The organism is Streptomyces sp. NPDC048436 (assembly GCF_043200355.1).
GTDB lineage: Bacteria > Actinomycetota > Actinomycetes > Streptomycetales > Streptomycetaceae > Streptomyces.
In genome coordinates this window covers 588,460-703,802 of sequence record NZ_JBICXP010000002.1, presented here as the reverse complement: position 1 = coordinate 703,802, position 115,343 = coordinate 588,460, and the positions used below count along the sequence as shown (strand labels likewise).

Here is a 115,343-nt window from a genome sequence, read left to right as displayed (position 1 = left end):
GGCCACCGCCATGGACCCGCAGCAGCGGATGCTCCTCGAAGTCACCCGCGAAGCCATCGACCACGCGGCACTGCCCGTGTCCGGGCTCGCGGGCACGCGCACCGGGGTCTTCGTGGGGATCAGCGGCAACGAGTACGGCCATCTGACCACCCAGGACCCGGAGTCGGTCGCGTCCTGGACCCCGCCGGGAGCGGCCCTGAGCATCGCCGCGAACCGTCTCTCCTACCTCCTGGACCTGCGCGGCCCGAGCATGGCGGTGGACACGGCGTGCTCCTCCTCGCTCGTCGCCGTGCACCACGCGGTACGCAGCCTCGGCGCGGGGGAGAGCGACCTGGCCCTCGCCGCAGGCGTGAACCTCCTCCTTTCCCCCGCGGTGACCCTCGGCTTCCAGCGGGCGGGCGCGCTGGCCGCCGACGGCCGGTGCAAGGCGTTCGACGCGGCGGCCGACGGCATGGTGCGCGGCGAGGGCTGCGGGGTCGTCGTCCTCAAGCGCCTCACGGACGCCGAGCGTGACGGCGACCGCGTCCTGGCGGTCATCGAATCCACCGCGGTCAACTCGGACGGCCGCTCCAACGGCCTCACGGCGCCCAGCGCGGAGGCCCAGCGCACCCTCCTGGAGCAGTGCCATACCGCCGGGCCCGCGTCCGTGGACTACGTAGAGGCGCACGGCACCGGCACGGCTCTGGGCGACCCGATCGAGGCGTCCGCGCTGTCCGCAGCACTCGGCTCGGGACAGGGGCGGGCCGCCGACCAGCCCCTGCTCATCGGCTCGGTGAAGACGAACATCGGCCACCTGGAGGCGGCGGCGGGGATAGCCGGACTCATCAAGACGGTCCTGGCACTGCACCACGACGAGATCCCGCCCCAGCTGCACTTCACCGCCCCGGGCCCGTACGCCGACCTGGACGCCCTCGGCCTGCGCGTCGTCACCGGGCCCGAACCGTGGCCCCGCTACTCGGGCACCGCGAGGGCGGGAGTCTCGGCGTTCGGCTTCGGCGGCACCAACGCGCACGTCGTCCTCACGGAACACCGCGTACGGCGCGGCGCGCGGACCGCCGACAAGGGCCCCGCGACGGTCCTGCTCGACGGCATCACCGAGGACCGGGTACGCGCGTACGCGGGCGAACTGGCCCAGTGGCTCGCGAGCCCGGCCGCCCGCTCCGTCCGGCCCGCGGACCTGGCCCGCACCCTGGCGGGCCGCACGGGCCGAGGCCGCCACAGGGCGGCGGTCGTGGCCCGCGGCCGGGAGGAACTGACCACGGCACTGGCCCGCTTCGCCGGGCGGGAGCCCGACGGCCGGGTGGTGGTGGGTGCGGGGTTACGGCCTTCGGCTGGGGGCGGCTCGGGCGGCGAGGGCGCGGCACCCCCGCCGGGAGTAGAGCTCTCCGCAACAGGATCCGGCGCCGTCTGGGTCTTCTCCGGGTACGGCTCCCAGTGGCCCGGCATGGGCAGTGAACTCCTCGGCGCGGAACCGGAGTTCGCCGCCGCCGTCGACCGGATCGAACCGCACCTGCGCGAGCACGCGGGTATCTCCCTGCGGGACTGCCTGGCCCCCGGCGCCGATCTGACCTCGCCCGCCGTCGTCATGCCCGCCCTCTACGGCATCCAGATCGCCCTCGCCGAGCTGTGGAAGTCGTACGGCTTCGAGCCCGTCGCCGTGATCGGTCACTCCATGGGAGAGATCGCCGCGGCCGTCACCTGCGGCGCCCTCGACCCGGCCACCGGCGCGCGTGTCGTCGCGATCCGTTCGCGGCTCCTCGCCGGGCTCACCGGGGGAGCCATGGCAGTGGTGGACCGGCCGGGCGGACACATCGCCGACCTCGCCGCCGACTTTCCCACGCTCCAGGTCGCCGTACACGCCTCGCCCGCGCAGAGCGTGGTCACCGGCTCCGCCGACGACGTCCGCGGTCTCATCGACCATGTCACCAGGGACGGCGGCTTCGCCCGTTCCCTGCACGTCACCGGCGCCGGGCACTCACCCGATGTCGATGCGCTGCTCGACGACTTCGCCCGGGAGCTCGGTACCGTACGGCACGCGCCGCCCGGCATCCCCCGCTACTCCACCGTCCTGGCAGACCCGCGGGACCCCGCACCCTGTGACGCCGAGTACTGGATGGCCAATCTGCGCTGCCCGGTCCGCTTCACCCAGGCGGTACGCGCCGCCGCGGACGACGGCCACCGCCTGTTCGTCGAAGTGGCCCCGCATCCCACCCAGTTGCACCCGCTGACCGAGACGCTGCGCGCCGCGGGCGCCGCCGAGGGCTCGTTGATCCTTCCCACCCTGCGACGCGAAAGCGACGACGCTCTCACCTTCCGTACGTCCCTCGCCTCCCTTCTCGTACGAGGAGTTCGCGTCCCCGAGCCGCGCCAGATCCTGCATCCAGGCGCCCGGATCGTCGACGCCCCCACACCCCGCTGGCGTCACCGCCGCTTCTGGGCGGGAGAGGCGCCCGGGCCGCACGCGACGCCCCGTCACGTACCGGCCGCCACCCGCGACACGAGTCCGCTCGGCCGCCTCCGCGTCTGCGTGGCCGAGGTGATGGGCTACACCCCCGACCGCATCGACGCCGACACCCCCCTCACCGACCTGGGCCTCGACTCACTCACGGCGGTACGTGTCCGGACCGCGGTGGAGCGGGAGTTCGGGGTCGCCGTGGAGCCGGGGTTGCTGCTCAGGCAGGCGACGCTGAGAGGGGTCGCGGAACTGCTGCCGGGGCTTCGAGAGACCCCCGCCCAGGGAAGCCGAGCGCCCCACGCGGCGGAGCCGCACAGCGCACCAAGGGGGAGGGCGGGAAACAAGTCCCTGCGTACCTTCCCCAGCACCGGCACCCGATCTCCCCTCTTCCTGGCCCATGCCGCAGGCGGCACCTCCGAGGTGTACGCGCGCCTCGCCGAACGTCTCTCCGCATCCCGCCCCCTCTACGGCTACGACAGGTCGGAAACCCCGGAAGACGTCCAGCCCCGCGCGGCGGAATTCGCGGACCGTATCCGCGCCGTAAGCCCCAACGGCCCCTGGCTGCTCGGGGGCTGGTCCTACGGCGGTCTCCTGGCCCAGGAAACCGCACGGCTCCTCACCGGCCACGGAACCGTCGCCGCCCTGGTCCTCCTCGACGCCGTGCTTCCCCTCCCCGCGCCCCTCGACCTGACCCCCGTAGAGGAGGCGCACCGCCGCTACGCGGACTTCGCCGCGTACATCGACCGCACCTACGACACACACCTCGCCCTCCCCTACGAGGACCTGGCACGCGGGGACGACGCCGAACAGATCGCCCTCGTCATGAAGCTCCTGGAGCAGGCGGTCGACCTGCCCAAGGCCGTCCTGGACCACCAGCGCACCTCGGCCCTCGACCTCCGCAGCGGCGAACGGCACACGCCCGGCCCCTACGACGGCCGGACGCTCCTCTACCGGGCCACCGAGCCGGCCCCGCACACCGTGCGCGACGCCCGCTACGAGCGGGACGACGAAAGCCTCGGCTGGGACGCCCACTGCACCGACCTCACGGTCGTCCCGCTGCCGGGCCACCACCTGTCCCTGCTCGACCCCCCGGTCGTGGACACGCTCGCGGAACTCCTGACCCGCGACCTGCCCGACGTCTGACCTGCCCGAGATGAGGACCCCGCCCATGCGCAAGATGCACAGGATGTACGAGACGCACCGCAGACCCCGCAAGAAGCTGGCCGCGCTAGCCGCGGTCACCGCCCTCCTCGCGACCGGCGGCGCCCTGGGCACCTCCACCGCCCTGGGCGCCCCCACCGCACCACCACCGGCGACGGCCAGAGCCGACGGAGGAACCCTTCGCATCGTCGGCGAGAAGCGGATCGACGCCCGCACCGTCGACCTCACCGTGGACTCACCCGCCGTGGGCGGAAAGCTCCCCGTACGCGTCATCCTGCCCGCCCGCTTCACAGAGCAGCCGGACCGCGAGTGGCCCGTGCTCCACCTTCTCCAGGGCGCCCACGACGACTACACCTCGTGGACCCGGGAGACGGACGTCGAGGAGTTCCTGGCCGACAAGGACGTCATCACCGTGATCCCGTCCTCCGGCCCCACCGGCATCCCCACCGACTGGTGGAACCACGGCAGCCCCGACGCCCCCGACTACGAGGCCTTCCAGGTCGAGGAGTTGACGGACCTCCTCCGCCGGAACTACCGCGCGAACGGCACCCGCGCCGTCGCGGGAGTCTCCACCGGCGGCTACGGGGCCATGGCGTTCGCCGCCCGGCATCCCGGCACCTTCGGCGCGGCAGCCTCGTACAGCGGCATCCTGGACACGACGGCCCTCGGCATGCCGACGGTGGTGAACGCCATCGTCGCCCGCGAGGCCAAGCTCCCCTCCACTCTCTGGGGCAGCCCCTTCCTGCACCGCGAGAACTGGAAGCGCCACAACCCCGCCGCACAGGCGAAGAACCTGGCCGGTACCCGGCTGTACGTCGCCCAGGGCAGCGGCATCCCCAGCAGCGACTTCGGCAACCTCGAAGGAGCCGTCCTGGAGGGCACGCTGTGGGGCCAGGCGCACGGGTTCGCCCGGCAGCTGGACCGTGCCGGCGTCCCGGCGACGGTCCACTTCTACCGAGGGGGCTCGCACGCCTGGCCGTCCTGGCAGCGGGAGTTCAAGGCTTCCTGGCCGACGCTCGCGGCGGGCCTTGGGCTGCCTCCGGAGGTGTCCTGACGTCGGCGGCGAGACGGGCGAGCCGCCGCTCGTCCGGCCACCGCACCGCACTCGCCCACGAGGCCAGCTCGAAGAGCCGTATCAGCCGGGCGCTGGAGTCGACCTGCCCGCGCAGCACCCCGTGCCGTGCGGACGTCGGGTCGGCGTGGTGGAGGTTGTGCCAGGACTCGCCGCCGGAGAACGGGGCGAGCCACCACACGTTCCCCGAACGGTCACGGACCCGGAAGGGCCGGGCCCCGCTCAGATGGCAGATCGAGTTGATCGACCAGGTGACGTGATGGAGCAGACCGATGCGGACGAGCCCCGCCCAGAAGAACGCGGACCAGGCGGCCCCGGAGTCCCAACTTCCCTCGCCCCAGAGCCCGCCCGCCACGGCGGGCGCGCCGAACGAGAACAGCACGATCAGCGGCTGCCACCGTGCCACCAGGGCAAGGTCGCGGTCGGCGAGGAGGTCAGGGACGTACGTGTGCTGGTCGGTCCTGTCGTTGTTGAAGGTCCAGCCGACGTGCGCCCACACCATGCCCTTGAGCAGCGCGCGAACGGACGTGCCGAACCGCCAGGGGGAGTGCGGATCGCCGGGCCGGTCGGCGAACCGGTGGTGGCGCCGGTGATCCGCGCACCAGGTGATCGCGTCGCCTTCGACGGCCATGGTCCCGGCCACCGCGAGCGCGATCTTCAGGGGGCGGGCGGCCTTGAACGCCTTGTGCGTGAAGAGGCGGTGGTAGCCGATGGTGATGCCGTGCACGGCGATGGCGTACATCACCGCGCCGATCACCAGATCGTGCCAGGTGACGCCCCACCCCCACAGAACGACGGCCGACGCGATCACCGCGACAAAGGGAATACCGACGAGCACCCCCACCACGGCCCGGTCATATGTCCCCATGCGTTCGCCCAAAGTGGTATTCACGCGCTCTTGTGTCATGGGTCTGCTCACCTTCCAGTGCGGGTGAGCCGGACATTAGCGGCGGGAATGAGAGGGCCTCTACTCGAAAAGTGATGAGAGTGCCCGGGGTCTTTAGCGGTCCCGGTGAATCGCGGTCAATCAGCTTGTACGTGATGGCATTTGACCCCACTGTATGGACCTCGCAACGTTGGACAGCTGTGCCGAGGGAGGAACCTCATGGATGTGCTGGCAGAGGCAGTTGTCGCGGGAGCCGACGCCGACGAACTGCGCCGGCTTCCCGTACCCGCAGAATTCACCGCCGCGCATCTGCGGAGGGAAGATGTGGAGAGTTTCACGGGGGTGGCGGACAAAGACGTCCGGAAAACACTCCACGTAAGTCCCGTGCCCATGCCGGAACTCGCCCCTGACGAAGTCCTGGTGGCCGTCATGGCGAGCGGAATCAATTACAACACCGTGTGGTCGGCGATGTTCGAGCCGCTCTCCACCTTCTCCTTCCTGAAGCATTTCGGCGCGAAAGGCGGCTGGGCCGAGCGGCACGACCGGCCGTACCACGTCGTCGGTTCGGACGCGGCGGGCGTCGTCGTCCGTACGGGAGCGGGAGTACGCCGCTGGGACGTGGGCGACGAGGTCGTGGTGACCCCCGCCTACGTGGACGAGGAGGAACCGGCGACCCACGCCGACGGCATGCTCGGCGACTCCCAGCTGGCCTGGGGCTTCGAGACCAACTTCGGCGGCCTCGCACACTACTGCGTGGCCCGAGCCAGTCAACTCCTGCCCAAGTCGCGCAGGTTGACCTGGGAGGAAGCGGCTGCCAGTCCGCTGTGCGCGGGCACCGCCTACCGCATGCTCGTCAGTGACAGGGGCGCCCGGATGACCCAGGGCGACATCGTGCTGATCTGGGGCGCCGCGGGTGGCCTCGGCGCGTACGCCGCGCAGCTCGTACGCAACGGCGGCGGCATCGCGGTGGGCGTGGTGAGCAGCGAGGAGAAGGCGGAGCGTGCCCGCGCCTTCGGCTGCCACGCGGTGATCAACCGTGCCGAGATCGGTCTGTCCGGCAGCGCTCCGGCCGACCCGGCGGCGGTCGGCAAGAGGCTCGGCAAGCGGATACGCGCCGCGGTGGGCGAGGACCCGCACATCGTCTTCGAGCACGTCGGCCGGGCGACCTTCGGCGTCTCCGTCTTCGTGGTCCGCCGCGGTGGCACCGTCGTGACCTGCGGATCGAGCACCGGCTATCTCCACGAGTTCGACAACCGCTACCTCTGGATGCGCCTCAAGCGCGTCATCGGCAGCCACGGTGCCAATCTCCAGGAGCAGGCCGCGGTGGCCCGTCTCCTCGACCTCGGCCATATCGAGCCCGCCCTGTCGGTGACGTACGACCTCCAGGACACGGCCGAAGCCGCCCGCCTCGTCCAGGCGAACGGCCACACCGGCAAGGTCGGCGTGCTCGCACTCGCGCCACGGACCGGCCTCGGGAAACGCGAGGTCCCCTGAGGGGCTGAGGGCCGGTGACGCCGCTCGGGTCACCGGCCCCGCCGGCTCAGCGGACCGTCACGTAGACCAGCGGCGAGATGGCACGGCCGCCGACGATGCGCAGGGAGTTGCGCCCCTTGAGGCCGAGCTTGACCCGCATGTTGTAGACCCCGTTGCGCGCGGTGTACACCGACGCGGGCAGCGACACCCACCACTTGCCCTGCTTCTGCTGCAGCGTGACGCGCGTACCGGCGCGCATGTTGCGGCCGGTCCCGTAGATATGGAACTGCTGCCAGGCGCGCACACTCTTCACGTTCGCCTTCGCCGTCAGCGTCGGACGCGGGGCCGCGGTCGCCGCGGTCCCGTGCGAGGTGTGCGGGGCCAGGGGGCCGGCCCCGGCCGTCGCGGGGCTTGCCAGGATGGCCACGGCCGCGAGTCCCGCCACCGACACGTACTTCAAAGTCCACCGATTCACATTCAACTCCCTTTCTCCAGCTTTCCGTTGATGTATCGCTTGGTCTTCTTGCCGAGATAGCTCCGCCAGCCGCCGTCGGGTCGCTGCCCCACTTCGAGTCCGCGCAGCCGGGCGAGGACGGCCGGGTCCTGGACGTCGAGCCAGTCGACGAACTGCCTGAAGGAGACGAGACGCACGTCCTGCTTCCCGGCGACGCGTCTGAGGGTCTGCTCGACGGCGTCCATGTAGATGCCGCCGTTCCACTCCTCGAAGTGGTTGCCGACGAAGAAGGGGGCGCGGTTCGTCTCGTACGCGCGCCGGAAACCGGCGAGATACGACCCGGCCGCCTGGGTGCGCCAGGCCGGATAGTTGTACGAGGGTGCCCGCGTCGAGGTCTTCGACTGGTTGGCCAGGATGTTGTAGTCCATGGAGAGGACTTCGAATCGGTGCCCGGGGAACGGCATCTGCTGGAGCGGCAGATCCCACACCCCGTGGCGTTTGTCCGGCCAGCGCTGCGTTCCGCCGGGCGACGAGGAGTCGTAGCGCCACCCAAGATCGCGGGCGACGGGCAGCAGGTTGTTCTGGCCGAGAAGGCAGGGGGTGCGCCCGCCGACGAGTTCCTTGTCGTAGTCGAAGGGCAGCGGGGGGAGGTCGCTCCAGCCCGTGTTCGTGCGCCATTCCTTGACGAAGGACATGGCCTGGTCGATCTCGCTCTGCCATTGCGCGGGCGTCCAGTTGGCGACGCTTCCGGTGCCGGTGCAGAAGTGGCCGTTGAAGTGCGTGCCGATCTCGTGGCCTTCGAGCCAGGCTTGACGGACGTACTTCAGGGTCTCCTTGATGTGGCCGTCGGTGAGATAGCCGATGTCGGAGGCGCCGACCGCGTTGTTCGGCGGCTGATAGAGCCGTTTCTTCGACTCGGGCAGGAGATAGAGCCCGGAGAGGAAGAACGTCATCCGTGCGTCGTGTTCCTCGGCGAGCTTCAGAAAGCGGGGGAAGAGACCGTTGCCGACCTCGCCCGCGCCGTCCCAGGAGAAGACCACGAACTGCGGGGGCGTCTCGCCAGGCTCCAGCGGGACGGGCTTGGGGAGCTGGTTCGGCTGCTTCCCCGTATACGCCGTCGAGCCGTCACCGATCGGCTTCGCCGGACGCCGTTCCGCTTTCCGCTGCGAGCCGTGATGGCCGTCTTCCTTGTCACGTCCCTGCCCACGGGGTCCGGACGGGGAAGGGGAAGCCGTGTCCGTGGACCCCCACTCCTTCACACCGCAACCGGCGAGGCCGGCGCCTGCTGTCGCCGCAAGTGCAAGGCCCAGCGCGTGCCTTCGGTCGACCGCGCGCATGCTCGCTCCGTTCGCTCACTTCCTGGACGCACCATGTGTAGACCGCAGAGAGATAAACGAATCAGATGAATATCTGTCTTTTGCTGGATTTGACCCACCATGGGTGATCACCGTCAGTGACGACACGCGGTGTGAGGTGAGGTGCTCTGCCCGAGGGGTGACGCAACGTGAGATCTGAAGGGCCATCAGGGGACGGTCACTGGGCCATTGGTGGCTGGTGGGGGTGGCTCAGGTCCCCGGTGGATCCCACCCGCACGGAGGCGTCCACCCGCCTCTGCCGAGCGCCCGGTCAGGTGGATCATCCGTCCCCACAAACTGGCCCTGCGTGATGCCGTCGCCCAGCTCACGGAGATTACTGGCCCCGGACATGACACCCAGGGTTGGATGGCGGTCATGACCAGCGGACGCAGAAGAGCGGAACTGTTCGTCGACGAAGAGCGGGACGGCCGCCTGAGCGCGCGGACCACCGGCGACGAGCGGCGTATGCTCACCGACTTCCTCGCGGCCCAGCGCACGACGCTCGAGCTCAAGTGCGCGGGCCTGGAGGCCGAGTTGGCCCTCCGGGCCGTGGAACCCTCCACGCTCTCACTGCTGGGCCTCGTCCGGCACCTCGCGGACGTGGAGCGCCGCTGGTTCCGGTGCGTGCTCGCCGGTCAGGACGTACCGCTTCTCTTCGGCACGGACGCCGACCCCGACCAGGACTTCGACGGCGCCGGGCCCGAACCGGCGGTGATCGCCGCAGCGTGGGAGGCCTGGCGCTCCGAAGTGGCCTTCGCCGACCGCTTCGTGGCCGAGGCGCCCGACCTGGACGTCGAGGGCGACGACGGGTGGCGCGGGAGGGTGTCGCTGCGGTGGGTGCTCATCCACCTGGTCGAGGAGTACGCCCGGCACAACGGCCACGCCGACCTGCTCCGCGAGCGGATCGACGGCGCGATCGGCCTGTAGCGGGCTACCGCGCGGGCGCCAGCCGTGTGACCAGGTCGTGCCAGCCCGCGTCCAGGCGGTCGAGCGGCATGCCGCGCTCGACCACCAGGTGGTGGACGAGGACGCTGTCGACGGATCCCAGCAGGGTGTGCGCGAGGAGGTCGGAGTCGCCCGTCACGCCTGCCTCGCGCAGCAGCATCGTGACGTGGGTCAGGCGCAGGCGGTTCGCCGGGACGGCGTAGGTGCGCAGCGGGTCCGTCCTGGATGCCAGGATCAGTTCGCTGTGGTCGCGTTCGTGGCGGATGAGGGCCGGGCCGAACGCGTGCAGGCGCTCCAGGGGCGGCGCTTCGGGGCCGAGGGGGGCCGGTCCCGTGAGGAAGGCCGCCTGGAGTTGCTGCTCGCGGTGGTCGAGCAGGGCGACGAGGAGGCCGGTGCGGTCGCCGAAGCGCCGGAAGACGGTTCCCTTGCCGACGCCCGCCTCCGTGGCCACCGCTTCCATGGTCAGCCGGCCGGCCCCGCATTCGGCCATCAGCCGCGAGGCGGCCTCAAGCAGACGCGTGCGGTTGCGCGCCGCGTCGGCCCTGAGTGTCGGCGGTTCGCCGACCGGGGTGAGAACGAGGTCCCTCGCGACGCCCGGGCTGTCGGGCGAGGGGAGGAGCGGGGGAACGGGACCGGTCATGGATCCAGCGTAGCGCTGCGAGAGCCTAAGTGGACCGCGGTCCGGATAGGTGGTACAAATTTAAACGGACCCCGGTCCGCTTGGTCTATGCCTTGTATGTGTGTTCTGTCCGCACTCTCGTCTGCCAGCCTCTCGTCTGTCAGCACTCTCAGGAGTTCCGCCATGTCTGTACGCATCCTCGCCCTCGTCGGCAGCCTCCGCGCCGGCTCCCACAACCGTCAGCTCGCCGAGGCCGCCGCCAAGCACGCGCCCGCGGGTGTCGAGATCGACCTCTACGAGGGTCTCGCGGAGGTGCCCTTCTACAACGAGGACGTCGACGTCGAAGGAAGCGTCCCGGCCGCCGCGGCCCGTCTGCGCGAGGCGGCGGGCAGCACGGATGCCGTCCTCCTCTTCTCGCCCGAGTACAACGGCACCATGCCGGCCGTCCTCAAGAACGCCATCGACTGGCTGTCCCGCCCGTTCGGCGCCGGTGCGCTGTCCGGCAAGCCGGTCGCCGTCGTCGGCACCGCGTTCGGCCAGTACGGCGGCGTGTGGGCGCAGGACGAGGCCCGCAAGGCCGCGGGCCTCGCCGGTGGCGCGGTCCTGGAGGACGTGAAGCTGTCCATCCCCGCCTCCCTGACGCGCTTCGCCGAGACCCACCCGGCCGACGACGCCGAGGTGGTCACGGCCCTCACCGAGGTCGTCACCCGCCTCACCGAGCAGGCCACCCCCGCCGCCGCCTGACATGTGTGTTCCCGGCGGCGGAGCACCCTGCCGCCGGGGTAGCCCTCCTGAAGTGGGCTCCCTCCTGGCCGAGTTGCCCCCGATATCGGGGTGTGGTGACGAGCTGACCCGGCTAACGTTCCCCCAGCAAGTGACTCCCGAGGAGATGACATGCCCGGCTACATACCCGGTTACCCGAGCACGCGCTGACGTTCCAGGTCGCGAACGACCTGTCATCGCGTGCTGCCCCTGATGTGCGGCACAGCGAGCCTTCCTCCGCCTGATCTTCCGGCGCGCCCTCCCCGCGCCCCGGACGGCAGGCGTCGTCGCTCTCAGCCGCTCAAGGGGCCCTTGTGCCGTCCACTTCTCCTGCCGATCCCGCGCGCTTTCAGCCGGGTTCGTCGAGTCCTTCAGATCCATCAGATCCTTCAGATCCATCGGGCCCGCCGAGTCTGTGGCGGGACGCCGACTTCCGCGGACTCTGGTGCGGACAGACCGCCTCGCAGCTCGGGGCACACGCGACTCAGGTGACCCTGCCGCTCATCGCCGTGCTGGCGCTCGACGTCGGCGCAGGCCAGGTCGGCGCCCTGCGCGCGGTGGAACAGGCGCCGATCCTGCTGTTCTCGCTCTTCGCCGGGGCGTGGGTCGACCGCCGCAGAGCCCGCGACGTCATGGTCTTCGCGGACCTCGGACGCGCTCTGGCCACGGCCGCGATCCCCGTGGCGTACATGCTCGGCGTACTCGGAATTCCGTTGCTGCTGATCCTCGCCTTCCTCATCGGCGTCCTCAGCGTGTTCTTCGACGTGGCCTACCAGGCCTCCCTGGTGAGGCTGGTGGAACGCCGCCAACTCGCGGCAGGGAACAGCGCGTTGGAGGGCAGCAGATCCGCGGCGCAGATCGCAGGGCCCGCGCTGGGCGGCGCGATGGTGTCATCGCTCTCCGCGCCGGTCGCCACCGTCACCGGCGCGTTCTTCTTCGCGCTGTCCTTCCTCTCGATCCGGCGTATCCGCCGACGTGAGTCGCTCCCCGCACAGGCCGAGCGGCCTCCGCGCGTGCGACGGCAGATCCTGGAGGGTCTCCGGTTCGTCGTCGGCAACACGTCGTTGCGGGCCGTGGGCCTCGCCACGGCCGCCTTCCAGTTCTCGCTCGCGGCCCTCATGACCGTCTACCTGCTCTTCCTGCCCCGCGGACTTCACCTGTCGGGCACGGCCATCGGCCTGGCGTTGGCGGCCATGGGCCCGGGCGCGGTGGTGGGCTCCCTGCTCGCGGCCAGGCTGCCGGGGAGATTCGGCTACGGGAGAGTCCTGCTGGCCTCAGCGGTGCTCGCCGACGGTGTGATGCTCTGCGTACCGGCGCTGCACGGCTCCTCCGCCCTCACCCTCACCCTGCTCATGGCGATCAACTTCTTCTTCGGAGCCTTCGGTCAGCTGGTCAACGTCGCGATGATGGCCGTACGGCAGGCCATCACGCCCGTCCGGATGCAGGGCCGCACCGTCGCGACCATCAATTTCGTCGGTATGGGGCTGACGCCACTCGGTTCACTGCTGGGCGGCCAGCTGGCGGGCGAGCACGGACCGCGCACGAGTCTGCTGCTCACTGCCGTCGGCCTCGCGCTGTCCCCGCTGTGCATGGCCTTGTCCCCGCTGGCGCGTCTGGGGAAGCGGCTTCCTGAAGAAGAGCCGAGTCCTAGATTGGTCCTCATGCACTCGACGCAGGTTTCCGGGCATGTGAACGCCCCGCGTACGGCCGCCTATCAAGCGCTGCTGGACGCCGACGCCATCGCGCGCTGGCGCGTGCCGGACGGCATGAGCGGCCACGTGCACGCGTTCGACGCCCGCGAAGGGGGCCGCTTCCGCGTCTCGCTCACCTACGAAGGGCACTCCGGCAACGGCAAGTCGTCCTCGCACACCGACACGTACCACGGCCACTTCGCGAAACTGGTGCCGGACGAACAGGTCGTCGAGGTGCTGGAGTTCGAGACCGAGGATCCCGCACTGCGCGGCACGATGACGATGACGACCACCCTCACCGACGCGGACGGCGGCACCGATGTCCTCGTCGTACACGAAGGGCTCCCCGACAGCGTGCCCGCCGCCGACAACGAGACGGGTACGCGCATGGCCCTTTCGAACCTCGCCAGGCTCGTCGAATCCCGGTCATGACGGAACACCGTGTGCGCTCCGGGACAGCGACGCGGTGAGCGCGACGACGGCGAGCAGAAACAGCGCGGGCGCCAGCGCGGCGGCCGTGCCCTGGTGGAGCTGCAGCAGCCCGCCCACAAGAGCGCCGGTGAACATCGCGGCGACCGACACGAATCTGCGGACGGACGCCGGGCCGAACCGGTCGGAGGCAAGACCGGTGAGCGTGAGGGTGAGGACCGTGGTGGTCAGATCGGGTACGGAAAGCTTGCGGACCACGGCGTTCTGAAGCCCCATGCCGAGCGCGAGCAGCACGATCAGTACGTGCCTGCCGATGCTTCTGACGTCGGTGGTGAGACCGATCACCAGGGCCGCCCCCACGAGCACGGCGTGCGCCGCGACAAGGAGCGCGAACAGCCGCAGCGGCTCCGCGACCCTTGGCGCGACGAGCCCTCCCGCCCAAGCGCCGGCCATGAACGCGCCGCTCGCGAGGAGCGACGCCGTGGCGGACAGCTGGGCGTCGCCCGCAAGGGCGAAGCCCAGGAAGACCACGTTGCCGGTCATGTTGGCGACGAAGACGCGGTCGAGGCCCAGATAACTGACCGCGTCGACCAGGCCGGTGGCGAAGGTCAGCAGGACGAGCAGCGGAGGCAGCACGCCGTGGTGACCCTCGGTGTCGGGGAAGAGACGGGAGGCGGCCCGGTCGAGAATTGATTTCATACCGTCCCTTTTCGGCAGGAGCGCGCTGCGACGCGACTCTGCCGACCGGGCGCGGGCGGTTCTCGGTCCGCTCCTGCCGATGGCCTGCCCGTATGTCGTACGTCCCCGACGCCGCCGACGTCGACCCCGCCACGGCGCTCGCAGGCACCCTCCTCGCCTGGACGCGGCTGCACGGCATCGTCAGCCTTGAGGTGCAGGGGCCATCGCCCGCTCCCAGACCCGCCGCACGGCGCCGCGAGGGTCTTCACGGATGCTCCAGTCCCGGCCGATGACCTGCGTGGCCCGGCGCCGGGTGTCGTACGGGGCCCAGCCGGGGTCGCCGGTGTGGGCGAAGCGGGCCCATGCGGCATGCGTGCGGGAGGCCAGGTCGGCAGGAGGCTTTTCGGGACCGAGGAGTGAGTCGGGGCCGATGAGCGGCGCCGGGTCGGCGGCGAAGACGAAGGGCAGCTCCACCGTGTGGGCGGCGCCGAGTCCGCCGTCGAGGGCATCGGAACGCCAGTCGAACAGGTAGCTGTAGGTGGCGCCGGAGGACCGCGTGGCATGCGCCCCGGCCATGGCCCAGCTGCCCGCTCCGAACAGGGCGTCGCCCATGACGGCGGAGCGCAACTGCCCGGGTGTGGACCCGGGTTGAGACGCGCGGTAGGCGTCGACGAGCCGGTCGGGCTCGGGATGGGAGAGCTCCGCGGCGGTCCGGACGTCGCTCATGGTCGAGGTGGCGTGGGCGCCGGAGGGAACCAGATAGAGGTTGCCTTCCTCGGCGTTGATGCCGATGAGGAGGTCGACGTCGGCGCCGCTTCCGGCGGCCACCGCGTCGGCGGGCTGCTGGTCCGCGACCAGGCTGAAGGGGCTGAGCCCGAGCAGCGGGTCATAGGCGCTCGTGGTCCGCAGGTCGATCCCGCCGAGCCGCGCGGTGACCTCGACCAGACGGGCGTCGGAAACGCCGCCGAAGGCATCGGCATGCGCCGCGACACCCAGCGCGGCGGCTGCCGCATCCGTCACCCGGGCGGCCTGCTCGGGAGTGAACGCGCCCAGGCCGCTGCCGCTCTGGACGATGGCGCGCCGCACGAGGCCCCTGCTCTCCGGCGCGGCGATGACGGCACCGGTGAGGGTGGCTCCCGCGGACTGCCCGAAGAGGGTGACCCGGTCAGGGTCGCCGCCGAACGCGGCGATGTTCTCCCGTACCCAGCCCAGCGCGGCGAGCACGTCGAGGAGGCCACGGTTGCGCGGCGCCCCGGGAAGATCGAGGAACCCGGCGACACCGAGGCGGTAGTTCACGCTCACCAGAACGACACCGTCACGTGCGAAGCCGCCGCCGTCGTAGAGGCGTGCCCGCGTGGACCCCGCCACGAAGCCTCCGCCGTGCACGAAGACCATGACCGGCAGGGCCTCGCGGCGGGGCGCCGGGGCCCACACGTCGAGGGTGAGGTAGTCGTCCCCGCGGACCCAACCGGGCCCGAAGTAGGGCGACATGTCGATGGAACCCAGGTTCCGCTCGGCCTGCGGTGCGGTCGGCCCCGCCGAGGTCGCGTCCCGGACGACGTCCCACGGGGCGTGCGGCCGAGGGGCGGCGAAGCGGCCGGGGCCGACCGGGGGAGCGGCGTACGGGATGGCGCGGAAGACCGCGGTGTCCCCGTGCCGGGCGCCGGCGACCGCTCCCTGCGCGGTGGTCACGGTGCGGGTGGCGGCGGTCATGCCGCCGTCACCCGGCCCTCGGCCGCCGCGGCTGTCCCGGCGTACGGGTACGGGTACGGGGTGAAGGGGGCCCACCCCTTGATCGTGAACGCGTCGCCCGCACGCTCGACTTCGGCGGCGCCGTGGCCTCCCAGATGGGCGGGAACGACGAGCGCGTTGTGGTCGGCGGCCCAGCCCAGGACGCGGCGGCGCGTGGCGCGGGCGGCGGCGGGGTCCTCGCAGAAGCAGCTGTTGTGGTCCGGATCGACGAGCTGGACGGGGCTGTGCAGCAGATCGCCGACGAAGACCGCGCGGTCCGTCCCGCTGGCGAGGGTGAGGACGCTCGATCCGGGGGTGTGTCCGGGGGCCGGTTCCAGGCGCAGGTTGGCGTCGATCCGAAGGCCTTCTTCCCACAGGCGGACCTGCCCCGCCTGATGCACGGGGGTGACGCTGTCCTCGAAGACGTTCTGGTTGCCGCGGCCGAGCAGCGGCTTGTGATCGTTCGCGGGGTTCCAGAAGTCGTAGTCGTCCTTGGGCAGCAGATAGGTGGCGTTCGGGAAGGTAGGGACCCAGTCCCTGCCGTCCAGACGGGTGTTCCAGCCGACGTGGTCGACGTGCAGATGCGTGTTGATCACGATGTCGACGTCTTCCGGAGCGACGCCGGCCCGCGCCAGGTCGGCCAGGAAGTCCGTGCGCAAGTGGCTCCACACCGGCGAGTACGGGCGCTCCTTGTGGTTGCCGACGCCCGTGTCGACCAGGATGTTCTTCCCTTCGCTGCGCAGCAGCCAGCTCTGTACCGCGGAGTTGACGATGTTCGTGTGGGGGTCCAGGAAGTGGGGCGCGTGCCAGGCAGGGTTCTCGCGCCAGGCTTCCTCCGGGGCCGTGGGCAGGAACGCGCCGGGCGTCATGTCGATCGGGCCGTAGAAGTCCTTGATGCGGGTGACGGTGACGTCGCCGAGTTCGATCTGGTCCATGGGGTGCTCCAATGCCGGGAGTTGAGGTTCGGACCCCACAGTCGCCGCGTCCCCGCAGGTCAGCCAGACCCGCCGTTGCCTACCCCGGACAGGGTCAGGCTGCCGCTCACCGGCGGATGCAGACTGAGGGCATGAGTGAACGAGGCAGGCTCGGCGACTTCCTGTACGCGCGGCGCTCCCAGCTGCGTCCCGCGGACGTCGGGCTCAAGGACTACGGCGACCGGCGGCGCGTGGCGGGCCTGCGCAGGGAAGAGCTCGCGCTGCTCTCCGGCGTCAGCGCCTCGTACTACACGCGTCTTGAGCAGGGCCAGTCGACGGGGGCGTCCCCGGAGATCCTGGACGCCGTCGCGCGGGCGCTCTGCCTCGGCGATGCGGAACGCCGCCATCTGCACGACCTCGCCGAGTCCGGCAGGAAACGCGTCACCGCCCGCCGGCCGCGCCCCGAGCGGGTGAGTGCCACCACGCTCCATCTGCTGAGCAACGTGGACGGCGTTCCCGCGCTGGTCAGCGGTCGCCGCACCGATGTGCTCGCCTGGAACCGGCTCGGTCACGCGCTGTTCGCGGCCCATGTGAACGCCGAGAGCCCGCAGCGCCCGGCCGAGCGCCCCAACCTCGCCAGGCTGCTCTTTCTCGACCCTCACACCCGCGAGCTGTACGCCGACTGGCGAGCGAAGGCCAAGTCCGTCGTCGAGAATCTGCGCATGGTCGCCGGCCGCTACCCCGACGACACGCTGCTGACCTCACTCATCGGTGAACTCACCGTCAAAAGCCCGGAGTTCGCCGAGATGTGGACCGACCACCGGGTGCACCCCTGCGATTTCGCGAGCTACGAGATGCGCCATCCCCTCGTCGGCACCCTCACCGTGACCCAGCAGAGCCTGCGCCTCCCGCAGGCGGAGGACCAGCTTCTGGTGCTGGCCGTCACGGAACCCGGCTCACCGTCACAGGAAGCCGTGACCCTCCTCGCCCGGACCGGCTGCACTACTTCGGCGTACGCCCCTCCAACGCCGTCTGCCAGCCCGGCAGTTCAGCCTCACGCACCGGAGCGGCGCGCCGCCCGCCCCGCGTGAAGAAGTCGGCCAGCGGCAGCGTCGCCGCCCCCACCGTCACCGCGTCCGGGCCAAGACGCCCCAGGTCGATGGTGACGCGCCCCGCGGGGTAGGAGAGGGCGTACGTCGGGATGTGGCGCTTCACCGCGGTCAAGAAGCGCTGCCCGAGCTGGAGTCCCGCCCAGCCGCCGACCAGGATCCGCTCGGGCTGGAAGAGGTTGATGAGGTCGGAGAGGCCCGCGCCCAGGTACTCGGCGGTCTCCTCCAGGACCATCAGGGCCACCGGGTCGGCCGTGCCTCCGTCCTGCGGGTAGGCGGCGTCGAGCATGGCGGTGAGCGCGCCCTCCTCGTCGCTGCCCCCGGGCGGCCGTCCGCCCGCCTCCTGCCACCGTTCGAGCAGCGCCTCCGCACCCGCGTACGCTTCCAGGCAGCCCAGCGACCCGCACCGGCACCGTCTGCCCTGCACCCGCACGGTGAGATGCCCCCACTCGACCGCGCGGCCCTGCTCGACGTCCTCGGTGACGACGCACGCCCCGACGCCCGAGCCGAACAGGACCACCACCGCGTTGCGGGTGCCGCGCCCCGCCCCGAACCACATCTCCGCCTGGCCGAGCGTCTTGGCGCCGTTGTCGATGAAGTACGGCACGGACGCGGGCAGTTGGCCGGTCGCCCGCAGCAGGGACTCCAGCGGGACCGCGTCCCAGCCGATCGTCTGCCCGTGTACGAGGGCGCCGAGTTCACCCTCGCGTGCGACGATCCCCGGCACCCCGATTCCGACCCCGAGCAGCCTCTCGTCCGTGCCGCCCGCCGCGTCGAGCACCTCGCTGATCCCGTCGCGGATGTGCGCCGTGATGGTGTCGACGTCGTGCACCTTAGGGTTCAACGGCCGCTCCGCCCTGGCGAGTTCGGACAGTGACAGGTCGAAGAGCTCCACGCGTACGCGGGTCTCGCCGACGTCCACGCCGATCAGCTGGCCGCGGCCCGGCGCGACGCGCAGCAGCGTACGCGGCCGCCCCCCGTCGGACTCCACGCTCCCCGCCTCCTCCACCCACCCCTCCGTCACCAGCTCGGCCACGACATTGCTGATGGAACCTGAACTCAGCCCGGTGGCGGGCCCGAGCGTGAAGCGGCTCATCGGCCCGTCGAAGTACAGCCGCTGCAGTACGGCGGCGCGGTTCTCCCGCCGCAGGTCGTGCACCGTACGCCCGTTGCGCTGCCCTGCCATGTGGTTCCTTCCGGCCTGCTCTGCCTCGAAGTTGGTCCTGTGTGACCCCTTGACGGTATCTTCCCCGCCGGTTTAACTCACGTCCTAAATTAAGTCATGAGGTCATTCAAGAGTTGAACACGGTGCCGGATTCTCCTCGGCGCCGAGCCATCCGCCCCATGACTCCCTCCGGAAGGGACACCTGGAGCCATGCGCAGATTCCGAGCCGCCGCAGTCGGCGCCGCCACTCTCTCGCTCGCCCTCACCGCCTCCGCCTGTGGCGGCGGTACGACGACGGGGGGCGAGGGGTCCAACGACTCGCCGAAGACCCTGACGTACTGGGCGTCGAACCAAGGCCCCAACCTTGAGGCGGACAAGAAGATCCTCAGGCCCGAACTCGACAAGTTCGAGAAGCAGACGGGGATCAAGGTCAAGCTCGAGGTCGTCCCCTGGTCGGATCTGCTCAACCGGATCCTGACCGCCACGACGTCGGGTCAGGGCCCCGACGTCCTGAACATCGGCAACACCTGGAGCGCTTCGTTGCAGGCCAGCGGCGCCCTGCTGCCCTGGGACGAGAAGAACTTCGGCAAGATCGGCGGCAAGGACCGCTTCGTGCGGTCCGCGCTCGGCTCGGCCGGGGCCGCGGGCAAGGACCCGGCCGCCGTGCCGCTGTACTCGATGGCGTACGCCCTCTACTACAACAAAAAGATGTTCAAGGAGGCCGGCATAGACAAGGCGCCCGCCACCTGGGACGAGCTGGTCGAGGACGGCAAGAAGATCTCCAAGGGCGGCAAGTGGGCCCTGGGTGCGGAGGGCGCGAACCTCTCCAACAACATCCACCAGGTCTTCGCCCTCGGAAAGCAGCACGGCGCCGACTTCTTCACCAAGGACGGCAAGCCCGACTTCACCTCCGACGGCGCGGTCGCGGCCGTGAAGCAGTACGTCGACATGATGGCGAAGGACAAGATCATCGCGCCGGGCAACGCCGAGTACGCGAAGAACCAGTCCCTCAGCGACTTCGCCAAGGACAAGACGGCGATGGTGCTGTGGCAGGCCGCCGCCACCACGTTCAAGGCGCAGGGCATGAACGAGGACGAGTGGGGCGTGGCGCCCGTGCCGGTCGACTCCGGTGCTCCGGGAGAGGGCAAGGCCACCAACTCGATGGTCGCGGGCATCAACATGGCCGTCTTCAAGAACACCAAGAACCTCGACGGCTCGCTGAAGTTCGTGAAGTTCATGACGAGCGACGCGGAACAGAAGATCCTCTGCGCGTCCTACGGCTCCGTGCCGCCCGTCAAGGCCGCACAGCAGGACGCCGCCTTCGACCGGCCCGAGCTGAAGGTCCTGAGCGACACCCTCGCCAAGAGCGCCGCGCCCCTTCCCCAGGTGGCCGACGAGTCGCAGTTCGAGACGGCGGTCGGCACCGCCGTCAAGAACCTCTTCGCGAACGCCGCGGCAGGCCGTGAGGTCACCACCGCGTCCGTGAAGGCCCAACTGGTCAAGGCTCAGCAGCAGATGTCCCAGCAGTGAGTGATGCGTCCATGACCACGACCATCGTTCAGAGCCCGGGGGAGGAGCAGGCCGTGAAGGCGCCGGAGACGAAGCGTGGCCGGGGCCGCCGTCCCGGCCGGCTCCGCAAGATCGGCCTGCCCTACCTCCTCCTGCTGCCCGCACTGCTCCTCGAACTGCTCGTCCATCTGCTGCCGATCGTCATCGGCGCCACGATGAGCTTCAAGGAGCTCACCCAGTTCTTCATCCGCGACTGGGGCGCCGCGCCCTGGTCGGGCCTGGACAACTACAAGATCGCGGTCGACTTCGACGCCCCGGTGGGCCAGGCGCTGCTGCACTCGTTCTTCGTCACCTGTGCGTTCACGCTCCTCTCGGTCGGCCTCTGCTGGCTGATCGGGACGACCGCCGCGATCTACTTGCAGGAGTCGTTCAAGGGGCGCGGCTTCCTCCGGGCGGTCTTCCTCGTCCCGTACGCACTTCCCGTGTACGCGGCGGTGATCACCTGGGGCTTCATGTTCCAGCGTGACAACGGCCTGATCAACCATGTCCTGCACGACCAGCTCGGCCTCACCGACGGCGCTCCGTTCTGGCTCATCGGCGACAACAGCTTCGTCGCGCTGCTCACCGTGTCGGTGTGGAAGGGCTGGCCGTTCGCCTTCCTCATCATGATGGCCGGGCTGCAGAACATCCCCCGCGAGATGTACGAGGCGGCGGCGCTGGACGGCGCCGGTGTGTGGCAGCAGGTCCGCCGCATCACGCTGCCGTCATTGAAGCCCGTCAACCAGGTACTCGTCCTCGTCCTGTTCCTGTGGACGTTCAACGACTTCAACACTCCGTTCGTCCTGTTCGGCCGGTCGGCGCCGGAGGCGGCGGACCTGATCTCCATCCACATCTACCAGTCCTCGTTCGCCACGTGGAACTTCGGCACCGGCTCCGCCATGTCCGTCCTGCTGCTCCTGTTCCTCCTTGTGGTGACGGGCGTCTATCTGTGGGTCACGTCCCGCGAGAGGAAGTCCGCCCATGTCTAGCGCCCGCACGGCCCTTCGGTCGCGTCCGGCCGGGCGGCCCCGGTCGCCGATGGCGGCGCCCCGTTCGTTCCTCTGGTCACGGCGGATCTTCCTGACGCTGCTCACCGGCTTCGTGCTCCTTCCGGTGTTCGTGATGGTGTCCAGCTCGCTCAAGCCCCTCGAAGACGTGTCGGGCGAGTTCCGCTGGATGCCGAGCGGGCTCACGATCCGCCCGTACATCGACATCTGGAAGACCGTTCCGCTGGCCGACTACTTCATGAACTCGCTGATCGTGGCGGGCGCGGCCACCGTCTGCTCGGTGGTGATCGCCGTCTTCGCCGCCTACGCCGTCAGCCGCTACCAGTTCCGCGGCAAACGCGTCTTCACGGTGACGGTCCTGTCGACCCAGATGTTCCCCGGCATCCTGTTCCTGCTTCCGCTGTTCCTGATGTACGTCAACATCGGCGACGCCACGGGGATCGCCCTGTTCGGCTCGCGGGGCGGGCTCATCCTCACGTATCTGACGTTCTCGTTGCCCTTCTCGATCTGGATGCTGATCGGGTACTTCGACTCGGTGCCCCGCGACCTGGACGAGGCGGCGCTCGTCGACGGCTGCGGGCCGATCGGCGCGCTCTTCAGGGTCGTCGTGCCGGCCGCGATACCCGGCATCGTCGCGGTCGCCGTCTACGCGTTCATGACGGCCTGGGGAGAAGTGCTCTTCGCCTCCGTCATGACGAACGAGTCCACCCGCACCCTCGCCATCGGCCTCCAGGGCTACTCCACCCAGAACGACGTCTACTGGAACCAGATCATGGCCGCCTCGCTGGTCGTGAGCGTGCCGGTGGTCGCGGGCTTCCTGCTCCTCCAGCGCTATCTGGTCGCCGGTCTGACCGCCGGAGCCGTCAAGTGACCCACCCCCTCGCAACAACTCCGTCTGAGAGGACGTCTGTGTCCGAGCTCATCGACCTCGCCGCACTCCCGCACGATTTCGCGTGGGGCACGGCCACATCGGCGTACCAGATCGAAGGGGCCGTCACCGAGGACGGCCGTTCCCCCTCGATCTGGGACACCTTCTCGCACACCCCGGGAAAGACCGACAACGGCGATCACGGTGACGTGGCCTGCGACCACTACCACCGCTGGCGCCAGGACATCGCGCTGATGAAACAACTGGGCACCAACGCCTACCGGTTGTCCCTCGCCTGGCCACGCGTCGTGCCCGGCGGCGAAGGACCGGTCAACGCCAAGGGCCTCGACTTCTACGACCAGTTGATCGACGGACTGCTCGACGCGGGCATCACCCCGTCGGTGACCCTCTACCACTGGGATCTTCCGCAGGTCCTCCAGGACCGCGGCGGCTGGCCGGAGCGGGACACGGCCGAGCACTTCGCCGCGTACGCGTCCGTCGCCGCCGAGCGCTTCGGCGACCGCGTCACCCAGTGGGCGACGATCAACGAACCCCTCTGCTCGGCCTGGATCGGTCACCTCGAAGGGCGGATGGCGCCGGGCCTGACCGACCTGACCGCCGCCGTGCGCGCCTCGTACCACCTGCTGCTCGGGCACGGCCTCGCCACCCAGGCGATCCGCGCCGCGGCGCCCGGCGCGCGGATCGGCATCGTCAACAACCTCTCCACGGTCGAAGCCGCCAGCGACCGCCCCGAGGACATCGCCGCCGCCCGCCGCGTGGACGGCCACACCAACCGCTGGTGGCTCGACCCGGTGCACGGCCGCGGCTTCCCCGCCGACATGCGCGAGGTGTACGGGGTGGAACTCCCGGAGCGGGCAGGGGACTTGGAGACCATCGCGCAGCCGCTGGACTGGCTGGGCCTGAACTACTACTTCCCGGCCGTCGTTTCGGACGACTCCACGGGCCCAGCGCCGTACGCCCGCCAGGTGAGCCGCGCCCAGATGCCTCGCACCGGCATGGACTGGGAGATCGACGCGAACGGCATCGAGACCCTCCTCCTGCGCCTCACCCACGAGTACGGCGCGCGCAAGCTGTACGTCACCGAGAACGGCTCGTCCTACCCCGACGTCGTACGCCCCGACGGAACCGTCGACGACCCGGAACGCACCGACTACCTGACCGGGCACATCGCCGCCTGTGCGAGCGCCGCCCGCAAGGGTGCGCCCCTGGCCGGGTACTACGCGTGGTCCCTGCTCGACAACTTCGAGTGGGCCTACGGCTACGACAAGCGGTTCGGCCTGGTCCACGTCGACTACGAGACACAGCGCCGCACCGTCAAGGGCAGCGGCCACCACTATGCCGACATCATCCGCAGCCACCGGGGGCGGGCGGAACGCGCCGCCTGATACGGCCGCAATGCACGCACTTCCCGCCCGCCGGACAGCCGCCGACGGCTCCCGGTTCTCCGCGGACCGGGGGCCGCCGGCGGTGTCCTTCCCCCTGTTTCACTTCTCCTGTCAGGTTGGATTCGCCACTCGGCCCTCCTTCGCCGCGGCGCCGGTGCACACCAGGCCCAGCAGGAAGGTGAGGCCGCCGATGATGACGTTGGTGAGGATGACGCCCAGGTCAGGGCCGTCGCCGACGATCCACGGCGAGACGATCATCCATACGCCCATGGCGCACATGGCCCAGCTCAGGCTGTACATCCTGGCCGGGGCGACGGTGAACCCGAGCGCCAGCAGGCCTATCGCGATGCCCATGATGAGGTTGTGCGTCGCGAGGACGGGCTGGCTTACGGTGAAGTGGACCACCCACGGGGAGATGGCACAGAACAGACCTGTGAGGAACACAGGCCCGTCCACGAGTGCCACATCGTGTCCACCGAGTACGCGGGCGTACCGATCCCGCATTTCGGATACGTCAGGGTGAGCGGCTATGTCTCCCCTGTGTGAGACGTCGGCCATGACACTCGTCTCCTCTGCTTTCATGCACGCACTTCATGCACGCCGCATACGCCGCATGCAGGCCGGATCACGCCGTGCGGCGGAGCGCCGCACATGTCCATTCTGCTCTTATTTTTTCCTTATGTGTAGATATGGGGGGGTACTGATTCGGCGGACTCTCTCCGGCCGCCGCCCGTACGGGCCACCAGAACGCGCCGTCCCCCGCTCCCGCCCGCTGGAATGGACAGGTGACCGCGCCTCCGGACGACTGCCTCGCGCGCAATGAGTGGATCTGTGGTGAGTATCTGAGCACCCGCCGCCAGATCATCCTCGACGCGGTCCTCCAGCATCTGGAGCTGACCGCGGGCTCCGTCCTGATCGCGCTCGTCATCGCCGTACCGCTGGCGGTCGTCGCCCGCCGCTGGGCCCTCGCGGCCGGTCCGGTCCTCGCGCTGACCACGATCCTCTACACGATCCCGTCGCTCGCGATGTTCTCGCTGCTGCTTCCCGTGTACGGCCTCTCCGCGTCCCTCGTCGTCGCGGGGCTCGTCCTGTACTCACTGACGCTGCTGGTCCGCAACATCCTCGCCGGCCTGCGCGCCGTCCCCGACGACACCCGGCAGGCCGCCCGCGGCATGGGCTACGGACCCATCCGGCTCCTGCTCACCGTCGAACTCCCGCTCGCGCTGCCCGCCGCCATGGCGGGCCTGCGGATCGCCACCGTCTCCGCGGTCTCCCTCGCCACGGTCGGGGCGATCGTCGGCTTCGGCGGGCTCGGCAACCTCATCTACGCGGGCATGAACACCTACTTCAAGGCCCAGGTCCTCACCGCGTCCGTGCTCTGTGTCGTCATCGCCGTACTGGCCGACCTGCTGCTCCTCGGCGTGCAGCGGATCCTCACCCCGTGGACGAGGGCGGCCCGCGCATGAACACCATCAGCGACGCCTGGCAGTGGCTCACCGACTCGGCACACTGGGCAGGCGACGACGGCATCTGGCACCGGCTCACCCAGCATCTCGTCCTCACGGTGGTGTGCCTGATCCTGAGCTGCCTGATCGCGCTGCCCATCGCGCTCGTCCTCGGCCGCCTCGGCAGGGGCGGCGCGCTCGCGGTGAACATCTCCAACGTCGGCCGTGCGGTGCCGACCTTCGCGGTCCTGGTCCTGCTGCTCCTCACCCCCGTCGGGCGCTGGGGCGAGGGCCCCACCGTCGTCGCGCTGGTCCTCTTCGCCGTCCCTCCGCTGCTCACCAACGCGTACGTCGGGATGCGCGGGGTCGACCGCAGCGTCGTACAGGCCGCGCGCGGCATGGGAATGACGGGGCGCCAGATGCTGTGGCGGGTCGAACTGCCGCTCGCTATGCCGCTGGTCCTGAGCGGCGTGCGGATCGCCGCCGTCCAGCTAGTGGCCACCGCGACGATCGCGGCGCTCGCGGGCGGCGGGGGACTCGGCCGGATCATCACGGCGGGGTTCAACCTCGCCAGTACGCCGCAGGTGGTGGCGGGAGCCGTTCTGGTCGCCGTGTTCGCGCTGCTCGTCGAGGGCCTGTTCGAGATCGGCGAGCGGCTTGCTCCCGGGCGGGCGCGGGGGAGAGGGCGGGCCGGATGAGGTGGTGGAGGGGCCGGAGAAGGTTGTGGGGCGCTGTCGGTGTTGCCCTGCTCTTGTCCGGATGTACGTCGGGGCCGTCCCTGGAAACCCAGGGCGAGGTCACCGCACCGCCCGGCGACAGCCATCACCTGGTCATCGGCTCGGCGGGCTTCACCGAGAGCGATCTGCTGGCCCAGATGTACACCCTGCTCCTGCGGAAGGCCGGATACGGGACCGAGATCCTCTCCGTGGCCAACCGTGAGCTGTACGAACCCGCCCTGGAATCAGGCCAGATCGACGTCGTCCCCGAATACGCGGCGACGTTCGCCGACTGGCTGAACGCCAAGAAGAACGGCGCGGACGCGGCGCCGGTCGGCTCGCCCGACCTCGACGCCACGATGCGGGCGTTGCGCGCGCTGGCCGCCCCGCGCGGCCTCACCGTCCTCGATCCGGGCACGGCCGTCGACCAGAACGCGTTCGCCGTCACCGCGTCCTTCGCCGAGCAGCACCGGCTGAAGACGCTGAGCGACCTCGGAAAGTCCGGCCTGAAGGTACGCCTCGCCGCGGGCGACGAATGCGTGCAACGCCCGTACTGCGAACCCGGTTTGAAGAAGGTCTACGGCATCGACGTCACCTCCGTCGACCCCAAGGGCGTGGGCACGACCCAGGCCAAGAAGGCCGTGCAGAGCGGTCAGGACCAGATGGTCCTCACCACGTCGACGGACGCCACCCTCGACGACTTCGGCCTTGTCCTCCTGAAGGACGACAAGAAACTTCAGAACGCCGACTATCTCGTCCCGGTCGTCAACCGCTCCCGCGCGGGCAGCGAGGGCGTCGCGAAGGCACTCGGCCGCCTCAACTCCGTACTGACGACGGCGGACCTGGCCTCCATGAACGAACAGGTGGACAGCTGGCGCAGGCTGCCGCAGGACGTGGCGCGGGCGTACCTGGAGGAGAAGGGACTGCTCTGACCCACGCCACGTGGGATCAGGCGTCCGCCACGGAGTCGAACTCCACCTGGTCGCGCGGCACGCCCTGCGCGTCCGCGTCCACCGAGCGGCGCAGGGCCTCGTGCAGCTTCGCCGGGGTCAGTACGCCCAGGAAGCGGGCCCCGTCGAGGACCGCGACCCAGCCCGCGTCGTGCTGGAGCATCACGCCGAAGGCCTGCTTGAGCGGGGCACCGACCGGGACCCAGGCGTTCATGCGGTGGGCCAGGTCGCCGACCCGGCCGCCCTCCCCGGCCAGGGCCACCTCGTCGATGCCGACCCAGCCGTGCAGATCTCCGTCCGCGTCCAGGACGACACCCCAGCGGGCGTCCTCCTCACGCAGCCGGGCGGCGGCGTGCGCTGCGGACTCGTCGAAGCGGACCACCGCCGGCTGCTCCAGGTCCTCCGCCAGGATCTCGGTGACCGACAGACGCTTCAGGCCCCGGTCGGCGCCCACGAACTCGGCGACGTACGGAGTCGCCGGCGTGCCGAGCACCGCTCCAGGCGTGTCGAACTGCTCGATGCGCCCCTGCCCGTACACCGCGATCCGGTCACCGAGCCTGACCGCCTCCTCGATGTCGTGCGTGACCAGGAGAACGGTCTTGCGGACCGCCGCCTGCATCCGCAGGAACTCGTCCTGCAACTGCTCCCGCACCACCGGGTCCACCGCGCCGAACGGCTCGTCCATGAGCAGCACGGGCGGATCGGCGGCAAGGGCACGTGCCACGCCGACGCGCTGACGCTGGCCGCCGGACAACTGCTCGGGGTAGCGGGAGCCGTACGTCTTCGGGTCGAGGCCCACCAGATCGAGCAGCTCGGCCGCCCGCGCCCGGGCCTTCGCCTTCTTCCAGCCGACCAGCGCGGGAACGGTCGCCGTGTTGTCGAGGATCGTGCGGTGCGGGAAGAGCCCCACCTGCTGGATGACATAGCCGATACGGCGGCGAAGGCGCACCGGGTCGACATCGGCGATGTTCTCGCCGTTGACGAAGATGCGGCCCGCGGTCGGTTCGATGAGGCGGTTCACCATCATCATCGTGGTCGTCTTGCCGCACCCGGACGGTCCGACGAGCGTGACCAGTTCACCCTCGGCGACCTCGAAGGAGAGATCGTCCACGGCCATCGTGCCGTCCGGGTAGCGCTTGGTGACCTGCTCGAACCGGATCATGTACTCACGCTAACCGCGCACGTCACGGCCCGCTCACCAGGACCACCTCCAGGGTGCGGGGGCCGTGCACCCCCTCCACCCGGTCCAGTTCGATGTCGCTCGTCGCGGACGGTCCCGAGATCCAGGTCAGCGGGCGCGTCGGATCGAGCCGCTCGAGTGCCTGGGGTACGGAGGAGACGACCTGGCCCGGGACCCGTACGACACAGATGTGGTGATCGGGCACGAGCGTGATGCGGCGGCGTCCCTGGTCGGTGCCGCCGTCCAGGACGATCGTGCCGGTCTCGGCCACGGCGACCGCGCAACCCGTGACCACACTGTCGGTCCTGTCCAGCTCCCGTGCGGTGTGGGACGCGAGGTCCTGGACGAGAGCCACCGGGCCATCGCCGGGCAGCCAGTGGGGCGGCAGGGCCGGTGGCACGAGGACCGTGCGTGAGCCCCGCTCGGCGAGGAGCCGCGTCAGGAGGGCGGGCAGTTGCTCGTCCGTCGCGCGGTGCACCGTCGCGCGGTAGTCCGCCAGATTCTCCGCGAGCAGGTCGATGGTCTGCTGGGTGGTGCGGTCGCCGTGCTCGCGCAGGTAGTCACGGGGGATGGCCGCGTCGTCGGGGCGCGGCTCACCGCCGACGCGCAGGCCGTTGCGTACGTCGTCAGGTACGTCGGCCAGCGCTCGGCGGACCCGGCCCAGGATCTGGTCCCTGCTGCTCACTTCGTGCCGCCCTTCTCGGTCAGGCCGCCGTTCGTACGCTGCCACCAGTCGCGGAACGGCTCCGCCGGCACCTTCGGCAGATCCCGCGCCGCGCTCCAGGCCCGGCCGGGGCCAGGAAGTGTGCGGGGATGGACGCGCCGGGTCCGCGACGCAAGGCGCTGCCCCGTCCGCAGCGCTCCCGGGCGGCCGAACGCCCAGCCCGCCGCGCGCATCGCCGCCCGTTCCGCCGCGTGCCCCTTCGCCGGCCGCAGCGTCACCTTGGTGCCGTGCCGTGTCACTTCGCCGCCCTGAACCACCCGTTCCCGCAGGTGTACGAGGACTTCGGGGATGTCGATGGCCACCGGGCACACCTCGTAGCACGCGCCGCAGAGAGACGACGCGTAGGGGAGCGAGGCGTCGATCTCGCTCTGGGTACCCCGGAGCTGAGGGCTGAGGATGGCCCCGATGGGGCCCGGGTAGACCGAGCCGTACGCGTGGCCGCCCGCCCGTTCGTACACGGGGCAGACGTTGAGGCAGGCCGAGCAGCGGATACAGCGCAGGGCCTGGCGGCCCACCTCGTCGGCGAGGGTGTCGGTGCGACCGTTGTCGAGGAGGACCAGATGAAAATTCTGCGGGCCGTCGGAGTCGGTCGTACCCGTCCACATCGACGTGTACGGGTTCATCCGCTCGGCCGTCGACGAGCGGGGCAGTGTCTGCAGGAAGACCTCCAGGTCCCGCCAGGTCGGCACGATCTTCTCGATGCCGACGACCGAGATCAGCGTCTCGGGCAGCGTCAGACACATGCGGCCGTTGCCCTCGGACTCGACGACGACCAGGGTGCCCGTCTCGGCGACCATGAAGTTGGCCCCGGAGACACCGACCTTGGCGCGCAGGAACTTCTCCCGCAGATGGAGGCGGGCGGCCTCGGCGAGTTCGGCGGGTGTGTCGGTCAGACCGTCCGGTGCCGGGCGGCCCCACTCGCCCATCTCACGCGCGAAAATCTCGCGGATCTCGCCGCGGTTGCGGTGGATGGCGGGCACGAGGATGTGCGAGGGGCGGTCCTTGCCGAGCTGCACGATGAGTTCGGCGAGGTCGGTCTCGTAGGCGTGGATGCCCTCGGCTTCGAGGGCTTCGTTGAGGCCGATCTCCTGCGTGGCCATCGACTTGACCTTGACGACCTCCGACTCGCCCGTTTCCTGGACAAGCCGGGTGACGATGCGGTTCGCTTCGTCGGCGTCGGCCGCCCAGTGCACGGTGCCGCCCGCGGCCGTGACCGACTCCTCCAACTGGACGAGATAGCGGTCGAGATGGTGCAGGGTCTCGTCCTTGATGCGCTTGCCCGCCTCGCGCAGCAGCTCCCAGTCGGAGAGTTCGGAGACGGCCTTCGCGCGCTTGCCGCGGATGGTGTGGGTGGCGTGCCGGAGGTTGGCGCGCAAGGTCTTGTTGCCCACGGCGTCGTGGGCCGCCTCGGGGAAGGCGGGCATGCCTACGAACGTGCCGCTCATGACAGGGGTTCCTCCTCCGTGCTCGCCAGGATCTCCGCGATGTGGACCGGGCGTACGCCACTCTTGAGGCGCGTCATCGTGCCCCCGATGTGCATCAGGCACGAGTTGTCCGCCGCGCAGAGGGTGTCGGCGCCCGTCGACTCGGCGTTCCGCACCTTGTCCATGCCCATCGCCGACGAGACATCGGGGTTCTTCATCGCGAAGGTGCCGCCGAAGCCGCAGCATTCGTCCGCACCCGGGAGTTCGAGGAGCTCAAGACCCTTGACTGCTTGCAGCAGGCGGGTGGGGCGGTCACCCAGGCCGAGGCTGCGCAGACCGTGGCAGGTCGGGTGGTACGTCACCGTGTGCGGGTAGTACGCCCCGACGTCCGTCACACCGAGGACGTCCACCAGGAATTCGGTCAGCTCGTAGGTCTTGGGGACGACCGGTGCCAGCGTGGTCGCCAGGCCGTCGCCCCGGCCCTCGGAGCGGGCCCGCTCTCCCATACGGGGGTACAGCTCGCGGACCATCGCGCCGCAGGAGCCGGACGGCGTCACGATCGCGTCATACTCATCCGAGCCGAATACATCGGAGAAATGACGGGCGAGCGGCTCTGCCTGATGGCGATACCCCGTGTTGTAGTGCGCCTGCCCGCAGCAGGTCTGCGCCATCGGGAAGTCGACCTCAACTCCTAGCCTGGTCAGCAGTTTCACCACCGCGCGGCCTGTGTCGGGATAGAGCGTGTCGTTGACACAGGTCAGGAACAGGGCGACACGCATCGCGGGTTCCTCCTCGTCGATCATCGGATGGGTGCAGCGTATGCGCTGCGCGCGCTCAGCGGGAGTCAGGGTGCGGGAATGCGGGAGTGCGGGGGAACGCGGCGCGAGGCCTTCTCCCACGCTGCCCGGCTCGCCCGGTCGCGGGTCGGCTCGTACCGCGTCAGCCGCTGGGTGCGGGCCGACAGGGCACGCATTTCGTGGCGGTCCTCGCCTATCAGGCCGTGCGCTCTGGCCTGTACGAGTACGTTGCCCAGCGCCGCCGCCTCCGCGGGGCCGGCGACGACAGACAGCCCGCAGGCGTCCGCTGTCAGTTGGCACAGGAGTGCGTTGCGGGCGCCGCCGCCCACTATGTGGACCACGTCCACGGCTCGGCCCGCCAGGCGTTGGGCGTCCTCGATGGCCCGGCGGTGGGCCAGGGCCAGGGAGTCGAGGATGCAGCGGGTCGTCTCCGCGGGGGTGGCGGGAACGGGCTGGCCAGTGGCTCGGCAGGCTTCGGCGATGCGGTGCGGCATGTTGCCGGGGGGCAGGAAGGTGGGGTCTGCCGCGTCGATGAGCGAGCGGAGGGCGGGGACGGCGGCGGCTTCGCGCAGCAGATCTTCCAGTGCGGGGGTGTGCGTGCCTGTACTCCAGTCGCGCAGGCACTCCTGGAGCAGCCACAGGCCCATGATGTTGCGCAGGTAGCGGACCGTGCCGTCTATGCCCAACTCGTTGGTGAAGTTGGCCTGCCGGCTCTCCTCTGTGCGGACGGGGGCGGACAGCTCCAGGCCTGCCAGGGACCAGGTGCCGGTGCAGATGTAGGCGAAGTTGTCCGTGGTGGCGGGGACTGCGGCTACGGCCGACGCGGTGTCGTGCGAGGCGACGGCGGTCACCGGGACGGGGGCCCGCCCGGGCACACTCAGACCGGTGTCTTCCAGGACCTGCGGCAGCAAGTGCCCTGCGGGGTCGCCGGGGTGCCGCAGGGGTGCGAACAGGCTGAGGTCGATGCCGAGGCGGGTGGCCACCTCGTGGGACCAGCCTCCCGTGCCGGGATCCATGAGCTGTGTGGTGGAGGCATTGGTCAGCTCCGTGCCCAGTTCGCCCGTCAGCCAGTAGGTGAGGAGGTCAGGAATGAGCAATAGCTGTTTGGCGGAGGCCAGTTGGGCTGATTCCCGGGCGGCCATGAGTTGGTACAGGGTGTTGAACGGGGCGTACTGGACTCCTGTCGCGGCGTACAGCTCGGTGGCCGGAACCGTCGCCCAGGCCTTGGCCGCGATGCCCTCTGTGCGGGTGTCCCGGTAGTGCACCGGGTTGCCCAGGAGGTCTCCGTCCGCGTCCAGCAGGCCGTAGTCGACTGCCCAGCCGTCTATACCGATGGAGGTGAGGGGTGCCGGGTCGGCGAGGCATGCGGCGCGCAGGCCGTCCAGGACTCCGGCGTAGAGGGTGAGGATGTCCCAGTGCAGGGTGCCGGCCGTGCGGACCGGGCGGTTGGGGAAGCGGTGTGCTTCGCGGAGGGTGAGCGTGTCGGGGCCTGCCTGAGCCACCATGACGCGTCCGCTGGAGGCGCCCAGGTCAACTGCGGCGAAGCGGTGGTGGGTGCGGGTGACGCGAGTGCTGACTTTGGGCATGGGGGCTCGCAGGGGTGAGGGTCTGGGATGAAGACGCGTGCGGGTGGTCGTTTTCGCGGTGTGGCTCTTGGGGGCGGGGCCGCGCCGGTATGTCCGTCCTCGCTATCTCGGTCCGAACGTCTGGCTACTTCGGTTCCGGAGTCCGGCTTGCTGTGCTCCGGGCAGACATACCGGCACGTCCCCTCCGGTCGGATGCGCGGCCTCGGGTTGGTGGGGCTCGCGGCCAACCAGCTCCGGCCCGTGCAGAGGCGGTGGGCGCCCCCGGCGAGTGCGGTTACCTCAAGAACGCCGCCGCGACGCCCGCGTCCACCGGTATGTGCAGGCCCGTTGTGTGGGTGAGGTCGCCTGCCGTCAGGGCGAAGACCGCGTTTGCCACGTGTTCGGGGAGCACCTCCCGCTTGAGCAGGGTTCGCTGGGCGTAGAACTCGCCCAGCTTCTCCTCCTCGATGCCGTACGTCGCCGCGCGCTGCGCGCCCCAGCCGCCCGCGAAGATTCCCGAGCCGCGGACCACACCGTCCGGGTTGATGCCGTTCACCCGGATGCCATGCTCGCCCAACTCGGCGGCGAGGAGGCGGACTTGGTGGGACTGGTCCGCCTTGGTGGCTGAGTAGGCGATGTTGTTCGGGCCCGCGAACACCGCGTTCTTGGACGTGATGTAGATGATGTCGCCGCCCAGGTCCTGGTTCCGCATGAGGCGGGCCGCCTCGCGTGAGACCAGGAACGAGCCGCGGGCCATGATGTCGTGCTGGAGGTCCCAGTCGCGGGCCGTGGTCTCCAGGAGGGGCTTGGAGATGGAGATGCCGGCGTTGTTCACCACCAGGTCGACTCCGCCGAAGGCCAGTGCCGTGGTGGCGAAGGCGGCGGTGATCTGCTCCTCCGATGTGACGTCCATGGTGACCGCGATGGCCTTGTCCGGGCCGCCCAGCTCGTCCGCCACGGCCGCGGCGTTCTCCGCGTCGAGATCCGCGACCGCCACGCAGGCGCCCTCCGCCACCAGGCGGTGGGCGATCGCCTTGCCGATGCCGCTGCCCGCGCCGGTCACCAGGGCCACCCGGGTGGCCAGTGGCTTGGGCTTCGGGAGGCGCTGGAGTTTGGCCTCTTCCAAGGGCCAGTACTCGATGCGGAACTTCTCCGATTCGTCGATCGGGGCGTACGTGGAGACAGCCTCGGCGCCGCGCATCACGTTGATCGCGTTCACGTAGAACTCGCCCGCCACTCGGGCAGTCTGTTTGTCCTTGCCGAAGGAGAACATCCCCACGCCCGGGATGAGGACGATCGCCGGGTCGGCGCCGCGCATGGCCGGTGAGGTCGGGTCGGCGTGCCGGGTGTAGTAGGCGGCGTACTCCTCTCGGTACGCGGTGTGCAGCTCCTTGAGGCGGGTGATGGCCTCTTGGAGTGGCGCGGTGGGCGGCAGGTCCAGGACCAGGGGCCTGACCTTGGTGCGCAGGAAGTGGTCGGGGCAGGAGGTGCCCAGGGCCGCGAGGCGCGGGTGCTCCGCACTTGCCAGGAAGTCGAGGACCGTGTCCGTGTCGGTGAAGTGGCCGATCTGGGGGCGGTCCTGCGAGGCCAGCGCCCGGATGTACGGGGCCAGTTCCGCAGCGCGGTGGTGGCGTGCGGCGGCGGGGAGGGGGGTGTGCGTGGCGAGGACCGGGCCGAACGGGGTCGGCTTTCCGTGTTCGGCGAGGAACGCCTCCGCCGTGCGGATGATGTGCAGCGAGTTGCGTTCGCACTCCTCGGCCGTCGCGCCCCAGGCAGTGATGCCGTGACCGCCCAGGACACAGCCGATGGCGTCGGGGTTCGCCGCGTGCACCGCCGCGATGTCCAGGCCCAGTTGGAAGCCGGGGCGCCGCCAGGGCACCCAGGCCACCGTGGAGCCGAAGCACTGGGCCGTCAGCTTCTCGCCTTCCGCGGCGCAGGCCAGAGCGATGCCCGAGTCCGGGTGCAGGTGGTCCACGTGCGGGGCGTCCACCAAGGCGTGCATCGCCGTGTCGATGGAGGGGGCCGCGCCGCCCTTGCCGTGCAGGCAGTAGTCGAAGGCCGCGACCATCTCGTCCTCGCGGTCGGCGCCCGGATACACCTCCTTGAGGGCGTGCAGACGGTCAAGACGCAGGACCGCCAGGCCTTCCTCGGTGAGGGTGCCCAGGTCGCCGCCCGAGCCCTTGACCCACATCAGGTCGGTGTCCGCGCCGGTCACCGGGTCGGGAGCGGTGCCCTTCGCCGACGCGTTGCCGCCCGCGTAATTGGTGTTGCGCGGATCGGCGCCCAAGCGATGGGCGCGATCCAGGAGTTCCGTGATCCGCTCGTGCTGTGTCATGCCGCTCATGCCCCCCATCCGGCCTGGTCGCCGCCCACGCGGTCCTTGACGATCTGCTCCTGCCATCCTGACTTCCGATAGGCCCTCATGGGATCAGGGTCGAGCCCCGAGTCCTCCCTGACTTCTGCCAGTAGGGGTCGGACGTCCGTGTTGTAGGCGTCCATCAGGACCGCGTTGGCGGCGAGGACATCGCCGGTCCGCTGGGCCTCGGCCAGCGCGTCGGCGTCGACGAGGAGCGCCTTCGCCGTGGCCTCCTGCACGTTCATCACCGAGCGGATGATCGCGGGGATCTTCGCCTCGATGTTGTGGCACTGGTCGAGCATGAACGCGATGTCGGAGTTCAGACCGCCGCCGCGGACGACCTCGTACATGATCCGGAAGAGCTGGAAGGGGTCGGCGGCGCCCGCCATCAGGTCGTCATCCGCGTAGAAACGCGAGTTGAAGTCGAAGGCGCCGAGGCGGCCCTCGCGCAGCAGGGTCGCGACGATGAACTCGATGTTGGTGCCGGGTGCGTGGTGACCGGTGTCGACGACGACCTGTGCCTTGGGGCCGAGCTTCAGGCAGTGTGCGTACGCCGTGCCCCAGTCCGGGATGTCCGTCGCGTAGAAGGCCGGTTCGAAGAGCTTGTACTCGATGAGCATGCGCTGGTCGTCTCCGAGCCGCTCATAGGTGGCCCGCAGGGCATCGGACAGCCGGTCCTGGCGGCTGCGGAGATCGTCCTGTCCGGGGTAGTTGGTGCCGTCGGAGAACCACAGCTTCAGGTCGCGTGAACCCGTCTTGTCCATGATGTCGACGCATTCGAGGAGGTGGTCCAGGGCTTTGCGGCGGACCGCCGGATCCGGGTTGGTGACCGAACCGAGCTTGTAGTCGTCGTCCTGGAAGACATTGGCGTTGACCGCGCCGAGCCGTACCCCGCGCTCGGCGGCGTAGTCGGCCAGCGCCGCGTAGTCGTCGGCCCGGTCCCAGGGAATGTGCAGGGCCACCTTGGGCGCCACGCCCGTGTGGGCGTGCACGCGGGCGGCGTCGTCGATCTTTTCGCGGGTCGTGCGGGGGACACCTGGCTGCGCGAAGACCTTGAAGCGCGTACCGGAGTTGCCGTACGCCCAGGACGGGGTCTCCAGGGCCTGGGAGGTGAGTGCCGCTTTCACGGCGTCTTTGCTGGGTCCGGCGGTCATCGCGCAGCCTTCCGAAAGGTCGGTCGAGGTGGGTCAGTTGGAGAACCGGTGCGTGCCGGAGGCCGCGGCGAAGACGGCGCAGCCGTCCTCCATCCGCAGGAACTCCGTCTCACCGTTGGTCACTTGGGAGCGCTTGTCGGCGGGGATCCATACCTCCGCCGTCGTGTTGGCGGGCAGGGTCAGCGTGAGACGGAAGCCTTCCGAGTCCGTCTTCCAGTGGGTGGTGACCGGGCCGTAGAGCGCGTCGAAGCTGCCCTGCGCCTCGGTGACGCCGCCGCCGGGGCGCGGGCGGACGAGGATCTTGCGGAAGCCCGGGTCGGCCGGGGCGATGCCCGCGATGTTCGCGTACATCCACTCGCCCACCGAGCCATAGGCGTAGTGGTTGAAGGAGTTCATTCCGGCGTCCTGGAAGCTGCCGTCCGGCTTGATGGAGTCCCAGCGCTCCCACATCGTCGTGGCGCCCTTGTCGATCTGGTAGCCCCAACTGGGGAAGGACCGCTGGACGAGGAGGCGGTAGGCGACGTCCGTGTGGCCGGTGGCAGTAAGTACTGGCAGCAGGCGCGGAGTGCCGAGGAAGCCGGTCGACAGGTGCCATTCCTTGGATTTGATGAGCTCCACCAGACGGGCGGCCGCCGGTGCGCGGTCGCTGTCGGCGAGCAGGTCCATGGAGAGGGCCAGGACGTACGCGGTCTGCGTGTCGCCCTTCACCCGGCCGCCGTCGCTCACGTACGCCGCACGGAAGGCGTCCCGGACGCCGCCGAACAGCTTCTTGTACGGGGCCGGGTCCTTGCCCAGCGCTTCGGCGGCACGCGCGACCAGGTCTGCGCTGTGCGCGAAGTAGGCGGTCCCGATGACGTCCTTGGGCGTCTCGTCCTGGATGTTGAGCCAGTCTCCGTAGCCCTCGGCGGGGCGCAGGTATCCGCTGCTGTGCTTCTCCAGGTAGTCGAGCCACTTCAGCATCGAGGACCAGGACTGCTCCAGGACGCGGGTGTCCCCGTACGCCTGGTACAGCGCCCAGGGGACGGTCACTCCGGCGTCGCCCCAGCCGGCCACGCCCTTGCCGACCGTGCCGACGAACGGGGCCACGTCGGTGAAGGCGCCGTCGTCGGCCTGGCTGTCGCGCAGGTCGTCGAGCCACTTCGTGAGGAAGCGGGCCGACTCCATCGTGTAGGCGGCGGTCGGCGCGAAGACGTTGATGTCGCCGGTCCAGCCGAGCCGCTCGTCGCGCGCGGGAGTGTCGGTGGGGATGGACAGGAAGTTGCCGCGCTGGCCCCATGTGATGTTGCTGTGCAGCTGGTTGAGCATGGGGACGTTGGTCTTGAAGTCCATCGTGAACGGCGCCGAGGTGTGGATCACCCGGCCCGTCACCGCGTCGAGCGGCGGCTTGCCCGGATAGCCCGTCACCTCCACGTAGCGGAAGCCGTGGAAGGTGAACCGCGGCTCGTACGTCTCCTTGCCGCCGCCCTTGAGCGTGTACGTGTCCGTGGCGCCCGCGGTCCGCAGATTGGTGGTGTAGATCGTGCCGTCGGGGTTGAGGACCTCCGCGTGGCGCAGCCGCACCTTCGTACCGGCCTCCCCGGAGACACTCAGGCGGACCGCCCCGACCATGTTCTGACCGAGGTCGAAGACGAAGACGCCCGGTTTCGGCTCACTCATCTTCTGGGCGGAGATCTCGCTCTCCACGCGCGTGTGCGCGTCGACCTGGGCCACGACGGCGGCCTTGACCTTGTCGACGGCATCGGCCGCGACCCACTTGGAATCGTCGAAGCCGGTGCGCGTCCAGCCCGCGGTCTCAAGGCGGGCGTCGTAGTCCTCGCCCGACAGGAGGTCGGCGGCGGTCACCGGGCCCGTGGCGGCACGCCAGTCGGTCCCCGACAGGACGCGGTCGGTCGATCCGTCGGTGTACGTGACCTCCAACTGCCCGAGGAACGCCGGACGGTCACCGTACTGATGCGGACCGAACATGCCGACGTTCCCCGCGTACCAGCCGGCCGCGACCGTCACACCGAGCGCGTTGGCACCCGACTTGAGCTGCTTGGTCACGTCGTACGTCTGGTACTGGACCCGCTTGTTGTAGTCGGTCCAGCCGGGCGCCAGGCGGTCGTCGCCGACGCGCTCGCCGTTCAGCCAGGCGTCGTAGAGGCCGAGGGCCGTGGAGTAGAGCCGGGCCCGCGCGACCTTCTTGCCCGCCCTGAGGCGGAACTCGTGGCGCAGCTGGGCGGCGGGGGAGTGGTTGACGGCCACTTTGCCCCAGGGGCCCGAACCCCAGGGCGCGAGGACCTTGGCCGCCGACCACGAGCCGTCGTCGTACCCCGTCGACTGCCAGTCGCCCGATGGCTCCTTGTCGGTGGTCTTCCACGAGCCGTCGGTGCCCAGGACGCGCACTCCGTCGGCGGTCGTCAGTTCGAGCATGCCAAGCAGGCCGGCCGGTCCCGTGGTGGCGTTCGTGGCGGAGACGGCGATGGCCGCGGCGCCGGGGCGCAGCTGGGCGGTCACGTCCACGACCACCGGGCGGCGCCAGTTGTCGGCGGCGCTGTCGGCCTCCGTGTGTGCGACGCGTGTGCCGTCGGCGTACGCCGTGAAGCCGTCATCGGCGGTCATGACAAGGCGAGCGCGAGTGACCCCTTCGGGGATGTCGAAGTGGCCGCGGAACCAGCGGGTGGCCGCCGGGGCACTGGTCGCGGGGTCACCCTCGGGGAACCAGATCCACGAGGCGTCTTTCAGGCTGGGCGCGCCGATGAGGGAGGCCGGTGCGCCGATCCAGCGCGCCGACCAGTCCGATGCCTTGGAGAGCCCGGTCTCCCACCAGGAGGGCTCGCTCCACTCGGAGGCCTTGCCCGCGGCGTCCCAGGCCCGGACCGTCCAGTGGTAGCGCGTACGGGACTTGAGGCCGGGGCCCGCGTAGGGGACAAGGACCGAGTCGCTCGACGTGACCTTGCCGCTGTCCCAGACGTCGGGCTTGGAAAGGCGGTCCGGGGTGGTGGCCACGCGTATCTGGTAGGCCGACTGTGCCTGGCCCTCCTTGGCGGACGCCAGCGGCCAACTCAGCCTCGGGCGCGGCACGTCGAGGCCGAGCGGGTGCCTCACGTACTCCACGGTCGGTCTGGTGACGCGAAGGGCCCGGCCCGCCGCGGTGGGGGCGGCGTGGGCCGCGGGAACGGCCCCGGCGGCCATCGCCGTTCCCAGGGCGGCCGTGGCGGTGGTGCTGAGCAGTCGTCTTCTGCTGATCACAATTCGGCTCCGTAACGACTCGACGATGAATCGTTTCACGAGAGGCGAAGCTAGGGAGGGCGATGGCTGATGTCAAGAGCCCCTGAACGCTTCGACCTTGGCGCATCGAGAGCGGAGAGGTTTTTCAAGTCGCGACCATTGACGCGGCAGTTGGCGCGGGTTTAGCTTCCCTGAAAATTGATTGAAACCTTTCACCCGGGGTGTCCGGTGGGTGACTCCCGATGACGCCCGACCGCTGATTCCCGCGGCCAGAAGCCGCATGCCCTTCGTTACCGATCGGTGCTACCTATGAGAGAGCCCCCCGTCCTTGCCGTGCAGGGCCTGAGCAAGTCCTTCGGGGCCGTGCGCGCCCTGCACGACGTCTCCTTGGAGTTGTACGCCGGTGAGGCGCACGCCCTCGCGGGCGAGAACGGCGCAGGGAAATCCACCCTCATCAAGACCCTTGCCGGGGTCCACCGGCCGGACACGGGAGAGCTGTCGCTCGACGGTTCCCCGGTCGCCTTCCACGGCCCCGGCGACGCCCGGGACGCGGGCGTCGCCGTCATCTATCAGGAGCCGACGCTCTTCCCCGACCTCTCCGTCGCGGAGAACATCTTCATGGGGCGCCAGCCCCGGCGCTCTTTTGGCCGCGTCGACCACAAGGCCGTGCACGCCGCTGCCGGCGCGCTCTTCAAGCGCCTGGCCGTGGACCTCGACCCCGAACAGCCCGCACGCGGGCTCTCCATCGCCGACCAGCAGATCGTCGAGATCGCCAAGGCGCTCTCCTTCGACGCCCGGGTCCTGATCATGGACGAGCCGACCGCCGCCCTCACCGGCAGCGAAGTGGCCCGCCTCTTCGGCGTCGTACGCACCCTGCGCGAACAGGGCGCCGCGGTCCTGTTCATCTCGCACCGCCTGGAGGAGATCTTCGAGCTGTGCCAGCGCGTCACCACCCTGCGGGACGGCGCCCTGATCGCGAGCGAGCCCCTCGAAGGACTGACCGAGGACGATCTCGTACGCCGCATGGTGGGCCGCGACCTCGACGAGCTCTACCCGAAGCAGGACACGCGCGTGGGCGAGGTCGCGCTCAGCGTCCGCCGGCTGACCCGCGAAGGCGTCTTCGCCGATGTCTCGTTCGATGTACGGCGCGGGGAGATCGTCGGGCTCGCCGGTCTCGTCGGAGCCGGCCGCAGCGAGGTCGCGCGGGCCGTGTTCGGCGTCGACCGGTGGGACGCGGGCACGGTCGAGGTGCAGGGGCGTGAGCTGGTCAACGGCGCTCCGAGCACCGCCATGGCGGCCGGACTCGCGCTCGTCCCCGAGGACCGGCGTGCCCAGGGCCTGGTGATGGACATGTCCATCGAGCGCAACATCGGGCTCACCGGACTGCGTACGACGGTACGCGCGGGCCTCATGGACCGTCGCGCCGAGCGCAGCCGCTCGCTCGACTGGGCCGTGCGACTTCAGGTGAAGTACGCGCGGATCGCCGACGCCGTCGGCACCCTGTCCGGCGGCAACCAGCAGAAGGTCGTTCTCGCCAAGTGGCTTGCCACCCGGCCCCAGGTGCTCATCGTCGACGAACCGACCCGCGGCATCGACGTCGGCACCAAGGCCGAAGTACACCGTTTGCTTTCCGAACTCGCTGCTGACGGCGTCGCCGTCCTGATGATCTCCTCCGACCTGCCCGAGATCCTCGGCATGGCCGACCGGGTCCTCGTCATGCACGAAGGGCGGCTCACCGCCGAGATCCCGCGCGCGCGGGCGACCGAGGAGTCCGTGATGGCCGCCGCCACCGGGAGGACGGCATGAGTGTGACCACCCAGAGCCCCGCGCCCGCCGTCGACCCGGAGAAGGCCGGGGCCACCCGCCTGGTCGACCGTGTCTTCAAGATGCGCGAACTCGCCATCCTCCTGGTCTTCCTGGTGATGATCGGCATCACTCAGGCGGGCAACAGCGAGTTCCTGTCCGAGCAGGGCATCAAGGACCTGCTCCTGAACGCGACGATCCTCGTCCTCGTCGCCACCGGACAGGCCCTTGTCGTCATCACCCGCAACGTCGACCTGTCGGTGGGCTCGACGCTCGGGATCAGCGCCTTCGCCGCCGGCAACTACCTCCAGGGCGGTGGAAACCCGACGGTCGCGATCCTCCTGGCCGTCGCTCTAGGCGTCGGCTGCGGCCTGCTCAACGGGGCGCTCGTCAGCCTCGGCCAGGTGCCCGCCCTCGTCGTGACGCTCGGCACGCTCTACGTCATCCGGGGCGTCGACTCCATCTGGGTCGGCTCGCGCCAGATCACCGCGTCCGATCTGCCGGACGGATTCGTCGACTTCGGGTCGGGCGGGATCTCGGCCGTGCCGTATCTGGCACTGATCGCGCTCTTCGTGCTGATCGCCGTCGCCTACTACCTACGGCACTTCGGCGCCGGCCGCGAGTTCTACGCCCTCGGCTCCAACCCCGAGGCCGCGCGCCTGGCCGGCATCCCGGTGCGCAAGCGGATCCTCGCCGCGTACACCGCGTGCGGGGCGCTCGCGGGGCTCGCGGGCGCGCTCTACCTGGCCCGCTTCGGCAACGTCGACTCCGCCACCGGCAACGGCTACGAACTCACCGTCGTCAGCGCCGTGGTGGTCGGCGGCGTCGTCTTCACCGGTGGCTCCGGCAGCGTCTACGGAGCGGCACTCGGCGCGCTGCTCCTGACCTCCATCAACAGCGTCCTTCCGGCGCTCGGCGTCAGCTCCGTGTGGGTGCTCGCCATCAACGGCGTACTGCTCGTCCTGGCCATCGCCGTCGATCGCGTCGTCGCCCTGCGCGTCGCCAAGGCCCTGACGAAGAGGGCCGCATCGAACAGAAGGGCTGGCCGCCATGGCTGACTCCAACCGGCTTGACGTCACGCGCGCCGTCCGCTGGGACACCGTTGTCGGCGCCCTCCTTGTCGTACTCCTGCTGATGTCGTTCTCCTTTGTCGACGGTTTCGGGAACGCCCTCAACCTGTCGTTCCTCATCGGCAACACGCTGCCCATCGCGCTGATAGCCCTCCCGATGACGCTTCTCGTGGTCTCCGGAGAGATCGATCTCTCGGTGGCCTCCACGGCGGGGCTCTCCGGAGCGGTGATGGGCGCCCTGTGGAACGCGGGCATGGCCATCGAGACGATCATTCCGCTCGTCCTGCTCATCGGCGTCGTCTGCGGGCTCGTCAACGGTCTCCTTGTGACCCGGCTCGGGCTGCCCTCGCTCGCCGTGACCATCGGCACCATGGCCGCCTACCGGGGCATCGCGCAGATCGTCCTCGGCTCGGACGCCGTCACCGACTTCCCCTCCCAGTACCAGGACTTCGCGGCCGGGCGCATCGGTGACACCTTCCTGCCGTACGCCTTCCTGCCCTTCCTGGCGCTGCTCGCGATCGCCGTCGTCGTCCTGCACGCCACGCCCTTCGGGCGCTCGCTCTTCGCGATCGGCGCCAACGAGGAGGCCGCACGGTTCGCCGGTGTCCGCGTCAAGCGGCACAAGCTGTGGCTCTTCGTCTTCACGGGCCTCATGGCCTCGCTCACGGGCGTCTTCTGGGCCCTGCACTACGCCAGCGCCCGCTACGACAACGCCACCGGACTCGAACTGTCCGTCGTGGCCGCCGTCCTGCTCGGCGGCATCGACTTCGACGGCGGCAAGGGGACCCTCGGCGGCGCCATCGCCGGTGTCTTCCTGCTCGGCGGGCTGCAGAACGCCATGAGCCTGCTCAACGTCTCCGCACAGTCGCAGATCGTCGTCACCGGCGTGCTCCTTGTGGTGTCCGTGCTCGGGCCCCGCGTGGCCCGGCAGATCGCCGTCGCCAGAGCGGGCCGCCGCGCCACCGCCCCCGCCCGCTGACCCCACGTACCTCCGCAAGCCCGAAGTCCGAAAGGGACCAACGATGCTCTCTGCCCGCCGCTCCGCCACGCTGCGCCGCACCTGCGCCGCCCTCGCCGCCGCCACCTCGCTCGCCCTCGCCGCCACCGCCTGCGGGGGCACCACCAAGGAGTCATCGAAGAACGACGACGCGGGCAAGGCCTCCAACGCCAAGGCCGACCCGGACGCGGCCACCAAGAAGGGCCTCACCGTCGCGTTCCTCCCCAAGCAGGTCAACAATCCGTACTTCACCGTCGCCGACAAGGGCGGCGAGAAGGCGCTCAAGGAGCTCGGGTCCAGCTACAAGGAGACAGGTCCCAACAGCGCCACCGACACCAGCGGCCAGGTCAGCTACGTCAACACGCTCACCCAGCAGCAGGTCGACGCCATGGCCGTCTCCGCGCAGGACCCGGGCGCCCTGTGCACCGCCCTCAAGCAGGCCATGAAGAACGGCATCAAGGTCGTCACCTACGACTCGGACACCAACGCCGGATGCCGTGACGTGTTCGTATCGCAGTCCAGTGCCGAGGCGCTCGGCCGCACGCAGGTGGAGCTGCTCGGCGAACAGCTCGGCTACAAGGGCGACATCGCGATCCTCTCCGCCGCCCAGACCGCGACGAACCAGAACACCTGGATCGGCTTCATGAAGGACGAGCTGAAGAAGCCCAAGTACAAGAACATGAAGCTGGTGAAGACCGCCTACGGGAACGACGACGCCCAGCAGTCCTTCCAGCAGACCCAGGGCCTCCTCCAGGAGCACCCGAAGCTGGCGGGGATCATCTCGCCCACGACGGTCGGCATCAAGGCGGCGGCACAGTACCTTTCGGGATCGAAGTACAAGGGCAAGGTGAAGCTCACCGGCCTCGGTACTCCCAACGACATGCGCCAGTACGTGAAGAACGGCACCGTCGAGGGCTTCGAACTGTGGGACCCGGCCAAGCTCGGCGCACTCGCCGCGCACACCGCCGTGGCTCTGAAGTCAGGCCGGATCACCGGCAAGAAGGGCGAGAAGTTCGAGGCCGGTGACCTCGGCAGTTTCACCATCGGTGACAAGGGAGTCGTCGATCTCGGCGAACCGACCGTCTTCGACAAGAAGAACATCGACCAGTACAAATTCTGAGGGGATCGCACGCTGCGGTGCACGAGGCACCGCACGAGCAACAGAACAAGGGGACGCATGGTCGGCATCAAAGACGTGGCGAAGCACGCCGGCGTGTCGGTGGGCACCGTGTCGAATGTGATCAACCGCCCGGACGTGGTCTCCGAAGAGACCCGCCACCGGGTGCAGTCCGTGATCGAGCGGCTCGGCTACGTCCGCAGCGAGTCCGCGCGGCAGCTGCGTGCCGGACAGAGCCGCATCATGGCGCTGCTCGTGCTCGACATGGGTAACCCCTTCTTCGTGGACGTCGCGCGCGGTGCCGAGCGCACCGCGCGCGACGCCGGGCTCCGCGTCATGATGTGCAACAGCGGACAGAGCCCCTCCGAAGAGGCCGAATACCTGGCACTCTTCGCCGAACAGCGGGTACGGGGCGTCCTGCTGACCCCGGCGGACGCGACGGGCCGCAACATCGAGGCGTTCCGCAGGCACGCCATCCCGTTCGTCCTCGTCGACCGTGTCGCCGAAGGCGCCACCGAGTGCTCCGTCTCCGTGGACGACGTCCTCGGCGGGGCGCTCGCGGTGCGTCATCTCGTGGACACCGGGCATCGCAGCATCGCGTACGTGAGCGGCCCGCCCGGCCTCAACCAGGTCAAGGACCGCAGGCAGGGAGCGCTGCAGGCACTCGCGGAGGCGGGGCTTCCGGCGTCGGCGCTGCGGGAGCTGCCCACCGAACGCCTCGACGTGGCCGCGGGACGCGACGCGGGCGCCCGCGTCCTGGGCCTCGCCGACCGGCCGACGGCCGTCTTCTGCGCCAACGACCTGCTCGCCCTCGGCGTGCTCCAGGCCATGTACGCGGCCGGGGTGAGCGTTCCCGAGGACATCGCCATCGTCGGCTACGACGACATCGAGTTCGCCGCGGCTGCCGTCGTCCCGCTCACCTCGGTACGCCAGCCCGCCGTCACGATGGGCGCCATGGCCGCGGAACTCCTCCTGGAGGAGACCGAGGGGGACGCCGCCCCGGAGGAGCACGAGCACCGGCGTGTGGTGCTCCAGCCGGAGCTCGTGGTGCGGCGCTCCAGCCTGGTGCCCCGCTGACAGGGCCCGGCGCGGCGGTGTGCTGAACTGGGGCGAAGTCTCCGTTCCCTCACGCCAGCCTCCGTCCCCGCACACCGCCGAAGGAGCCTCCTTGCCCGCCACCGCCCCCTACCGTCAGCCCGGCGTAGTCCTCACCGACCACCGCTTCTCCGTGCCCCTGGACCACGAGGACCCGGCGGGGGAGCGGATCGAGGTCTTCGCCCGCGAGGTGGTGGCGGGCGCGCACGCGGGGGCGGACCTGCCGTGGCTGGTGTATCTGCAGGGCGGCCCCGGGTGCGGGGCCAACCGGTTCGTGGGCAAGGAGGCCTGGCTCGGCAGAGCCCTGCAAGACTTCAGGGTGCTGCTCCTCGACCAGCGCGGAACGGGCAGTTCCACCCCTGCCACGCGCCAGACGCTCCCGCTGCGCGGCGGCCCCCGCGAACAGGCCGACTACCTCGCGCACTTCCGCGCAGACTCCATCGTCCGGGACTGCGAGCTGATCCGCCGCGAGCTGACCGGCGGCGCCCCCTGGACCGTCCTCGGCCAGAGCTTCGGCGGCTTCTGCGCGACGCACTACCTGTCAGCGGCGCCCGAAGGCCTGCGCACCGCGCTCATCACCGGCGGCCTGCCCACGCTGGACGGCCACGCGGACGACGTCTACCGCGCCGCCTACCCCCGCATGGAGCGCAAGAGCGCCGCCCACTACGCCCGCTACCCCCAGGACGTCGAGCGAGCCCGCCGTATCGCGGCCCACCTCGCCGAGCACGAGCCCGTCCTGAACGGCGGCTACCGGCTCACCGTCGAGGCGTTCCAGTCCCTCGGCATGCTGCTCGGCACGGGCGAGGGCAGCCACCGCCTCCACTACCTCCTCGAAGACGCCTTCGTACGGACGCCGTCGGGGCATGAGCTCTCCGACGCGTTCCAGGAAGACGTACAGGCTGTCCTCTCGCTCAGGAGCCAGCCTCTCTTCGCGGTCCTGCACGAGAGCATCTACGGGCAGGGCGAGCGGCCGAGCGACTGGTCGGCGGAGCGGCTGCGGGGTGAGTTCCCGCAGTTCGACGCGGGCAAGGCGCTCGACGGTGACGCCCCGCTGCTGTTCACCGGGGAGGCCGTACAGCGCTGGCAGTTCGACTGCGACCCGGCGCTGCGTCCACTGCGCGAGACCGCCGAACTGCTCGCCGCGCGCACGGGTTGGCCGCCCCTGTACGACACGGCACGCCTCGCCGCGAACGAGGTCCCGGCCGCCGCGGCCATCTACCACGACGACATGTACGTCGACACCGCCCACTCCCTGCGCACCGCACGCTCCATCCGCGGCCTGCGCACCTGGGTCACCGATGAGTTCGAGCACGATGGACTGCGGGTGGGCGCGCCGCGCGTACTCGACCGGCTCCTCGCCCTGACCAGGGGCGAAGTCTGAACCGGCCGGTTCCCTGCGGTCCGCGAAGCTAGGCTGCGGGCATGACAGAGCCGTTGAACGACCAGCTCATCCCCATGCCCGATGACTGGCGGCGCGCCCTCGCCGTCGTCGCCCACCCCGACGATCTGGAGTACGGCTGTTCGGCCGCGATCGCCGGCTGGACGGACGGCGGACGCGAGGTCGCCTATCTCCTCGCCAGCCGCGGCGAGGCGGGCATCGACACCCTCGATCCCGCCACATGCGGGCCGCTGCGCGAGCGGGAGCAGCGGGCCAGCGCGGCCGTCGTCGGTGTGTCGGCCGTGGAGTTCCTCGACCACAAGGACGGCGTGATCGAGTACGGGACGGCGCTGCGCCGCGACATCGCCGCCGCGGTCCGCAGGCACCGGCCCGAGCTCGTCATCACGCTCAACTACCGCGACACCTGGGGCGGCGTCGCCTGGAACACCCCGGACCACGTGGCTGTCGGCCGTGCCACCCTCGACGCCGTCGGGGACGCGGGCAACCGGTGGATCTTCCCCGAGCTGATCGAGGAGGACGGCCTCGAGCCCTGGGACGGTGTGCGCTGGGTGGCCGTCGCCGGTTCGTCGTCGCCCACGCACGCGGTGGACGCGACGGCAGGACTTGAGCGCTCCGTGCTCTCGCTCCTCGAACACCGCACCTACATCGAGGTGTTGACGGACGAGGACCCCGACAAGTACTGCCGTGAGTTCCTCACCGGCAACGCCCAGCGGGTGGCGCCGCGCTTCGGCGGGAAGCCCGCGGTGGCCTTCGAGGTCTTCAGCCGCTGAGCGACCGCCGCTACGCTGACGTGCCGCCGCATTCCTGACGGCACGTCAGAAACGTAGGCAGGAGCTGGTGCTTGATGATCGACACCATCGGCACGGACATCCCGGAGGGCACGGAGCGGCTGCGCCTCGACATCGAGGACGGGATCGGCGTCCTCACCCTCTGCCACGCGCGCAAGCTCAACGCGTGGAGCTGGGAGTCCACCCGCCAGCTCGGCATCTTCGCCGACCGGATCCGCTTCGACGACTCGATCAGGGCGGTGCTGCTGCGCGCGGAAGGGCGGGCCTTCTGCGCCGGGATCGACGTCACCGCCACCAACGGCGGTGCGATCGGCGGCCGTTCGGGGGCCGAGCGCACCCGCAACTACTGCGAGGGGCTGCGCTGGGTCCATGAACGCTTCCGCGCCTTCGCCCGCCTTCCGCAGCCCGTGATCGCCGCCGTGCAGGGGTACTGCCTCGGGTTCGGCTTCGAGCTCGCGCTGATGGCGGACGTACGGATCGCGTCCCACGACGCGGTGTTCGCGCTGCCCGAGGCGCAGATCGGTGTCGCGGTCGACGCGGGCGGTGATCTGCGCATCGCGCGCGACGCGGGCGCGGGCTGGGCCAAGCTGCTCTCGCTCACAGGGCGCCGCATCGACGCCGCCACGGCCGAGCGGCTGCGGCTCGTCCAACTCGTCGTACCGAGGGATGAGTTGACCAAGTCGGCCCGCGAGGTCGCCGCGGAGATCGCGGCGAACGCCCCGCTCGCAGTCCAGGGCATCAAGCGGGGCATCGACGCCTACGCGGACGCGGGCATGGACGCCGCCCTCGACCGGGTGGCGATGAACGCGGCGATCACGCTGACGTCGGAGGACTCGCGTGCCGGGTACGCGGCGAAGGGGGAGCGGCGGGCGGCCACGTTCGAGGGGAAGTAGGCCGCACCGCCGCGGCTTTGGGAGGCGCCACAGGACGTGGCGCTACCGCGCGAAGGGCTCGCGCCCCAGCTGCTCGCGCACCGTCACCACCTCCGGGCTGACCAGGCCCCGGCGCTGCCAGTTCGCGCCGTCGACCACCAGGGTGTGCCCGGTGATGAAGCGGGCGTAGGGCGAGGCGAGGAAGGTCGCCGCCCAGCCCAGCTCGCGTGGGGTGCCGACGCGGAGGGCGGGCTGGCGTGAGTCCAACTCCCGCGAGCCGGAGCGCGGTTCGCGTTCGTCCATGGGCGCCGCCGCCCGGTCGAGATTGCCGCGGATGTCGGCGGTCATGTCCTCGTGCGGCATCAGCCCCGGCACCAGGCCGTTGACCTGGATCCCGTACGGACCCCACTCCACCGCCAGCGTCTCGACGAGGCTCTTCACGCCTGCCTTGGCCGCCGCGCTGTGCGCGAAGCCGGGGCCACCCGTCCACGCGTACGACGCCCCGATGTTGATGACCGAACCGGGAGTGCCCGCAGTGAGGTGGCGGCGGCCGAACTCGCGCGTCATGAAGAACGTGCCGGTCAGCGTGATATCCACGACCGAGCGCCATGCGTTCGGTGACATGTCCTCGGCGGGCACGGGGAAGTTCGCCGCCGCGTTGTTGACCAGGACACCCGGCAGGCCGAACGCCGCCTGGGCCGCGTCGAAGACCTCGGCGACGCGCTCCGGGTCCCGGATGTCGCACGGCACGGCCGCCACCCGCCCGCCGAGGCCCGCGAGCTCGTCCCGTGCCGATTTCAGCCGCTCCTCCTTGCGGCTCGCGATCACCAGATCCGCGCCGAGCCGCGCGAACTCCGCGGCGATCGCCTTGCCGAGGCCGCTGCCGCCGCCGGTCACGAGGACGACCGTCCCGTCGTACGTCCCGCCGGGCAGCGCGCTCGTGCCGGGCGGGGCGGGGGCCGGGAGGCCGCGCGGCGGTTGCGTCCGGTCGTTCTCGCTCTCGTTATCGGCGTCCGTCATGGCCGCATCGATATCGCGTAACGCTTCAAAGCTCCATGCCCGTAGGCAACCTCATGCCGACGCTCCTCCGTCCGGACCGCCGCGACGGCGATGCACTATTGACAATCTACTTTGCCGATACTGCAATATGGGCATGGCAGAGAACAGGGCGGAGAACAGGGCGGCGGGCACGGCCGGGAACGATGACGACGGTGCGAATCTGGACGGCGTGCTGGCCGAGGTCGGTCCCCGCCTGCGCAGGATCCGCAAGGAGCGCGGTGCCACGCTCGCGGGCCTCGCCGCCGCCACCGGCATCTCCGTGAGCACCCTCTCGCGCCTGGAGTCCGGCCACCGAAAGCCCAGCCTCGAACTCCTGCTCCCCATCGCCCGCGCCCACCAGGTCCCCCTGGACGAACTGGTCGGCGCCCCGCCCGTCGGCGACCCCCGGGTGCGGTCCAAGCCGATCGTCCGGCACGGCCGCACCATGGTGCCGCTGACCCGCCAGCCGGGCGGCCTGCAGGCGTACAAGGTGCTCGAACCCTCCCGCTCCGTGGAGCCCGACCCACGGGCTCACGAGGGGTACGAATGGCTGTACGTCCTGTCCGGGCGGCTGCGGCTCGTGCTCGCCGATCATGACGTGATCCTCACCGCGGGTGAGGCGGCGGAGTTCGACACGCGTCTGCCGCACTGGTTCGGCTCCACGGGGGAGGGGCCCGCGGAGTTCCTCAGCCTGTTCGGGCCCCAGGGCGAACGGATGCACGTACGGGCGCGGCCCGCCGAACGGAAGCGTGAAGCGGACTGACCGAGACGGTTCCCCTGCCTGCAAGCGACCGCTTAGTATGCGATGGAGCCCGGTCCGAGAGCCCCGTGGAGGCCCCGCATGCAGGCATGGCAAGTGCACCAGAACGGCGAGCCGGGCGCGGTGATGCGCCTCGACGACGTGGACCGGCCGGTCCCCGGCGACGGGCAGCTGCTCCTGAAGGTCCGCGCCGCCAACATCAACTTCCCCGACGCGCTGCTCTGCCGCGGGCAGTACCAGGTCACGCCTCCGCTGCCGTTCACGCCCGGCGTGGAGATCTGCGGTGAGACCGAGGACGGGCGGCGCGTGATCGCCAACCCCGCTCTTCCGTACGGCGGTTTCGCCGAGTACGCGATCGCGGACGCGGCGGCCGTGCTGCCCGCGCCCGACGCCCTGGACGACGCCGAGGCCGCCGCGCTGCACATCGGCTACCAGACGGGCTGGTTCGGCCTGCACCGCCGCGCGCACCTCCAGGAAGGCGAGACCCTCCTGGTGCACGCCGCCGCCGGCGGCGTCGGCAGCGCGGCCGTCCAGCTCGGCAAGGCCGCGGGTGCCAAGGTCATCGGTGTCGTCGGCGGCGCCGCGAAGGCCGAGGTCGCGCGCGAGCTCGGCTGTGACGTCGTCATCGACCGGCGTACGGAGAACGTCATCGGCGCCGTCAAGGAGGCGACCGGCGGCCGTGGCGCCGATGTCATCTACGACCCCGTGGGCGGCGACGCGTACACGCAGTCCGCGAAGTGCGTCGCCTTCGAGGGGCGGATCATCGTCGTCGGCTTCGCGAGCGGTGTCATCCCGACGCCCGCCCTCAACCACGCCCTGGTGAAGAACTACGCGGTCCTCGGACTGCACTGGGGCCTCTACAACACCAAGGACCCCCAAGCGATCCTCCGCTGCCACGAAGAGCTGACCCAGCTCGCGGCCAAGGGCGCGATCAAGCCGCTCATCAGCGAACGCGTGCCGCTGAGCGAGGCGGCCGCCGCCGTCCAGCGCGTCGCGGACGGAGTCACAACGGGGCGGGTCGCCGTCATCCCCGAGGGAGCCGACGTATGACGGACGCCGCCGAACTGCGCCGCCGCGCCCAGGAGTTCCTCGCCGCACACCCGCCGGCGACGACGGAGCGCGCGGCGTTCCTGAAGGCCCGCTTCGATGCCGGGCTCGCCTGGGTGCACTACCCGGAGGGGCTCGGCGGGCTCGGAGCGCCGCGGTCCCTGCAAGCCGTAGTAGAAGCCGAGTTGGAGGCCGCGGGCGCGCCCGACAACGACCCGCGCCGCATCGGGATCGGCCTCGGCATGGCGGCGCCGACCATCCTCCACTTCGGCACGGAGGAGCAGAAGCGGCGCTTCCTGCCGCCGCTGTGGGTCGGCGACGAAGTGTGGTGCCAACTGTTCAGCGAGCCCGGCGCCGGGTCCGACCTCGCCGCCCTCGGGACCCGTGCCGTACGCGACGGCGACAGCTGGGTGGTCAACGGGCAGAAGGTGTGGACGTCCGGCGCGCACGCCGCCCGCTGGGGCATCCTCATCGCCCGCACCGACCCGGAGGTGCCCAAGCACCGCGGCATCACGTACTTCGTCTGCGACATGACCGACCCCGGCGTCGAGGTGCGACCGCTCCGGCAGATCACCGGCGAGGCCGAGTTCAACGAGGTCTTCCTCACCGACGTCCGCATCCCGGACGCGCACCGTCTCGGTGAGATCGGCGACGGCTGGAAGGTCGCGCAGACCACGCTGATGAACGAGCGCGTGTCCATCGGCGGCAGCCGCATCCCGCGCGAGGGCGGCATGATCGGCCCTGTCGTCGAAGCCTGGCGCGAGCGCCCCGAGCTGCGCACACACGACCTGCACCAGCGGCTTCTCAAGCTGTGGGTCGAGGCCGAGGTCGCCCGGGTCGCCGGCGAGCGGCTGCGTCAGCAGCTCGCCGCGGGACAGCCTGGCCCGGAGGGCTCGGGCATGAAGCTCGGCTTCGCCCGCCTGAACCAGGAGATCAGCGGCCTGGAGGTGGAACTCCTCGGCGAGGAAGGGCTGTTGTACGAGGACTGGACGATGCGGCGGCCCGAGAAGGTCGACTTCGTCGGCCGTGACGCGGGCTACCGCTATCTGCGGGCCAAGGGCAACAGCATCGAGGGCGGTACGAGCGAGGTGCTGCTCAACATCGTCGCCGAGCGCGTCCTCGGTCTGCCCTCCGAGCCGCGCACCGACAAAGACGTCGCCTGGAAGGACCTGGTCCGTTGACGATACAGAGCGAGCAGCGCGACCTGCTGTACTCCGAAGAGGAAGAGGCGCTGCGCTCGGTGGTGCGCGGCCTCCTCGCAGACCACTGCGACGCCACCGCCGTACTGGCCCGCATCGGGACCGCGCAACCGCACGACCGAGAGCTGTGGAAGGCGCTCACCGGCGGCATGGGCCTCGCGGGCCTGCTCGTTCCCGAGGAGTTCGGCGGCCAGGGCGCCACGCACCGTGAAGCCGCCGTCGTCCTGGAGGAGTTGGGCCGCGCGGTCGCGCCCGTGCCCTTCCTGACCAGCACCGTCATCGCCACCGAGGCGCTGCTGGCCTGCGAAGGCGAGGCGGCGGCGGAACTCCTGGGCGCGCTCGCTTCGGGCCGCACGGTCGGCGTGCTCACCGTGCCGCTGACCGCGGCTCCGGGCGACGCCCCGACCGACGTACGCGCGAAGGACGGGACCCTGAGCGGCCGCGTCACCGGAGTGGCCGACGCGATCGTCGCCGATGTGCGCCTCGTGCCCACGGACGCCGGGCTCTTCGCGGTGGAGGCGACTCAGGACGGCGTCACCGTCGAGCCGCGGACCTCGCTCGACTCCACCCGGCCGCTCGCCACGGTCAGCTTCGACAACGCACGCGCGCGTGCCCTCGGTTCACCGGCGGAACCCGCCGTACGGCGGGGTCTGCGGGCGGGGGCGGGACTCCTGGCGTCCGAGCAACTGGGCGTAGCCGACTGGTGCTTGACCGAAACCGTCCGCTACACGAAGGAACGCAACCAGTTCAACCGGCCCGTCGGCTCCTTCCAGTCGCTCAAGCACCGGCTCGCCCAGCTCTGGCTGGAGGTGGTCAACCTCCGCGCCGCCGCCCGCAACGCGGCCGACACCCTCGCCGCAGGAAGCGCGGACGCCGATGTCGCGGCGTCTCTCGCGCAGGCCTACGCGTCGCCCGCCACGGTGCACATCGCCGAGGAGGCGCTCCAGTTGCACGGCGGCATCGGCATGACCTGGGAGCATCCCGTCCACCTCTACCTCAAGCGGGCCAAGGCCGATTCGATCGCGCTCGGCACGGTGGGACGCCACCGGGAGGAGCTGGCCGCCCTGGTGAACCTGCCCGCTCCGTGAGCTCGGCTCCGCCCTCCCCGTGATCCCCTCGGTAGGGCCCGCACGTTTTACCCACCCATTACATGAGGCATAATTGCGAACCGTTCGCAATAACAGTTGATCTTCAGTAGGGGTGTGGAGCATGAAGGCCCGATCGATACGGGGTACGGGCGCGGTGGCGGCGGCCGCCTCACTGGCGGTCGCCGCCTCGGCCTGTTCGGCGCCGGGCGACGGCGAGAACGCGGGCGGCTCCAAGGACTCAGCGGTCGTCGGCATAGCGTACGAACCGGACACCCTGAGCCCGCTCCTCGGCTACGGCAAGGACGGCAACTCCAAGATCTTCGACGGTCTGCTCACGCACGACGCCGACATGAAGCTCAAGCCCGCGCTCGCCGCCGAACTCCCCAAGGTCGGCGACGAGGGACGCACATACACGTTCAAGCTGCGCGAGGGCGTCAAGTTCAGCGACGGCAAGCCCTTCACGTCCAAGGACGTCGTCTTCACGTACGAGACGATCCTCGACAAGAAGACCAACAACGCCGCCAAGACCGAGCTCGACGCCGTCAGACACGTCGAGGCGAAGGGCGACGACACCGTCGTCTTCCACCTCAAGTACCCCTACGCGCCGTTCGCCGAGCGCACCGTTCTGCCGATCGCGCCCGAGCACATAGCCGGCAAGCAGGACGTGAACACCGGCGCGTTCACCACCAAGCCGGTCGGCACGGGCCCGTACAAGCTCGTGAAGTGGTCCAAGGGCGAGAAGCTCACCTTCAAGGCCAACCCCGACTACTGGGGCGGCGCGCCGAAGGTCAAGAACTTCACCATGGCGATCATCAAGGACGACGACATCCGCGCCACCCGGCTCGACGCCGGTGAACTTGACGGCGCGATCCTGCCGCCCAACCTCGCCAAGAAGTACGAAAACGACGGCGACAAGAAGTCGTACGCGGCCAAGACCTTCGACTACCGCGTGGTGACCCTGCCCACCGGCAACAAGGTCACGGGCGACACCGGCATCCGGCGCGCGCTCGACACCGGCGTCGACCGCAAGGCGATGGTCGACTCCATCCTGGACGGCGCGGGCAAGGAGGCCTACGGGCCCGTCCCGACCGACAGCCCCTGGTTCACCAAGGGCACCGAGCGGAAGTTCGACGCCGCCAAGGCCAAGAAGATCCTCGACAAGGCGGGCTGGAAGCCGGGCAAGGACGGCATCCGCGAGAAGGACGGCGTCCAGGCGAAGTTCCCGCTCTGGTACCTCTCCGGCGACAAGCTCCGCCAGGACCACGCGCTCGCCTACGCCTCCGACGCCAAGAAGCTCGGCATCAAGGTCGAGGTGCAGGCCGGCACCTGGGAGGTCATCGAGCCGCGCATGCCCAAGGACGCGGTCCTCGCGGGCGGCGGCTCCCCGGCCGACCCGGACTTCGACCAGTACACCCTCCTGAAGTCCTCGCTCGCGGGCGACGGCTTCAACAACATGGCCCACTACGACAACCCCAAGGTCGACAAGGCGCTCGACGAGGCCCGCGAGAGCGGCGACCACGCCGAGCGGCAGGCCGCGTACGACACCATCCAGCGTGAACTGGTGAAGAACCCGGGCTACACCTTCCTCACCCACATCGACCACCTCTACGTCGTCGACAAGCGCTTCGGCGACCTGACCACCCAGACCGAGCCGCACGACCACGGCCTGGCGTCCGGCCCGTGGTGGAACGTCGAGGACTGGCAGCCCGAGCAGTGAACTCCGCGCTCCAAAAGCTCCCTTGGGGGCCGATGGCGCGCATGACGGGACGGCGGGCCCTGTTCGCCGTCCCGGTCCTGCTCGCCGTGACCTTCGGCGTCTTCGCGATCGCCGCCGCGTCCCCCTTCGACCCCGTCAAGGCCTACGCCGGCACGGCCGGGCTCACCGCGTCGCAGGAGAACCTCGACCAGCTGCGCGCCAACCTCGGCGTCGACCAGCCGCTCCTGCAGCGCTGGTGGGACTGGCTGACGTCGGCGCTCTCCGGCGACCTGGGGGACTCCAGCACCCTGCGCCAGCCCGTCGCCGACGTCATCGGCGAACGCGTCGGCTGGTCCGTGCTGCTCGCCGCCACCGCGTTCCTGCTCGCGATCCTCGTCGGCACCACGCTCGGCGTCCTCGCCGCACGCCGCCCCGGCGGCGGGCTCGACCGCGCCGTGACCTCGCTCGCGTACACGCTCGAAGCGGCCCCGCCGTTCTGGATCGGGCTGCTCGCCGTCTGGCTGTTCGCCCTGAAGCTGGGCGTGCTGCCGTCGGGCGGCCTCACGGACACGGCGAGTTCGGCCGTGACAGCGGGGCAGGTCGCCAGCCACCTCGTGCTGCCCGCCGCCGTCCTCGCGATCTCGCAGCTTCCGTGGTTCGTCCTCTACGTACGCCAAGGAGTCGGCGACGCACTCGGCGACGACCCCGTCCGGGGCGCACGCGCGCGTGGCCTCGCCGAACGGACCGTCCTCCTCGGGCACGCACTGCGCTCGGGGATGCTGCCGGTGCTCACGCTGATCGGCTCGCGCGTACCCGAACTCATCACCGGGGCGCTCCTGGTGGAGACCGTCTTCAGCTGGCCCGGCATCGCCGCGGCCACCGTGTCGGCGGCGACCTCCGTGGACTTCCCACTGCTCGCCGCCCTCACCGTCCTGGCCACCGTCGCGGTACTCCTGGGCAACCTCCTGGCCGATCTGCTGTACGGCCTCGCCGACCCGAGGGTGGGATTCGATGGCTGACGTGACGTGGCGCGCCCACCTCGCGGGCGGCGCCAGAAGCCGCTCCACGCGCGCGTGGCGGGTGCGTTCCTCCGGGGTGATCGTCGCGGCGGTCGTCCTCGCCGTCCTGCTCGTACCGCCGCTGGTGAACCTCGACGAGCAGGCCGTGAACCTCGCGGCCAAACTCCGACCGCCGTCCTGGGCGCACCCCTTCGGCACCGACGACGTGGGACGCGATCTGCTGGTCCGCTGCGTGTACGGGCTGCGGGTCTCGCTTCTGGTGGGGGTGGTGGCGGCCGTCGTCGCGACCGTCATCGGCACAGCCGTGGGGGCGCTCGCCGCCGCGTCGGGCGGCTGGGTCGACCGGGTCGTCATGCGGCTCGTGGACGTCTTCTCGTCCGTGCCGCACCTGCTGCTCGGCATCTTCATCGTGGCGATGTTCCGGCCGGGCGTATGGCCGGTGGTCGTCTCGGTCGCGCTCACCCACTGGCTGTCCACGGCCCGCATCGTGCGCGCCGAGGTGCTCTCGCTGCGGTCGCGCCCGTACGTCGACGCGGCCATCTCCGGGGGCGCGTCGAGGACGCGTGTCATCGCGCGCCACCTGCTGCCCGGCGTCCTTCCGCAGGCCGGACTCGCCGCCGTCCTGATGGTGCCGCACGCCATCTGGCACGAGTCCGCGCTCTCCTTCCTCGGGCTCGGACTCCCCACCCACCAGGCGAGCCTCGGCACGCTCGTGCAGAGCGCGCGCGGCTCGCTCCTCGCCGGGGACTGGTGGCCGACGCTCTTCCCCGGCCTGTTCATCATCGTGCCCACCCTGGCGATCGCGGGCCTCGCGGGCGCCTGGCGGGACCGGATCAACCCCCGGCGCCGATCGGAGCTGATGCTGTGACCAAGCCCGTCTCGTCCCCGTCCCTGTCTACCCCGGTGCTTTCCGTACGAGGACTCTCCGTACGGTTCCGCATGCGCGGGGGCACCTTCGTCTCCGCCGTCACCGACGCCACCTTCGACCTCGCGGCGGGGGAGTGCCTCGCCCTCGTCGGCGAGAGCGGCTGCGGCAAGTCCGTGCTCGCCTCGGCACTGCTCGGGCTGCTCCCGCAGAACGCGGAGACGGCCGGGTCCGCACTCACCGGTGACGTGGACCTCCTTGCCGCCGACGAGCGCACCCTGGCCCGCACGGTCCGCGGGCGCCGCGTCGGTCTCGTACCGCAGAGTCCGGCCGCGCATCTGACGCCGGTGCGCACCGTCCGCGCCCAGCTGGAGGAGACCCTGCGTGAGCTGGCGGGTGTGCGCCGCCCGCAGCTGCGGAAGGCCGCCGAAGCCGCCGCCGAGCGGGCCGCGTTCCCCGCGGGGCACCTGGACCGCTACCCGCACCAGCTCTCCGGCGGGCTCGCCCAGCGCGCCGCCACCGCGCTCGCGCTCATCGGCGACGCGCCGCTGCTGCTCGCCGACGAACCGACGACCGGGCTCGACCGCGACCTCGTCGACCGCACGGTGGACGAACTGCGCAAGCACGTGGGCGAGGACCGCGCGCTGCTCCTGATCACCCACGACCTGGCAGCCGCCGAGCGGATCGCCGACCGCGTCGCCGTCATGTACGCGAGCCGTATCGTCGAACTCGCCGAAGCCGAGGACTTCTTCGGCGCCCCCGGCCCACGACACCCCTACGCGCGCGGCCTCCTGAACGCCCTCCCGGAGCGGGAGTTCACGCCGATCCCCGGCATGCCGCCCGAGCTGTCCGCGCTGCCGCGAGGCTGTGCGTTCGCCGCGCGCTGTCCAGGGGCGGACGAGGCCTGCGCGACCGTACCCGAGACCGTGGGCACAGTCGCCTGCCACCACCCCCACCCGGCGGCCGTGCTGGAGGCACCCCGTGCTTGAACTCCGTTCCATCACCGCCGGGTACGACCGCAGGGCCCCCGTCATGCGAGGCGTGGACCTGACGATCGCCCCCGGCGCGTCCCTCGGCCTGCTCGGCCCCAGCGGCTGCGGAAAATCGACCCTGGCCCGCGTCGCCGCGCTGCTCCACAAGCCAGACGCCGGGCGCGTCGTGATCGACGGTGAGCCCGCCCGCGGCTGGCGGCACCGCGCGCCCCGCGCCCAGCGCACCGCCTTCGGCGTCGTCTTCCAGCAGCCCCGCCTGTCCGCCGACCCGCGGCTGACCCTGACCAACCTGATCGCCGAGCCGCTCCGGGCGGCCGGGCGCGGAACCGAAGCACCTGAGCGCGTACGGGAGTTGGCGGTCACCGTCGGTCTCGGCGATGACCTGCTCGGCCGCAGGCCGCACGAGGTGAGCGACGGCCAGCTGCAGCGTGCCTGCCTCGCGCGTGCCCTGGTGCTCCGCCCGCGCTGGCTGATCTGCGACGAGATGACGGCCATGCTGGACGCCTCGACGACGGCGGCACTCGTGCACGCCGTGGAGGAGTACCGGCGCGTCAGCGGCGCCGGGCTGCTCGCTGTCGGCCACGACCGGGTGCTCCTTGAGCGCTGGTGCGGAGGGACCGTCCACTGGGCCGAGCTGGCCGGGGAGACACCGCGGGACGCGTGAGGACCACCGCGTGACCCGCCCGGAGTGAACGACGGGCGTCAAGAGCGCCAACTCCCCTCCACAAGGGGTTTCTTGACGCGGGCATGGCCTCATACTCACTGAGGCCCGCCCGTCGTCCCCTCGCCCTCTTGGGAGTCTCCATGGCACTCATCACCCGTCGTAGAGCCCTCACCGTCGGTGCCGCGCTCGCCGGCACCGCCGCCGTCCCCGCGTACGCCCAGGCGAGCGAGCGCGGACACCACCCCCGGCCCCTCATACGTGCCCACGCGCACAACGACTACGAACACCCCCGGCCCCTGTTCGACGCGCTCGACCACCGCTTCGGCAGCGTCGAGGCCGACATCTATCTCGTCGACGGCCAACTCCTGGTCGCCCACGACCCGATCGACCTCGACCCCGCCCGCACCCTCGAAGCGCTCTACCTGGACCCCCTGGCCGCCCGCGTCCGCGCCAACCACGGCTCCGTGTACCGGGGTTACCACCGCACCCCCTTCCAGCTCCTGATCGACATCAAGACCGAGGGATCGGCGACGTACCTCGAACTCGACCGTCATCTCCGGCGCTACCCGCACCTGTTCACCACGTACGTCCACGGCAAGGTGCGCCGCGGCCCCGTGACGGCGGTGATCTCGGGTGACCGGGCGGCCCGCGCGCCGATGGAGGCCCAGCGGGTGCGCCGCGCGTTCTACGACGGCCGCCTCGCCGACCTCGGCAGCGCCGCGCCCGCCTCGTTCATCGCGCTCATCAGCGACAACTGGACGCTCAACTTCAGCTGGCAGGGCGTCGGCGCGATCCCCGCCGCCGAACGCGAGAAGCTGCGCGGCATCGTTGCCACCGCCCACAAGCGCGGGCAGCGCGTGCGCTTCTGGGCCACTCCCGACCTCGCGGGCCCCGCGCGCGACGCTGTGTGGGGCGAGCTGCTCGCCGCCGGTGTCGACCATCTGAACACCGACGACCTCGCGGGACTTGAGGCGTTCCTCGACGCCCACGGGAAGTAACACCCGTTCGGAGGACACGCCGGTCGACCGGATGGACCCTCCGCTGCGCAACACTGACGGCCGAAAGCCGCGGTGCTGACGTGGCGGAGGAGGGTGTCCCATGGCTGTTTCGGTCTCTGTGGTGCTGCTGCTTGTGATCCTGGCAGTGGTCTTTCTGCGCAACGGCGCACTCAAGTTCTCGCACGCCCTGGTCTGTGCGCTGCTCGGCTTCTACCTGGCGAGTTCGAGCATGGCGCCGACCATTCACAACGGGGTCACGGCCGCCGCGGACATCGTCAGCGGCCTGCAGCCATGAGCGTCGCGGCGTCGTGAACGCATGATCGTTGCGTCTTCGTGAACAACTGTCAGCTTTCCATGGACACTTCAAGGGCTTGGCTCTAGCTTCGGCCCATGCCGCGTCGCAGAACCCTCAGCAGTGCCCTCGCCCTGACCGCACTCACGGTCTCGGCCGCGTCCTTCGCGTATCCCGTCCATGCGGACGACATACCCAAGGCGCCGGGGCACAGGCTCGTCGACCAGTACACCGGGCAGCCCGCCGAGGCCCGCCCCCTGCCCGGCGAACAGCCGCCCCAGCACCCATATCTCGCCGCCAACGGCCGCAGCGGCATGCACGCCGACGCGGCCGGCAGCGGGACATACCCCTGGAACGGCCCGCTGGGGAAGAAGCCGCAGGTCAGCAGCGAGAAGATGGCGGCGCTCGGCGGCGAGTGCGCCACCGTCACCTTCGACCGCGACGGCCGCATCGTCACCGTCTGCGGCACGTTCACCGGCTTCCTGGTCAAGCTGCTCGACCCGGACACGCTCACGACGCTCGCCGATTACAAGCTGCCGCAGCGCCCCTCCACCGTCGAGGCCATCACGCGCCTCGACTTCTCGAAGATCTTCAAGGACACGTCGGGCGGCGCCTACTCGTATCTCGACAACCAGGACCGGCTCGTCCTGGCTGACTCCCGCCAGCACATCGTCCGCCTCGCGCACGAGCAGGCGACGGACGGCAGTTGGCGGTTCGTCGTCGGCAAGGACTGGGATCTGACGGCGCACGTCCCGCACGATTGTGTTACCTGGTCAAATCTCTACCCGAGTGGCGAATGTGACCCGGTCACCTCGGTCATGCCCGACTGGCAGGGCCGCATCTGGTGGGTGACCCGGCAGGGCCGCGTCGGAACCGTCGATCCCAAGACCGGCGACACCCGCTCCATCCGGCTTGAGGGCGAGGAGATCCAGAACTCGTTCTCCGTCGCCGAGGACGGCGTGTCGATCGTCTCCGACCACGCGCTCTACAGCTTCCGGGCCGGCCAGGACGGCACCCCCAAGGCCGTCTGGAGGCAGACGTACGACCGGGGAACGGGCACCAAGCCCGGTTCGGTGAACCAAGGTTCGGGAACCACCCCTGACCTCTTCGGCAAGGGTGACGACGACTACGTGGCCATCACGGACAACGCGGACGACCGCATGAACGTCCTCGTCTACCGCAGAGGCGACGACATCGCCGACGGCAAGCGCCTGGTCTGCAAGGTCCCCGTCTTCCGCTCCGGCGCGTCCACCACCGACAACTCGCTGATCACCTGGGGCAACAGCCTCGTCGTCGAGAACAACTACGGCTACGAGAACATCACTTCGCTCACCTTCGGGCGCAGCGTCGTCGGTGGCGCCAGCAGGATCGACGTACGCGAGGACGGCAGCGGCTGCGACACGGTGTGGGAGAGCGACGTCCGCGCCCCGTCGAACGTGCCCAAACTGTCCACCGCCAACGGCCTGTTGTACTTCTACACGAAGGAGCCCAACAGCCTCGGCGTCGACGCCTGGTACCTGACGGCCGTCGACTTCCGCACCGGCGAGACCAAGTGGAAGCGGCTCGCCGGTACGGGCATCGCCTACGACAACAACTGGGCTCCGATAACTCTGGGCCCGGACGGCACCGCCTATGTGGGCGTGTTCAACGGCCTGGTGGCGGTGCGGGACACCGACTGAGCGCGGCGTCCCTGCCGTCGTCGTCGGCTATGTCCGGGAGAACACACCGATGCCGTTCGGCACCGGTCGCTCCGTACCCCCGCTGGGGTGATTGCGTACGGTGACGGCGTCGGCGCCCGGGGCCTTCGCGACCAGTGTGGTGGACGAGACCAGGGTGGAGGAGCCGCCGCCGTCCAGGCTGAAGCCTTCGCTTGCGCCCAACCCTCGCAGGGTGTCCGCCACTTCGGCGATGGTCAGCCCCGTACGGAACTCGGGGGAGCCGTCGAGGGAGAGGAGCAGGAGGCGTTTGCCGTTGTCGGACACCCCGGCCGCTGTGCGCACGGCCGAGGTGACGGTGTCGAGGCCGGGCAGCGGGGTGCCGGCGCGCAGCACCGGATAGCCGCCGAGCGCGAAACGGAACGGGATGTGCGACTCGGCCGACACGAGGCGGTGGCGGACCTGCACCCGGTCGCCGTTCGACAGCTTGCGCAGCTCCTGGGCGCCCGCCTCACGGCCGACGAGAACCGTGGTGCCGCGGGCCACGGGTCCGCTGCCGGGAGTATCGGCGGACGCCACGACCCGGCCCTGGCGCACCGTCACCTCATGGGTGTCCGTGCTGCAGGGCGCGCCGCGGTCCGTGTCGGTGCCGCACGTGGAGCGGACCCGCGAGGTGCTGCCCCAGTCGCTGGTGAACGCGCCGACCGAGCCCACCGGGAGCGCGTACTGGTTGAGTCCGCCCAGCGGCAAGCGGGTCTCCTGGGTGCGTACTTCACCGTCGAGGCGGAGGCGGTCCAGACGCGCCCGGTGGTCGTAGCCCACGCCGAGCACGGCCTCCGTGGTGACACCCGGAGGCATCGCCGGGCCGAAGCGCTGACCGTTCGGCACCGCCGCCTTGAGGGCGTAGCCGTGTGCGATCGCCGGGCCGACGGGCGCGCCGGTGGGTTCGACGCCCGGATGCTGCGTCTCGGTGATGTTGAAGAAGTCGCCGTTGACCCCGCCGACCGCTCCTGACCCGTCCGCGAGCGCGGAGACGGTGGACCGGGCGCCCACGGCACCCGGATAGAGCAGGTCGACGCCGGTGCGCGGATCGCTCAGGTCGATGTCGAGCAGGTGTGCCCGTGCCGTGCCGTGGGAGGCGGGGATGTCGAACTGCCGGTACTCCACGCCCGGCGCGATGTGCGAGGCGGCCGTCTTCCCGTCGGCCTCCACGCCGCCGGCCGGTGCCGCTCCCATCAGAGCCGCACCGGCCAGCGTGCCGAATGCCGTCAGTACCGAGAGCGCCGCTCTCGCCGTTCTGTACCGTCCCGAAGCGTGCCCGAGCCGTGTCGCCACCGTGCCCCCTGGAGTCTCCTGGCCGACCAACTGCCCCAGTGTGGAGGCCGGTCTGAGAGAGCGCCAGAGGGCAGCGCCAGGTGGGTGCCAGGCGGGTGGCTACGTGTCGACCAACCGGGAACGGATGAGGAAACGTACGCCTTCTGGGGCTTCGAGGGAGAAGCCGCTGCCCCGGCCCGGCACCACGTCGACGATCAGCCGCGTATGACTCCACACCTCGAACTGACTCTTCGACATCCAGAAGCTCACCGGCTCCGCCACCCCCTCCACGGCCAGCGCCGCGAGCCGCACGTCGGAGTCGCCGGTCCGGAACTCGCCCTCGGGATAGCACATGGGCGCACTGCCGTCGCAGCAGCCGCCGGACTGATGGAACATCAGCGGACCGTGGGCCTCCCGGAGCCGCCGCAGCAGCTCGGCGGCGGCGGGGGTCAGATCCACGCGCGGGGTGTCGGTCATGGGCTGCCGCTCCTAGGGCCTGTCGTCCGGAACCGCCGTCGAGGCGGTGACCCAGTCAACTCCGGACAAGGTTGCGAGGACGTTGCAGGCGGCGCCCGACGCTCACGGGGTCATCGGACGAAGACCGCGGTCACCAGGCGAGGACCGCCCGTACGGCCTTGCCGCGCCGTCCGCTGCCGACGACCTCCAGACGCGCGGCCAGGTGCCTGACCATCGCGAGGCCCCGTCCGCTGTCGCGTTCGGTACTGGGTTCGAGCACGCGGGGACCGACCGGACTCGTGTCGTGGACCTCGACGGTCACCCGGTCGTCGTACACCTCCAGGCGCAGCCGGCAGGGGCTGCGGCCGTGCTGGGTGGCGTTGGCGACGAGCTCGGAGACGATCAGCTCGGCATCGTCCACCCGCTCGGAGTCCACCTCCGCCAGGTGCCGATGCGGCCGGGTGAGAAACGCGGAGGTCAGCTTCCGGGCCCGCCCCGCCGACGCGGCCTCCTGCGGCAGTGCGTATTCGACGCGTGCGATGTGCCGATGGGCGCGCTTGTGCGCACGCATGGCAACTCACTTCCCTCCCCTGGGACAACCGGCGTACGCGTGTTGAGATCCGCGCACCGGGGCCACGGCTTGTCTTGCGCGGCCGTTCTTGTCCCACGGTGATGCCCGCCTCTGCTGATCGCCAATCAAGCTCCTGCTCGGAGGGGCGCCATCGAGCCGCCGGGTGGACTGTTCTCCTGCGAACATGTTCGCTACGAACTCGCTCGTAACGAACATGTTCGTTATGCTGGTCGTATGACCGCTCATTCCGATGCCCATTCCGGAGCTCGTTCCGGGACCCCGCGCAGCCGCCGCGAACGCCCGGCGAAGCCCGCCCTGACCCGGGCCGGGATCGTCGCCGCCGCCGTGGAGATCATGAGCGCCGAAGGGCTCGGCAAGGTGACCATGCGCCGGCTGGCGCAGCAGCTCGACACCGGGCCCGCCTCGCTGTACGTCTACGTCCGCAACACCGCCGAGCTGCACGCGGCGATCCTGGACGAGCTGCTCGGCACGGTCGAGGCGGCGCCCGCCGGAGACGACTGGCGTGAGCGCCTGGAGAAGGTGCTCACCTCCTACACCGATGTGCTCTTCAGCCACCGCGGTCTCGCCCAGTCCGCGCTGGTGGCCCGCCCCAGCGGCCCGCACTACCTGCGGCTCCTCGAGACGCTGCTCGCCCTCCTCGACGAGGGCGGTGTCCCGCCCGGGCAGGCGGCCTGGGGCATCGACCTGCTGCTCCAGTGCGCCACCGCGACCGCCGCCGAACACGCCACGCGCGACCGGGACGCGGGCGCCCAGGACGACTGGGACGGGCTCTCCGCAGCTGTGCGGGGCGCCTCCGGCCAGACGCATCCGCGCCTCGCCGGGCTCGCCGACGAGGTGCTCTCCGGTGAGCCGGAGGCCCGCCTCTCCTGGGGCTTTCGCACGCTGATCAACGGCATCCTGCACACGCCCGTCCCGGCCGACGAAGCCCAGGACTGACCGCCCGCACCCGCCTCCGCCCCAAGGAGCAACACCATGACCACTCACCACCCCATCGCCATCGTCGGCGCGGGCCTCGGCGGCCTCACCCTCGCCCGCGTCCTGCACGTCAACGGCATCGAAGCGGCCCTTTACGACCTGGAGGCCGCACCGGCCGCCCGCGGTCAGGGCGGCATGCTCGACATCCACGAGGAGTCCGGCCAGGCCGCTCTGCGCGCCGCCGGTCTGTACGACGAGTTCACCGCGCTCATCCACCCGGGCGGCGAGGCCACGCGCATCCTCGACCGGGACGCCGTGGTCCGCAGGGAAGACAAGGACGACGGCGACGGCGGCCGCCCCGAGGTCGAGCGCGGCTCGCTGCGCGATCTCCTGCTCGGCTCACTGCCCGACGGAGCCGTGCACTGGGGCGCGAAGATCACCGGGGCGCGTCCGCTCGGCGGCGGTCGCCACGAGGTGACCCTCGCCGACGGCTCCACCTTCACCACCGACCTGCTGATCGGCGCCGACGGAGCCTGGTCCCGGATCCGCCCCTTGGTCTCCGACGCCGTACCCGACTACTCCGGCCTCTCCTTCGTCGAGGCGGATCTCCTCGACGCCGATGTCCGTCACCCAGCCAGCGCCGCAGTCGTGGGCGGCGGCATGCTCTTCGCGCTCGGCGAGGGCAAGGGCTTCCTCGCCCACCGTGAGCCCGACGGCAGCCTGCACGTCTACATCGCGCTCATGGCGCCGGAGGAGTGGATCGCCTCCGTCGACTTCACCGCCGGCCACGTCGATGCCGCCAAGGCCGCCGTGCTGGAGCACTTCACGGGCTGGGACGAGAGCCTGCGGGCGCTGATCGCCGACGCAGACGGCACGCTCATCCCCCGACGGATCCACACCCTGCCCGTCGGCCACCGCTGGGACCGTGTCCCGGGCGTCACCCTGCTAGGCGACGCCGCCCACCTCATGTCTCCCTTCGCGGGGGAGGGCGCCAACCTCGCGATGCTCGACGGAGCCGAACTCGGCGCCGCCCTCGCCGCACATCCCGGCGCCACCGAAGTGGCGCTCGCCGCCTACGAGGATGCGCTGTTTCCTCGCAGCGAGTCCGCCGCGGCCGGCTCCGCCGAGAACCTCGTCCGCTGCTTCCGGGACGACGCGCCCCAGGGCCTGCTCGAGCTGTTCGCCTCGCACGACTAAGGGGTCCGGTCGCGGTGATCCGCGGCAAGGAAGGGACCGAGCAGTTCGAGCAGGGCCTCGGGTCGGTCGAGCGGGATGATGTGGCCGCAGTCCTCGATGAGGTGACCGGTCAGATCGTCGGCGACGGGGCGCAGCTGCCGTTCGAGGGCCGATCCCACGGGATGGGCGCCGATCGCCATGGCCGGCATGGTGAGCCGCCCGCGCGTGACGGCGTCCCTGATCTGTCGCCCACTGGTGGGCATGGCGCGGTAGTAGGAGAAGGCACGGCGCAGGGCGTCAGGGCCGGTGTAGGCGTCGACGAAGGCGTCCCGGATGCGGTCCGGGACACCGCGGCCGTGCGTGCCGGTGCCCAGGAACCAGTCGATGTACGCGGCTTCGTGACCGTCCAGGACCGTCTCGGCCAGGTCCGGAACCGAGTGGAAGCCGAACCACCAGGGTGCGCCCCCGGCGAGGAAGTCCTCCGCGCCGGGCAGGGGTCCGAGCAGCGACTCCATGACGACGAGCCGCCGTACGAGATCGGGTCGGCGCATCGCGAGAAGGAAGGCCGGAGGCGTGCCTGCGTCGATGCCGACGACCGCCGCGGACCGCTCCCCGAGCGCGTCCAGGAGACCTTCGGCATCGGTGGCGAGGCTGTCCGCGTCGTAGCCACCGGACGCCGGTGTGCTGGCGCCGAGCCCCCGCAGATCCGGGGCGATGACGCGGTGGTGCAGGGCGAGCCGGGGCATGACCTCGCTCCAGAGCTGCCAGGTGTGGGGGAAGCCGTGCAGGAGCAGGACGGCGGGGCCGCTGCCGCAGAGTGCCACGTTGACCGTGATGCCGTTGGCCGTGACCTGTCGCAGGGAGATGCCGGGGGCGGTGGGGGGAGTGGCGGAGGGTGCTGCTGAGGGGCGACGCATGGTGACTGCTCCCAGGTGGACATGTGGTTACCATTGGTGACCACATGAGGCTAGGTAACCGCCTCTGCCCTTGCCAAGAAGGCACTTCTCCGACAGGTGGTGAGCCCGAGGTGACCCCTCCCACGGCGGGAACCCGCGGTGATCTCTTCGACCCCGACTGCCCGACCCGTCGGCTCCTGGACCGCATCGGTACGAAGTGGACGTCGATGGCGGTCAAGGTCCTGGCCGAGGCGGATCCGCACGAGATCCGCTTCGCCGAGCTGCGGCGTCGTATGCCGGGCGTCTCGCAGAAGATGCTGTCCACGACTCTGCAGGGCATGGTGCTCGACGGCCTGGTCGCCCGCAGGGTGGAGCCGACGGTGCCGCCCAGGGTGCACTACCGGCTGACCGGCCTGGGGCTCTCCCTGGAGGAGCCGCTCGCCGTGGTCAGGGCGTGGGCGGAGGAGCACATGGCGGAGATCGACCGCGCCCGGGAGCGCGGCCGCGTCTGAACCGGAGCCGTCTGAGCCACCGTCAGGGAATGCGCGCCACCGCCGGGTAGATCCCGCTGTCCTCCGCGTCCGGCCGCACGGTGTCCTTGAACCACTCCGGGGCGGTGACACGCTCGGCCAGCTCCGGGTACAGGTCGGACGCGGCGTGCGAGAGCACCAGGTGGCTGCCGGACGGCAGGGCGTCGATCAGCGGTGCATCTGCGGTCATGACGTACTCCGTTGCTGCTGAGAGACGCTTGCGCCGCCGCAGCCTCCCACAGCAACGCGGCTCTGCCACGTGCGAGGCCGGGCCGGGGGCGGGAGAGCGAGGGCAAGCGCTTTCGCGCGGGGCGGCGGGTGATGAATCAGTCACACCGCCTGCGGCCGAGGCATGCTGATCGCGCCATTCGTTATGTCGGCCCAACCGTCACTGGCGTCATCTGCCGCCTCTTCCGTTTGTTCGCGAGGGGCTTGGAGAACCTTCGGGAAATCCTTTGGCTTCTGCGCCCCCGGCAATGTCGTGGGTGTTTCCCTTCGATATGGAACAGGGAAGTCCGTTCACGCGTCGAGTGGCGTGTTCGCGACGGTTATTCGACATCAATGAGTCAAATAACGCTGGTGGTTGATTTTCAGATATGGCAGAGTATTCAAGCAAGTGGCCGAACAAGTCAAAAGGCTGGATCCGGCTGACCATCCGGCCGCTCAGGGATCAGCCGTCAGGCGCGGGGGAGAAGTCGGCGCATGAACTTGGTGGACCGTGGGGAAGAATTTTCGATCATGGATGGCATGCTCGAAGCCTCTATGGCGGGGCATGGCGGAGTGCTATTGGTAAGCGGCGCGGTGGCCAGCGGGAAAACCGCACTGCTGCGTGCTTTCGGTGAACGCGCAACAGCTGCGGGGGCGTTGACCTTGCAGGCCACAGCTTCAGAGGCGGAGAGTGATCTACCCCTTGGTGTCATGGGGCAGTTACTGCTCGGCGCGGATCTGTCGGGGGCCGACGTCAAACGGGCGGCGCACCTGGTGGACCTCATGGCGGTGGCCGCGCAGATACGGCGGGCCGAGGGAGTACTGCCCGCCGTCGTGATGAATGAGATTCCCAAGCTCTGCGGGATAGTCCTGGAACAGTCCAGGGAAAGGCCGGTGGTGCTCAGCATCGACGACGTGCACCATGCCGACGGCCACTCCCTGGAATGCGTCCTGTACCTGGCCCGCCGTCTCGACGCCAGCCGCATTCTGGTGGTCCTGGGAGAGAACAGCGGATTTCTGGCCGGAAATACGCGATTACATGTCGACCTGCTGCGCCTGCCGGGCTGCCGCAATATCAGGCTCGGACCACTGGAGCGGCACGGAGTGGCCGAAATGATCTCCGGATTCGGTGAACCGGGGTGGGGGACGCGCCAACTCGTCTCGGAACTCCACCGCACGGGCGGCGGGAACCCGCTCCTCACGCGCGCCCTGATCGAGGATCACCGCGCGTCGCGGGCCCTGCCCGAGGACCACCTCGCTTCGGGCGGCAGGAACGGCTCCGCCGGGCTCGTGCCGGGCGAAGCCTTCGCGCAGGCCGTCAGCACGGGCCTGTACCGCAGCGATCTGTCGACGCGGCGCACCGCTTGGGCGCTGGCCGTGGTCGGTCAGGACGTGCCGCTCGCCGAGTTGGTGGAGATCCTGGGAACCAGCCGGGAGGCGGTCCACCGCAGCCTGCGCGCCCTGAACGACGCGGGACTGCTCGACTCCGGCTGGTTCCGCCACGAAGCGGGCCGTTCCGCGGCCTTGCGGAGCATGGAGCCCGCACACCGCGCCCGCCTCGAGGCCCGCGTCGCCCAAGTGCTGCACGAGCACGGCGAGGCGGCGACCGTGGTGGTGCAGCATCTGATCGCGGCCGAGCCCATCGACGCCCCCTGGGCGCTGAGCACCCTCCTGGAGGCCGCCGACCGCGCACTGGCCGACGACGAGGTCGCCCTCGCGCTCACCTGCCTGCGGGCGGCCCGCGACACCTGCACCGACGCCCAGCAGTCCGTGGCGATCAGGGCGGCGCTCACGCGGGCCGGCTGGCGGGTCAACCCGGCCACCGCCGCCCGGCATCTGCCCGAGCTCACCGCCGCCGCACTCGACGGCAGCCTCGGCAGCCGGCAGACCGTCGAACTCGTCGGACACCTGCTCTGGTTCGGGCACATGGACGCGGCCCTCGAAGTACTCGCCGACGCCGAACAGCGCGCCGAACAGAACGCCGGACAGAACCCCGAACAGAAGGGCGCCCACACCGCGATCGCCGGGCAGCCCGAGCCCGAGGCCTCGCTCCGGCTCGACTGCGTCCGCTCCTGGATGGCGTACGAATATCCGGGACTCCCCGGCTCCGTCGACGCACGACACGGCGACGTCGAGCGGTGCGCCAAGACACCCGCGCGCAGTCCCCATCACCGCGCGGCCACCCTCATGAAGGCGGTCCTGGGCGGGGCGGACGAGGACGTGGTCGTCCGGGCGGAACAGATCCTGCAGAGCACCCGCCTGGACGACGGCACCCTGACGGCGCTCGTCGTCGCCCTCAACTCCCTTGTCCTCGCGGACCGTCTGGACACGGCGGCCCTCTGGTGCGAGACCCTGGCCAAGGAAGCCACCGAGCGCCGCGCACCCATGTGGCAGGCGCTCCTGTCGGCGGTCAAGGCACGCGTCGAACTCAGGCTCGGCGGACTCGCCGCGGCCGAGGAGTCGGCGCGTCTTGCCCTCGCACTCGTCCCACCGGAGGGCTGGGGCGCGGCCATCGCCTCGCCGGTCGCCACCTCCGTGTACGCCAAGACCGCCATGGGCCGGCTCGACGAGGCGGCGGCCCAACTGGGCGTCCCGATACCGGAGACGGCGCTGCGCACCCCCGACGGACTGCTCTACCTGCGGGCGCGCGGTCAGCACTACCTCGCCGCCGGGCGCCCCTATGCCGCGCTCGACGACTTCCACGCCTGCGGCGACCTCATGACCCGCTGGGAGTTCGACCTGCCCGCGCTGATCCCGTGGCGGACCGACGCGGCCGAGGCCCATCTGCTGCTCGGGGACGACGACCGGGCCCGGACGCTGGCGCGGGAGCAACTGGCCCTGACCGAAGGGGAAAGCGCCGGACACGCCTGGACGCGGGGTGTCTCGCTGCGAGTGCTCGCGAGCGCGCTCCACCCCGGGCGCCGGCTTCCGCTCCTGGGCGAAGCCATCGACATCCTGCGGGAGCGCGGCCACCGGGTGGAGCTGGCCCGGGCCACGGACGAACTGGCGCGTGCCCACCGCGAGCTCGGCAACGGCGGGCAGGCCCGTGCTCTTGCCCGCAAGGCGCAGCAGCTGGGGCGGGAGTGCGGTGTGCCCGTCCTCAGGGCGTCGCCGCCGGTGGACTCCGGCAACACCCTGACCGACGAGCAGCCGTGGCCCTCCAAAGCTCGCCGCAAGACGGCCGAACTCAGCGACGCGGAACTGCGCGTGGCGACGCTCGCCGCCCACGACTACACCAACCGGCAGATCGCCGACAAGCTGTTCATCACGGTCAGCACCGTCGAACAGCATCTGACCCGCGCCTACCGCAAACTCGCCGTCCAGCGCCGCGCGGACCTGGCGGCCAAGCTCAGCCCCGTGCCTGTCCCCGTCGTCGGCTCCGGCAGGAGGCAGGTACACCGCGAAGGGCACCGCGAGAGGCACGAGGACGGTGACGAGTGCGACCGTCTGCGGGTCGTGTAGAGAGTGCGGGAGGTGCAGGTCGCCGCGCGAGTTGGTGACCACGGCCTGCGTCTCCTCTCCCCGGAACACGTGCGGAGCTTCCCCGTACGCTTCCGGTTCTACGCGGCGGCCGGTCACACTGCGGTCCGCGAATCTGTGACCGGACGATCCACCACCGCGGCGGTACGCTTCCGGGAACAGCGGGTCGAGGACGAGGGCACGCCGACGGGGGGCCGTCACCGGAGCTGTGACCGGTGTGTGACGTGGGATCGGGCAACGTGGTGCCGCATGATCAGCCGCTGCCGAGCCGTCCCCCGCCACCCCATTCCTCCGCTTGTGACGTGCCGTACGAGGGGTGGGCGATGAGGGTATTGGTGGTCGAGGACCACGCCGAGCTCGCGCATTCGGTGGCGCGGGTGCTCCGCCGCGAGGGAATGGCAGTCGACGTCGTCTACGACGGCTCCGACGCCCTGGAACGCACGACGGTCGTCGACTACGACGTGGTCGTGCTCGACCGGGACCTCCCCGGCGTCCACGGCGACCAGGTCTGCACCGCGCTGGCCGCCCAGCCCGTGCACGCCCGGGTGCTGATGCTCACCGCGTCCGGCACGATCGCCCACCGGGTGGAGGGCTTCAGCCTCGGCGCTGACGACTACCTCCCCAAGCCCTTCGCGTACGCCGAACTCGTCGCCCGCATCCGCGCGCTCGCCAGACGCTCCCAGCCCGCGCTGCCGCCGATCCTGGTCCAGGGCGACCTGCGCCTTGACCCCGCGCAGCGGATCGCGTCCCGGGCCGGAGTACGTCTGGCGCTGACTCCCAAGGAATTCGCGGTACTTGAATACCTGCTCGCCGCCCAGGGACGGGTGGTGTCGGCGGAGGAACTCCTGGAACGCGTGTGGGACGAGGCCGCCGATCCCTTCACCACGACCGTCAAGGCGACCATCAACCGCCTGCGCCCGAAGCTCGGCGACCCGCCCGTGATCGAGACCGTCCCCCGCGGCGGCTACCGGATGTGAGATGCCCATGCGCCTGCCCACGCTCGTCGCCCTGTCGCCGGCGTTCGCCCGCCGCCTGCTGCCCGGGCGGGTACGCGTCCGCCTGACCCTCCTCTACGGAGTGCTGTTCGTGGCCTCCGGCGTGGTCCTGCTCGCCATCACCAACCTCCTCGTCGCCCGCTCCCCGGCCAACCTCGTCCTGGTCAAGGACCGGGCCGGCGAGCCCGTTCTGGCGCCGGACGCCGACGGCCGTCTCTACCTCGGCTATCCCGAGGCCAACTCCTCCGTCCACCTCAACGACATCACCCAGCAGCTGCGCGAGCAGGCGCTGCGCCAGCACGAGGTGGAGATGGACCACCTCCTTGTCCAGTCGGGCATCGCCCTGGCGATCATGGCCGTACTCTCGATCGCGCTCGGCTGGCTGATCGCCGGGCGGGTGCTGCATCCGCTGCGCACGATGACGGGCACCATCCAGCGCATCTCGGCGCGCAACATGCACGAGCGGCTCGCCGTCATCGGCCCCGCCGACGAGCTGAAGGACCTGGCCGACACCGTGGACGGGCTCCTCGGCCGCCTGGAGACGGCCCTCGACTCCCACAAACGGTTCGTCGCCAACGCCGCACACGAGCTGCGTACGCCGCTGACCCTGGAGCACGCGCTCCTTGAGGAGTCCCTGATCGATCGGGACGCCACCCGTGAGTCGTTCCGGTCGAACTTCGAACGGCTCCTGGACATCAGCAAACAGCAGGCGCGCCTCCTGGAGTCCCTCCTCACCCTGTCCAGCAGCGAACGCGGCCTCGACCACCGCGAGCCGTTCGACCTCGGTGACATCGCCGAGGAGATCGTGGAGGTCTCGCGACCGGAGACCAGGCGCCGGGGACTGCGCGTCGAGACCACGATCGGGCCCGCCGTTGCTTCGGGCGACTCGGCGCTCGTCGAACGCCTGGTGGCCAACCTCATCGACAACGCGACGGACTACAACACCCCGGGCGGGCACGTGGAGATCACCACCCGCACCGAAGCCGGACGCGCCGTCGTCCGCGTGGCCAACACCGGGCCCGAGGTGCCGCCGGAGCAGGTGGAGCGGCTCTTCGAACCCTTCCAGCGGCTCGGCCGCGTCGCGGGCGACGGCCACCATGGTCTCGGCCTCTCGATCGTCCGCGCCATCGCCACCGCCCACGACGCCGTGATCGCCGCCCACGCCCGCCCGGGCGGCGGCCTCGTGGTGGAGATCTCCTTCCCGCCGCGCACCGACCCGCTCCAACAGCCGCCCGGCATTGCGCAGTTGGACGATGCGTCCACCATCCGCTGAGAGGCGCCCCCGGGCTCCTACCGTTGTGGCGTATCGAGCAACGGGAGGAAACCCCATGGTGGTGGTGATGGCCCCCGGGGCCACGCAGCAGGACGTGGACGCGGTCGTCGAACTGGTGCGGGCGGCGGGCGGTGACGCGTTCGTCAGCCGCGGCGTGACCCGCACCATCGTCGGCCTGGTGGGGGACGTGGACGCGTTCGACGCCCTCAATCTGTCCAATCGCCGCGGTGTCCTGGACGTCGTACGGATCTCGGCGCCGTACAAGCTGGTCAGCCGGGAGCACCACCCCGACCGGTCCGTGATCAGGGTCGGCGGCGTGCCCATCGGGCCCGACACCTTGACCGTGATCGCGGGGCCGTGCGCGGTGGAGACCCACGAACAGACCCTGGCCGCAGCGCACATGGCCAAGGCGGCGGGCGCGGCCCTGCTGCGCGGCGGGGCGTTCAAGCCGCGCACCTCCCCGTACGCCTACCAGGGGCTCGGCGAGGCGGGGCTGCGGATCCTCGCCGACGTCAGGGACGAGACGGGACTGCCGGTGGTCACCGAGGTCATCGACCCGGCCACGGTCGAAGTGGCCGCCCCCTACGCGGACATGCTGCAGATCGGCACCCGCAATATGCACAACTTCGCGCTCCTGAAGGCGGTCGGTGTCGCCGGGCGGCCCGTCCTCCTCAAGCGCGGCTTCGGCGCGACCATCGAGGAGTGGCTGATGGCGGCGGAGTACATCGCGCAGCGCGGCAACCTCGACATCGTGCTCTGCGAGCGCGGCATCCGTACGTTCGAGACCGCCACCCGCAACACCCTGGACATCAGCGCCGTGCCGGTGGTGCAGCGCCTCTCCCATCTGCCGGTGATCGTCGACCCCTCGCACTCGGGCGGCAGGCGCGACCTTGTCGTTCCCCTCACCCGCGCCGCCCTGGCCGTCGGCGCGGACGGCGTCATGATCGACGTACACCCCGACCCGAAGACGGCGCTCTGTGACGGCGATCAGGCCCTGACCCGGTCCGAGATCGGGGAGCTCGCGGACATCGCCGCCGTCCTTTCACCGCTGATGGGCCGCACGCTCACGCGGCCCGCGTCCCGGGCAGGCCTTGGCACGCGATAGGGGTGAATAGGGGTTTCCAGCCCTAGATCCATTCTGCTAGTGAGGGGTACCAGGCCACAAAGCACGTTGTTAGGGTGAGCGTGGCTCGGCCGACGGGATTCTGATCCTCATTCAGGACCGGAACAGAAATCCCGCAGGGGGGATAGTGACACCGGGCGCGGGTGTTGTCGTTCTGCGATTCGACGACAGAAGTGCGGTTCGGACGCACCGCGGATATCGCGGTGATTATTTCTGCGTGCCTCGGTCCTCGCGGGAGGGGACCGGGAACGCGGGTTTCCGAGCGTGCGTCACCTTTCACCCCATGGCCGGCTCTCCCGGATGCGGCGCAGATTATGACCGGCGGGCGGTCATGCGCGCCCGGGCGACACCAGATCACTAGGGGGAGTTGAGTTGGCAATACCTGGGCATGCGCAGATCGACCCACTTATGGTCGTCGAGGTCGAGATCAATTCGCTGTCGACGGCCGACTCACCGCGAATCTCCGGAGTGGACCAGGAGCACGTGGAAGCGCTGGCAGTGGTGCAGAGCCCGCTGCCGCCCATCACCGTGCACCGATCGACCATGCGGGTCATCGACGGCCTGCACCGCTTACGGGCCGCCGAAATCCGAGGGCATCGCAAGATCGCGGTGAAGTTCTTCGACGGGGACACGGCCGACGCCTTCGTCCTGGCCGTCGAGTCCAACGTCACGCACGGTCTGCCGCTGACCACGGCGGACCGCAAGAGCGCCGCCGGGCGCATCATCGCCTCCCACCCGCAGTGGTCGGACCGGATGATCGCCTCGGTCAGCGGAATCGCTCCGGGCACCGTCGCGGAGATCCGCAGACGGACCCCGGCCGAACGGGCCGGCGAAGCGAGCAGGATCGGCCACGACGGCCGGGTGCGCCCGGTCAACGGCACCGAGGGGCGCAGGGTGGCCAGCGAACTCATCGCACAGAACCCCCAGCTGTCGCTGCGTCAGGTCGCGCGGGTCGCGTCCATATCGCCGGAGACGGTCAGGGACGTACGCAACAGGATGATGCGCGGCGAGGACCCGCTCCCGCAGCGCGGCAAACGCGGCGGCGAAGGCCTCACGAGCGCCCCGCGGAGCGGCACGGGACCCACCATCGTGCCCGACCGTGACACTGTCCAGGACCGCACCGCTGTCCTCAAACGCCTCAACGCGGATCCGGCGCTGCGTTTCAGCGAGACCGGCCGCACGCTGCTGCGGCTGCTCAACATCCACACGATCAGCGCCGACGAGTGGGACGAGATCATCGACAAGGCGCCGCCGCACTGCGGGCGGATCGTGGCCTACCTGGCCAACGAGTGCGCGGAGATGTGGGCGGAAGTCGCGGTACGAGTCCAGCGCAAGGTCGCCGAGACGGCGTAGGCCAGCCGGGGCGTCCAAGTGAGCAGACTGCCCGGTTGGACGCCGATTCCGTATTCCCTGAAGATTTCCGCCTCTGGTTTTCCGCGCCGGGTATTTCTCTGCCCAATTACGGGCCTGGTGGGCAGGAATGCAGAAAGGTATCGTCCTGCGAGTGGGAGAACGGCGTGTGAGTAAACCGCGTTTCATTCCAGTGAGCCCCGTCACGTAATGCAGAGGCAGGAGGATTCCGTCGCGTGTTGATCACCCAAGGACCTGGTGGACCTACCGTCGGAGGGCCGCAATCCGGGGCCCAGAAGCAACCGTTGCGGCCGGGCACGGTGCACCGAGCGATGTCCTACATGAAGTCGCACAAGCCCGCGCTCGCCTTTCTGCTGCTGACCACGGTGGTGGATTCCCTCGTCATCGTCTCGACGCCCTTGCTGCTGAAAAAGATCATCGATGACGGAATACTCAAGGACGACATGGGGGTCATCACGGCCGTCGCCCTGATCGTCGCCGGACTCGCTCTGCTCGACGCGGTGACGCAGCTCGTGCAGAGCTATTTCTCCGGCCGCATCGGGCAGGGCGTCAGCCACGATCTGCGGGTCGAGGCGTTCAAGCACGTGCAGCGGCAGCCGATGGCGTTCTTCACCCGGACCCAGACCGGCCTGCTCGCCAGCCGCCTCAACGGCGACGTCATGCTGGCCCAGCAGGCCCTCACCACGATGCTGATCTCCGCGACCAGCGTGCTGACCGTGCTCATGGTCCTCGCCGAGATGTTCTATCTGTCCTGGATCATCAGCCTGATCGCCATCGCCATGCTTCCCCTGTTCATCGTGCCGGGCATCTACGTGGGCCGGCGCCTCCAGCACTACTCCCGGGCGCAGATGCAGGCCAACGGCGAACTGGGCGGCATCATCAACGAGCGCTTCAACGTGGGCGGAGCGATGCTCGCCAAGCTCTTCGGCCGCCCGCGCGAGGAGGCCGAGGCGTTCGAGGCCCGGGCAGGAGAGGTGCGCCAGGTCGGTGTGATCTGGACCGTCTACAGCAGGCTCTCGTTCATCTTCATGGCCCTGCTCGCCTCACTCGCGACGGCCCTCGTCTACGGCGTCGGCGGCGGCCTGGTCCTCAACGACGTGTTCCGCATCGGCACACTTGTGGCACTGGCAGCGCTCCTCGGCCGGCTCTACGGGCCCATCACGCAGCTGTCCAGCCTGCAGTCCAACGCACTCACCGCGATGGTCAGCTTCGACCGGATCTTCGAGGTCCTCGACCTGAAGCCCCTCATCGAGGAACGGCCCAACCCCGTTGCCCTCACCGCGCCGGGCGCAGGCCCCGCACCGGAGATCGAGTTCGACCAGGTGTCGTTCAGGTACCCGCGCGCCAGCGAGGTGTCACTCGCCTCACTGGAGTCCAACGCGCTGTCCGCGGCCGAACGCGCCAAGGAGACGGCGGAGGTGCTGCACGAAATGACCTTCCGCGTCCCCGCGGGCAAACTCACGGCTCTCGTCGGCCCGTCGGGCGGCGGCAAGACCACCACGACCCATCTGGTGTCCCGTCTCTACGACCCGACGTCGGGAAGTGTCCGCATCGACGGCCACGACCTCCGCGACGTCAGCCTCGACTCGCTGCGCGACATCGTCGGCGTGGTCAGCCAGGACGCGCACTTCTACCACGACACGATCCGCGTGAACCTGTCCTACGCACGCCCCGACGCCACGCAGTTCGACCTGCTCAAGGCCTGCGACGCGGCCCAGATCGGGGACTTGGTCCGCTCGCTCCCGAGCGGCCTCGACACCGTGGTGGGCGACCGCGGATACCGGCTGTCCGGCGGCGAGAAGCAACGCCTCGCCCTGGCCCGGCTGCTCCTGAAGGCGCCGTCCATCGTGGTGCTCGACGAAGCCACCGCGCACCTGGACTCCGAGTCCGAAGCGGCCATCCAGCGGGCCCTGACCACCGCGTTACGGGACCGGACCTCCCTGGTGATCGCCCACCGTCTGTCCACGATCCGCGAGGCGGACCAGATCCTCGTCATCGACGAGGGCGTGGTGCGCGAAAGCGGGACACACGAGGAACTCCTGGCGGCAGGAGGGCTCTATGCCGAGCTCTACCACACCCAGTTCAACCGCCCCAGCACCAACGGAGCGGCCCGCCCTGAAATCCGCAAGGAACCGGCGCTGCAGCCGGTCCTCGGCGGCGGTGGCGAGTACATCCTGCAGCTCGGTGGCGAGCCGGACGAGCGCTGAGCGCCCGCCAGAGGCCTGAAGGGGGAAGTGGTGGATTCGTCGGTGGTGGCGGAGCTGATCGCCGCACAGGTGCGATCAGCGCCTGACGCGGTGGCGGTCGAGGGTGAACGGACGCTCTCGTACGGGGAGTTGTGGGCGGAGTCGGGGCGGTGGGCGGCGTATTTGTCTGACTTGGGTGTGGGTCGTGGTGATCGTGTCGCGGTGGTGATGGAGCGGTCCTGTGACTTGCCCGCGTTGCTTCTTGGGGTGTGGCGGTCGGGTGCCGCGTATGTGCCGGTGGATGCGGGTTGGCCGGTGGAGCGGGTGGCGTTTGTCTTGGAGGATGCGGCTCCGGTGGTGGTTTTGTGCTCTGTGGAGTGCCGGGGTGTGGTGCCGGAGGGCGTTGCCGTGCGGGTGGTGGATGACCCGCGGGTGTGGGAGACGGCTGGCCTGGGTGTAGAGCAGCCGGTGGCTTCGCAGGATGTGGCGTACGTGATGTACACGTCCGGTTCGACGGGGGCGCCCAAGGGCGTTGCTGTGCCGCATGGGAGCGTTGCGGCGCTGGTGGGGGAGTCCGGCTGGGCGGTTGGCCCGGGCGACGCGGTTCTGATGCATGCCCCGCACGCCTTCGACGTGTCGCTCTACGAGATGTGGGTGCCGCTGGCCGCCGGCGCCCGCGTGGTGATCGCCGGACCCGGCATGGTGGACGGTCGCCGGATCCGCGCCCACGTGAAAGGCGGCGTCACCGCGCTGCACCTGACCGCCGGTTCGTTCCGCGTCGCGGCCGAGGAGTCCCCGGACTGCTTCAGCGGATTACGTGAGGTGCTCACCGGCGGCGACGTGGTCCCGCCCGCCTCGGTGTCCCGCGTCCGCGAGGCGTGCCCGGACGTGACCGTCCGCCACATGTACGGGCCGACGGAGACGACGCTCTGCGCGACCTGGCATGTGCTGAGGCCGGGCGACGAGGCGCGACCCGTACTTCCGATCGGGCGCCCGCTGTCCCGCCGTCAGGCCCTTGTCCTCGACGCGGCGCTGCGGCCCCTGCCGACCGGGACGGTCGGGGAGCTGTACGTGGCGGGACCGAGCCTGGCACAGGGCTACTGGAGGCGGCCCGCCCTGACCGCGGAGCGCTTCGTGGCCAGCCCGTACACGCCCGGAAAGCTGATGTACCGCACCGGAGACCTGGTGCGCGAGACCGACTCCGGAGAGCTCCTCTTCGTCGGCCGCGCGGACGCCCAGGTCAAGGTCCGTGGCTACCGCGTGGAGTTGGGTGAGGTGGAGGCGGCTCTGGCCGCCCACCCCGCCGTGGCTCAGGCGGTCGTCGTCGCCCGCGAGGACCGGCAGGGCGAGCGCCGTCTGGTCGGCTATGTGGTGCCGGACGGCACGGCGCCGGATCCCGAAGACGTCCGTGCGTACGTTGCCCGGACCCTGCCCGAGTACATGGTCCCCGCCGCCGTACTCACCCTGGACACCCTCCCCGTCACCCGCAACGGCAAGGTCGACCGCGACGCCCTGCCCGCCCCCGACTTCGCCGCCGGAGTCACCGGCCGCGCACCACGCACCCGGACCGAAGCGACCCTGTGCGCGCTCATGGCGGAACTGCTCGGCCTGGAGGGTTTTGGCGCTGAGGACAGCTTCTTCGAGCTGGGCGGCGACTCCATCATGTCGATGCAACTGGCCGCGCGCGCCCGCCGCGTGAACGTCTTCTTCAGTGCCGAGGACGTCTTCGAGCACGGAACACCCGCTGCCCTGGCCGTCGTCGCCCGGCTGGGCGACGACAAGGAAACAACCGTCCGGGACCGCTTCGCCGGTTCGCTCATGGGCGACCTCCGGGAGGACGAAGCCGACCGGTTGCGGGCCGACGTGCCCGGCATGGTCGACGTATGGCCGCTGTCGCCGCTGCAAGAGGGGATCCTCTTCCACGCCACCTTCGACGACGACGGGCCGGACGTGTACGCGAGCCAGCGGACGCTCGCTCTGGACGGCGCCCTCGACGTGGACCGGCTGCGGGCGTCCTGGGAGACGCTGCTCGCCCGGCACGGCGTGCTGCGGGCGAGCTTCCATCAGCGCCACTCCGGTCAGGCGGTGCAAGTCATCGCGGCCCGGGCGGAGTTGCCCTGGCGCGAGGTGGACCTGTCTGAGCTGCCGGACGATGACGTGGCCGCCGAGGTGGCGCGCCTCGCCCGGAGCGAGCGGGCCGAGCGCTTCGATCTGGGGAAGGCACCGCTGTTGCGGCTGCTCCTGATACGGCTCGCCGCGGGCCGGCACCGCCAGATCGTCACCGTCCATCACTCGCTGGTGGACGGCTGGTCCACCGACGTGGTCTTCGCGGAGCTGTCCGATGTGTACGCGGCCGGAGGCGACGGCCGGACGCTGCCGGCGACGACGTCCTACCGCAAGTACCTGGCGTGGCTCGACCGACAGGACAAGGACGCGGCGCGCGAGGCCTGGCGTGCGGAGTTCGCCGGTGCGGACGAACCGACGCTGCTTGTGCCGGAGGGCACGGCCGGAGCGGGCCGGGAGCAGGTCGTCCCGGAGCCGGTGCCCTTCGAGCTCACCGAGGAACTCACGCGTGGTGTGGGCGAGTTGGCGCGCACCCAAGGGGTGACCGTGAACACGGTCGTGCAGGGTGCGTGGGCGCAGGTCCTTGCCCGGCTCGTGGGACGTACGGACGTGGTGTTCGGTACGCCGGTCGCGGGCAGGCCCGCGGACCTCCCGGGGGTCGAGTCGGCGGTCGGTCTGTTCCTCAACACCGTGCCCGTACGGGTACCTCTGTCGGCGGAGCAGTCGGTTGCCGAGATGCTCACGAGCCTGCGTGACCGGCAGGTCGCGTTGATGCCGCGGCAGCACCTGGGACTGCGCGACATCCGCCAACTGGGCGGCGCTGGAACGGTGTTCGACACGCTCGTGGTGTTCGAGAACCTTCCCCGGACGCCCGAGGGGAGCGGCGATGAGACCTATGGCGGGAGCGCCGACCTGGCCATCCGCACCGTCGGTGAGCCCGAGGACCGGGGTCACTATCCCCTGGCGTTGATCGTGGTCCCGGACGCCCGGCTGCGGGGGCTTCTCGTGCACCGCCCGGACGTGGTCACGCGCGAGCGGGCCGATGCCGTGCTCTCCTCGCTGATCCGCGTACTCGAACAGATGGTGGCGGACCCTTCGGCGCCGGTAGGGCGGCTCGACACGCTCCCCGCGAACGAGCGCGCGCCCGTGGTGCGGGAGTGGAACGCGTCGGCGGCGGAAGAGCCGGCTGCGACGGCACCGGAGCTCTTCGCCGCCCAGGCCGCGGCCACGCCGACCGCCGTAGCGGTGGTGGACGGGCAGCGGTCCCTCACCTATGGCGAACTCGCAGCCGAAGCCGGGCTCCTGGCCCGGTACTTGACGGACAGGGGAGTGGGTCCGGAGACGCGGGTGGCCGTCATGGCGGACCGCTCTGCGGAACTGGTCACCGCCCTCCTCGCGGTGTCGATGGCGGGCGGCGTCTACGTCCCCGTGGACCCCGGGCTGCCCCCGGCACGGATCGGCGTGCTCCTCGACGACGTGGCCCCGCCGGTCCTTCTCTGCGTGCAGGAGACCCGGGGGGCGGTGCCGGAGGGCTTCGCGGGTCAACTCGTCGTCATAGACTGCCCGGTGGGTGCCGAGGCGCACTCCGGGAGGCCGATCGAGACGGCGGGGCGGCTCCGGTCGCTGACCGCGGCCAACGTGGCGTACGTGATCTACACGTCCGGGTCGACAGGAACCCCCAAGGGCGCACTCGTCACCCACCGGGGCCTGCGCAACCTCGTGGCCGACCGCATCGAGCGGTACCGGATCGACGCGGACAGCGCGGTGCTCCAACTCGTCTCGCCGAGCTTCGACGTCTCCATGTCGGACATCTGGCCGGTGCTGTGCGCGGGAGGCCGCCTTGTCCTCGCGCCGCCGGCGCGGCGGCACGCGACCGGCGAGGAACTGGTCCACCTCATGCGCACGCGACGCGTGACCCACGTCGCGATGACACCGACCCTCCTCGCGCAGCTGCCTCCACAGGAGCTGCCCGCTCTGCGCGTCCTGGTGATCGGCGGCGAACCCGTCTCCGACGAGCTGCGCGGGCAGTGGTCGGCGAACCGCGAGATCTACAGCGAGTACGGAGTCACCGAGGCCACCGTCGCCTCCACGGTGAGCCGACCGCTGGGCGAGCACGACGAGCCGTCGATCGGCCGCGCGGTGGCCAACACCGTGACCCACGTCCTGGACGCGTTCCTCCAGCCGGTGCCCGCGGGCACGGTGGGCGAGCTGTATCTCGCGGGCGCGGGCCTGGCGCGCGGCTACCTGCGGCGCACCGGCCTCACGGCGCGTCGCTTCGTGGCCTGCCCGTTCACCCGCGGCGAGCGGATGTACCGGACCGGCGACCTGGTACGCAGGACAGGCACCGGCGACCTCGTGTACGCGGGCAGGGCCGACGCGCAGGTGAAGGTGCGCGGCTTCCGGGTGGAGCTGGGCGAGATCGAAGCGGCGCTCGCCGGACATCCCGCCGTCGAGCGGGCCGTGGTCATCCTCAGGCAGGACCGGCGGGGGGAACGCCGCCTGGTCGGCTATGTGGTGGGCCATGCGGTGGGCGCCGAAGCACGGGCCCACGCCCAACCTCGTACCCAAGGCCACATCCCTGCCCGTGGCCGCGTCGGCACGCCGACCCTTGACGGGCAGTCCATACGCGCCCACGCCGCCAAGTCCCTGCCCGAGCACATGGTGCCCGCAGCCGTGCTCACCCTCGACGCGCTCCCCATCACCCCGAACGGCAAGGTCGATGTCCCCGCGCTGCCCGCGCCGGACTTCGCCGAGCAGGTAGCGGGCCGGGCGCCGGAAGGCGAGGCGGAGCAAATCCTGTGCGCGCTGTTCGCCGAGGTCCTCGGCCTTGAGCGGGTCGGCGCCGACGACAACTTCTTCCGGCTCGGCGGGGATTCCATCAGCTCGATGCAACTGGTGAGCCGCGCCCGCCGGGCAGGCGCGTTCTTCAGCGCCCAGGACGTCTTCGAACACGCGTCACCCGAGGGCCTCGCCCAGGTGGCCAGGCTCGGCGCCGGGCGGGCGGCAGGACCGGACGTCGGCGAGGGCGAAGTAGCCCGGACGCCGGTGATGCGGGCACTGGGCGCGCGGGCCCTCGGCGGCGGATTCACACAGTGGGTGGTGCTGGGAACGCCCGCGGGACTCGACGGCGAAGCCCTGGCGGCAGGCGTGGGCGCCGTACTCGACACGCACGACATGCTGCGCGCCCGTGCCGTCCCGGACGGCGACAGCGGGCCCCGCCTCGTGGTGGGCGAACGCGGCTCCGTGGACGCGGCCCGCGTGATCACCCGCGTCGACGCGGCAGAGGCAGAGGCAGCGGCGTCGGTGTCGGTGTCGGCGTCGGCGGGGAGCTTGGACAGCTTGGCATCCCGCCTCGCGCGGGAGGCGGGCCTGCGCCTCGACCCCTTCGCCGGGGTGATGGTCCAGGCGGTGTGGCTGGACGCGGGCCCGTGGCGCGTGGGCCGACTGGTGCTCGTGGTGCACCACTTGGCGGTCGACGGCGTCTCGTGGCGGATCCTGGCCCCTGACCTGCGCGCGGCGTGCGAAGCGGCGGCCACGGGACAGGAGCCGAAGCTCGACCCGGCAGGAACGTCCTTCAGGCGCTGGTCGAAGCTCCTCGTCGAGGAGGCGATCGGCACGGAGCGCGCTGCGGAACTCGACCACTGGACCGCCCTGCTCGGCGACCACCCGGAACCGCCGCTCGGCACCCGCGCCCTCGACCCGGCGCGGGACACCGCGGCAGGCATGCGCCACCGCACCTGGACGGTCCCGGCCCGGCAGGCTGCCACACTCGCGGGACCGACACCGGCGCTCTTCCACTGCGGCGTGCACGAGGTACTGCTCGCCACGCTGGCCGGAGCGGTAGTCCAAGGACGGCGACACGCCGCCGACGGAACGGTCCTGATCGACGTCGAGGGACACGGACGCAAGCCGGTCGGCGATGCCGATCTGCTGCGCACGGTGGGCTGGTTCACCAGCGTCCACCCCGTCCGCATCGACCTGTCCGGCATTGACCTGTCCGGCATCGACGCGTCGGAGGCGGCAGCCGGCGGACCGGCCATCGGCACGCTCCTCAAGGCGGTCAAGGAGCAGGCGCGGGCGGTGCCGGGCGACACGCTCGGCTACGGACTGCTGCGCCATCTGAACCCCGAGACGGGCCCGGTGCTCGCCGCGCTGCCGAGCCCGCAGATCAGCTTCAACTACATGGGCCGCTTCCCCGCGGGCGGAGCGACAGGCGCCGTCGGGCCGTGGGAAATGGCCGGCGACGAGGCGATAGGAAGCTCCACCGACGATGCCATGCCCGCCACGCACACCCTTGAGGCCGGCGCGACCGTCCGCGACACCGCCGAAGGACCTGAACTGACCGTCTCGCTGAGCTGGCACGGCGCGATCCTCGACGAGGCAGCGGCGGAACGCGTCGGCCGCCACTGGCTCGACCTGCTCGCGGGCCTGGCCGCACACACCACAGACCCGGCGGCGGGCGGTCACACCCCGTCCGACTTCCCCCTCGTCGAGCTCGCCCAGGACGAGGTCGAGCAGTTCGAAGCGATGGCAGCAGAGCTCGAAGGAGGGCGTTCGCTGTGAGGTCTTCTCCAACTCCCGCCAAGGGTTCGGCATCCGCCGCCGGTCATCCCGCATCCGCCGCCCAGCGGCCGACAGCCACCCCCAGGGGCTCGGCCCTCGCCGAGGTCTGGCCGCTCTCGCCCCTCCAGCAAGGCCTCCTCTTCCACGCCGACTTCAACGGCCAGGGACCCGACGTCTACACCGTCCAGAACGTGCTGGCGGTCGAAGGACCCATGGACGCGGACCGCTTCCGGGCCTCCTGGGAGGCGCTCCTCGCCCGGCACGCGGCGCTGCGCGCGAGTTTCCAGCGTCGAAAGACGGGTGAGGCCGTGCAGCTCATCACGCGCGAGGTCGTCCTGCCGTGGAGCGAGGCCGACGTCTCGCACCTCACCGAGGAGGAGGCGACGGCCGAGGCGGAACGCCTGGCCGCGCACGAACGCGCACGCAGGATCGATCCGGCGGTGGCGCCGCTGATGCGCCTGCTTCTGATCCGCCGCGGTGAGCGCCGCCACCTCCTGGTGATGACGAGCCACCACCTCCTCATGGACGGCTGGTCGGCGCCGGTCCTGCTCGACGAACTCTCCGCGATCTACGCGGCCGGCGGCGACGCCTCGGGCCTGAAACCCGTGACCTCCTTCCGGGAGTACTTGTCCTGGCTGTCCCGCCAGGACAAGGAGGCAGCCCGGGCCGCCTGGAAGACGGAGCTGTCCGGAGCCGAGGAACCGACGCACATCGCCGCCCCCGCTCCCGCCTCCACCGGTTCGGCACGCGGCGAGAGCCCCCAGAGTTCCCAGAGCCCCCAGAGCTCCCAGAGCTCTCAGAGCCTCCCGAGGAAACGCTTCGCCCACCTCACCGAGGAGAAGACCGGGGCGCTCGCGGAACTCGCCCGCGCCAACGGCCTGACGGTGAACACCGTCGTGCAGGGCGCGTGGGCGCTGGTCCTCGCACGCCTCGCCGGGCGTACGGATGTGGTGTTCGGCGCGACGGTGGCGGGCCGCCCTCCGGAGCTGCCGGGTGCCGACTCGATGATCGGCCTGTTCATCAACACGCTGCCGGTACGCGTGCGCCTCGACGGCTCGCAGCCGCTGCTCGACATGGTCCGGGACCTACAGGACCGCCGGTCCGCGCTCCTGCCCCACCAGCACCTGGGCCTCTCGGAAATCCAGCAACTCGCCGGTCCCGGCGCCGTGTTCGACACGCTCCTGGTGTACGAGAACTACCCCCGTCCGCCCGGAGAGGCCCCGGCACCTGACGCGCTCTCCTTCACCACGGTGGAATCACGCCAAGCGACGCACTATCCGCTCTCGGTGGGCATCGCCCCCGGCGAGCGGCTCCAGGTAAACGTGACGTACCAGCCCGATCTCGTCGACGAAGCCGTGGGCGAGGCGGTGGGTGGCCTGCTGGTACGGGTGCTGGAACGGGTGGTGGCTGACCCGTCGGTGCCGGTGGGACGGATCGGTGTGGTGAGCGCGGCACCTGAGCGCGAGGTGATGGCATCTCCGGTGGGTGAGGTGGTGCCGGGGTTGATCGCGGGGCGGGTTGCCTCTTCGCCGGGTGCGGTGGCGGTGGGGGGTGAACGGGCTTTGTCGTATGGGGAGTTGTGGTCGGAGTCGGGTCGCTGGGCCGCGTATCTCTCGGGTATGGGTGTGGGGCGGGGTGATCGTGTCGCGGTGGTGATGGAGCGGTCGGTCGACTTGGTGGTGGTGTTGTTGGGGGTGTGGCGGGCTGGGGCTGCGTATGTGCCGGTGGATGTGGGCTGGCCGGTGGATCGGGTGGCTTTTGTGCTGGGGGATGCGGGTCCGTCGGTGGTGGTGTGCACGTCGGAGACACGCAGTGTGGTGCCGGAGGGCGTTGTTGGCGTGCGGGTGGTGGATGATCCGGACGTGCGGGCGGCGGTGGCGGCCTGCGACGGCTTGAACCGTCAGGTCGGTGCGGACGACGTGGCGTACGTGATGTACACCTCCGGATCGACAGGCGCACCCAAGGGCGTGGCCGTGTCGCACGGGAGTGTGGCCGCGCTGGTGGGGGAGCGGGGCTGGGCGGTTGGCCCGGACGACGCGGTCCTGATGCACGCCCCGCACGCCTTCGACGTGTCGCTCTTCGAGCTGTGGGTGCCGCTGGCCGCCGGTGGCCGGGTCGTGATCGCCGAACCGGGTGTGGTCGATGCCCAGCAGATGCGTGGGCATGTGCGGGACGGTGTCACGGCCGTGCACGTGACCGCGGGTTCGTTCCGGGTGCTCGTGGAGGAGTCCCCGGAGTGCTTCACCGGGTTGCGTGAGGTGCTGACGGGTGGCGATGTGGTTCCGGTCGGTTCGGTGGCGCGGCTGCGGAAGGTGTGCCCCGATGTCACGGTCCGTCATATGTACGGGCCGACCGAGACGACCCTGTGTGCGACCTGGCATGTGTTGAAGCCGGGCGATGAGTTGGGCCCCGTACTGCCGATCGGGAAGCCGTTGCCGGGGCGTCGGGCGCTTGTCCTGGACGCGTTCCTCCAACCCCTGCCGCCCGGCGTTACCGGCGAACTCTATGTAGCTGGCGTGGAGTTGGCGCACGGTTACTGGTGCGGTCCGGGCTTGACCGCTGAGCGTTTCGTGGCGTGCCCGGACGCGCCGGGGGAGCGGATGTATCGCACCGGCGACCTCGTGCGTCTGACCCCGGACGGCGATCTGCTCTTCGTTGGCCGTGCGGACGCCCAGGCCAAGATCCGGGGCTTCCGGGTGGAGTTGGGCGAGGTGGAGGCGGCCCTGGTCGCGCACCCGGCCGTGGCTCAGGCGGTGGTCGTCGCCCGTGAGGACGGTCCGGGTGAGCGCCGTCTGATCGGCTACGTCGTACCGGACGTCAAGACGCTTGACGCCCAGCTCGTCCGCGACGACGTGGCCGCGAACCTGCCCGAATACATGGTGCCCACCGTCCTCGTCGCCCTGGATGCCCTGCCGGTCACGCGCAACGGCAAGGTCGACCGCGCGGCCCTGCCCGCACCCGACTTCGCGGACCGCGTGTCGGACCGTGAACCTCGGACCGAGGCCGAGGAGACGCTCTGCCGTCTCTTCGCCGAGGTACTCGGCCTGGAGCGGGTCGGCGTCGAGGACAGCTTCTTCGAGCTGGGCGGCGACTCGATCATGTCGATGCAACTGGCCGCCCGGGCCCGCCGCGCCGACCTCCTCTTCAAGGCACAGGACGTCTTCGAGCACGAGACGCCCGCCGGGCTCGCGCTCGTTGGCCTGCTCCCGGAAGCGGCGTCCGCGGCGCCGGACTCGGGTGTGGGCGAGGCGCCCTGGACGCCCGTGATGCGGGAGCTGGGTACGCGGGCGATCAGGCCGAGGTTCGCGCAGTGGACGATCATCGGGGCCCCGCCGAGGCTCGAACGGAGCGTCCTCGTAGCCGCGTTGAGCGCGGTCGTGGACACACATGACGTACTCCGCTCCACCGTGGTCAGCGATCAGGCCGGGCCCCGGTTCCTCATCCGCGAGCAGGGCTCCGTGGACGCCGGGGCGCTGGTCACCCGCGTGAACGCCACCTACGCCGTGGCCGGCACCCTGGACGACATCGCGGACGAGGCGGCACAGGAGGCCGCGGAACGCCTCGATCCGTCAGCGGGAGTGATGTTCCAGGTGGCCTGGGTGGACGCCGGGCCGGGCCGCCCGGGCCGCATCGCCCTGGTGGCACACCACTTGGCGGTCGACGGAGTCTCGTGGCGGATCCTGGTCCCGGACCTGAGGGCCGCGTGCGAGGCCGTCGCGGCCGGCCGGGTCCCGGAACTCGACCCGGTGGACACGTCGTTCAGGCGCTGGTCGAGGCTGCTGGTCGAGCAGGCCACAGGCGAGACCAGGGTCGCCGAACTCGCGCAGTGGGCCGCGCTGCTGGGGCGGGACGAACAGCCGCTCGGCGCAAGGGAGTTGGATCCTGCCCGCGACACCGCCGCCACCGTGCGCCGCCGTTCGTGGACCGTGCCGGCACGGCATACGGACACGCTGGCGAACCGGACGCCGACGGTCTTCCACTGCGGTGTGCACGAGGTACTCCTCTCGGCCCTGGCCGGAGCGGTCGCCCACTGGCGGCAGGAGGCCTCCCCCGCGGTCCTGCTGGACGTGGAAGGGCATGGCAGGGCGCCCGGCGAGGGGCCGGCAGGGGTGGATCTGTCGCGCACCGTGGGCTGGTTCACCAGCGTCCACCCGGTCCGTCTCGACCTCGGAGCCATCGAGGTCGGCCAGGTGCCGACCGGCGGCCGGGCGGCCGGAGCACTGCTGAAGACCGTCAAGGAGCAGGCACGCGCGATACCCGGCGACGGGCTCGGCTTCGGACTCCTGCGTCACCTCAACCCCGCCACCGCATCCGTTCTGGCGGCCTTGCCGAGGCCCCAGATCGGCTTCAACTATCTGGGCCGGTTCACGGCGGACGCGGCGAACGGCGTGATCGGCGGCTCGCTCGACCCGGACATGCCCGCCACTCACGCCATCGAGGCCGGCGCCGTCATCGTCGATACGGCCCACGGCCCCACGCTGACCCTCACGCTGAGCTGGGCAGCCGGACTGCTTGACGAGGCGGCGACCGAACGCCTCGGCCTGCTCTGGACGGACATGCTCGGCGGCCTCGCCGCCCACACCGCCGATCCGGACGCGGGCGGACACACCTCGTCCGACTTCCCGCTCCTCGACCTCGCACAGGACGAAGTCGACGAGCTCGAAGCCGGTTTCGCCGACGACATCTCGTAGACGTCCAGGCACCCGGACACCGTGACCTGAACCCGCCCGAGGCAATTCGCTCTGAGGAGAGAAGAGATGACCCGATCCGCAGTCGAGGACGTGTGGCCGCTTTCGCCACTGCAGGAAGGGCTGCTCTTCCACGCCGCCTTCGACAGCGAGGGTCCCGACGTCTACCAGGGGCAGCGGCTGCTCGAACTGACCGGCCCGCTGGACGCGAGCCGGCTGCGGGCCTCCTGGCAGGCCCTGCTCACCCGGCACGCGGCGCTGCGGGCGAGTTTCCGCAGGCGCAAGTCGGGCGAGGCGGTGCAGGTCATCGCACGGGAAGTCGAACTGCCCTGGCGCGCGGCCGACCTCTCCGGTCTTGCGGAAGCCGACGCGCTCGCCGAGGCGGACCGGCTGGCGGACCAGGAGCGCGTCGAGCGGTTCGACCTCGCGGCGGCGCCCCTGCTGCGGCTCCTGCTCATCCGGATCGGCGCCCAGAGGCACCGCCTGATCGTCACCAGCCACCACGTCCTGATGGACGGCTGGTCCATGCCGGTGCTGCTCGACGAACTCTCCACGACCTACGCGGCCGACGGCGACACCTCCGGACTTCCGCCGGTGACGTCCTACCGCGAGTACCTGGCCTGGCTCGGCCGGCAGGACAAGGAGGCGGCACGGGCCGCTTGGCAGGCGGAACTGGCCGGGGCGGACGGCCCGACGCTGGTGGCGCCCGCGGACTCAAGCCGGACGCCCATGCCCCCGCGGAGCCTGATCAGCGAGCTCTCCGAGGAACTGACCGAAGGCCTGGTGCGGTTCGCCCGCGGCCACGGCCTGACCGTGAACACCGTGGTGCAGGGCGCGTGGGCGCTGGTCCTCGCGCGGCTCGCCGGGCGCACGGATGTGGTGTTCGGTGCCACCGTCGCCGGTCGGCCCATGGAACTGCCGGGTGTCGAGTCCATGGTCGGCCTGTTCATCAACACACTGCCGGTCCGCGTGCGGCTCGACGCCGGGCAGACCGTGACGCGGATGCTGGCCGAACTCCAGGAACGCCAGTCGTCCCTGATGGCTCATCAGCACCTGGGGCTGCCCGAGGTGCAGGGGCTCGCCGATTCCGGCGGGGCGGTCTTCGACACGCTCGTCGTGTACGAGAACTACCCGAGTCCCCCGGCCGGGCCCCCGGCGCCCGGCGCCTTCGCCGTGCGCGTCGCCGCGGGTCAGGAGAGCGCGCACTATCCGCTCACGCTGGTGGTGGCGCCCGTCGGCGAGCGCATGCTCTGCAAGCTGGACCACCGGCCCGACCTGTTCGACCGTGAGAGTGCCGAGTCGGTCTTCGCATGGTTGGTACGGGTCCTTGAACAGCTGGTGGCGGACCCGTCGGTCCTCGTGGGGCGCGTCGGAGTGCTCGCGGCGCCCGAGCGCGGCCTGGTCGTGGAGGGGTGGGGCGGCACGTGGGGTGAGGAGCCGGGCGGCCTGGTCCCGGAGCTGATAGCGGGGCGCGTGGAGTCGGCGCCGGGCGCGGTGGCCGTCGAGGGCGAACGAACGCTGTCGTACGGGGAGTTGTGGGAGGAGTCCGGCCGCTGGGCCCACTACCTGGCGGACGCGGGGGTGCGGCGCGGTGACCGCGTCGCGGTGGTGATGGAGCGCTCGGCCGACCTGCTGCCGCTGCTGCTCGGCGTATGGCGGGCGGGCGCGGCCTACGTGCCCGTCGACGCGGGATCTCCGCCGGACCGGGTGCGCTTCGTCCTCGCGGACGCGGCTCCCGTCGCCGTCCTGTGCACAGAGGAGACGCGGCAGCTCATACCCGATGGCGCCGGGCCGGTGCTGGCCGACGACCCACACGTACGGGCGGCGCTGGCCGGGTACGAGGGCGGTGACTCACCGGTGCTCGTGGGCGCGGACGATGTGGCGTACGTGATGTACACCTCCGGATCCACGGGCGTGCCGAAGGGCGTGGCGGTGTCGCACGGCAGCGTCGTGGCGCTGGTGGGGGAGCGCGGCTGGTCGGTCGGGCCCGAAGACGCGGTGCTCATGCACGCCCCGCACGCCTTCGACGTCTCGCTCTTCGAGGTGTGGGTCCCGCTGGCCGCCGGCGCCCGGGTGGTCGTCGCCGGGCCGGGGGCGGTGGACGCCGAGCAGGTGCGGGAACACGTGGCGGGCGGGGTCACCTCGCTCCATCTGACCGCGGGGTCCTTCCGTGTCCTCGCGGGGGAGTCGCCCGAGTGCTTCGCGGGACTGCGCGAGGTGCTCACCGGCGGGGACGTCGTCCCGGTCGGGTCGGTGGCCCGGGTGCGCGCGGCCTGCCCCGACGTGGTCGTACGGCATCTGTACGGGCCGACCGAGGTGACCCTGTGCGCGACCTGGCGGGTCTGGGGGCCGGGCGACGCGGTGGGATCGGTGCTGCCGATCGGGCGCCCGCTCGGCAACCGGCGGGTGTTCGTCCTCGACGCGTTCCTCCAGCCGGTGCCCTCAGGCGTGACCGGCGAGCTGTACGTCGCCGGTGACGGCCTGGCGCAGGGGTACTGGAGCCGGGCTGAACTGACGGCTGAGCGCTTCGTGGCGTGCCCGTTCGAGCCGGGCGGCCGGATGTACCGCACCGGCGACCTGGTGCGCTGGTCCGACACGGGCGAGCTGCTGTTCGTCGGCCGCGCGGACGCGCAGGTCAAGGTGCGCGGCTTCCGGGTCGAGCTGGGTGAGGTGGAGGCGGCGCTCGCCGCGCATCCCGCGGTGGCGCAGGCGGTGGTGGTGGCCCGGGAGGACGGTCCTGGCGAGCGCCGTCTGGTCGGGTACGTCGTGCCGGTGGACCCGGGCGGGCTTGGAGCCCTGGTGGGGCCGCCCGGCAGTCGGGCGAGCGTGGCCCGTCCGGACCCGCACCTCGTACGGGAGTTCGTGGCCAGGACACTGCCCGACTACATGGTTCCGGCCGCCGTGCTCCCCTTGGCCGAGCTGCCCGTCACCCGCAACGGCAAGGTGGACCACAAGGCTCTGCCCGCTCCCGACTTCGCGCGGAGGGCCACCGGGCGCGCCCCGCGTACGGAGACCGAGACGATCCTCTGCGGCCTGTTCGCCGCGTTGCTCGACCTGGAGCGGGTCGGTGCCGAGGACAGCTTCTTCGAGCTGGGCGGCGACTCGATCATGTCGATGCAGCTGGTCGCGCGGGCCCGCCGCGCGAGCCTGGTGCTGACCCCTCGGCAGGTCTTCGACGAGAAGACCCCGGAGCGGCTCGCACTCGTGGCGGAGACGGTCGGGGCGGGGACCCGCGACACCGGCATCTCTCGGGACGCGGGTGTGGGCGAGGTGCCGTGGACGCCGGTGATGCGGGAGCTGGGCGAGCGGGGTCTGCGCGGCGGTTTCGCGCAGTGGATGATCGTCGGCGCCCCGGTGGGCCTCGGACGTGAAGCGCTGGTGAAGGGTGTGGCTGCCGTACTCGACGCGCACGACATGCTGCGGGCGCGTGTGCTGACCGGCGAGCGAGAGCCCAGGCTGAGGGTTGAGCAACGGGGTGCGGTGAACGCCGACGAGGTGGTCGTCCGTCTCGGCGGGGAGGCCGCGTCCGCCGAGGCGCTGGACGACATCGCGGAGGCGGCGGCGCGCGAGGCGGTGGAGAGGCTCGATCCCGCCGCGGGCGTCATGGTCCAGGCGGTGTGGGTCGACGCCGGGCATGGGCGGGTCGGGCGACTGGCCCTGGTCGTCCACCACTTGGTGGTCGACGGCGTTTCGTGGCGCATTCTGCTGCCCGACCTGCGTGCGGCCTGCGAGGCGGTGGCGGAGGACCGTAAGCCGGAACTCGACCCGGTGGGCACCCCCTTCAAGAGGTGGGCGGACGCACTGGCCGAGGAGGCCGTCGCGGCGAGCCGTACCGCCGAACTCGCGCGGTGGACCGAACTCCTCGGTCAGCCGGAACCACCTCTGGGCAAGAGCGCGTTGGACCCGACGCGGGACACCGCCGCGACCATGCGCCGCCAGTCATGGACAGTGAACGCCGAGCACGCCGCCACCTTGGTGGGCAGGACCCCGGCGGTCTTCCACTGCGGAGTGCACGAGGTACTCCTGTCGTCCCTGGCCGCCGCGGTCGCGCACTGGCGCCGGAAGACCGCCTCCCAGCTGCTGGTGGACGTGGAGAGCCACGGCCGCACCCCGGTCGCGGGCGCTGAACTGTCGCGCACGGTGGGCTGGTTCACCGGTGTGCACCCCGTCAGGCTGGACGTCGGCGACGTCGATGTGCCACAGGCCATGCGCGGCGGACCCGCGGCCGGGGCACTCCTGAAGGCGGTCAAGGAGCAGGCCCGGGCGATACCCGGCGACGGCCTCGGCTACGGGCTCCTGCGCCACCTCAACCCCGACACCGCCCCCGTGCTCGCGGCCTCCCCCGCCCCGCAGATCGGCTTCAACTACCTGGGTCGCTTCACCGCGGACGCGACGAACGGCCCCGTCGCTCCCTGGCAGTTGGCGGGCGGCGAGGCGATCGGCGGCTCGATCGACCCGGACACCCCGGCCCTGCACATCCTGGAGGCGATCGCCGCCGTACAGGACACACCGGAGGGGCCGGAGCTGGCCGTCACGTTGAGCTGGCCCTCCGGGGTCCTTGACGAGTCCGAAGCGGCGGAGCTCGGCCGGACCTGGGAGCAGATCCTCGCCGGTCTGGCCGCTCACACCGCCGATCCGGCCGCCGGCGGTCACACACCGTCCGACTTCCCTCTCCTCGACCTCACGCAGCGGAACATCACCGAACTTGAGGCAACCGTCCCGGAGTTGGTGGACGCGTGGCCGTTGTCGCCGTTGCAGGAGGGCATGCTGTTCCACGCCACGTTCGACGCGCAAGGGCCGGACGTCTACCAGAGCCAGCGGTTGATGGCCCTGGACGGGCCGCTTGACGTGACCAGGCTGCGGGCCTCCTGGGAGGCGCTCCTGGCCCGGCACGCCGCACTGCGGGCGAGCTTCCACCGGAGCGAGTCGGGCGAGGCGGTGCAGGTCGTCGCGAGCGGAGTGGAACTCCCCTGGCGTGAGGCCGACGTATCGGGGATGACGGACGCCGAGGCGCAGGCCGAGGCCGAGCGTCTCGCCGAGCGCGAGATGGCGCGGCGGTTCGACCTGACGCGGGCCCCGCTGCTGCGCCTGCTGCTCATCCGCTTCGGTGAGAACCGGCACCGCCTCGCCGTCACCAGCCACCACATTTTGGTGGACGGCTGGTCCATGCCGGTCATCCTCAACGAGGTGTCCGCGCTGTACGCGGCAGGAGGTGACGCCACGCACCTGCAACGGAGCGCCTCCTACCGCGACTACCTGGTATGGCTCGATCGGCAGGACAAGGAAGCCGCGCGGGCCGCCTGGCGGGCGGAACTGGCCGGGGCGGAGGAAGCGACGCTGGTCGCGCCGGTGGATCCGGGCCGGCCGCCGGTGGCGCCCGAAGTCAGCACGGCGGAGCTCTCCAGGGAACAGACCCGGGCGCTCACCGAGCTGGCCCGCGCCCATGGGCTGACCGTGAACACCGTCGTGCAGGGCGCGTGGGCGCTGGTCCTCGCGCGTCTCGCGGGACGCACGGACGTCGTCTTCGGCGGGACCGTGGCCGGCCGGCCCCCGGAGCTGCCCGACGCCGAGTCGATGATCGGGCTCTTCATCAATACCCTGCCCGTACGGGTACGGCTCGACGGCGCCCAGCCGGTGCTGCGGATGCTCGCCGGGCTCCAGGAGCACCAGTCGGCCCTGATGGCCCACCAGCACCTGGGCCTCTCGGAAATCCAGCAACTCGCGGGTCCCGGCGCCTCGTTCGACACTATGCTGATGTTCGAGAACTACCCGCGGAACTCGGCCACCCTGGCCGACCCTGCGGACGGCACGACCAACGACGAGGTCACGATCACCCAGCTGAACACCCTGGCCGGTACGCACTATCCGCTGGCCGTGGGCGTAGTCCCCGCCGACCGGCTCCGTGTCCTCGTCACCTACCGGCCCGATCTGATCGACCGGGACAGTTCCCTGAGGACAGCACGTCAGGTCGTACGGGTCCTCGAAGAGCTGGTGACGGATCCTTCACTGACCGTGGCGCGGGTGGACGCCCTGGACGAGACGGAGCGCACGCAGGTTCTGGAGCGGTGGAACGCGACCGAGGCGGAGACCCCCGACGGACTGGTGCCCGCATGGATCGCCGGGCGGGTGGCCTCGACGCCGGATGCGGTGGCGGTCGAGGGCGAACGGGCCCTGTCGTACGGGGAGTTGTGGGCGGAGTCGGGGCGGTGGGCGGCGTTTTTGGCTGACTTGGGTGTGGGTCGTGGTGATCGTGTCGCGGTGGTGATGGAGCGGTCCTGTGACTTGCCCGCGTTGCTTCTTGGGGTGTGGCGGTCGGGTGCCGCGTATGTGCCGGTGGATGCGGGTTGGCCGGTGGAGCGGGTGGCGTTTGTTTTGGAGGATGCGGCTCCGGTGGTGGTTGTGTGCACTGAGGAGAGCCGGAGTGTGGTGCCGGAGGGTGTTGCCGTCCAGTTGGTGGATGACCCCCGGGTGAGGGCGACGGCTGGCCTGGGCGTGGAGCGGCTGGTGGCGTCGCGGGATGTGGCGTACGTGATGTATACGTCCGGTTCGACGGGGGTGCCCAAGGGCGTCGCGGTGCCGCACGGGAGCGTTGCGGCGCTGGTGGCGGAACGTGGCTGGTCGGTCGGGCCGGGCGACGCGGTTCTGATGCATGCCCCGCATGCCTTCGACGTTTCCCTCTACGAGATGTGGGTGCCGCTGGCCGCCGGCGCCCGCGTGGTGATCGCCGGACCCGGAGTCGTGGACGCCCAGCGGATGCGTGAGCACGTGAAGGGCGGGGTGACGTCCGTCCACGCCACGGCCGGCCAGTTCCGGGCGCTGACGGAGGAGACCCCCGACTGTTTCACCGGGCTGCGTGAGGTGCTCACCGGCGGCGACGTGGTCCCGGCCGGATCGGTGGCCCGGCTGCGGGAGGCCTGCCCGGACGTCACCGTCCGTCACATGTACGGGCCGACCGAGGTGACCCTGTGCGCGACCTGGCATGTGCTGAGGCCGGGCGACGAGATAGGGCCCGTACTTCCGATCGGGCGACCGATGAGCAACCGGCGGACCTACGTCCTGGACGCGTTCCTGCGACCGGTTCCGCCCGGCGTGACCGGCGAACTGTACGTGGCGGGCGCGGGGTTGGCGCAGGGCTACCTGAACCGTCCGGACCTCACCGCGGAGCGCTTCGTCGCGTGCCCGTATGTGCCGGGGGAGCGGATGTACCGCACCGGAGACCTGGCGCGCTGGTCCGAGGACGGCGCGCTGCACTTCGTCGGCCGCGCGGACGCCCAGGTCAAGATCCGTGGCTACCGCGTGGAGCTGGGTGAGGTGGAGGCGGCGCTGGCCGCCCACCCCGCCGTGGCGCAGGCGGTCGTCGTCGCCCGTGAGGACGGGCAGGCGGACGCGGGACGCCGTCTGGTCGGCTATGTGGTGCCGGAGGGCACGGCGCCGGATCCCGAAGACGTTCGTGCGTACGTTGCCCGGACCCTGCCCGAGTACATGGTCCCCGCCGCCGTACTCACCCTGGACACCCTCCCCGTCACCCGCAACGGCAAGGTCGACCGCGACGCCCTGCCCGCCCCCGACTTCGCCGGGAAGGCCGCCGGGCGCGCGCCGCGCACGGAGACCGAAGCGATCCTGTGCGCGTTGACGGCGGAGCTGCTCGGTCTGGAACGGGTCGGCGCCGAGGACAGCTTCTTCGAGCTGGGCGGCGACTCCATCATGTCGATGCAACTGGTCGCCCGGGCCCGCCGCGCGAACCTGCTCCTCACGGCGCAGGACGTCTTCGAGCACGAGACCCCCGCCGGTCTCGCGGCCGTTGCCCAGCACGTGGGCGAGGAGACGGCCACCCCGGATTCGGGCATCGGCGATGTGCCGTGGACGCCCGTGATGCGGGAGCTGGGCGAGCGTGGCCTGCGCGGCAGGCTCGCGCAGTGGACGACCGTCGGTGCCCCGGCCGGACTCGGCCGGGAGGTCCTCGTGGACGCCGTGGGCGCGGTACTCGACGCGCACGACATGCTGCGGGCCCGCGCGGTGACCGGCGAAGACGGCCCCAAGTTGTCGGTGGGGCCACGGGGTTCGATCGATGCCGCCGCCCTGGTCACCCGCGTCGACGCGGCGCACGCGCTGGACGGCGCGCTGGACGGCCTCGCTGACGAGGCGGTCCGTGAGGCCACGCAGCGCCTCGATCCCTCGGCGGGTGTCATGCTCCAGGCCGCCTGGGTGGACGCCGGTCCGGAGCGGGCCGGCCGACTTGCCCTCGTGGTCCACCACTTGGTGGTCGACGGCCTTTCGTGGCGCATCCTGATCCCGGATCTGCGGGCCGCGTGCGAGGCGTTGACCGCCGGACGGCAGCCGGAGCTCGACCCGGTGGGGACGCCGTTCAAGCAGTGGGCGGACCTCCTGGTGGAGCAGGCCACCGACGAGAGCAGGACCGCCGAGCTCCCGGGCTGGGCCGCCTTGCTCGGCGAGACCGAACCGCCTGTGGGTGAGCGGCGGTTGGACCCTGACCTGGACACCGCGGGCACGATGATCCGCCGTACCTGGAACGTGCCGGCAGAGCTGGCGGCCACGCTGGCGGGCCGGACACCGGCGCGGTTCCACTGCGGAGTGCACGAGGTGCTCCTGTCGGCACTCGCGGGCGCGGTCACCATGTGGCGCCGCGATGACGGCAGTGGCGTACTGCTGGACGTGGAGGGGCACGGCCGGGACCCGCTCGCGGGCGCCGAACTGTCCCGCACCGTCGGCTGGTTCACCACCACACACCCGGTCCGGCTCGACGCGGACGGCATCGATCTGGACGACGCGCGGAACGGCGGCCCGTCTGCCGGAGCGCTCCTGAAGACGGTCAAGGAGCAGGCGCGCGCGATACCCGGCGACGGTGACGGCCTCGGCTTCGGACTCCTGCGGCACCTCAACCCCGCCACCGCACCCGTTCTGGCGGCTCTGCCGACCCCGCAGATCGGCTTCAACTACCTGGGCCGGTTCACCCGGTTTGCGGCGGACGCGGCAGACGCGGCAGAGGCGGCAGGCGCGGCAGACGCGGCGGACCCAGAGAGCCGCGAGGTCACCGTCACTCCCTGGCAGCCGACGGGCGGCGAGTCGGTCGGTGGCTCGGTCGACCCGGACATGCCCGCCCTGCACGCCCTGGAAGCGGGCGCCGCCATCCAGGACACCTCCGAGGGGCCGGAGCTGTCCGTCACACTGACCTGGCCCACCGGAGTGCTCGACGAGCCGGACGCGGAGCAACTGGGACGCCTCTGGCTCGACCTGCTCGCCGGTCTGGCCGCCCACACCACCGCTCCCGGTGCCGGAGGGCATACCCCCCGCGACTTCCCCCTCATCGGCCTCGCGCAGCACGAGATCGACGAACTCGAAGACGCGGTGCCGGAGTTGACGGACATATGGCCGCTCTCGCCGTTGCAGCAAGGGCTGCTCTTCCACGCCGGATACGACGATCAGGGGCCGGACCTCTACGAAGGGCTGCGCGTCCTGGACCTCGACGGGCCGCTGGACGTGGACCGGCTGAGGGCCTCGTGGGAGGCGATCCTCACCCGGCACCCGATTCTGCGGGCGAGCTTCCACCGGCGTGCCTTGGGCGAGGCCGTGCAGGTCATCGCGCGCGAGGTCGAACTCCCCTGGCGCGAGGTCGACCTGTCCCACCTGGAGGCGGACGACGCACGCACCGAACTCGACCGAGTCGTCGAGGACGAACGCGCCCGGCGCCTCGACGTGACGGCTGCCCCGCTGCTGCGCCTGCTGCTGATCCGGCTCGGCGAGAACCGCCACGCCCAGGTGGTCATCAACCACCACATCGTCACAGACGGCTGGTCGCTGCCCGTCCTCATCGCCGAGATGGCCACCCTCTACGCGGCAGGCGGCGACGGACGGGCCCTGCCCGCCGCGACCTCCTACCGGGAGTACCTGGCCTGGCTGGAACGCCAGGACAAGGAGGGGGCGCGCGAGGCCTGGCGCACGGAGTTCGCGGGCGCGGACGAGCCGACGCTGACGGTGCCCGATGACCCGGCCGCGGTACCCGCCGTACCGGAACGCGTTCCCTTCGAGTTCTCCGAGGAACTCACGCGCGCAGTCGTCGAGTTGGCGCGCAGTCGCGGCCTGACCGTGAACACCGTCGTTCAGGGCGCGTGGGCGCTGCTGCTCGCCCGGCTCGTCGGGCGTACGGACGTGGTCTTCGGCGCCACGGCGGCCGGCCGGCCGGCCGAGCTGCCACGCGTGGAGTCGATGGTCGGCCTGTTCATCAACACGCTGCCCGTACGGGTCGATCTGCGCGGAGAACAGTCGGTCGCCGCGATGCTGACCGGCCTCCAGGAGCGGCAGGTCGCACTCATGTCCCACCAGCACATCGGCCTGTCCGAGATCCGCAGGCTCACGGGTCCGGGCGCCGTCTTCGACACGCTTGTCGTCTACGAGAACTATCCTCGCCCGCCGCTCCAGGAGCCCTCGCCCGACACCTTGTCCATCCGCCCCGGCGGCACACCACTGGACACCGGCCACTACCCGCTGACGCTGATCGCGGTGCCCGGCGAGCGCCTGCACGGCGAGTTCATCTACCGGCCGGGCGTGTTCCACCGCGCCTGGGCCGAGGAGATGGTGGCGTCGCTCGGCTGCGTGCTCGAAGGGATGGCGGAGGACCCGTCGGCGCCCGTCGCGCGGGTGGGAGTGCTGGGCGGGGCACGGCGCGAGCTCATGCTGGGCGAATGGAACCGCACCGAGGTGCCGGTGGCGGCGCGGACGCTGCCCGAACTGCTGCGCCGGGAGGTGGCGCGGTCGCGCGACTCGGTGGCCCTGATATCGGGCGAACGGTCCCTGTCGTACGGGGAATTGGAGGCGGAAGCCGGACGGTGGGCGCGCCATCTGATCGCGGCAGGCGTGGGGCCCGAGTCCCGGGTCGCCGTACTGGAGCCGGGATCGGTGGCGGCGGTGCTCTCCGTCCTCGCGGTGTCCATGGCGGGCGGCGTCTTCGTGCCGGTCGATCCGGGATACCCGGCGCAGCGAGTCGCGTTCGTCCTTGAGGACGCCGACCCGGTGGCCGTGCTCTGTACGCGGGAGACGCGGGCCCTGGTGCCGCCCGGGTACTCGGGCCGTCTGATCGTCATCGATGCCCCGGACGTCACCGAAGCCGTCGCCGAGCGCGCGGCAGGGGTCATCGATCAGTCGGAGCGGCTCGCGCCGCTGAGCGCGGACAACGCGGCATACGTCATCTACACCTCGGGGTCGACGGGCACGCCCAAGGGTGTGGTCGTTGCGCACGCGGGCCTCGCCAATCTGGCGCGGGCGCAGATCGAGCGGTTCGCCGTGGGGCCGGACTCCCGGGTCCTGCAGTTCGCGTCGCTGAGCTTCGACGCGGCGGTGTCCGAGCTGTGCATGGCGTTGCTCTCCGGAGGGTCACTCGTGGTGGCGGGCCCGGACGCGCTGCCGCCACAGGTGCCGCTCGGGCAGGCCGTGCGCGCGTCGGGGGCTACGCACGTCACGGTGCCCCCGAGTGTGCTGGCGACCGAGGATGAACTGCCCGCTGAACTACGGACGTTGGTGGTGGCGGGCGAGACATGCCCCCCGGCACTCGTGGACCGGTGGTCCGCGGGGCGGCGCATGGTGAACGCCTACGGACCCACCGAGCTGACCGTCTGCGCGGCGATGAGTGCCCCCCTGACGTCGGACACGGGCGTCGGCCGGGGCGTGGTGCCGATCGGGCGGCCGATGGCCAACGTGAAGGTGTTCGTCCTGGACGGCTTCCTCCAGCCCGTGCCGCCGGGAACCGCGGGCGAGCTGTACGTCGCCGGCGCCGGTGTGGCCCGCGGATACTGGGCACGGCCCGCCCTGACCGCCGAGCGGTTCGTGGCGTGCCCCTACGTGCCCGGCGCGCGGATGTACCGGACCGGGGACCTGGCGCGCTGGACCGACGACGGTGAACTCGTCTTCGTCGGCCGCGCGGACGCCCAGGTGAAGGTGCGGGGCCACCGGATCGAACCTGGCGAGGTCGAAGCGGTCCTGGCCGCGCATCCCGGCGTCGCCCAGGCGGTCGTCGTGGCACGCGCGGACCGGCGCCCCGGCGAGCACCAGCTCGTCGCGTACGTCGTCGCCGAACCGACCGAGGCGTGGCGCACCGACCAACTCCTTGCCACGCTCGGCGAGTTCGCGGCGCACCGGCTTCCTGCCTCCATGGTCCCGTCGGCGTTCGTCCCGCTGGAACACCTGCCGCTCACCCCGAACGGGAAGGTGGACCGCCGTGTGCTGCCCGCCCCCGACTTCGCCGGGAAGGTCTCGGGACGGGAGCCGCGCACGGAGAGCGAGGCGCTGCTGTGCGGACTCTTCGCCGAGGTGCTCGGCCTGGAACGGGTCGGCGTCACGGACAGCTTCTTCGAACTGGGCGGCGACTCGATCTCCTCGATGCAGCTGGCCTCGCGCGCCCGCCGCGCCGGGCTCGTGGTCACGCCACGGCAGGTCTTCGAGGAGAAGACCCCCGAGCGCCTCGCCACGGTCGCGGAACCGGCCGACGGTGCCGGACTCGACGCCGTCGAGGACATCGGCGTAGGCGAAGTGCCCTGGACCCCGGTGATGCGGGAACTGGGCGAGCCCGCCCGCCGCCCGGGGTTCGCACAGTGGACGGCTCTCGGCGCTCCGGCCGGTCTCACGCACGACGTGCTCCTGGGAGCGGTGGCCGCGGTCATCGACGCCCACGACATGCTGCGCGCGAGCGTGGTCGCGAGCGACGGTGACACCGTGCCGCGGCTGATCGTCGGCGAACGCGGATCCGTGGACCCCGCGGACCTGGTCACGCGAGTGGCCGCCCAGGACGCGGCGGACGGCTCCCTGGACGAGATCGCGGAACGCGCGGCACGGGAGGCCGTCGAGCGCCTCGACCCGTCGGCGGGCACGATGCTCCAGGTGGTGTGGGTGGACGCCGGGCAGGGGCGCGTCGGGCGCCTCGTCCTCATGGTCCATCACCTGTCCGTGGACGGGATGTCCTGGCGGATCCTGGTGCCCGACCTGGCCCTCGCGTGCGAGGCCGTGGCAGCGGGACAGGACCCCGTACCCGACTCCGTACTCGACCCCGTAGGAACATCGTTCAGGCGCTGGGCGACCCTCCTGTCCGCCGAGGCGGTCAGCGAGCCCCGGCTGGCGGAACTCGACGCATGGAAGGACCTCCTCGGCTCCACGGAGCCGCTGCTCGGGCGGCGCGCGCTCGATCCGGCGGTGGACACCGCCGAGACCACGCACCGCGCGTCCTGGAAGGTCCCCCGGCAGGAAGCCGCCACGCTGGCGGGCCCCACACCCGCGCTGTTCCACTGCGGAGTGCGCGAGGTGCTCCTGTCGACGCTCGCCGGAGCGGTCACGCACTGGCGCGGCGAGGACGGGCACGTACTCCTGGACGTCGAGGGCCACGGCCGTGAACCGGTCGAAGGGGCTGAACTGTCGCGCACAGTCGGCTGGTTCACCAGCACGCACCCGCTGCGCCTGACGGTCGACGACGTGGACCTGTCCGAAGCCGCCGATGGCGGCCCGGCCGCCGGAGCACTCCTGAAGGCCGTCAAGGAACAGGCACGGGCAGTGCCGGGTGACGGGCTCGGCCACGGGCTGCTGCGCCATCTGAACCCGGAGACGGGCCCCGAACTCGCCGCCCTGCCGAGTCCGCAGATCGGCTTCAACTACCTGGGCCGGTTCACCGCGGGCGACACGTCCGGGAACGGCACGGTCAAGGCCTGGCAGCCGGCCGGGAAGACGGCGATCGGCGGCTCGGCCGATCCGCACATGCCGTCCATGCACGCCCTGGAAGCGGGCGCGGCCATCGTGGACACTGCTGACGGGCCCGAGCTGACCGTCTCGCTCAGCTGGCCGGGCCACGTCATCGACGACGCCGACGCGGAACGTCTCGGCCGGCTCTGGCTGAACCTGCTCGGCGGCCTGGCCGCCCACACCACCGACCCCACGGCCGGTGGACACACACCCTCCGACTTCCCCCTCCTCGGCCTCGCGCAGAGCCAGATCGAGGAACTCGAAGCCGGATTCGACCCGCGCTGAAGCCCTGAGATCACAGGCTCACAGGCTCACAGGTTCCGAGGAGAGAAGAGATGACCCGATCCGCAGTCGAGGACGTGTGGCCGCTTTCGCCACTGCAGGAAGGGCTGCTCTTCCACGCCGCCTTCGACGACCAGGGCCCCGACGTGTACACCGTGCAGTCCGCACTCGACATCGAAGGCCCCGTGGTGGCGGACCGGCTACGGGCTTCCTGGGAAGCGCTCCTCACCAGGCACGCCGCGCTGCGCGCCTGCTTCCGGCAGGTGAGCGGGGCGCAGATGGTGCAGGTCATCGCCCGGGAAGCGGTGCCGCCCTGGCGTACGGAGGACGTGGCGGACCTCGACGAGTCCACCGTGCCGGCCGCTCTGGAACGCCTGGCGGAGAGTGAGCGGGCACACCCCTTCGACCTGGCGGTGGCGCCGCTGCTGCGCCTGCTCCTGATCCGCGTCGGCGCGGACCGGCACCGCCTCGTGATCACCAGCCATCACATCCTCATGGACGGCTGGTCGGCCCCGATCCTCATCGGTGAACTCGCGGAGATATACGCGGCGGGAGCCGATGCCTCCGGCCTTGCGCGCACGACGTCCTACAGCGCGTACCTGAAGTGGCTCGGCCGCCAGGACAAGGAGGCCGCCCAGGTGGCCTGGCAGGCGGAACTCGCGGGCACGGAAGAACCGACGCTGGTGGCGCCCGCTGTCCCGGACCGGCTCCCTGTCTTCCCCGACAACGTGGGCGCCGACCTCCCCGAAGAGGTCACGCGGGCGGTGGTGGAACTGGCCCGGACCAACGGCCTCACCTTGAACACGGTGGTCCAGGGCGCGTGGGCGCTGGTACTCGGCCGTCTCGCCGGGCGTACGGATGTGGTGTTCGGCGCGACGGTGGCGGGGCGCCCTCCGGAGCTGCCGGGCGTGGAATCGATGGTGGGTCTGCTCATCAACACGTTGCCCGTGCGCGTCCAACTCGACGGTGAACAACCGGTGTTGGAGATGTTCCGCGACCTCCAGGAACGTCAGTCCACGCTGATGGCCCACCAACACCTGGGCCTCCCGCAGATCCAGAAGACGGCAGGCCCCGGGGCCGGGTTCGACACCCTCCTGGTGTTCGAGAGCTTCCCCCAGCCGCCCGCCGCCTCCGCACACCCCGACCGCGAGGCCCTCTCGCTCAGGCCGGCGGGGTTCACACGCGAGGCGGCGCACTACCCGTTGACCCTGGTCGTCGGCCCCGGCGAACGGATGCATCTGAAGCTGGAGTACCGACCGGACCTGTTCGACCGAGCTGTCGCCGCGTCGGCGCTCGACACGCTGGTACGGGTACTGGAGCGGGTGGTGGTAGATCCGTCGGTGGTGGTGGGACGCGTCGCATCGGCGGAGGCGGCCTCTGCGCGTGGGGTGGCGGCATCTCCGGTGGGTGAGGTGGTGCCGGGGCTGATCGCGGGGCGGGTTGCTTCTTCGCCGGGTGCGGTGGCGGTGGTGGGTGAGCGGGTGTTGTCGTATGCGGAGTTGTGGTCGGAGTCGGGTCGCTGGGCCGCGTATCTCTCGGGTATGGGTGTGGGGCGGGGTGATCGTGTCGCGGTGGTGATGGAGCGGTCGGTCGACCTGGTGGCGGTGTTGTTGGGGGTGTGGCGGGCTGGGGCTGCGTATGTGCCGGTGGATGTGGGCTGGCCGGTGGATCGGGTTGCTTTTGTGCTGGGGGATGCGGATCCGTCGGTGGTGGTGTGCACGTCGGCGAGTCGAGGTGTGGTGCCGGAGGGCTTTGTTGGTGTGCGGGTGGTGGATGATCCGGAGGTGCGGGCGGCGGTGGCGGCCTGCGACGGCTTGAACCGTCAGGTCGGCGCGCAGGATGTGGCGTACGTGATGTACACCTCCGGATCGACAGGCGCACCCAAGGGCGTGGCCGTGCCGCACGGCGCTGTCGCGTCCCTGGTGGGGGCGAGCGGCTGGGGCATAGGCCCCGAGGACGCGGTCCTGATGCACGCCCCGCACGCCTTCGACGTATCGCTGTACGAGCTGTGGGTGCCGCTGGCTGCCGGTGGCCGGGTCGTGATCGCCGAACCGGGTGTGGTCGACGCCCAGCAGATGCGTGAGCACGTGAAGAGCGGCGTCACGGCAGCGCATCTGACTGCCGGTTCGTTCCGTGTCCTGGCAGATGAGTCGCCCGACTGTTTCGCGGGATTGCGTGAGGTACTGACGGGCGGGGACGTGGTTCCGGTCGGTTCGGTGGCGCGGCTGCGGAAGGTGTGCCCCGATGTCACGGTCCGTCATATGTACGGGCCGACCGAGACGACCCTGTGCGCGACCTGGCATGTCCTCAAGCCAGGCGACGAGTTGGGCCCCGTACTGCCGATCGGGAAGCCGTTGCCGGGGCGCCGGGCCCTCGTCCTGGACGCGTTCCTCCAACCCCTACCACCCGGCGTTACCGGCGAACTCTATGTAGCTGGCGTGGAGTTGGCGCACGGTTACTGGTGCGGTCCGGGCTTGACCGCAGAACGCTTCGTGGCGTGCCCGGACGCGCCGGGGGAGCGGATGTATCGCACCGGTGACCTCGTGCGCTGGACCGTAGAGGGAGATCTGCTCTTCGTCGGCCGCGCGGACGCCCAGGTCAAGATCCGGGGCTTCCGTGTGGAGTTGGGCGAGGTGGAGGCGGCCCTGGTCGCGCATCCTGCCGTGGCCCAGGCCGTGGTCGTCGCCCGTGACGACGGTCCGGGTGAGCGCCGCCTCATCGGCTATGTCGTACCGGAAGGGGCGGAGGGCGTGGACCCCCAGCTCGTTCGCGCATACGTCGCCGAGACGCTCCCCGACTACATGGTCCCGGCCGCCGTGCTGGCCCTGGGTGCCCTGCCCGTCACCCGCAACGGCAAGGTCGACCGCAAGGCCCTGCCCGCCCCGGACTTCGCCGAGCGCGTCTCCGGCCGCAAGCCCCAGACGGCGGCCGAGACGACCCTGTGCCGACTCTTCGCCGAGGTGCTCGACCTGGAGCGCGTCGGGCCCGACGACAGCTTCTTCGACCTGGGCGGCGACTCGGGCCTGGCGATGCGCCTCGCGGGACGGATCCGCGAGGAGTTCGACGCCGAACTCGGCATCCGGCAGTTCTTCGGCTCGCCGACACCCGTCGGGGTGGCCCGGCTGCTCGCCACGAAGGCGCGCCCCGTCCTGAAACCAGCCGATGAGCGTGACGAAGTCCCCGTCACGGCGGGCCAGTTCCACACCTGGCTGATGTCCCGGCTCGACGACGAGGCAGGTACCGACCGCATACCGGTGGCGCTGCGCCTCAGCGGCGACCTCCACCAGGACGCGCTGCGCTCGGCCCTCGGGGATGTCGCCGCGCGGCACGAGATCCTGCGCACCACCTTCGACGGCGTACGCGGCGGCGACATGCGGCAGCGCGTCCTGGACGTCGCCGACTCCCGCCCGGCGCCGAACGTGGTGCCGACCACCGAGGCGGAGCTGCCGGACCTCCTGGCCGCCCACGCCGGGCAGCCGTTCGACGTCGGCGGTCGGGCGCCGTGGACGCAGACCCTCTTCCGCCTCTCGGACACCGAGCACGTGCTGCTTCTGGTGGTCCACCGGATCATCGCCGACGACGCGTCGCTGGACGTCCTGGTCCGGGACCTGGCGACCGCCTACGGCGCCCGCCGCGAGGGCCGGGCGCCCGAACGGGCCCCGCTGCCCCTCCAGTTCGCCGACTACGCCCTCTGGGAACGCCGACTGCTCCAGGGGGAACAGGAACCCGAAAGCCTGGTCAACGACCAACTCGCCTACTGGCAGGACGCCTTGGCGGGCATCGGCGCCGAAACCGCGCTGCCGGCCGACCGCCCGCGCCCGGCGGTGGCGTCCCACCGGGCCGGGACCGTCCCGCTGCGCCTCGACGCCGCATCCCACGATCGCCTCGCTGACCTGGCCGACGACGACGGCACGACGACGTTCATGGTCGTGCAGACCGCCCTCATCATGCTGCTCGCCCGGCTCGGCGCGGGCATCGACATCACCATCGGCACCCGGATCCCGCGCCGGGACGAGTCCGGCCTCGAGACGCTCGTGGGCCCCTTCGCCGGGGCGCTTGCCCTGCGCACGGACGCGTCCGGTGACCCCACGTTCAACGAACTCCTCGGCCGGGTGCGGGCCGCGAACCAGGAGGCCCGCGAACACCGTGACGTGCCCTTCGAACGCCTCGTGGACACTCTTGAGTTGCCGCCCTCGCTGGCCCGCCACCCGGTGTTCCAGGTGCTTCTGGAGGTCGACGACACCGTCGCGGAGCCGTGGGACCCGTGGGAGCTGCCCGGCCTGCGCACTGCCCGTCACGACCTCGGCTCGTCGGCCACGGAACTCGACCTGTCGTTCAGCCTCACCGAGCAGTACGAACCCGACGGTGACCTCGGCGGAATCGATGGCCAACTCCATTACGCCACCGAGCTGTTCGACCCGGAGACCGCCGACGCGCTCGCGCGCAGGTTCATCCGTGTCCTGGAGCAGGTGACGGCCGATCCGGAGCGGCGTCTGAGCGCGGTCGACGTGCTGCTCGACGCTGATGAGGCCCGCCGACTCGTCGGAACCGGAAAGGGCATGGCGATGGAACCGTCCGCGCGCACCGTGGTGCGGATGCTGGCCGAGCAAACGGCACGTACGCCGGACGCGGTCGCCGTCACGGACGACCAGGGCTCCCTGACGTACGCGGAATTGGACGCCGAGGCGGCGCGGCTCGCCCGGCGCCTCACCGACCGGGGGGCGGGCCCGGAGACCGTCGTCGTCGTGGCGCGGCCGACCGGCAACGCCTTGGCCGTCGCGCTGACCGGCGTGCTGAAATCCGGGGCCGCCTGCCGCGTCGCCGACGACCCCGCACGCCCACTGGAGGGCGTCGACCTGCCGCCCGGCGGAATCCTGGTCTGCTCCGATGCGTCCCTCGCGGCAATACCCGACGGTTCCGGGATGACGGTCGTGCTGCTCGACGGCTCGGAGTCGAACGCGGCCAACAGGGAGCTGGAGAGCGCCAGTTCGGGCAGCCCGGTCCTGCCGGGCAGCCAGGCGCTCGTCCTCGCGGGCGCCGTCATAGAGCACCGCACGCTCGCTCACCACACGACGTACCGCATGCATGCCTCCCCGGCGATCGGCGCGGCGCCACTGCTTGATGTCAGGGCTCCGTTCGCGGCGCTCGTGACGCCGCTGCTCGCGGCGCTCTGTGCGGGAGGGAGCGTGCGGCTCGGAGTACCCGACCAGAGCCCCGCGTCGCTGGTCGTCACCACCCCCGAGCTCCTTGAACCAACCGGCTCCGAAACCCTGGTGATGGACCTGACGGGCGAGCCGCAGGCCCTGGAACAGATACGCGGCTGGCGGGAGCGGCACCCCTCGACCCCGCTGGTGAGCGGCCACGGAGTGCCGGAGACGGGCGCTGCCTGGCTGGAACACCGGACTGGCCCCGAGGCGACCGGCATAGGCGACCCCCGCACCGGGGTCCCGGTCCACGGCACCAGGGCCCTCGTGCTCGACGAACTCCTGCGCCCGGTGCCGCCCGGCGTCCCGGGCGACCTCTACCTGGCCGGCGCCGTGCTGGCGCGCGGCTACACAGGCGGCCCGGGACACACGGGCGAGCGGTTCGTCGCGTGCCCCTTCGGCCGTCCCGGCGAGCGCATGTTCCGTACGGGCGACCGGGCGAAGAAGACGAACGCGGGCCTCGTCGCCGTACAGGACGCGAGCGCTGAGGCGACGAAGGCCGACGCCGGTGCCGGGCGGCGCGTGGGAAGCCGCGGCGACCTGGGTGTCCTGCTGCCCCTTCGGCCGGAAGGCACCCGCCCGCCACTGTTCTGCGTCCATCCCGGGATGGGCCTGAGCTGGGGATACGCGGCCCTCCTGCCGTACCTCCCGCAGGACCGGCCGGTGTACGGCGTGCAGGCGCGCGGGCTCGCGCGCCCGGAGCCGCTGCCCGGCAGCATCGCGGAGATGGCGGCCGACTACGCGGACGCGATCCGCACCGTCCAGCCCGTCGGCCCCTACCACCTCTTGGGCTGGTCCATCGGCGGGACCATCGCCCAGGCCGTCGCCGCCCGCCTGGAGGAACTGGGCGAAGAGGTGGCGCTCCTCGCGCTGCTCGACGCCTATCCCGGCAGCGGCGCCGCCAAGTCGCGGTTCCGCGGCGAGGAGGGACAGGAAAGCGAGGGTTACGCCGCCCTGAAACAGGAACAGGGCGACGACCTGGCGGACCTCTACCGCTCCTCAGGCCTCAGCGACCAGGTCCTTTCGAACCTGGAGTCGGTCCTTCGCAACATGTCCGGGTTCGCCCCCGACCACACACCGCGCCCCGTCCACACCGATCTCCTGCTCTTCGTGGCAGCCGCCGACCGGACCCCGGAGCAGTCATCGGCGGACGCCGCAGCGAGCTGGCGGCCCTACGTCGAGGGCGACATCGAGCCGCACGACATACCGGTCGGCCATTACGACATGCTCCGGCCCGAACCCTTGCAGCACATAGCGCGCGTCATCACGCAGAAACTCGGCGCGACAACAGAAACCCAGCTGACGCAGAAGACCGAAAGGACTGAACGATGACGAATCCGTTCGACAACGAGGACGGCACTTTCCTGGTACTCGTCAACGACGAGGGACAGCACTCCCTTTGGCCCGCGTTCGCCGAGATCCCCGAAGGCTGGACCACCGCGCACGCCGAAGGCAGCCGCGCGGAATGCCTCACGTACATCGAGGAGAACTGGACGGACATGCGCCCCAAGAGCCTCATCGCCGACATGAGCAGGAACGAGACGGCGGTGCGCTAGATGGACACGGAGTCACTGGTGACGGTGGCGATCGGTGACGTGGCCGTCATCGTCATCGTCTCCCGCCTCCTCGGAGCACTGGCCCGCCGCTGCGGACAGCCGGTCGTCATCGGTCAGATCGTCGCCGGGATCGCCCTGGGCCCGACTCTGCTGGGGCGCCTGCCCGGCGACCCGACCTCGTGGCTCTTCCCGCCTGACGTGCTGCCCTTCCTGACGGTGCTCTCCCAGATCGCCATCGTGATCTTCATGTTCGTCGTGGGGTACGAGATGGACTGGCGCCAGCTGCGCCAGGGAGGCAGAGCGGCGGTGACGGTGGCGCTCTTCGCGTTCCTGGTCCCCGCGGGCCTCGGCGCCGGCGCGGTGGGGCTGTTCCACGGGGCGTTCGACGCGGTGCAGCCCGGGCACGCCGACGGCAGGACGTTCTGGCTGTTCATGGCCGTCGCGGTCTCCGTCACCGCGCTGCCCGTACTCGCGGCCATCGTCCGTGAACGCGGCCTCGCGGGCAGCCCCGCGGGCACCGTGGCCACCACCGCGGCCGGGATCATGGACGTGGTGGCGTGGCTGGTCCTCGCCGCCGCGCTCGCCGGCACCGGACACGCCACCGGCCGGCCCTGGCAGGTGACGCTGCCCCTGATCGCCCTGTTCACGGCGGCCATGTTCCTGCTGGTGCGTCCCGTGCTCGCCTGGTGGCTCGAGCGGTCCGCGGCGGCGTCGTCCGGTCAGCTCACCATCGCGCTCGGACTGGCCCTCGGCAGCGCCTGGGTGACCGCGGAACTCGGCCTGCACCCCGTCTTCGGCGGCCTGCTCGCCGGCCTCACGATGCCGCGCAGGAACGGCGTACCGGAAGCCGATGTGCTGCGGCCGATGGAGCAGACCGCGGACCTGCTGCTCCCGCTGTTCTTCGTGACGACGGGACTGTCCTTCAACATCGGCTCCCTCGACAGCGACGGCGGCCTCCTGCTGCTGCTGATCCTCGCCATCGCCACCCTGGGCAAGTTCGGCCCTGCGTACGCGGCTTCGCGGATCAGCGGCATGGACGGTCACCGGTCCGCGACCGTCGCCGCCCTCGTGAACACCCGCGGACTCACGGAACTCATCGTCCTGAACGTCGCCCTTGACGCCGGGATCATCGGCCAGGCGCTTTTCACCGTCCTCGTACTCATGGCGCTGATCACCACCTTCATGACGGGCCCTTTGCTGTCCTTGATAGGGCGCAGACATAAGAGGGGAACGGGGATGGACAGCCTTGACGCCCGGGCAGGGCGATTTCAGACTCAATTGAGCAATGGGACTCCCACGACGGAAACAGCGATATCCGCTTTTCCGTCCGGGAGAAAAGGGGAGGAGGGATGACCTTGCCGGATTCCGAGGAATTCGACGTGGTGGTGGTCGGCGGGGGGCCCGCCGGATCAACACTGGCCGCGCTGGTGGCCATGCAGGGGCAGCGGGTGCTGGTCCTGGAGAAGGAGCACTTCCCGCGCCACCAGATCGGCGAGTCGCTGCTGCCGTCCACGGTGCACGGCGTGTGCAGGCTGACCGGTGTCGCGGACGAGCTCGCCAAGGCGGGCTTCCCGCGCAAGCGCGGCGGCACGTTCCGGTGGGGCGCGAGCCCGGACCCGTGGACCTTCTCCTTCTCGGTGTCACCGCGGATGAGCGGCCCGACGTCGTACGCCTACCAGGTGGAGCGCTCCAAGTTCGACGACATCCTGCTCAAGCACGCCCGCAAGGTCGGCGCCGAAGTGCGCGAAGGGTGCGCGGTCCTCGACGTCATAGCCGACGACGAGCGGGTCCGCGGCGTCACGTACACCGACGCCGACGGCAACGAACGCCGGGCGCTCGCCACGTTCGTCGTAGACGCATCGGGCAACATGAGCCGCCTGCACCAGCGCGTGGGAGGCAAGCGGGAGTACTCGGAGTTCTTCCGCAGCCTCGCCCTGTTCGGCTACTTCGAAGGCGGCAAGCGGCTGCCTGAGCCCAACTCGGGCAACATCCTCTCGGTCGCCTTCCCGAGCGGCTGGTTCTGGTACATCCCCCTGAGCGACACGCTGACGAGCGTCGGCGCCGTCGTGCGGCGCGAGATGGCCGACAAGATCCGCGGAGACCAGGAGAAGGCGCTCATGGCACTCGTCGACGAGTGCCCCCTGATCGGCGAGTACCTCGCGGACGCCCAGCGGGTCACCACCGGGCAGTACGGGCAGCTGCGCGTCCGCAAGGACTACTCGTACCACCAGACGACGTTCTCCCGGCCAGGGCTTGTCCTCATCGGCGACGCGGCGTGCTTCGTCGACCCGGTGTTCTCATCCGGCGTCCACCTGGCCACCTACAGCGCGCTCCTCGCGGCACGCTCCATCAACAGCGTCCTGGCCGAACGGGTCGACGAGGAAACGGCGTTGGCCGAGTTCGAGGGCCGCTACCGCCGCGAGTACGGCGTCTTCTACGAATTCCTCCTGTCCTTCTACGAGATGCACCACGACGAGGACTCCTACTTCTGGCAGGCCAAGAAGGTCACCAAGGCCAACAGGCCCGAACTCCAGTCGTTCGTCGAACTCATCGGCGGTGTCTCCTCCGGCGAACGCGTCCTGACCGACGCCGAGGTCCTCGCCAAACGCTTCACATCGGACTCCGCGGAGTTCGCCGCCGCCGTCGACGAACTCGCCGGCAGCGAGGACGGAAGCATGGTGCCGCTGTTCAAGTCCTCCGTGGTGCGCGACGTGATGCAGGAGGGCGGCCAGGTCCAGATGCGCGCCCTGCTCGGCGAGGACGCCGAAGCGGAGACCCCCCTGTTCAGCGGCGGTCTCGTGCCATCGCCGGACGGCATGTTCTGGCAGCAGCCTGAGCCCTCCCCGAGCCCGGCCGAGTAGAAGGAGGTCCGCGCATGGCGCGGCCGTCAGACCTCTCCATGCACAACCGCAGGGACCGTCTCGACCCGCTGCCCGAACTGAGCGAACTCAGCGCGCGGGCACCGCTGTCCGAGGTCGAACTCGGCGAAGGCCCCGGCTCGTCGACGGGCTGGCTCGTCACGGGCCACGACGAGGTGCGCGCGGTCCTCGGCGACGCGGAGCGGTTCAGCACGGCCCCGCCCGCGGGCGGCACCCGGCCGGTCCAGGCGGGCAACCTCATCCAGTACGACCCGCCCGACCACTCCCGGCTCCGACTGCTGCTCACCCCCGAGTTCACGGTCCGCCGGATGCGCGGCCTGGAACCCGCCGTCGAGTCCGTCGTGGCGGACTGTCTCGACTCCCTGGAGAAGGCCGGGCGGCCCGCCGACTTCATGCGGCACGTCGCCTGGCCCCTCCCGGGCCTCGTGATGTGCGAACTCTTCGGAGTTCCCCGCGACGACCGGGCCGAGCTGGCCCGACTGCTCAAGGTCAGCCGGCCCGCCTTCCGCGGACGCCGACTCCAACTGACCGCGGGCGCCGCCTATCTCGCGTACGTCGACCAGCTCGTCGCCCGCAAACGCCGCGAGCCCGGCGACGACCTGCTCGGCAGACTGGTGAGCGAGCACGGAGACGACATCGGCCACGACGAACTCGTCGGCCTCACCGCCTTCGTCATGGGCTCCGGAGTCGAGAACATGGCCAGCATGCTGGGCCTCGGCATCCTGGCGCTGCTCGAACACCCCGACCAGCTCGACCTGCTCCGCCGGTGCCCGCACCTGATCGACCAGGCCGTGGAGGAGTTCATCCGCTACCTGTCGATCATCCCGACGGCCTCACCGCGCACCGCCCGCGAGGACATACCCCTCGCGGGCCGGGTCATCAAGGCGGGCGACCAGGTGGCCTGCTCCCTGCTCGCGGCCAACCGCGTCCGGCCGGACGGCGCGCCGCCGGACGTCCTCGACATCACCCGGGAGGCCACCGCCCACGTGGGCCTCGGCCACGGCATCCACTACTGCATCGGGGCGTCCCTGGTGCGGATGGAACTCAGGAGCGCCTACCTGGCGGTGCTGCGGCGCTTTCCCGCGCTGCGCTCCGCCGTGCCACCGGAGGAGATCCGCTTCCGGACGCAGGCGCCGTACGGCGTGGAGACACTGCCGGTCACCTGGTAGGGGAGCGATGACAGCCACCACCGAGCCCGAACCCGTCCACACCCGCCGCGCACGCTTCGGCCCGGCCGAAGAGCTGCGCCAGCTGTCCGCGGGGCGCCCCGTCACCCGGATCGACGTCGGCCCGGGCACCGACGGGGTGCCCGTCTGGCTCGTCACGGGCTACGCCGAAGTACGCCAAGTCCTCGCCGACCACCGGCGGTTCTCCACCCGGCGCCGCTTCGGGCCGCGCTCGTCGCCCTCATCGGCGGGGCGCGGCGAAGGCCCACGGCCCGACGAGTTGATCGGCCAGCTCATGGACTACGACCCGCCCGAGCACACCCGCCTGAGGCAGATCCTCACGCCCGAGTTCACGCTGCGCAGGATGCGCAGGATCGAGCCGGGCATCGAGGACATCGTCACCGAGCACCTCGACGCCATGGAACGCGCGGGCCCGCCCGCCGAACTGGTCGGGGCGTTCGCGTCACCCGTCCCCGGCGCCGCCCTGTGCGAACTGATCGGCGTGCCCCGCGACGACCGCAGCGACTTCCTGCGCCGCTGCCACGCCTTCCTCGCCCCCGGACGAGGACGGCAGCGGCGCGCGGCGGCCGGGGAACTGCTCTCGCGGTACGTCGCCGCGATGGTGGCACGGCAGCGCGCCGACCCCGACGAAGGCTTCATCGGCATGCTGGTCCGCGACCACGGCGAGCAGATCACGGACAAGGAACTGCGGGGCGTCTGCGTCCTGTTGGTACTCGCGGGCCTCGACAACATCTCGGGAATGCTGGGCCTCGGAACCCTCCTGCTGCTCGGCCATCCCGACCAGCTCGCCGCGGTGCGCGAGGACCCCGCGGCGGTGGACGGCGCGGTCGAGGAACTGCTCCGCTATCTGTCGGTGCCGCACGCCCCGACTCCCCGGACCGCCCTGGAGGACGTCACCGTCGGCGAGCAGCTCATCAGGGCCGGGGAGCACGTCCTGTGCTCGCTGCCGACGGCCAACCGCGATCC

The 115,343-nt window shown here is 70.8% G+C and carries 74 protein-coding genes and 2 pseudogenes (2 of these 76 only partly in view); 53 read left to right on the top strand and 23 right to left on the bottom strand.

The genetic code is table 11. The features are described from left to right. Together ACGFX9_RS09605 and ACGFX9_RS09600 are read left to right on the top strand one after the other, a co-directional pair. Positions 1-3,598, top strand: the 3' portion of a protein-coding gene (locus tag ACGFX9_RS09605) for an acyltransferase domain-containing protein (RefSeq protein ID WP_393467333.1). Its footprint begins 551 nt before the window's first position; 3,598 of the gene's 4,149 nt are visible here — the last part of the coding sequence; its start codon lies beyond the left edge, outside the window; it ends in the stop codon at positions 3,596-3,598. Positions 3,599-3,623: 25 nt separating this feature from the next. After that, complete coding sequence (locus ACGFX9_RS09600; protein WP_393467330.1) at positions 3,624-4,670, top strand: alpha/beta hydrolase; 1,047 nt, start codon at positions 3,624-3,626, stop codon at positions 4,668-4,670. On the opposite strand, the gene ACGFX9_RS09595 is transcribed toward ACGFX9_RS09600, so the two are convergent. Beyond that, complete coding sequence (locus tag ACGFX9_RS09595; protein ID WP_393467327.1) at positions 4,612-5,580, bottom strand: acyl-CoA desaturase; 969 nt, start codon at positions 5,578-5,580, stop codon at positions 4,612-4,614. The two genes, ACGFX9_RS09600 and ACGFX9_RS09595, sit on opposite strands and share 59 nt — an antisense overlap. A 213-nt stretch (positions 5,581-5,793) precedes the next feature. Here ACGFX9_RS09595 and ccrA point away from each other — a divergent pair, with 213 nt between their 5' ends. Next, a complete protein-coding gene (gene ccrA, locus ACGFX9_RS09590; RefSeq protein WP_393467324.1) occupies positions 5,794-7,068 on the top strand; it encodes a crotonyl-CoA carboxylase/reductase in 1,275 nt (424 codons plus the stop codon). Positions 7,069-7,114: 46 nt separating this feature from the next. On the opposite strand, the gene ACGFX9_RS09585 is transcribed toward ccrA, so the two are convergent. Next, positions 7,115-7,522, bottom strand: coding sequence for a hypothetical protein (locus ACGFX9_RS09585; RefSeq protein ID WP_393467321.1), 408 nt, complete (start codon positions 7,520-7,522; stop codon positions 7,115-7,117). Between the two features lie 2 nt (positions 7,523-7,524). Further along, positions 7,525-8,838, bottom strand: a complete 1,314-nt coding sequence (locus tag ACGFX9_RS09580; RefSeq protein WP_393467318.1) for a hypothetical protein — start codon at positions 8,836-8,838, stop codon at positions 7,525-7,527. A gap of 393 nt (positions 8,839-9,231) precedes the next feature. On the opposite strand from ACGFX9_RS09580, the gene ACGFX9_RS09575 reads away from it, so the two are divergent. Further along, on the top strand, positions 9,232-9,783 hold the full coding sequence (locus ACGFX9_RS09575) for a DinB family protein (protein WP_393467315.1): 552 nt from the start codon (positions 9,232-9,234) through the stop codon (positions 9,781-9,783). Between the two features lie 4 nt (positions 9,784-9,787). On the opposite strand, the gene ACGFX9_RS09570 is transcribed toward ACGFX9_RS09575, so the two are convergent. Then, the gene (locus ACGFX9_RS09570; RefSeq protein WP_393467312.1) at positions 9,788-10,441 is read right to left on the bottom strand and encodes a TetR/AcrR family transcriptional regulator; all 654 of its coding nucleotides are present in this window, start codon (positions 10,439-10,441) and stop codon (positions 9,788-9,790) included. A 162-nt stretch (positions 10,442-10,603) separates the two neighbouring features. Here ACGFX9_RS09570 and ACGFX9_RS09565 point away from each other — a divergent pair, with 162 nt between their 5' ends. From ACGFX9_RS09565 to ACGFX9_RS09555, 3 genes and pseudogenes are all read left to right on the top strand, one after another. After that, entirely contained in the window at positions 10,604-11,164 is a 561-nt protein-coding gene (locus tag ACGFX9_RS09565; RefSeq protein WP_393467310.1) for an NAD(P)H-dependent oxidoreductase, read from the top strand. A gap of 431 nt (positions 11,165-11,595) precedes the next feature. Then, positions 11,596-12,813: pseudogene (locus tag ACGFX9_RS09560) on the top strand (MFS transporter); the annotation flags it as partial. Positions 12,814-12,843: 30 nt separating this feature from the next. Next, on the top strand, positions 12,844-13,305 hold the full coding sequence (locus ACGFX9_RS09555; protein WP_393468320.1) for an SRPBCC domain-containing protein: 462 nt from the start codon (positions 12,844-12,846) through the stop codon (positions 13,303-13,305). Here the strand turns inward: ACGFX9_RS09555 and ACGFX9_RS09550 are convergent. The 3 genes from ACGFX9_RS09550 to ACGFX9_RS09540 all read right to left on the bottom strand — a co-directional run bounded on the left by ACGFX9_RS09550 (position 13,300) and on the right by ACGFX9_RS09540 (position 16,646). Continuing rightward, entirely contained in the window at positions 13,300-14,001 is a 702-nt protein-coding gene (locus ACGFX9_RS09550) for a YoaK family protein (RefSeq protein WP_393467308.1), read from the bottom strand. The two genes, ACGFX9_RS09555 and ACGFX9_RS09550, sit on opposite strands and share 6 nt — an antisense overlap. A 180-nt stretch (positions 14,002-14,181) precedes the next feature. Then, positions 14,182-15,693 carry a carboxylesterase/lipase family protein gene (locus ACGFX9_RS09545; RefSeq protein WP_393467305.1) on the bottom strand — a complete coding sequence of 504 codons (1,512 nt, stop codon included), beginning with the start codon at positions 15,691-15,693 and terminating at the stop codon, positions 14,182-14,184. Next, positions 15,690-16,646 carry an MBL fold metallo-hydrolase gene (locus ACGFX9_RS09540; protein ID WP_393467302.1) on the bottom strand — a complete coding sequence of 319 codons (957 nt, stop codon included), beginning with the start codon at positions 16,644-16,646 and terminating at the stop codon, positions 15,690-15,692. Before ACGFX9_RS09540 ends, ACGFX9_RS09545 begins: the two co-directional genes overlap by 4 nt. A gap of 131 nt (positions 16,647-16,777) precedes the next feature. Between ACGFX9_RS09540 and ACGFX9_RS09535 the strand changes: the two genes are divergently transcribed. Continuing rightward, positions 16,778-17,716, top strand: a complete 939-nt coding sequence (locus ACGFX9_RS09535) for a helix-turn-helix transcriptional regulator (RefSeq protein WP_393467300.1) — start codon at positions 16,778-16,780, stop codon at positions 17,714-17,716. Here the strand turns inward: ACGFX9_RS09535 and ACGFX9_RS09530 are convergent. Continuing rightward, positions 17,628-18,920, bottom strand: a complete 1,293-nt coding sequence (locus ACGFX9_RS09530) for an ROK family protein (protein ID WP_393467297.1) — start codon at positions 18,918-18,920, stop codon at positions 17,628-17,630. The two genes, ACGFX9_RS09535 and ACGFX9_RS09530, sit on opposite strands and share 89 nt — an antisense overlap. Before the next feature lie 189 nt (positions 18,921-19,109). Here ACGFX9_RS09530 and ACGFX9_RS09525 point away from each other — a divergent pair, with 189 nt between their 5' ends. From ACGFX9_RS09525 to ACGFX9_RS09510, 4 genes are read left to right on the top strand one after another with little or no spacing between them, the layout of a single operon-like run. Next, the gene (locus ACGFX9_RS09525) at positions 19,110-20,429 is read left to right on the top strand and encodes an ABC transporter substrate-binding protein (protein ID WP_393467294.1); all 1,320 of its coding nucleotides are present in this window, start codon (positions 19,110-19,112) and stop codon (positions 20,427-20,429) included. 11 nt (positions 20,430-20,440) lie between these two features. After that, positions 20,441-21,436 carry a carbohydrate ABC transporter permease gene (locus ACGFX9_RS09520; RefSeq protein ID WP_393467291.1) on the top strand — a complete coding sequence of 332 codons (996 nt, stop codon included), beginning with the start codon at positions 20,441-20,443 and terminating at the stop codon, positions 21,434-21,436. Positions 21,437-21,485: 49 nt separating this feature from the next. Beyond that, a complete protein-coding gene (locus tag ACGFX9_RS09515) occupies positions 21,486-22,325 on the top strand; it encodes a carbohydrate ABC transporter permease (protein ID WP_393468317.1) in 840 nt (279 codons plus the stop codon). 38 nt (positions 22,326-22,363) lie between these two features. Next, positions 22,364-23,728, top strand: coding sequence for a GH1 family beta-glucosidase (locus ACGFX9_RS09510; protein WP_393467288.1), 1,365 nt, complete (start codon positions 22,364-22,366; stop codon positions 23,726-23,728). A 111-nt stretch (positions 23,729-23,839) separates the two neighbouring features. On the opposite strand, the gene ACGFX9_RS09505 is transcribed toward ACGFX9_RS09510, so the two are convergent. Continuing rightward, positions 23,840-24,286, bottom strand: coding sequence for an SPW repeat protein (locus tag ACGFX9_RS09505; protein WP_393467285.1), 447 nt, complete (start codon positions 24,284-24,286; stop codon positions 23,840-23,842). Between the two features lie 227 nt (positions 24,287-24,513). On the opposite strand from ACGFX9_RS09505, the gene ACGFX9_RS09500 reads away from it, so the two are divergent. Genes ACGFX9_RS09500 through ACGFX9_RS09490 form a run of 3 tightly spaced genes read left to right on the top strand, consistent with a single transcriptional unit; the run spans position 24,514 to position 26,821 of the window. Further along, the gene (locus tag ACGFX9_RS09500) at positions 24,514-25,194 is read left to right on the top strand and encodes an ABC transporter permease (RefSeq protein WP_393467282.1); all 681 of its coding nucleotides are present in this window, start codon (positions 24,514-24,516) and stop codon (positions 25,192-25,194) included. Further along, entirely contained in the window at positions 25,191-25,871 is a 681-nt protein-coding gene (locus ACGFX9_RS09495) for an ABC transporter permease (RefSeq protein WP_393467279.1), read from the top strand. The genes ACGFX9_RS09500 and ACGFX9_RS09495 overlap by 4 nt, the downstream gene beginning before the upstream one ends. Continuing rightward, entirely contained in the window at positions 25,868-26,821 is a 954-nt protein-coding gene (locus ACGFX9_RS09490) for an ABC transporter substrate-binding protein (RefSeq protein WP_393467276.1), read from the top strand. Before ACGFX9_RS09495 ends, ACGFX9_RS09490 begins: the two co-directional genes overlap by 4 nt. 16 nt (positions 26,822-26,837) lie before the next feature. Here the strand turns inward: ACGFX9_RS09490 and ACGFX9_RS09485 are convergent, their stop codons facing one another. From ACGFX9_RS09485 to ACGFX9_RS09450, 8 genes are all read right to left on the bottom strand, one after another. Continuing rightward, positions 26,838-28,001, bottom strand: coding sequence for an ABC transporter ATP-binding protein (locus ACGFX9_RS09485; protein ID WP_393467273.1), 1,164 nt, complete (start codon positions 27,999-28,001; stop codon positions 26,838-26,840). A 22-nt stretch (positions 28,002-28,023) separates the two neighbouring features. Next, the gene (locus ACGFX9_RS09480; protein WP_393467270.1) at positions 28,024-28,704 is read right to left on the bottom strand and encodes a lactate utilization protein C; all 681 of its coding nucleotides are present in this window, start codon (positions 28,702-28,704) and stop codon (positions 28,024-28,026) included. After that, positions 28,701-30,188 (bottom strand): LutB/LldF family L-lactate oxidation iron-sulfur protein, encoded by a 1,488-nt coding sequence (locus tag ACGFX9_RS09475; RefSeq protein ID WP_393467267.1) that lies wholly within the window; start codon positions 30,186-30,188, stop codon positions 28,701-28,703. The genes ACGFX9_RS09480 and ACGFX9_RS09475 overlap by 4 nt, the downstream gene beginning before the upstream one ends. Beyond that, on the bottom strand, positions 30,185-30,946 hold the full coding sequence (locus tag ACGFX9_RS09470) for a (Fe-S)-binding protein (protein ID WP_393467264.1): 762 nt from the start codon (positions 30,944-30,946) through the stop codon (positions 30,185-30,187). Before ACGFX9_RS09470 ends, ACGFX9_RS09475 begins: the two co-directional genes overlap by 4 nt. Before the next feature lie 65 nt (positions 30,947-31,011). Beyond that, positions 31,012-32,550: a rhamnulokinase family protein gene (locus tag ACGFX9_RS09465; protein ID WP_393467261.1), complete on the bottom strand. Its 1,539-nt coding sequence runs from the start codon at positions 32,548-32,550 to the stop codon at positions 31,012-31,014. Between the two features lie 274 nt (positions 32,551-32,824). Then, on the bottom strand, positions 32,825-34,864 hold the full coding sequence (locus ACGFX9_RS09460) for a bifunctional aldolase/short-chain dehydrogenase (RefSeq protein WP_393468314.1): 2,040 nt from the start codon (positions 34,862-34,864) through the stop codon (positions 32,825-32,827). 5 nt (positions 34,865-34,869) lie between these two features. Continuing rightward, complete coding sequence (rhaI, locus tag ACGFX9_RS09455; protein ID WP_393467258.1) at positions 34,870-36,039, bottom strand: L-rhamnose isomerase; 1,170 nt, start codon at positions 36,037-36,039, stop codon at positions 34,870-34,872. A 33-nt stretch (positions 36,040-36,072) separates the two neighbouring features. Then, positions 36,073-39,270 carry an alpha-L-rhamnosidase gene (locus tag ACGFX9_RS09450; RefSeq protein WP_393467255.1) on the bottom strand — a complete coding sequence of 1,066 codons (3,198 nt, stop codon included), beginning with the start codon at positions 39,268-39,270 and terminating at the stop codon, positions 36,073-36,075. 288 nt (positions 39,271-39,558) lie between these two features. On the opposite strand from ACGFX9_RS09450, the gene ACGFX9_RS09445 reads away from it, so the two are divergent. The 8 genes from ACGFX9_RS09445 to ACGFX9_RS09410 all read left to right on the top strand — a co-directional run bounded on the left by ACGFX9_RS09445 (position 39,559) and on the right by ACGFX9_RS09410 (position 48,411). After that, complete coding sequence (locus ACGFX9_RS09445; protein WP_393467252.1) at positions 39,559-41,055, top strand: sugar ABC transporter ATP-binding protein; 1,497 nt, start codon at positions 39,559-39,561, stop codon at positions 41,053-41,055. After that, positions 41,052-42,110, top strand: coding sequence for an ABC transporter permease (locus ACGFX9_RS09440; protein WP_393467249.1), 1,059 nt, complete (start codon positions 41,052-41,054; stop codon positions 42,108-42,110). The genes ACGFX9_RS09445 and ACGFX9_RS09440 overlap by 4 nt, the downstream gene beginning before the upstream one ends. Next, positions 42,103-43,101, top strand: coding sequence for an ABC transporter permease (locus tag ACGFX9_RS09435; RefSeq protein WP_393467245.1), 999 nt, complete (start codon positions 42,103-42,105; stop codon positions 43,099-43,101). Before ACGFX9_RS09440 ends, ACGFX9_RS09435 begins: the two co-directional genes overlap by 8 nt. Before the next feature lie 43 nt (positions 43,102-43,144). Beyond that, positions 43,145-44,239, top strand: coding sequence for a rhamnose ABC transporter substrate-binding protein (gene rhaS / locus ACGFX9_RS09430; RefSeq protein ID WP_393467241.1), 1,095 nt, complete (start codon positions 43,145-43,147; stop codon positions 44,237-44,239). A gap of 57 nt (positions 44,240-44,296) precedes the next feature. Beyond that, positions 44,297-45,313: a LacI family DNA-binding transcriptional regulator gene (locus ACGFX9_RS09425; protein WP_393467238.1), complete on the top strand. Its 1,017-nt coding sequence runs from the start codon at positions 44,297-44,299 to the stop codon at positions 45,311-45,313. A 91-nt stretch (positions 45,314-45,404) separates the two neighbouring features. Next, complete coding sequence (locus ACGFX9_RS09420; protein WP_393467235.1) at positions 45,405-46,712, top strand: alpha/beta fold hydrolase; 1,308 nt, start codon at positions 45,405-45,407, stop codon at positions 46,710-46,712. A gap of 41 nt (positions 46,713-46,753) precedes the next feature. Then, complete coding sequence (locus tag ACGFX9_RS09415; protein WP_393467233.1) at positions 46,754-47,500, top strand: PIG-L deacetylase family protein; 747 nt, start codon at positions 46,754-46,756, stop codon at positions 47,498-47,500. Positions 47,501-47,574: 74 nt separating this feature from the next. After that, entirely contained in the window at positions 47,575-48,411 is an 837-nt protein-coding gene (locus tag ACGFX9_RS09410) for an enoyl-CoA hydratase/isomerase family protein (RefSeq protein ID WP_393467230.1), read from the top strand. A 42-nt stretch (positions 48,412-48,453) separates the two neighbouring features. On the opposite strand, the gene ACGFX9_RS09405 is transcribed toward ACGFX9_RS09410, so the two are convergent. Continuing rightward, the gene (locus ACGFX9_RS09405) at positions 48,454-49,410 is read right to left on the bottom strand and encodes an SDR family oxidoreductase (protein ID WP_393467227.1); all 957 of its coding nucleotides are present in this window, start codon (positions 49,408-49,410) and stop codon (positions 48,454-48,456) included. Between the two features lie 133 nt (positions 49,411-49,543). Here ACGFX9_RS09405 and ACGFX9_RS09400 point away from each other — a divergent pair, with 133 nt between their 5' ends. From ACGFX9_RS09400 to ACGFX9_RS09345, 12 genes are all read left to right on the top strand, one after another. Further along, positions 49,544-50,191 carry a helix-turn-helix domain-containing protein gene (locus tag ACGFX9_RS09400; RefSeq protein ID WP_393467224.1) on the top strand — a complete coding sequence of 216 codons (648 nt, stop codon included), beginning with the start codon at positions 49,544-49,546 and terminating at the stop codon, positions 50,189-50,191. Between the two features lie 78 nt (positions 50,192-50,269). Beyond that, positions 50,270-51,238, top strand: a complete 969-nt coding sequence (locus ACGFX9_RS09395) for an NADPH:quinone oxidoreductase family protein (protein WP_393467221.1) — start codon at positions 50,270-50,272, stop codon at positions 51,236-51,238. Continuing rightward, positions 51,235-52,416, top strand: coding sequence for an acyl-CoA dehydrogenase family protein (locus tag ACGFX9_RS09390; protein ID WP_393467218.1), 1,182 nt, complete (start codon positions 51,235-51,237; stop codon positions 52,414-52,416). The genes ACGFX9_RS09395 and ACGFX9_RS09390 overlap by 4 nt, the downstream gene beginning before the upstream one ends. Beyond that, a complete protein-coding gene (locus tag ACGFX9_RS09385) occupies positions 52,413-53,522 on the top strand; it encodes an acyl-CoA dehydrogenase family protein (RefSeq protein ID WP_393467215.1) in 1,110 nt (369 codons plus the stop codon). Before ACGFX9_RS09390 ends, ACGFX9_RS09385 begins: the two co-directional genes overlap by 4 nt. A gap of 121 nt (positions 53,523-53,643) precedes the next feature. Further along, complete coding sequence (locus ACGFX9_RS09380) at positions 53,644-55,239, top strand: ABC transporter substrate-binding protein (protein WP_393467212.1); 1,596 nt, start codon at positions 53,644-53,646, stop codon at positions 55,237-55,239. Positions 55,240-55,271: 32 nt separating this feature from the next. Continuing rightward, on the top strand, positions 55,272-56,237 hold the full coding sequence (locus tag ACGFX9_RS09375) for an ABC transporter permease (protein ID WP_393467209.1): 966 nt from the start codon (positions 55,272-55,274) through the stop codon (positions 56,235-56,237). Next, positions 56,230-57,105: an ABC transporter permease gene (locus tag ACGFX9_RS09370; protein ID WP_393467206.1), complete on the top strand. Its 876-nt coding sequence runs from the start codon at positions 56,230-56,232 to the stop codon at positions 57,103-57,105. The genes ACGFX9_RS09375 and ACGFX9_RS09370 overlap by 8 nt, the downstream gene beginning before the upstream one ends. Before the next feature lie 71 nt (positions 57,106-57,176). Beyond that, positions 57,177-58,091 carry an ABC transporter ATP-binding protein gene (locus ACGFX9_RS09365; protein WP_393468311.1) on the top strand — a complete coding sequence of 305 codons (915 nt, stop codon included), beginning with the start codon at positions 57,177-57,179 and terminating at the stop codon, positions 58,089-58,091. Beyond that, positions 58,084-58,758, top strand: a complete 675-nt coding sequence (locus ACGFX9_RS09360; RefSeq protein ID WP_393467203.1) for an ABC transporter ATP-binding protein — start codon at positions 58,084-58,086, stop codon at positions 58,756-58,758. Before ACGFX9_RS09365 ends, ACGFX9_RS09360 begins: the two co-directional genes overlap by 8 nt. A gap of 140 nt (positions 58,759-58,898) precedes the next feature. Further along, complete coding sequence (locus tag ACGFX9_RS09355; protein ID WP_393467200.1) at positions 58,899-59,756, top strand: phosphatidylinositol-specific phospholipase C/glycerophosphodiester phosphodiesterase family protein; 858 nt, start codon at positions 58,899-58,901, stop codon at positions 59,754-59,756. 100 nt (positions 59,757-59,856) lie between these two features. After that, the gene (locus tag ACGFX9_RS09350; protein ID WP_190081791.1) at positions 59,857-60,051 is read left to right on the top strand and encodes a hypothetical protein; all 195 of its coding nucleotides are present in this window, start codon (positions 59,857-59,859) and stop codon (positions 60,049-60,051) included. Positions 60,052-60,146: 95 nt separating this feature from the next. Beyond that, entirely contained in the window at positions 60,147-61,727 is a 1,581-nt protein-coding gene (locus ACGFX9_RS09345) for a hypothetical protein (protein WP_393467196.1), read from the top strand. A gap of 27 nt (positions 61,728-61,754) precedes the next feature. Here the strand turns inward: ACGFX9_RS09345 and ACGFX9_RS09340 are convergent, their stop codons facing one another. The 3 genes from ACGFX9_RS09340 to ACGFX9_RS09330 all read right to left on the bottom strand — a co-directional run bounded on the left by ACGFX9_RS09340 (position 61,755) and on the right by ACGFX9_RS09330 (position 64,044). After that, complete coding sequence (locus ACGFX9_RS09340; RefSeq protein ID WP_393467193.1) at positions 61,755-62,939, bottom strand: phosphodiester glycosidase family protein; 1,185 nt, start codon at positions 62,937-62,939, stop codon at positions 61,755-61,757. A gap of 198 nt (positions 62,940-63,137) precedes the next feature. Further along, positions 63,138-63,494, bottom strand: coding sequence for a DUF779 domain-containing protein (locus ACGFX9_RS09335; RefSeq protein WP_393467190.1), 357 nt, complete (start codon positions 63,492-63,494; stop codon positions 63,138-63,140). Positions 63,495-63,624: 130 nt separating this feature from the next. Further along, positions 63,625-64,044 (bottom strand): ATP-binding protein, encoded by a 420-nt coding sequence (locus ACGFX9_RS09330; protein WP_393467187.1) that lies wholly within the window; start codon positions 64,042-64,044, stop codon positions 63,625-63,627. 234 nt (positions 64,045-64,278) lie between these two features. Between ACGFX9_RS09330 and ACGFX9_RS09325 the strand changes: the two genes are divergently transcribed. Both ACGFX9_RS09325 and ACGFX9_RS09320 read left to right on the top strand, forming a co-directional pair. Further along, positions 64,279-65,001, top strand: coding sequence for a TetR/AcrR family transcriptional regulator (locus ACGFX9_RS09325; protein WP_393467184.1), 723 nt, complete (start codon positions 64,279-64,281; stop codon positions 64,999-65,001). Positions 65,002-65,037: 36 nt separating this feature from the next. Further along, positions 65,038-66,177: an FAD-dependent oxidoreductase gene (locus ACGFX9_RS09320; protein WP_393467182.1), complete on the top strand. Its 1,140-nt coding sequence runs from the start codon at positions 65,038-65,040 to the stop codon at positions 66,175-66,177. Here the strand turns inward: ACGFX9_RS09320 and ACGFX9_RS09315 are convergent. Further along, positions 66,174-67,073 (bottom strand): alpha/beta fold hydrolase, encoded by a 900-nt coding sequence (locus ACGFX9_RS09315; RefSeq protein ID WP_393467179.1) that lies wholly within the window; start codon positions 67,071-67,073, stop codon positions 66,174-66,176. The genes ACGFX9_RS09320 and ACGFX9_RS09315 overlap by 4 nt on opposite strands. Positions 67,074-67,183: 110 nt before the next feature. Here ACGFX9_RS09315 and ACGFX9_RS09310 point away from each other — a divergent pair, with 110 nt between their 5' ends. Beyond that, positions 67,184-67,564, top strand: a complete 381-nt coding sequence (locus ACGFX9_RS09310; RefSeq protein WP_393467176.1) for a winged helix-turn-helix transcriptional regulator — start codon at positions 67,184-67,186, stop codon at positions 67,562-67,564. A 22-nt stretch (positions 67,565-67,586) separates the two neighbouring features. On the opposite strand, the pseudogene ACGFX9_RS09305 reads toward ACGFX9_RS09310, so the two are convergent. Further along, positions 67,587-67,754, bottom strand: a pseudogene (locus tag ACGFX9_RS09305) (SAM-dependent methyltransferase); the annotation flags it as partial. Between the two features lie 530 nt (positions 67,755-68,284). Between ACGFX9_RS09305 and ACGFX9_RS09300 the strand changes: the two are divergent. The 15 genes from ACGFX9_RS09300 to ACGFX9_RS09230 all read left to right on the top strand — a co-directional run. After that, positions 68,285-71,251 (top strand): AAA family ATPase, encoded by a 2,967-nt coding sequence (locus tag ACGFX9_RS09300; protein WP_393467174.1) that lies wholly within the window; start codon positions 68,285-68,287, stop codon positions 71,249-71,251. Between the two features lie 341 nt (positions 71,252-71,592). Further along, entirely contained in the window at positions 71,593-72,246 is a 654-nt protein-coding gene (locus tag ACGFX9_RS09295; protein WP_393467171.1) for a response regulator transcription factor, read from the top strand. A gap of 7 nt (positions 72,247-72,253) precedes the next feature. Further along, positions 72,254-73,537: a sensor histidine kinase gene (locus ACGFX9_RS09290; RefSeq protein ID WP_393467168.1), complete on the top strand. Its 1,284-nt coding sequence runs from the start codon at positions 72,254-72,256 to the stop codon at positions 73,535-73,537. Positions 73,538-73,592: 55 nt separating this feature from the next. Further along, positions 73,593-74,642, top strand: coding sequence for a 3-deoxy-7-phosphoheptulonate synthase (gene aroF, locus ACGFX9_RS09285; RefSeq protein WP_393467166.1), 1,050 nt, complete (start codon positions 73,593-73,595; stop codon positions 74,640-74,642). 390 nt (positions 74,643-75,032) lie between these two features. Beyond that, positions 75,033-76,013, top strand: a complete 981-nt coding sequence (locus ACGFX9_RS09280) for a ParB N-terminal domain-containing protein (protein ID WP_393467163.1) — start codon at positions 75,033-75,035, stop codon at positions 76,011-76,013. Between the two features lie 329 nt (positions 76,014-76,342). Beyond that, complete coding sequence (locus tag ACGFX9_RS09275) at positions 76,343-78,238, top strand: ABC transporter ATP-binding protein (protein ID WP_393467159.1); 1,896 nt, start codon at positions 76,343-76,345, stop codon at positions 78,236-78,238. 27 nt (positions 78,239-78,265) lie between these two features. Then, positions 78,266-84,844 carry an amino acid adenylation domain-containing protein gene (locus tag ACGFX9_RS09270; RefSeq protein WP_393467156.1) on the top strand — a complete coding sequence of 2,193 codons (6,579 nt, stop codon included), beginning with the start codon at positions 78,266-78,268 and terminating at the stop codon, positions 84,842-84,844. Next, entirely contained in the window at positions 84,841-89,535 is a 4,695-nt protein-coding gene (locus ACGFX9_RS09265; protein WP_393467153.1) for an amino acid adenylation domain-containing protein, read from the top strand. The genes ACGFX9_RS09270 and ACGFX9_RS09265 overlap by 4 nt, the downstream gene beginning before the upstream one ends. Positions 89,536-89,601: 66 nt before the next feature. Beyond that, the gene (locus ACGFX9_RS09260; protein WP_393467150.1) at positions 89,602-103,554 is read left to right on the top strand and encodes an amino acid adenylation domain-containing protein; all 13,953 of its coding nucleotides are present in this window, start codon (positions 89,602-89,604) and stop codon (positions 103,552-103,554) included. A 50-nt stretch (positions 103,555-103,604) separates the two neighbouring features. Next, entirely contained in the window at positions 103,605-110,087 is a 6,483-nt protein-coding gene (locus tag ACGFX9_RS09255; RefSeq protein ID WP_393467148.1) for an amino acid adenylation domain-containing protein, read from the top strand. After that, complete coding sequence (locus tag ACGFX9_RS09250; RefSeq protein WP_393467146.1) at positions 110,084-110,311, top strand: MbtH family protein; 228 nt, start codon at positions 110,084-110,086, stop codon at positions 110,309-110,311. The genes ACGFX9_RS09255 and ACGFX9_RS09250 overlap by 4 nt, the downstream gene beginning before the upstream one ends. Then, positions 110,312-111,664 (top strand): cation:proton antiporter, encoded by a 1,353-nt coding sequence (locus ACGFX9_RS09245; protein ID WP_393467144.1) that lies wholly within the window; start codon positions 110,312-110,314, stop codon positions 111,662-111,664. Beyond that, the gene (locus tag ACGFX9_RS09240) at positions 111,661-113,172 is read left to right on the top strand and encodes a tryptophan 7-halogenase (RefSeq protein WP_393467142.1); all 1,512 of its coding nucleotides are present in this window, start codon (positions 111,661-111,663) and stop codon (positions 113,170-113,172) included. The genes ACGFX9_RS09245 and ACGFX9_RS09240 overlap by 4 nt, the downstream gene beginning before the upstream one ends. A gap of 14 nt (positions 113,173-113,186) precedes the next feature. Continuing rightward, complete coding sequence (locus tag ACGFX9_RS09235) at positions 113,187-114,359, top strand: cytochrome P450 (RefSeq protein WP_393467139.1); 1,173 nt, start codon at positions 113,187-113,189, stop codon at positions 114,357-114,359. Between the two features lie 7 nt (positions 114,360-114,366). Beyond that, a protein-coding gene (locus tag ACGFX9_RS09230) for a cytochrome P450 (RefSeq protein ID WP_393467137.1) crosses the window boundary here: on the top strand, positions 114,367-115,343 show its 5' portion. It continues 241 nt past the right edge of the window; the window shows 977 of its 1,218 coding nt (coding positions 1-977); the start codon lies at positions 114,367-114,369; its stop codon lies off the right edge, out of view.

Coding starts and splice junctions, on each gene's coding strand:
- ACGFX9_RS09235 (WP_393467139.1), top strand. CDS start 113,187: ATGGCGCGGCCGTCAGACCTCTCCATGCACAACCGCAGGGACCGTCTC.
- ACGFX9_RS09535 (WP_393467300.1), top strand. CDS start 16,778: ATGAGTGAACGAGGCAGGCTCGGCGACTTCCTGTACGCGCGGCGCTCC.
- ACGFX9_RS09275 (WP_393467159.1), top strand. CDS start 76,343: ATGTCCTACATGAAGTCGCACAAGCCCGCGCTCGCCTTTCTGCTGCTG.
- ccrA (WP_393467324.1), top strand. CDS start 5,794: ATGGATGTGCTGGCAGAGGCAGTTGTCGCGGGAGCCGACGCCGACGAA.
- ACGFX9_RS09260 (WP_393467150.1), top strand. CDS start 89,602: ATGACCCGATCCGCAGTCGAGGACGTGTGGCCGCTTTCGCCACTGCAG.
- ACGFX9_RS09390 (WP_393467218.1), top strand. CDS start 51,235: ATGACGGACGCCGCCGAACTGCGCCGCCGCGCCCAGGAGTTCCTCGCC.
- ACGFX9_RS09525 (WP_393467294.1), top strand. CDS start 19,110: ATGCGCAGATTCCGAGCCGCCGCAGTCGGCGCCGCCACTCTCTCGCTC.
- rhaS (WP_393467241.1), top strand. CDS start 43,145: ATGCTCTCTGCCCGCCGCTCCGCCACGCTGCGCCGCACCTGCGCCGCC.
- ACGFX9_RS09250 (WP_393467146.1), top strand. CDS start 110,084: ATGACGAATCCGTTCGACAACGAGGACGGCACTTTCCTGGTACTCGTC.
- ACGFX9_RS09555 (WP_393468320.1), top strand. CDS start 12,844: ATGCACTCGACGCAGGTTTCCGGGCATGTGAACGCCCCGCGTACGGCC.
- ACGFX9_RS09490 (WP_393467276.1), top strand. CDS start 25,868: ATGAGGTGGTGGAGGGGCCGGAGAAGGTTGTGGGGCGCTGTCGGTGTT.
- ACGFX9_RS09460 (WP_393468314.1), bottom strand. CDS start 34,864: ATGACACAGCACGAGCGGATCACGGAACTCCTGGATCGCGCCCATCGC.
- ACGFX9_RS09290 (WP_393467168.1), top strand. CDS start 72,254: ATGCGCCTGCCCACGCTCGTCGCCCTGTCGCCGGCGTTCGCCCGCCGC.
- ACGFX9_RS09375 (WP_393467209.1), top strand. CDS start 55,272: ATGGCGCGCATGACGGGACGGCGGGCCCTGTTCGCCGTCCCGGTCCTG.
- ACGFX9_RS09255 (WP_393467148.1), top strand. CDS start 103,605: ATGACCCGATCCGCAGTCGAGGACGTGTGGCCGCTTTCGCCACTGCAG.
- ACGFX9_RS09545 (WP_393467305.1), bottom strand. CDS start 15,693: ATGACCGCCGCCACCCGCACCGTGACCACCGCGCAGGGAGCGGTCGCC.
- ACGFX9_RS09530 (WP_393467297.1), bottom strand. CDS start 18,920: ATGGCAGGGCAGCGCAACGGGCGTACGGTGCACGACCTGCGGCGGGAG.
- ACGFX9_RS09520 (WP_393467291.1), top strand. CDS start 20,441: ATGACCACGACCATCGTTCAGAGCCCGGGGGAGGAGCAGGCCGTGAAG.
- ACGFX9_RS09505 (WP_393467285.1), bottom strand. CDS start 24,286: ATGGCCGACGTCTCACACAGGGGAGACATAGCCGCTCACCCTGACGTA.
- ACGFX9_RS09240 (WP_393467142.1), top strand. CDS start 111,661: ATGACCTTGCCGGATTCCGAGGAATTCGACGTGGTGGTGGTCGGCGGG.
- ACGFX9_RS09465 (WP_393467261.1), bottom strand. CDS start 32,550: ATGCCCAAAGTCAGCACTCGCGTCACCCGCACCCACCACCGCTTCGCC.
- ACGFX9_RS09245 (WP_393467144.1), top strand. CDS start 110,312: ATGGACACGGAGTCACTGGTGACGGTGGCGATCGGTGACGTGGCCGTC.
- rhaI (WP_393467258.1), bottom strand. CDS start 36,039: ATGACCGCCGGACCCAGCAAAGACGCCGTGAAAGCGGCACTCACCTCC.
- ACGFX9_RS09440 (WP_393467249.1), top strand. CDS start 41,052: ATGAGTGTGACCACCCAGAGCCCCGCGCCCGCCGTCGACCCGGAGAAG.
- ACGFX9_RS09475 (WP_393467267.1), bottom strand. CDS start 30,188: ATGAGCGGCACGTTCGTAGGCATGCCCGCCTTCCCCGAGGCGGCCCAC.
- ACGFX9_RS09600 (WP_393467330.1), top strand. CDS start 3,624: ATGCGCAAGATGCACAGGATGTACGAGACGCACCGCAGACCCCGCAAG.
- ACGFX9_RS09470 (WP_393467264.1), bottom strand. CDS start 30,946: ATGCGTGTCGCCCTGTTCCTGACCTGTGTCAACGACACGCTCTATCCC.
- ACGFX9_RS09540 (WP_393467302.1), bottom strand. CDS start 16,646: ATGGACCAGATCGAACTCGGCGACGTCACCGTCACCCGCATCAAGGAC.
- ACGFX9_RS09410 (WP_393467230.1), top strand. CDS start 47,575: ATGATCGACACCATCGGCACGGACATCCCGGAGGGCACGGAGCGGCTG.
- ACGFX9_RS09435 (WP_393467245.1), top strand. CDS start 42,103: ATGGCTGACTCCAACCGGCTTGACGTCACGCGCGCCGTCCGCTGGGAC.
- ACGFX9_RS09330 (WP_393467187.1), bottom strand. CDS start 64,044: ATGCGTGCGCACAAGCGCGCCCATCGGCACATCGCACGCGTCGAATAC.
- aroF (WP_393467166.1), top strand. CDS start 73,593: ATGGTGGTGGTGATGGCCCCCGGGGCCACGCAGCAGGACGTGGACGCG.
- ACGFX9_RS09395 (WP_393467221.1), top strand. CDS start 50,270: ATGCAGGCATGGCAAGTGCACCAGAACGGCGAGCCGGGCGCGGTGATG.
- ACGFX9_RS09405 (WP_393467227.1), bottom strand. CDS start 49,410: ATGACGGACGCCGATAACGAGAGCGAGAACGACCGGACGCAACCGCCG.
- ACGFX9_RS09515 (WP_393468317.1), top strand. CDS start 21,486: ATGGCGGCGCCCCGTTCGTTCCTCTGGTCACGGCGGATCTTCCTGACG.
- ACGFX9_RS09295 (WP_393467171.1), top strand. CDS start 71,593: ATGAGGGTATTGGTGGTCGAGGACCACGCCGAGCTCGCGCATTCGGTG.
- ACGFX9_RS09425 (WP_393467238.1), top strand. CDS start 44,297: ATGGTCGGCATCAAAGACGTGGCGAAGCACGCCGGCGTGTCGGTGGGC.
- ACGFX9_RS09335 (WP_393467190.1), bottom strand. CDS start 63,494: ATGACCGACACCCCGCGCGTGGATCTGACCCCCGCCGCCGCCGAGCTG.
- ACGFX9_RS09300 (WP_393467174.1), top strand. CDS start 68,285: ATGAACTTGGTGGACCGTGGGGAAGAATTTTCGATCATGGATGGCATG.
- ACGFX9_RS09315 (WP_393467179.1), bottom strand. CDS start 67,073: ATGCGTCGCCCCTCAGCAGCACCCTCCGCCACTCCCCCCACCGCCCCC.
- ACGFX9_RS09445 (WP_393467252.1), top strand. CDS start 39,559: ATGAGAGAGCCCCCCGTCCTTGCCGTGCAGGGCCTGAGCAAGTCCTTC.
- ACGFX9_RS09485 (WP_393467273.1), bottom strand. CDS start 28,001: ATGATCCGGTTCGAGCAGGTCACCAAGCGCTACCCGGACGGCACGATG.
- ACGFX9_RS09380 (WP_393467212.1), top strand. CDS start 53,644: ATGAAGGCCCGATCGATACGGGGTACGGGCGCGGTGGCGGCGGCCGCC.
- ACGFX9_RS09415 (WP_393467233.1), top strand. CDS start 46,754: ATGACAGAGCCGTTGAACGACCAGCTCATCCCCATGCCCGATGACTGG.
- ACGFX9_RS09575 (WP_393467315.1), top strand. CDS start 9,232: ATGACCAGCGGACGCAGAAGAGCGGAACTGTTCGTCGACGAAGAGCGG.
- ACGFX9_RS09550 (WP_393467308.1), bottom strand. CDS start 14,001: ATGAAATCAATTCTCGACCGGGCCGCCTCCCGTCTCTTCCCCGACACC.
- ACGFX9_RS09565 (WP_393467310.1), top strand. CDS start 10,604: ATGTCTGTACGCATCCTCGCCCTCGTCGGCAGCCTCCGCGCCGGCTCC.
- ACGFX9_RS09350 (WP_190081791.1), top strand. CDS start 59,857: ATGGCTGTTTCGGTCTCTGTGGTGCTGCTGCTTGTGATCCTGGCAGTG.
- ACGFX9_RS09355 (WP_393467200.1), top strand. CDS start 58,899: ATGGCACTCATCACCCGTCGTAGAGCCCTCACCGTCGGTGCCGCGCTC.
- ACGFX9_RS09580 (WP_393467318.1), bottom strand. CDS start 8,838: ATGCGCGCGGTCGACCGAAGGCACGCGCTGGGCCTTGCACTTGCGGCG.
- ACGFX9_RS09365 (WP_393468311.1), top strand. CDS start 57,177: ATGCGCGGGGGCACCTTCGTCTCCGCCGTCACCGACGCCACCTTCGAC.
- ACGFX9_RS09570 (WP_393467312.1), bottom strand. CDS start 10,441: ATGACCGGTCCCGTTCCCCCGCTCCTCCCCTCGCCCGACAGCCCGGGC.
- ACGFX9_RS09325 (WP_393467184.1), top strand. CDS start 64,279: ATGACCGCTCATTCCGATGCCCATTCCGGAGCTCGTTCCGGGACCCCG.
- ACGFX9_RS09400 (WP_393467224.1), top strand. CDS start 49,544: ATGGCAGAGAACAGGGCGGAGAACAGGGCGGCGGGCACGGCCGGGAAC.
- ACGFX9_RS09495 (WP_393467279.1), top strand. CDS start 25,191: ATGAACACCATCAGCGACGCCTGGCAGTGGCTCACCGACTCGGCACAC.
- ACGFX9_RS09370 (WP_393467206.1), top strand. CDS start 56,230: ATGGCTGACGTGACGTGGCGCGCCCACCTCGCGGGCGGCGCCAGAAGC.
- ACGFX9_RS09340 (WP_393467193.1), bottom strand. CDS start 62,939: ATGGGAGCGGCACCGGCCGGCGGCGTGGAGGCCGACGGGAAGACGGCC.
- ACGFX9_RS09320 (WP_393467182.1), top strand. CDS start 65,038: ATGACCACTCACCACCCCATCGCCATCGTCGGCGCGGGCCTCGGCGGC.
- ACGFX9_RS09345 (WP_393467196.1), top strand. CDS start 60,147: ATGCCGCGTCGCAGAACCCTCAGCAGTGCCCTCGCCCTGACCGCACTC.